Genomic DNA, 115,343 nt, shown 5'->3' with positions numbered 1-115,343 from the left:
CGCGCCACGCCGCTACGGTGCTTGTTGAGCGGCCATTTGTGAATGATATTGCGGCCGAGCCACCATCCCAGGAAATAGGAGATGATATCGCCAATCACAGCACCAATGATTGCGCCGATAATAACGGGAATGGGTTCAATGATTCCGGCGCCAACAAGGCCGCCGATGGCAATCATGATAGGGGTGGCCGGAATGAACATTCCAATAATGGCGAGAGATTCGCCAAAGGCGATAGCGCCTACGATAGGCCCAGCCCATGCCCGATGATCGGAAATAAACTGTCCGAGATCGCCTATTATGCTTTCCATTCCGTCCTCAAATGTCGCAAACCGGGTTTTGAACCGCTATGAGCCGTTCCTGTTATGCAGCAAGGGCAACCCGGTGCATAAAGCGCCTTGCTCTGAATTTTTTCTGGGCCGCGTCGGTATCCTTTGATTCAGGACAACTACCAACCGATCAAGTCTTTTATATGCAGTAGCTTCTCAGACAAGCATCAATAATTGATGACATGGCTGCGACATTTGCAGCGTGGCCCTACTCCCTGATAAACTTCCCGCCCACATATTTTATCGGCAACGCCGAATATGGAGCCGCCTGCGCCTCCTTACAACGTCAGACCGTGAAAAAATGAATCAAATCAAGAATTTCTCTTTTTTGATTCTCCAATGCATGCCTCATATATGCAACCTCAGTATGTATATTTTAAATAAACACTGATGGCGCGCAAAATCCCGAATTCAAAAGCCCCGCATTTCCGGGCTTTTTGCGCTAACTTTCATTTTTTTCAGAAAATTTGCAGTTGGAGGCTGGACAGGTGGAAAAGAGGCCGTTATAGAACCGCTCACTTCACCGGGGCCGCTGCCTCGGCAAAGCGAGTGGGTGATTAGCTCAGTTGGTAGAGCAGCTGACTCTTAATCAGCGGGTCGTAGGTTCGATCCCTACATCACCCACCATTTTCTCTTCAGAAAACAAACGCTTCCGCTGATATATCGTCCTCATTGACTGGACAAAACCAGACTCTTCCGTATTGAAAATACGTTTCAATGCTTTCGCCTTTCCGCACCTTTAACAATGCCCTCGTTGGACTGCGGTTTTTCCTCCGACACATTACCGATAATTAATTCGCATATTCATATGCAGTTCATCTAGGATGACAGACATTACTCGCATGCCATCTAGCGGCGTCCCTGTAAAAGAGTAGTGGAGTAAAAGAACCATGAAATCCAAGACCGCATTTATCGCTGTAATTGCGACATCTTTGCTTGCCGTGCCCGCACTGGCGCAAGAAAATAGCAGTCCAAATACTGATAAGCCGGTGACAGAGACGGCCGTTGCACCAAACAAAGATATGAAGGGCAGACATGGCCCCGTCGACCTCGAAAAATTCTCGCGCATGGATGATCTCAAGGCAGCCGATACCGATGGCGACGGGGTACTTTCTCGCGCTGAAATCGAAGCACTGGCACAAAAGCGCATCGTGAGCCGTGCAGCTGACCGCATAGAGCGCCGACTTGACGTCAACGGCGACGGCAAGGTCATGCTTGCGGAAGTTGAAAACCAGCGCAAGAAAGAATTCGCTGCACTGGATCGGAATGAGGACGGCAAGATTGATCGCAGCGAAATGCGCGCAGCGAAAATGCACCACGCCAGAGGTTCTCACAAGGGTTCCCATCACATGGGCCACCACAAGGGTGGAGAACACAAAGGCCCAATGAAGGGCCAGGCAGAAAAGCCGCAGGAATAAGCCTCAAACAAATAGCCCGGGCTCAACGTCCGGGCTAATTTTACATAGATATCAACGACACATCAGGAGCGTATGACGCCCTTCTTGAGGATGATATTGCCATACAATCTCTTTTCACCCGTCCGAATGATCGCGAAAGCGTCACGAGCGCGATGATAAAAGGCAAATCTCTCCATTGGATCGACAGAAATCTTTCGCCCCTCGGCCTTCTCAATGACAGCTTCAAACTCTTTGAAAATCGCTGGCGTTTCATTTGGCGCCTGCATGACAGCCGCTGGCTTATCGACAAAATCGTCCAAAGGCAGCAGCGACAGAACAGCCTCAGCCATATCCGTTGCAGTGATTCCCGGAAAATCCAGTACGTGCACACCGGAAGACTGCGCCGGATAATTGGCATCGACAATCACCAGATCGTCGCCGTGCCCCATATCTGCAAGGACTTCCAGCAGCGAGCCCGTCAGCAATGGATTGATATTCTTCAACATAAGACGTCATTTCCCACAAAAATTCGAACAGATCACACTAAGCAACTCGCTTTCAGAATCGCAAGGCCCAAGTGCTGGCGAGGGCGCCAGGCTTATCGGGTTGTCGGGTCCAGCTTGTCACGCAGCCAATCGCCCACAAAACTGATCGACAGAGTCGTGAACATGATCACGAATGACGGCGCGAGCATGATCCACGGCGCACGGGTGAGATACTCGCGGCCATAACCGACCATATTGCCGAGGCTGGTCATTGGTGGCTGCACGCCGAGACCAAGGAATGACAGACTGCTTTCGAGCAAAATGATCTCCGGAAATGTCAGCGTCATCGAGACGATTAGCGTCGAAGCAATATTCGGGAGAATATGCTTGAGATAAACGCGTGACGGCGCAGCGCCGAGCTGCGTAACCGCCGCCGCGTAGCCTTGCGCATTGGCAGAAACGGCCAGCCCACGAGCGATACGGGCATAACGCTCCCAGCCATAAAAACCCATCAGGCAGGTCAACAGCAGAAGCGAGCTTCCGAAGAAGGCAAGCACGGCAAGCGACAAAATGAGGAATGGCAGTGCCGCCTGAAAATCAGCCAGCATGACCACCACCTGCTCCACCACACCGCGAAAATAAGCTGCGAGGAAACCGAGCGTCGTACCGAACACTGCAGAAATGACAGTCGCACCGAATGCAATGAGCAGTGAAATACGGATGGACTCGATAAGACGCGAGAGCACGTCACGTCCGAGCTCATCGGTACCCAGCCAATGTTGCGGATTGCCCGGCAATGCGAGGCGGTTTTTCAGATCGAAAGCCGTGATGTTGTAAGGCTTAATCCAATCCGCAGTCAGAGCAATCAGAATCATCGCCGCGATCCAAATGAAGCCGATGATGACCATCAGCGGAAGGCGTTTATGGGTCTTTTGGGGCTGTGTAGAAAGAGTAGCTGTATTGGCGGTCATATCCGTCATCAGTTCGGCCTCACGCTTTGCCCTGCGCCTGACGCAGACGCGGATCGAGATAACCGTAGAGAAGGTCGACAACGAAATTGGAGATTACCATCGTCGCGGCCACGAGAAGCAGGATGCATTGCACGATTGCGAGATCGCGATTGGCAACCGAAACCACGAGCAATCTGCCCACCCCCGGCCAGGAAAAGAGCGACTCTACAACCACTGCGCCTGCAATCAACGACCCCACCATGAAACCGACGATGGTAACGATCGGAATGGCCGCATTGGGTAGCGCGTGCCGCCAGACGACATCGCGCCACGACACACCTTTGGCGCTCGCCGTGCGAATATATGGCTGCCCCAGAATCTCGATCATCGCACTGCGGGAAAACCGCGCCAGAATAGCTGCGCCGCCAAGCCCCATCGTGATGATAGGGAGAATGGCGTGCATCCAGCTATCCTGTCCGCCCGAAGGCAACCATCCAAGCGATACCGAGAACACCAGCACAAGCAACAGGCCGAGTACAAAGCTCGGTAACGTGAAGCCAATGACAGCAGTCGCCATGACAGCCCGGTCAATGAAGCTGTTGCGGTGCAGCGCCGCATAGATTCCGGCGGGAATGCCAAGCCCAAGCTTGATCAGCAAAGCCGGTATCGTGAGTTGAAGCGTGGCAGGTATCCGCTCTGCTACGAGTGCGATTGCCGATTGGCCGTCGCGCATCGATATTCCAAGATCGCCGCGTGCAATGGCTCCGAAATAGCGCAAATATTGCTGCCAGAGCGGATCGTCGAGACCCCAGTTCTTTCGGAACGCAGCTATGGCTTCCGGCGGTGCATCCGGTCCCATGATGATCTGGGCCGGATCACCAGACATGCGCAACACCACAAAGGCAAATGTTACCACCAGAAGAATGGTCACAAATGCGCGGAACCCGCGAACCATCAGAAATCTAAGCATGAATAACGTCCGTCTGAAGGGCCTCTGCAAAATGGCAGGCCACTTTGCGCCCCGCGGGCATGTCGAGGAGTTCAGGTGTCTCGCTGCTGCAGCGCGGAGCGGCAAAACGGCAGCGGGGATGAAAGGCGCAGCCACTCGGTCGCGCGGCAGGGTTCGGTGGCTCCCCCTGCAAGATGATACGATCGCTGAGCGGCGTTCCGGCAACCGGGACACTGGATACAAGCGCCTGCGTATATGGATGAAGTGGCTTGGCAAAAATTTCGTCAGAGGAAGCTTCTTCGACGATACGGCCCAGATACATGACCGCGACACGATCCGATATATTGCGCACCACCTTTAGATCATGGCTGATGAAAACCATCGCAATGCCTTCGCGTTCCTGCAAATCCCGCAAGAGGTTTACGACCTGCGCCTGAATAGAAACATCCAGCGCCGACACGGGCTCATCACACACGATGAGGTGCGGTTTGGACGCGATGGCCCGCGCGATGACGACGCGCTGGCGCTGCCCGCCGGAAAGCTCGTGCGGGTAGCGTGAAGCCTGATCGGGACGAAGCCCGACCGCCCGCATCAGCTCGACAACACGAGCTTTCTGTTCATCTGGAGTTCCAATGCCATGGATTTCCAACGGCTCGGCTATCTGACGGCCAATCGGTAACCGTCGATCCAGGGCTGCAAGAGGGTCCTGATAAACGAGTTGCATACGCGCTCGTAGAGCGCGCCAGCTCGGGGTCTTCTGGCGAGGCAGGGCTGAGCCTTCGAACGTGACGTCTCCCTCGCTGGGGTCTTCCAGACCCAGAAGCAAACGCCCCGTCGTGGATTTACCCGATCCGGATTCGCCAACGATTCCCAGTGTCGTCGCCGGAGCGACCGATAGGGAAAGTCCATCAACAGCGCGAACCGTAACGGGTTGCGCGAACAGCCCTTTGCGTGACGTATAGGTTTTGACAAGGTCGCGGGCTTCGAGAAGAGCGGCTGTCATTGTGCTATCGCCTCTGTACTCGCTTGCATTGAAACATGCCCACGCATTAATGGCAGCAAAGACGACGCTGCCGGATAAGGGTGAAAACAGGCGACCGTGCGCCCTTCGCCGGCGTCATCCTGCGGAACACCAAGCCTTGGGAGGCTTCGCGCGCAGAGATCGCTCGCGCTCAGGCAGCGTGGCGAAAATGCACAACCTTGCGGAAGCTTGCCGGGTTCGGGAACTGTGCCCTCAATGGGGATCAGGCGACTGCGCCCGCCATCAAGGCTGGGAATGGAATCAAACAGCCCATGCGTATAGGGATGGCGCGGAGCGGCAAAAAGCGCCTCGGTCCGGGCCTGCTCGACAATGCGTCCCGCATACATGACCGAAACTCGTTCGCAGATTTGCGAAACAGCGCCAAGATCATGGCTGATAAAGACTACAGCCATACCTGTTTCCGCACGCAGCCCGGCCAGCAGATCGAGTATCTGAGCCTGGATCGTAGCATCAAGTGCCGTCGTCGGCTCATCCGCGATAAGGATGTCGGGGTTTCCTGCCAGCGCCATGGCGATCATCAAACGCTGGTTCTGGCCACCCGAAAATTCGTGCGGATAATTATCAATACGTCGGCGAGCATCGGGAATTCCAACAAGTTCCATCAATCGCAAAGCCTCTGCCCGAACCGCAAGTCCTGTCAGACCGCGATGTAGTCGCACTGCTTCCTCAATCTGCCGCCCTACCCGGATAACCGGGTTCAACGAACTCGACGGGTCCTGAAAGATCATGGCTATGCGACCGCCGCGAACATTTTCGAGCGTGCTGCGAGACGCGGTCAGCAATTCCGTTCCTTCGAGAAGGACACTGCCGGAGATCGACGCCTTTTTCGGAAGGAGGCCGAGTGCTGCCAGCCAGGTCACAGACTTGCCACAGCCGGATTCCCCGACAAGCCCCACAGCTTCGCCACGCTCAATTGAGAGATCGATACCATGCAGAACGGGCACGCCATCAAAAGCTACTTGCAGATTGGAAATTTCGACCAGCGGCATCATGCAATCCTTCTGGTTCATTCACATTCGCGGGGCTAAAAGCCCCAAAGGACAAGCGAGCCCGGCCTGGCCGGGCTCGGGTCTACAATGGTTCAAGCCCAGTTGTTCTTGCGGAAGTCCATCGCGAAAGCAGGTGCCGCTTTCCACTTCAGCGACTTCGGCTTCGCCGTGAAAGTCGCGTTCTGATGGAGGACCGTATAGGCTGGATCTTCACGCTCGCAGATTTCCAACATCCGCTTGAATGCTTCCTTGCGCTTTGCGTGATCCGTGCTTGTTTCCAGAATGACGGAAAGCTTGTTCGCTTCCTCGTTCGTCCATTCTCCGACCTGCTGCTGTTGACCGTTCGGGCCATGCTGGCTGACGATGGAAGAAACAGGATCGTTGAAGGGCGCAGAATTGGACCAGTCACGCACGGCGCGTCCCGGGCTCTTTTCCAGAATCTGCTGCCAGTTTTCCTTCATCTGAATTTCGACGTTCAGGCCCACCTGATTCCACATCTCCACGAGGATTTGCGCCGTCGGGGTCTGGTTCGTGTAGTAGTTATTGAGCAGGCGGTAAGGGATTGCATCGCCCTTATAACCGGCTTCCTTCAGAAGCTGCTTAGCGAGATCCGGATTGTATTCCGGAACGTTCCAGCCCTGAACGAACATATCGCCATAATAGTCCCACTGAAGACCCGCCGGAACGACCGTGCGGCCTGCCCACAGCGAATCCACGATCGCCTTACGATCGATCGCGTGGGTAAATGCGCGACGCACTAGCGGGTTTTCCAGTTGCGGATGGAACTTGTCGAAAACGGTGAGACGGTGGTTGAGGATCGTACCGCCCTGAACCTCGAAAGCATCATTCTTTTCGATGCCCTCGATCTGATCCGGCGGAATGTCGCAGGCAAACTGATACTCACCTGACAGCAGACCATTGATGCGCGAGGCAACTTCCGGCACTTCGATGAAGCGGATTTGCTTCAGCGGCGGGCGCCCGCCCCAATATTCGTCATGAGCTTCGAGCACCAGCATGTTGTCTGGCTTGAACTCGACGACCTTGTAAGGCCCGGTGGTGATTGGCTTGCGCGCCCAATCGAGATAGCTCGGCGCCTCCTCCCAGCCACGACGGCTCATGATCTGGCTGCCGTAGCGCGAGATACGGCCTTCCATGGTCACGTCCGGCGTACCGTTCTTGAAACGCACCGTATATTTGTCGACGACTTCGACACCCAGCAGAGATGGCCACGAACGGCGTGCAGTCGCGGGCACTTCGAGCGGCAGTTCCTTGCTTTCGCGACCGAGCGGGTTTTTCTCGGAGACATAAATCGTCTTGCCTTCGGCAGGCTGCGTGTCGCCGAACATGCGTTCCTTGCCGAAGGTGAAGGCAACGTCCTCGGCGGTCATCTCATCGCCATTGTGGAATTTCACGCCTTGCCGGAGCTTCAGTTCCACGGTCTTGTCGTCAATGCGGGTCCATTCGGTCGCAAGGCCCGGTACGGCAGAAAGCCCGCCCAACCAGTCACGGTCAATCAGCGCCTCCCAGATACTGGAGAAGAAAACGCGTTCGCCGACATTCGACTGTTCGCGAAGGACGTCGAGCGTATTGCTGTTCGCCACCTTTTGCACGGCAATGGTGATCGATGGGCGATTGTCAGCCTGCGCGATAGCAAAGCGCGGCAGGATAAGCGAACCGGCTGCACCAGCTGAAAGTCCAAGCATCCCGCGTCGGGTCAGGTTGATCATTGGTTGCTCCTGAGATCAATGGTTGCGCGTTGTCAGCCCTTGCGGGCCGGATCTGTAATGAGTGAGTGTCCGGTCGGCATGTGACAGCCGCCACGACAGTGCCTTTTGGGCATAGTCCCGAACGAGAACCGCATAAGCGGGATCATCAGCCAGATTGTTGAATTCATGCGGATCCGCCTTCAGATCGAAGAACAGCGGCGGCAGGGCCGCAAAATGCACGTACTTGTAGTTCTCGTCTTCGATCACGCAGAGGCTGCAATCATCCTGGGAAAGCTGAACCGAATTCTGCGGCTGATCGTAGAATACATCGCGGAAATCGAACTCGTAGTGCAGTTCGGTGCGCCAATCGGCAGGCTTTCCCTCTGCCAGAAACGGCAACAGCGAACGGCCGTCGCAGGCACGAGGCGTTTCGCCGCCCAGCCACTCCAGGATGGTCGGCATCACGTCAATGCTTTCGGAGAAGGCATCTTCGATTTGGCCAGCGTGGTTGTTCTGCCCCGCATCCTTTATGACCAAAGGAATACGGAAGCTTTCGGCGTTGTAGCCTATCTTGCCGAGAAGGTGATGATCGCCCAGCTGCTCACCATGATCGCTCGTGAAGATGACAAGCGTGTCATCCCACTGACCGGTTTCATCGAGATACGCAAAGACCTGTCCCAGACAGTCGTCAATCTCGCTTATCAGGCCGCAATAGGTGGCTCGCATCTGGCGAATCTCGCCTTCATCAAGCGTTGCTCCCGAGCCTTCCGCGCCATGGAAGAACGAACCGCGTCTGATGTGATCGATGTAGTGTTTCATAAGCGGATGTTGTGCCGCTTCGGCATCCGGGTTCTCCGCACGTATAGGAGCAGGCATATCCTCGGCCTTGTACATCGCATGGTAGGGGGCAGAGGCTACGAAAGGCGGGTGCGGGCGATAATAGCCAAGATGCAGGAAGAAAGGCTTGCCGTCCCTGCCCTTCAGATATGTCAGTGCGCGCTCAGTAAAAAATGTCGAATCCGAAAATTCCTTGGGGATGCGCGATGGCTTGTCGGTTGCGCCGGGAACGGAATGCTCACCTTCCGGCAGCCAGATATCTTCGCGGTTCTCCGGCAGTTCAAAGCCGTTCTGTGACACCCAGCCAAAATACCCATCCATATTGGGCTCGAATGCGCCGACAGAGCGAAATCCGTCCATGATGTCGCCCAGAACCGTAAAACGCGGATCTCTGGAAGACGTGGAACGCGGATCGGGTGTCGTTGTCGTGTAACCGATAAGCGCGGGGTCATAGCCAATAGCACGCAGGGCTTTTCCAAGGTTCAAATGACGCTGGTCAAGTGGAACGGTGTTCTGCACTGCCCGGTGATTCATCAGGTAGAGACCTGTGAGCAGGCTTGCCCTTGCGGGGCCACATGGCACGCACGTCGTGACATGGTTGCGGAAGGTCAAGCCTTCCCGGCAAAGACGATCAAGATTGGGAGTTTTAAGGAAGGGTTCGCGTCCCTCCGCCCGCATCAGGTGAGGGATAAAATCTGCTCGCCATTGATCAACGACGATAAGCAGGACGTTTTTTCTGGTCATGTTGGCCTCGTTATTTCCGAGGCTTACTAGGACCCTTGTATTTCAAGGGCATGACCCTTGTGTAATGTTTTGGTGAAGCTCTGATTACAGAAACGCCGGCCAAGGGCCGGCGTTTCCCGCAGATTGATGGGATAGTCGATTATTCCGTCTTGGCTTCGATATCGACTTTATCGAGCAAAGTGAGCGGGTCTTGCGATGCTGCGACCATTTCAAGAGCGCCAATTCCCTTATCGGCTTTGGCTTTGACAGCCAGCTCGAAAATATTCGGCTTCGCGAGGAAAGTAGAAAACGCCGCCGCAACGTCCTGCAACTGTGGCTGATCCGCTGCCAGTTCCTGTAGAGCGGCTGCGGCTACCAGAGACACAGTGCTGCGCACTTCGTCTTCGGACATATTATTTTCTTCGGCATACATTTTGATGCCCTTGGCGATGATGCCCTTTTCCTCAATCTTGAGGTTCACCTGCCTGGCCTTGAGCCCGAGCAAAGCAACCTGCGTCATCACCTTGTCGCCTGAGAAGAACTCCTTGGTGAAGCCCCCCATCAAGCCGGACATGGACACCGACCCCATATCCTTGCCGCTGATTGAAATGTCCTTGATGATCAGATTTTGGTTTGCTTCATCCCAGTTGGCCTCGAAATTTGAGGATATGATGAGACGATCATAACCAAGTTTCCGAAGCTGCTGGTAGAACTCGTCACTGCCCTGTGCCGGGACTTTGAGCGACATATCTTCATAAGCCACGCGCACATCTGTCGGAATGCCGTTGTACGGCTTGTTGAGAGCCACTTCATAGCTCTTCAACGCAAACTGAATGCGTTCGGGCAGCGAAGGAACCGACGTTTCTTCGGTTGAAGCCTGATCCGCATCGTCGGCGTTTTCCTCGCCTGTGTCCACATCTTCAGACGGGTCGTATGGCAGATCGGCGTCGATGCCAGCAATCCGAAGCGTGCCGAATTCCGGAAGCATGGTCGTATAAGGGAAGTTCTCAACCTGATCGTCGCTCAGCGACGCAAACTTCTTCAACGCTTCGATCGACGTCGCCCAGGAGAAGCCCTTCAGGGAAGCTTCTTCCATCTTCATGTAATCCTGGCCTTCCGCGAAATCGAAACCTTTGATGGTAGCGTCCATCTTCTGATTGTCGAAAGCGACCGCGATCCGTTCGATACCGCCCTTCCCCTTCGAGGCATCGGCAGGTTCGATCTTCATGCCAAGCATTTCGACGTCGCCCTTGCCGATCGTTTCGAACAATGAAGTCAGCTGGAGAATAAGCTCACGCGTTTCTGCTGGTGAAAGCTCGTCCGCCTTTTCGAGAGACTGGAGCTTTTGCAAAGTTTCGGTGAACGGCACGGCCGGCAGACGAGCCGTAAAACCATTGCTGCGAATTTCATCATAGCTGAAGCTCGCATCCTTCGTCTTCATGACGATATTCTTCGCCGAGAACGGACCATAGACCGGCTTGGCTTCCTTGTCGTCCGGGCCTGCCTTCTCGGTATAAAGGCGGGCGAGGAAGACACCGTCAATGTCTTTGCCTTCCGCGGCACCCATCGTGCCCGTCATCTTGTCCGTGACGTTTTCGCCGTCCTCGCCGGGCACTTCGACGGTAAAGTCGAAATCGGTGCTGCCAGCCGTATAACGAGCAACCTTACCGAGATTGATATCTTCCAGCGCAACGTCCTTGTAGACGATGTTCTGTTCGTTATCCGCAACGGACTGGACGACCTTGATTTCCTGCGCGGTGAGGCGCTTTGCCGAGAAACGGCCAACGCGCTCCGGCAGGGTGAGACCGCTGTTGCCGAAAGTGTCCTTCAGCATGGCGCTATCGAAATTGGCGTCTTCGATCACCACACTTGGAATGGAAATCTTGTAGTTTCCGAACTCTGTGTCGATACCGGACGCATTCAGCATCCCCGTAAGGAACAGGAACTTCGGACGACCATCAACCGAAGCGATATGGACGTTGGAACCATCCTTCAGCGGCAACGTCACGTCGCGCAGGTGGATACGTCCGAGAAAATCCGCTTCGACGGAAGAGGCCTTGCCGCCGCGCTTTTCAAGCTGCGATGTAATGGTCTTCTCAAGTGTGATCTTGTATCCGGTCAAACCGGCGGCAGCTATAGCGATTACCGCAACAGCCGCCCACAGCGCCTTGCGCCCACCCTTACGGGTTCCGTTCTTTGCCTGCTCCACGATGCTGGTCCTTTCAGCGCAAATTAAAACGGTGTCTGTGCAAGCCAGCGCCCAAGACGAATTCGCAGACGAAAGGGAGGCTTCGACATCGCGTTAATACGGCTGAAACAACGGCTTAAAACACACAGCCTGAATCAGTCAGGCAGACAGATGCTCTAACTACCTGAAATTGCAAGCGCAAGCAGGATCGCAAAAGTTTCTCACAATATTTTACCATTTGCTCAAGCATTACTCGGGAAACGCAATCTGTGATCTCTTATGCCGCTGAACTATGGTTCATTCTACACTCTGAAATTCCGATCAGACCCGACCGCCCAGTTCGGCCGTCAGGTCGGCGAGTTCCTGCCCCCCCGCCATAAGGCTCTGCAGCTCATCCATGTCGACGTCGTTTTTCGTGCGCGTTCCAAGGGTTACACCGCGATTGAGAACAGTGAACTTGTCACCAACCGCATGAGCATGGCGAACATTGTGCGTGATGAAGATGACACCAAGCCCGCGTGAGCGCACGAGATTGATGTATTTGAGGACCATAGCCGTTTGCCTCACACCCAGCGCCGAGGTCGGTTCATCAAGGATGAGCACCTTTGCGCCGAAATAGACGGCGCGCGCAATCGCCACGCACTGCCGCTCCCCGCCGGAAAGTGTTCCCACAGCCTGCTGCGGGTCACGGACATCGATCCCGATCTTGCGCATTTCTTCGCGCGTCACTTCTTCGGCCTGTTGCGCATCGAACCAGCGGAAAGGCCCGACACCCTTGGTCGGCTCGCGCCCAAGAAAGAAATTGCGCATCACCGACATCAGCGGGATCATCGCAAGATCCTGATAGACCGTGGCAATGCCATGATCGAGTGCATCGCGCGGGCTATTGAACGAGACCGGCTTTCCTTCGACCAGAAAATCGCCGCTCGTCGGTTTATGCACGCCGGAAAGCGTTTTGATCAGGGTCGATTTACCCGCGCCGTTATCGCCAAGCAGACAATGCACCTGCCCCGGCTCGACGCTCAGCGAGACGCCGTTCAAAGCAATGACCGGGCCGAAATGTTTAACGAGATTACGGACTTCGATGATGGGTGTCGTCATGGAAAATCCTCCCCTCAGCGCTCGCCGGTAGCGCGCTTGCGAATGAAATTGTTGAAGAGCACCGCGATCAAAAGCATTCCGCCAAGGAAAACGAGGTACCAGTCCTGATCGATCTGGGTGTAGGTGAGTCCGATCAGCACCATGCCGAAGATGATCGCGCCGAAGAACGCGCCAATTGCAGAGCCATAGCCGCCGGTCAACAGACAACCGCCAATGACCGCAGCGATGATTGCCTCGAATTCCTTCTGGAAACCGCGGCGCGCATCGGTCGAACCCGCATCAAGAACCGTAAGGATTGCGACCAGCGCTGCGGCCATGGCCGTGCACATGAAAAGCGTGGTCTTGACACGGCGCACGGGAACACCGGAATTGCGTGCCGCCAGAGCATCGCCACCGGCTGCAAAAATCCAGTTGCCGAAGCGTGTGCGCACCAGAACATATGTTGCGATAAGTGCAATGGCGATGAACCATAGAACTTCCACCGGCACGCCTTTTACAGAAGGCTCGCCATTGGGAAATTTGGCAATCAGATCGTTTTCAGCCATCCAGGCAAAAACTCCCTGAAAGGCATCACCGGAGAAAAGACCGGCCAGATAACTGCCAGCTACGGCTTCCTTCACGCCCCGCAACTGCGTGGCGCCACCTGTCGCCCATTTCAGCCCAACCAGTGACAGACCGCGTAAAATGAACAGGAAAGCAAGCGTCACAATAAAGGATGGCAAACCGGTTCGAATAACAATCTGCGCATTGACCACGCCTACGAATGCCGCAAACAGCAGGGTCACGATGATGGCGACGCCAAGCGGCACCTGCCAGACGACAAGGGCAGCGGCAAAGATCAGCCCCGCAAAAGCCACCATAGACCCGATGGAGAGATCGAATTCACCGCCAATCATAAGAAGTGCGGCAGCGACGGCCAGAATTCCAAGCTGCGAAGCGGGAGCCATGAAGTTCATGATGCCTGCAGCCGTAAACATCGCCGGATTGGCAACCGAGACAAAAAAGATCGAAATGAGAATCAGGCCGGATACCGCACCCAGCTCCGGTCGGCTCAGAAGCCGCTGCAACGGGCTGGCCGACTGCAATCGCTCATCCTTCGAGAGCACTGCGGTGCTGGCCTTTTGATGGGGAAGTGGCTCACTCATGATCTTCTCCTGATGCATTCTGGGTACAGATACCCGTTCCCGCCCATTGTGATGGGCGGGTTCGATATTGAATGGTCGAGATGATGCTTACCGGATACCCTTGGCCGAAAGTTCCACGACCTGCTTGGCCTTATCCTTCGTGATCAGGTTCGGGCCTGATGGAACATTCCCACCCGGCATCAAGCCGTATTTCGCATTAAGCGCCAGGAACGATACTGGCAGATAGCCTTGCAGAAACTGCTGCTGGTCGATGGCGAAATCTGCCTGCCCCTTTTCAACGGCCTCAAGAAAGCCAGCCGACATATCGAATGTCGAGACATGAATTCCGGTGCGACCGCTTTCAGCCGCCGCCTTCACGGCAGGTTCCCCCGCTAGTGTCGCATTGAGCGTCAGGATCGTGTCGACCGTAGCGTCAGATGCCAGGGCAGCGCGAACCTTGGCTTCGTTTTCGGCAGGATCAGTCGATGTCGGCAAAACCGTTACGTCGCCGAAACCTTCCTTGAAGCCCGCGCAGCGCTGATCGAGCGAGACATTTCCGACCTCGTGATTGACGCAAAGGCCTTTCTTGCCGCCAGCGTTCTTCAGCGCTTCACCGGCAGCTTTACCGGCATCGAACTCATCCTGACCGACATGCAGCAGAGCCCCCAACTTCTTCGAAGCATCGGAGCCGGAATTCATGGAAATGACCGGGATGCCAGCCGCCACAGCCCGCTGGATCGACGGCCCAAGCGCATCGGCATCGGGAATGGATACCACAATGCCTTGCGGCTTCTGATTGATCGCAGCATCAATAAGTTGAGCCATCTGCACCATGTCAAAGGTTTCCGGCGCGCGATAGTCAACCTTCACGCCCGTATCCTTTGCCGCTTCGGAAACGCCATTTTTCACGACAGACCAGAACGGATCTGAAGCCTGACCATGACTGACGACAACGATGCTGATATCGGCTGCCTGGGCCGCGAAAGACGCAGCCAGCAAGGCCACACCTGCTACTGCCGACTTCAATAGAGATTGCATGTCCATTCCTCCCTTGTCCGGCACTCCCCGCCGGTCTGCGTTAACGCTCTTATCCCTCACCTGCAGCGTCCCGGCGCTCCTCCAAGCGTTTTCCCGGCGCCACATGCAGATGGCCATTCAATTCAATAGAATGAAACATTCATAACGAAATTCTCGTGGAATTATAATTCCATTTCTGTTAGCCCATGTCAATCGCATAAGCTGCAAACGATATGCTTATTTCCCAAAGGAGTTGCGGCGCCAGGCGCTGCGACCATCGTTTCAGGAGGATTGGTGATGGCTGACAAGGCTGAGCTAGTGGTAACAGGTTTGATCGGCTCCGGTTTCATGGGCAAGACGCACGCCCTTGCACTGGCAAACGTCAACCGCGTCTTTGACTTACCGGTTGATGTCCAGCTTCATACATTAGCCGACGTAAATTCTGAAACAGCGGCAAAAGCCGCAAGACAACTGGGATTTGCGAATGCCACCGGCGATTGGCGAATGCTGATCTCCAACCCGGATATCAATCTCATCGACATCACAACGCCAAACCGTTTTCATAAAGAAATGGCGCTTGCCGCCATTGAGGCGGGCAAACACGTCTATTGCGAAAAGCCGCTTGCGCCAACCGCCACCGAATGCCTCGAAATGACGCTTGCGGCGGAAAGAATGGGCATTCAGACAGCCGTTGGCTTCAACTATCTGAAAAACCCGATGATAAAATTGGCCAGAGAGATCATCGACAGCGGTGAACTGGGCGAAATCCGCAATTTTCGCGGCATCCATGCAGAAGACTTCATGGCCGATGCTCGCATTCCCTGGACATGGAGGCTTGATCCGGCGGGCGGCGGCGGTGCGCTAGCCGATATCGGCAGCCATATTATCGCTGCTGCACGCTATCTCGTTGGACCGATCAAAGCCGTTATGGGGGATGCCGTCACAATCATCGGCGAGCGCCCGGATAGCTCCAACCTTTCGCAGATGAAACCCGTTGAGGTGGACGATGCTGCTCGTGCCTTCGTACGTTTCGAAAACGGAGCGACCGGCACACTGGAGGCAAGCTGGATCGCGAGCGGCCGCAAGATGCAGCACGACTTTGAGATTTCCGGATCGAAAGGGTCGCTGTTCTTTTCGCAAGAGCGCTTCAATGAACTCGATCTGTTTCTTTTCTCCGACAAGAAAGGACAACAAGGCTTCCGTAAGATTTTCGCCGGGCCTGAACACGAACCATACGGATCATTTTGCGTGGCAGGCGGCCACCAGATCGGCTTCAATGACCTGAAGACAATCGAAGTCCGCGACTTCCTGCTTGCCATTGCAGGGCAGAAGAACAACCATGCCGACTTCCGCGAAGGTTATGAAGTCCAGAAGACGGTCGAAACGATCTATGCTTCGTCCCGCGAACGCCAGTGGAAAAATATCTAGCCTATACGGGAGGTGGGATGGACGATGAACTCGCCATCCACAGTCATGATTTTTGCCCTAATTCCGTAGACATCGTGCAGCAGTTGCGGCGTGAGCACTTCCATCGGCGCTCCGTCCGCAACGATACGTCCCTTGTCGAGCAGAATAAGCCGCGTGCAGTGCTGTGCCGCAAGGCTCAACTCATGCAATGAAGCAACAACGGTCTTTCCCTCCTTGGCGAGTGCGGCAAAACTTTCCATCAATCCAAGCTGGTGCGAGGGATCGAGCCCCGCCACCGGTTCATCGGCAAGTATTACGGGCGTATCCTGCGCCAAAACACGCGCAATCAAGACACGCGCGCGTTCACCACCGGAAAGCTCCATCGCCGACCTTTCCCGAAATCGGGTAACGTCCATGCGCTGCATCGCATTCTCGATAAGCGTTTCGTCTTGCGTACTCAGGCTCGCAAAAACCGGCTTCGATGCTGAGCGCCCCAACGAAACGAGCATTTCCACGGATACTGGCCACGCCACATCACGTTCCTGTGGCAGATAGGCAAGGATCTGCGCTTTTGTCGAAGCGCTCATCTGGCGAACGTCATCGCCATCAAGGGAAATTTCGCCCCGCGAAGCCACAAGTCCCAGAATGGCGCGCAACAATGTCGTTTTCCCGGCACCGTTGGGTCCGATCAGTCCGATGAATTCACCACCATGAATATCGAAACTTGCCTTGTTGAGTGCCACCTTGCCGCCAAGCGTAACGGAAAGATTTTTTACCGAAAGCGCTGTCATATGAGTTGCCTCCGGTATTTAAACACCAGCCAAAGAAAGAATGGCGCACCGATGATCGCGGTCAGGACGCCCAGTTTCAGTTCCCGTCCTGGCATGACAATGCGCACCAAGATGTCCGCCGCCAACAACAATGCGGCGCCGCCCAGTCCGCTGGCAACCAGCAATCGCGAGGGGCGCGCACCAACCAGCGGACGTAAAAGATGCGGGACCACCAGTCCCACAAAACCAATTGCACCGGCAACAGCAGTGGAAGCGCCCACGCAAGCTGCGGTTCCCAGCACCGCAAAGAGCTGCACGCGAGCCAGATTGACGCCCATCGTGGCCGCAGCATCCGCACCCAATGTCAAACTGTCCAACGACCGACCGAGCGCCAGCAGCAACGCCCAGCCAATCAGGATAAACGGCGCGGCGAGAACCACATGGGTCATTGATCTGTCGGCCAGCGATCCCAGCATCCAGAAGACGATTTCCATTGCAGCAAATGGATTGGGCGAAAGGTTGAGCGCCAGCGCCGTCAATGCACCGGCAAGGCTCGTTACCGCGACGCCAGCCAGTATGACGGCGAGCGTACCGGCATTGCGCCCTGCCAGAAGCTTGACGAGAAACACCGAGACAAAAGCGCCTGCCAATGCGAGCAGCGGCAAGGCCAGCGGAAACAGAAGCGACAGGCCGCTATAGATAGCGATGACAGCACCAAATGACGCGGAGGCGCTCACCCCCAGCAAACCGGGCTCTGCGAGCGGGTTCCGCAAATAGCCCTGCAAGGCAGCACCGGACAATCCAAGCGAAGCTCCGATAAGGAGGGCGAGCAATGCCCGGGGCAGACGAATTTCGCGCATGACCAGTACGATCATTTCGCTGTCATTGCCGAACAGTGCCTTGAGACTGTCGGCAATACTGATAGCAGCGGGGCCCGTCAGCAAAGAAACCACGAAAAGCAAAGCCACGAGCAGGGCGAGCCCGACCAGCAGAAGATAGAAGCGGTTACGTTCAGTCACGCGCTGCCTCCGCGAGTTCTGCCACGGCTTCAACGCTGAATGGCCCACCGCACACGGTCAGATTATCTGCTATCGTCACCGCCCTCACCTGTTTTTCCAAAGCCCGTAATGCCGGGTGCTCGAAGTTCTCGAAAGCCAGCGCAGGCGCACGATCTCTGGAACTGCGCACCAGAATGTCCGGCTTCTCAAGCACCAGTTTTTCCAGCGATAGCGGAGCAGAACCACTGACGCCTGCCTTGTCGGCCAGATTATCAAGCCCGGCAAGGCGCACAGCTTCATCGACCAGCGTTCCCCGGCCTGATGTGTAACTATTGGCATAATAAAGTGCGACCGTCTTGCGGCGAGCCGGAGGCAGAATTGCCGCCAAGACAGCTTTCATTTTATCGATTTCCCTGCGCGCTTCCACCTGTCTTCCAAGCAGCTCGCCCATGCGACGCAGATGATCTTCTATATCGCCGAATGAGCGGGCGGGCGCGAACTCTTCCACACGAACGCCAAGCCTCCGCAATAGTCCAACCGTTGCCCTCGATGAGAAGGTTCCCGCCAGCACAAGATCAGGTTTCATCAGAAAGACTTCCTCCGCCTGCGCGTGGTTGACTGGCATCTTACGGGCTTTCGCAGCCATGACGGACAGCTCCGGGTCCTGCGACAAGTACGAAACCGATTCTAGCTGCCCCTCATCTGCCAGCAGCAATGCCAGCTGATCGGTACATACGTTGATGGAAACGACGCGTTGGGGATTTTCCGCCGCGTCTGCTGGATTTCGAGCAAAAAGGGCCAGCCCCGCCGCGAGGCAGAAGCTGGTGATCCATTGTGCGGATGCCCTTTTCATTCTCTGTTCAGCCTCAGAAATTCCGGGTCAATCCGATATTGATGGTACGTCCCGGTGCAATATAGCCAGAGCTGGTCTGATAATCCTTGTCAAAGATATTCTCGACCGAGAACTTCAACTGCGATTGGCTGTCGATGGAATAAAGTGCCACGAAATCAGCGGTCACATAGTCTCCCAGCTTCTTGTTATTCGCAGCATCGGCATAGCGCGAACCGCCATAAATCAATCTTGCCGTCAGATCGAGCTTTTCAATCGGCATAAAGTTGATCTCGGCCACAGCCTTGAAACGTTCACGATAAGGAAGGTCCCTACCTGTATCCTCATCGACTGGCTGTTTGAGATCGATCGAGCCCTTGACGCCCCAGCGATCATCAAAACGGTGCGCCAGCGTTGCCTCGAATCCGGTAACTTTCGCACTGGCGATATTGTAAGGCAGATAGGACGGCGCCGTGCTCATGATCGCATCGCGCAGCCAGGTCTGGTAGAACGCCATATCGAGACTGGTCGAAGCCGTAGCCTGCCAGTTCAAGCCGACTTCATAGGATCGGGACTTTTCCGGTTTCAGATCGGGATTGGCGAAACCAGGATAATAAAGTTCGTTGAACGTCGGGGCCCGAAAACCCGTGGCATAGGATGACCGCAAAACTAGATCCGGCAGAACTTCATAGCTCGTACCGAGATTGTAGGTCACGACATCACCAAACTGACCGTTGTGGTCGTAACGCAGTCCGCTATCGACGCGTAGCGCCTCGTATTCCAGCGAGTACTGGCCGAATATGGCAGCCAGATCGCGACTGGTTTCATCATAGGCAACCGTGGTGTTGATCTCCTCCCGATAGGCTTCCACACCAGCAGTCACGATATGGTTGGCATTGCCTGTGTCGAAACTCTTCTCGGTCGACGCAAAGACCCCATAACGCTTGGTTTCAAACCGGTCAGACCCGTTCACGCCCTTGCGGAAATTACGACTGCTGTCGATGCCGGTGCTAAACTCCAGCGTAGACGACCAATCCGCTGAATGATCGATGCGCGTTCCAAGCTTGCCGGTAAATGCCGTGCTGTCGGCCTGGTTCGGAGATGGTGCCTTGGCATCATATTGGTTCCGTCCCCGGCTGAAGAGACCGTCGGCATAGATTTTGCCCCAGTCGAAATCTTTCGACAGCGCAAAGTTGAACGATCCTTGCAGAAATCCGTCGCGACCCGGCTCATGGCCATAAGCGTCCGGCGTCGTGAAATCATAGCCTTGCGTGCCTGTGATCGCCGCACCAAAAGCATAGTCGATGCCGTCGCTGCTTCGCCCCTGAACGGACCCCGACACATATCCGCCCCAGGGATGGCTGACACCGGTAGAAAGACTGCCGCACCAGGAGCGCTCACCGCAGGCTCCACCTTGCCTGGTGATGATATTGATTACCCCACCCATCGCATCGGCCCCATATTGCGCAGAATGGGCACCCTTTGCGATCTCGATGCGATCGATGGAGCTCAAGGGAATATTCGCAAGCGCTGTGGAACCGGACGTGGCCGATGCCGTGCGTACGCCATTAATCAACACGACCGTATGCTTGGAAGACATGCCGCGCATATAAATATCCGAAGATGACCCCTGCCCGCCATTCGTCTTTATGGAGATGCCGCTATAGGATTTCAGCAAGGATTGCAGATCGGGAGCGGCTGAACGCTCAATGTCCGCTGAATCGATGACCGTCACGGACGATGTCGAGCGCTGGAGCGAAGACGCGCGGCGCAATGGTGTGACCACGATTGTGTCGAGAACCACAACGTCATCGCCGTCCGGCAGATTTTGTGCCGATGCCGTGGATGACAGCGCAAGAATACCGGCTGATGCCAGCAGAACTGATGATTTCAAAAGGTGCATTTTTCCTCAACCCGCCGAACCGGAGATCCGGCTTTTCCTCGCACCGCAGGTTGAAGTGATCGTGGCGCAAAACGCCCTTCTTCCCGACGGCAACATTTCAACAATGTCACCGCCACGGACAGCCGCGCCTGGACACACCCCGTATCCATGCATGGGTGACAGGATACGGCAGGTCTCCTGACTTCCGGGTCATCGCCTTACCTCCGCCTTCCCGATCGCACGCTTGCTTTCAGTGGCTTTCACCGCTTGCGCGGCTGTGGAGGATAGCTCTCCGGTTACAGTTGCGGGGGCAGTCGCGGCATCGGCCAGAATGGCTTCACCGTGTTCCCTTTTCATCCGCCTGAACAGCGGAACCGTTTCCTGAGAACTGCGATAGCAACATGGTTAAGGATTCGCAACTCAACTAAAGCGCAATCCGGCACAGAAAACTGAATCGCATTCGCAAGGAATGGATTCAGCCTCCTGTTTTCAAAGAATTTTCCTATCGCAGAAATGCGCGAAAACGCTGGAGCGCGAAATAGAACAGCACACAACCAATGACGATGAGGGCCAGAAATTGCGGCCAGACGACGCCCAGTCCCGCACCGCGAAACAGGATCGATTGCGCCAGTATGACGAAATGCGTGTTCGGCGCGGCCAGCATGATTGTCTGGATGATCTCGGGCATGCTTTCGCGGGGTGTTGTCCCTCCCGAAAGCACCTGCAGCGGCAAAAGCACCAGCATCAGCAGCATACCGAACTGCGGCATGGAACCAGCCGCCGTTGCCAGAAAAATGCCAAGGCTGGTCGTCGCAAAAAGCTGTAGTGCCGCGCCAACGAGAAACAGCGATATCGACCCATAGATCGGAACGGCCAGCAGGCCCTGCACCACAAAGACCAGCGCAAAAGCAGAAGCAACCAGCACGACCAGCCCCATCGACCATATCTTGCTGACCATGATTTCAACGGGCGTCACCGGCATCACCAATAGATGCTCGATGGTTCCGTGTTCGCGTTCTCGAATAAGGGCGGCACCCGTCAGGATGATCGAGAGCATCGTTACGGATGAAATCACGTTGTTGATCGCGCCGAACCAACCCTTGTTCAAATCCTGATTGAACCGCGCCCTGAGATTGAGTTCCACCGGCGCTTGCGCGCTGCCGCGATAACGATTGAGAAACTCGCTCACCTCACTCGATACAATCGACTGCACATAGCCGCCACCGGTAAAGGCCTGGCTCATCCGGGTCGCATCGACATTGAGCTGGATTGTCGGCGAACGGCCAGCCAGAAGATCGCGCTGGAAATTCGGCGGTATGTTCAGTGCGAATGTATCAAGCCCTTCATCCATCCGGGCATCCATTTCATAGGACGAAATCAGCTTCGGGGGCACGAAATACGGCGGGTAAAAAGCCGTCGTTATCCGGCTCGAAACCGGCGACTGATCTTCATCAACAATCGCTATCGCCGCATTGTTGAGGGTTTCAGGCATCGCCTTGGACGCTGTGTAGATCGCAAGTGTAAAGGCATAAACGATCAGGATCAGCAACATCGGATCACGCGCAAGACCGCGCAGTTCCTTCACGCCAAGCTGGAATATGTTGGATATCCGCATCTTAGCTCGCCTGTTTCTTGAGGAGAACAATGGCGAGCGCCATAAGTACCGGCACCGCTATCACTAGGGGCAGCAACGAACCCGCGAGATCAGCAAACCCCAGTGCCTTGGAGAAAACGCCGCGCGAGATGGTTACAAAATAGGTCGCCGGATAGATTTTGCCGATAAACGCACCCGCGCCTTGCAGCGACGATACGGGATCAATGATACCAGAATACTGTACAGCCGGAATGAGGGTCAGAAGCGCGGTTCCGAAGATCGCGGCTATCTGGCTGTTCATGAAGGTGGACAGAACCAGCCCCATGCCGGTTGCGACTATGACGTAGAGCAGCGCGGCCAACGCATAAGTAGGGAAGCTCCCTGTAAACGGCACCCGGAAAATAAAGACCGCAAAGGCTGTCAGCATCAGGAAATTGAGAAACGCCAATCCGATGTAAGGCAATTGCTTGCCGAACAGAAACTCGAATTTCGTCACCGGCGTCACGTAAAAATTGATGATCGAACCCAGTTCCTTTTCGCGAACGACACTCAGCACTGCCAGCATCGCAGGGATCATGAGAAGCAGCAGCGGAATGACCGCCGGGACCATGGCCACGAGGCTTTGCACATCGGGGTTATACCGGTAGCGTATCTCCAGATTGAAACTGCCGTTGCTCGCCGCGCTGCCATAAAGCTCGCGGGCCTTCTGTGCCAGCCAGCTGGCATGCATGCCCTGGACATAACCTTTGACTGTCTCGGCCCGCGTTGGCATCGCGCCATCGATCCAGGCCGCGACTTCGACCGGGCGTCCGCGCATGACATCTGCGCCGAAATTCGGCGGTATCTCGATAGCCAAACTGATCTCGCCATCACGCATCCGCCGGTCCAGATCGTCGTAGTCGGTCAAGGGAGGCTGTTCGGAAAAATAGCGCGAACCGGCGATCTGCTGCGTATAATCGCGGCTGATCGTCGTATCGTCACGGTCCAACACCGCAAACTTCAAATCCTCGACATCCAGATTGATCCCATAGCCGATAACGAACATCAGGATAACGCTGCCGAGGATCGCCAGCGTAGCGCGGATCGGATCACGTTTCAGTTCCAGCGCCTCACGACGCGTGTAGGCCAGCATGCGCCGCAAGTCGGGCAACCAGCTTGAAGCTTTCTTTGGAAGCAGTTCATCTATCTCTGCAGTTTGATCCGGCAGTGCTGCTGGCGCTTGCACGGGCTGCTCTGTCTCGCCAATCGCATCCTGAAGATAGGCGACGAAGGCCTCCTCCAAAGTTTCCGCATGGCGACTTTCCGTAATCGCCTTCGGCGTATCGCTGATCAAAACCCTACCAGCGTGCATCAGCGAAATCCGGTCGCAAAGTTCGGCTTCATTCATAAAGTGGGTAGAAACGAAGATCGTCACATTGTCCTTCCGCGACAGATCGCCGAGGATTTGCCAGAAGGCATCACGTGCCACCGGGTCCACACCAGATGTGGGTTCATCCAGAATGAGAATGTCGGGCGAATGGATCAAGGCCACAGCCAATGACAGGCGCTGGCGGATGCCAAGCGGCATAGCATCCGGCAACGCATCCATGACACCGGTTAGGTCCAGACGCTCGCTCAACTCCTTGATACGCAGTTCGGTCAATACCGGCTCCATACCGAAGAGCTTGGCATGAAGTTCCAGATTTTGACGAACCGTCAGTTCCGAATAGAGTGAGAATGCTTGCGTCATGTAGCCGACACGGCGACGTATATCGATATCCTTGGGGTCGACTTCGCGCCCGAACAGTTTCGCTGACCCTTCACTGGCAGGCAGCAACCCGGTCAGCACCTTCATTGTTGTGGTCTTGCCGCAACCATTGGAGCCCAAAAAACCGAAGATTTCACCGCGCGCGATGCGAAAACTTACATCATTCACCGCAGTGAAATTGCCAAACCGAACGGTGACGTGTTCTGCCTCAATGGCGATTTCAGCATTGGCACCGAAATCGCGGTGCGGAATTTCGATCTCCTGATGACCTTTTCGCAATTCTTCCGGCAGAAGCCCGATAAAGGCAGCATCCAGATTTGGCGTGCTGGTGCGCTGCAGTAATTCCTGCGGAGTGCCCGCCGCCAGAATCTGCCCGTCATTCATAGCTACAAGCCAGTCGAAGCGCTCGGCCTCTTCCATATAGGCCGTCGCGACGATGACGCTCATTCCCGGACGATCCTTGCGAATATCGTCAATCAGCTCCCAGAACTGGCGTCGGGACAATGGGTCAACGCCGGTGGTCGGTTCATCGAGAATAAGCAGGTCAGGATCGTGGATGAGCGAGCAACAGAGACTTGTCTTCTGTTTCATGCCGCCTGAAAGCTTGCCAGCCGGACGATCAGCGAAGGGCGACATGCCCGTGCGCCCCAGAAGATCGGCGATACGCCGCTCGCGCTCCTTTCGATTATGCCCGAACAACCGTCCAAAAAAATCGATATTCTCGAAGACCGAAAGCGTGGGGTAGAGGTTCTTCCCGAGCCCTTGCGGCATATAGGCGATGCGCGGATAAGCGAACTGAAGATGCCGCTTGTCCGAAATATCCCCGCCAAGGACTTCTATGCGGCCCTGTTGCATCGTTCGCGCCCCGGCAATCAACGATAGCAGGCTCGATTTTCCCACCCCGTCAGGCCCGATCAGGCCGACCATGCAGCCGGCAGGAATATCAAGATTGACCTCGCGCAGTGCACGCGTTTTTCCGTAGGACAGTCCTACACCTTGCGCCCGGACGACAAAGCTGTCGTCATTAGCGCCAGCTTTGACAGGATCATCCTTCATTGCACGGTTTCCGCAAGATTCTTCGGCCAATCGGCATCGGGATCAAGCTTGACATAGGCCATGCCCGGCAAACCCGTTTTCACCTGCTGTATATATTTTTGGAGAAGTTCTTGCGGAATCTTCGCCTTCACGCGGAACATCAGCTTCTGGCGCTCTTCCTCCGTCTCAACGGTCTTCGGCGTAAACTGGGCCACATCGGCGACAAAGCTGATCTTTGCGGGAATGACATATTGTGGTGCGGCATCGAGAACGATCCGGGCATCTGCGCCCATGGCCACCCGCCCTGCCTGCGCCGTTGGCAGGAAGAAGGTCATATAAACGTCGCTCACGTCTACAAGATTAAGCACCCTGCCACCCGCAGAAAGCACCTCCCCCGGTTGGGCGACGCGGTACTGAACACGTCCCGGCTTCGGCGCTCTCAAAGTGGCGTCGTTAATATCTGCTTCGATGCTTGCGATTGCCGCCTTGGCGGCTTCGACCGATGCCTCAGCATCAACGACCTGTGCCTTTGCAGCACCTATGGCTGCCTCCGTGGCGGCAAGCTGCGCTCTGGCTGCGCCGACAGCCGCTTCTGCGCCCTGCGCGGTCGCGCGGTCATCGTCGAGAACCTGTTGAGATACCGTGCGTGATTGCGTCAACTGCTGAGATCGAACTAGGCGGCGCTGAGCAGCATCCAGTTGCGCTTCGCGCTGTGCCACCGTTGCTTCGGCGGCCGTGTGCTCGGCCTCGCGCTGCGTGACAAGGCTGCGCGCCGTTTCAATACCGATCTCGGCCCGGCGCAACTGTGCTTCCGCCTGCTTGCGCTGGCTTTCCAGTTGATCTGTATCCATGCGTGCAAGAATGTCGTTTTCCTGCACAAAATCACCTTCATCCGCAAGAATTTCGCGAATGCGGCCCGGGCTCTTTGTCGAAATGTCGATTTCAACCGCCTCTATACGCCCATTGCCCTTGGCGATATCGTTCGGCAATCCATCGCCATTAAATGCTTTCCAGGCATAATATCCGCCTGCAGCAAGGACGATAATCGCTCCAGCCAGTATCAATTGCTTGCGATTGAATGCCATATGAACCACCCTTTACCAACGTCGCGTCACAACACCGTCTTCGAACGAAGCATCGGCGAGCGGTCGCTGTCTGCAAGGGTTCATTGTTCCCACCGCCCCGCCTCCGGCATCCGCCGGAACCTTCTGGGAAAATATGGAACTACCTTTTCATTTAGCAACCGGTGAAATTGGGGGAAGCGATTGTGAATCGCAAACTCCCGGCTGGACTTGTTCTAACCACGGTTACGGTTGCCAGCCTTGATCAAGATCAAGACTACTAATGCTTGTCTCCCAAAAGTGGGAACCGATTGTAGGATAAAGACATGCATGAAAACAAAAACTTAAAGCGTGTCATATGACTACGATAAAACGCGACACGCTTTAAAATACTCATTTTCAAAGATTGGGCGCGGGTGCTGGTTTGATGAAACAGAGGGGAGCAACGCCGACAGCACCCGCTGGCTGTCGACAGGCGACGTTGCAGAAAGATCGCGCTCATGCGCTCGACAGATTGATATAGCCGGGGTGCCATTCGAGTAGGGCCTCGGCACCCCGGGTCACCAGCTCTGGTGGAAACCGGCAACGATGGCTGGTTAGCACCCGCTCAAACGAGGCTCTTTGATTTCAATCAAACAAGCGGCAATTCCTGCGGATAATTATCCTTTGCCGTCGTCATTTTCGGCGATCGCACTTGCCCCATGTCTTTTTCAGATAGTCCGACACACCTTTGACTTTGGGATCGGAAAGAAAACCCTGACGAAATAGAATGCTCCCTTTCACTTCCGGCAGGGAATCATTGAGTTCAAGCTGACGTTTGATTTCTGTCACGCCATCGCCAGCCTGCCATCCGGGCTCGAGCGTCGTCCCCGAACCGGCCCGATAAAGTGCCAGGCCGATATAAAGATCGGTCTTTGTCCCCCGAACCGTCTCTGCCCACCATTTGGCGATAGTCCCGTAGGACACCTCCTTGCGGCCAAAAGACCAGTAAATCTGAGGCGCGATATAGTCGATCAGACCTTCCTTGACCCATCGCCGCGTGTCGGCAAAGTCCCCGTCATAATTGGTTTTGCCGGCTTTCGTCGCAGAACCACGCGGATCGTCTGCAACATTGCGCCAAACACCGCTCGGGCTGATGCCAAAACGAACGTTTGGTTTGATAGACTTTATCTTGTCGGAAATTTCCCGCACCAACGTATGAGTGTTGTAGCGACGCCATTCGTATTTACTCGAAAAACGTGTGCCAAACTGCGCATATGATTTGGCGTCATCAAGTTGCGACGATGCCGTTTCGTAGTAGAAATAGTCATCGAACTGGATGCCATCGACATCATATTTCTGCACGACCTCCGCCGTTACATTCGTCACCCACTCGCGAACCGCCGGAATGCCGGGATCGAGAACATAACGATCTGCCGATACGCCAACCCAATCAGGGTGGGTTTTATAAACACTGGCTGGCGACTCCTTCGACGAATTTCGCAACTCCTTGCGCGTTGACGGCTTTGTATCCATCGAAACGCGATAGGGGTTCAGCCATGCATGCAGTTCTATGCCGCGCTTATGCGCTTCCTGAATAGCAAATTTCAGCGGATCAAAGCCCGGATTCTTGCCGAGAGTTCCAGTCAGATAGGAAGACCATGGCAAATAAGATGACTGATAGAGCGCATCGGCAGTCGGTGACACCTGAAAGATGACAGCGTTGATACCATGCTCTGACGCTTCATCGAAAAGCCGCACCAACTCCTGTTTCTGGCGCTTTATACGCTCCGAATCGTCCTCAATGCGGGCTGAACTCCGCGACGGCCAATCGAGGTTGAGAACCGTCGCTATCCAGGTGGCGTGAAATGCGTCACAGTCGAGGGGCATGAAATCGTTCCATCCAAATAACCTGTCCGGCAAGGGTTTGATATGGCGCTTTAACGCACTAGCTTAAAGATGAAAAACCAACAGCGAGAGCAGCATGTACAAGAATATTCTCGTCACGACCGATGGATCGGAGTTTGCGGAGCGTGGTCTCGCCCATGCATTTAAACTGGCGCATAGCGTCGGCGCGAAGGTAACTGTGCTGACCGTCACTGCCCCCTATTCCGTTTCCGGCCTTCCCGGCGGCTGGACCGACAGCCCGGCCTTCATCGAGCGCTTCGAGCAGGAATGGAACGAATACGCCGATAAATCCCTCGCCCGCGCACGCGAATTGGCGAAGGATGCGGAGCTCGAGATTCATACGCTGCATGTGGTCGCCCCGCACCCGGCGACATCCATCATCGAGACCTCCAAAGAATTGCGCAACGATCTCATCGTCATGGCTTCCCATGGACGCCGCGGCCTCAAAGGAATGCTGTTAGGCAGCCAGACCTATGAAGTCCTGACCCGGAGCAACACACCGGTTCTGGTGGTAAAGTAATTCAAAAACGAAACGGCTTGAAATGTCGGCTTATCATTTCAGCCGGTTTGGTGCCCTGTCGCGCTTTCGATATCAACGCGAAAAAAGACGGGTGCAAGTTTGCGTTCGTGCCCGTCTTTCGCAACCGTTTTTGTGTATGCGGGTTCCCACCAGGTAGGCTCCGAAGCCATGAGCGCGACGATCGAGTTCTTCTCGTCTTCGCGTTCGATCTCCCGATATCGACCGTTCAGCACCACGGTGCGCCAGTTGGTCCGGGATTCAATATGATCGAAAAGGATGCAAACGGCATCGTTCTTGCGCAAAGCCTCGGTCTTCTGGCCATCCGTTGTGAAGGAGTAGAGCGAGCCGCCGCTGAACCGGAAACTGAGCGGCACGATAAACGGACGATTGTCGAGAACGTAAGCCAGCCGTCCCAGTTGGGTGTGCTGTATCATGTTCCGGATATCGTATTCCGACATTTCCCTGATCATCATGGCTCACCTCCGCCGTTCGCTTGTCTGCTGACAGGTTAACATAGGGCGGAGTTCCAGCCTTGACCGTAGTCAAATCGCTGGGGGCGGTAATTTTATCAGACGAACATGCGCCCTTCCGCGATCTTGACCGCTGTGCCTCCGATCCGGGCGCCGGTGAGCTGCTGTTTGGCAACGTCCAGTTCAAGACGAATCCGTGAAGGTCGCCCCATTTCCATACCCTGCTCGATCCACCACTGAGAGCTGCCATCAACGGGCTTGTCGTTCTTCTGAATCATACCTGCAAAGGCTGCGGCGGCAGAACCGGTAGCGGGATCTTCATAGACATTGGCACCCGTTACAAACATGCGTGCATGGAAATTGCTGTCGAACAGGATCGTTTCCCGACAATAGACATAAATTGGCAAGGGTCGGCCATCGACATGCGGCAGGCTCTCGTTGACATAGACCGGGTCAATGGACACTTTCGCCGCTGCAATCAGATTATGCACCGGCACAAGCAGATAAGGCGTGCCTGCGCTCCATACAGCTGGCACGTGGTTCTCAAATCCGATCTCATGCGTACCCAGACCGATCGCCGCCGCCGCTTCCTCCTTTTCGATCTTGACGTCGAGGCGCTCTGGCAACCGAGGCAGATCGAATTCGGCAAAAGCGCTATTTTCGCCAAGTATGACACCGCAGCGAACAATACCGACTTTCTCTTCCAGAGCGACGAGCCTGTCCGTTTCATCGCCCGTTGCGCGACGACGGGCCAGGGACACGGCCGCCCCTACCGTTGGATGCCCGGCAAAGGGAAGCTCATAATCAGGCGTGAAGATACGCACCGCTGCTTCATGCGCCGGGTTGCTCGGCGGAAAAATGAACACCGTTTCGGAAAGATTGAACTCGCGTGCGATAGCCTGCATGCTCGTATCGTTCAGACCTTCGCTGTCATGAACGACAGCCAGCGGATTTCCAGCCAGAGCCTTGTCGGCGAAAACGTCGAAAACCTCGTAAAATCTGCCGGAAACTGCGGCGTCACTCATCCCTCATTCTCCCCTCGAACATGCTCATGAGACAGACTGCGAAGATTGTGTCACTTCAATGCTTCGTGCTTCGCATTATTTGCGAGCATAGCCAATTTCGCAGCGCTGTCATCTGCAAGTCTGACCAAGCTTTAGAGATTGTTGAAATGCCAGTCTGCAAAGGCTCGCACATAAGTCGGCGTGGCCTCGCCCATCGCCCCTGCAGCCGTCACCGGCATGATCTCCGACAATTCCGGTTCTGCCTCTGCGGAAAGATGTTGTTCAATCTGCGATACAAGCTCTGCTGACGGCGCATCGAAATAATAACGGCGGAAAAGAGCTACGCTACGGTTGCCGGTCACAAGATTGATTTGCTGCTCTGCTCTGGCATCACGAAGATCGAGACCGGTTTCCTCCCGCACTTCGCGCCACCGGTTGGCGTCGTAATCGACATATCCATCGACAATGTCATTATCATCCACCGAACCAGCCGGAAAATAGACCCTTCCCGCTCCCGCGTTTTGTGCGCTCATACGTCCGGCGATCAAATGTCCTTCACTGGAGACAATCACACCGACACCAAAAATATGCCACGGTCGCGCCTGCGATGCATCGTGCCGCCAGTGCATCAGGGTCTTGAAGCTGGTGCGCTGAAAACCGGCTTGAAATAGGCCCCCGGCCAATTCAGCTTGCGGAGCAAGATAGAACTCGCCATCGAACAATGTTGGTTTCGCAGCCCGCTCGCGTGACCAATTCAGTGCAATCGCTTCGCTATTTTGCTCGGCATACGACAAACGACCGGGCAGAACCCGGACATTGGCCCTGTCGATGACGTAGACGGTATTTTCCAGAACCTGTTCCATCACTCAAACCATATTCAGCGTCACCGCCACCGGACAATGATCGCTTGCTTTCGGGCGATCCCATCCGGTTCGCGGATAACGGTCGACCTGTTGGCCGGGCGGAAAGATCGTCCGCCAAGGCTGCCCGCGCCGGATAATGTTCGGAACCGCCTTTTCGTTCTTCTGCGCCAATGAAGGCGATGCCATGATGTAATCGAGCTGGCAAAGATGGCGCTCCTGTGGCCCGCGTGTGTGATAAAGCGTCCAGCGGTCCATAACAGGCCTGCGATCAACCAGATTGACCGCAAACCCATCTCCTAAAAGCACATCAAGCGCACTTTCTTCTTCAACTGTCTGCGTGAACTGATAGCCGTTCCATTCATCGCCGCCGATGATGATCCGCTCGCGATAGTCATTAAAATCGCCGCAGATCAACCAGCGGCGGTCAGCAACATTGGAGGGCCCGAACTTGTCTTCGATGATACGGCGTATCGCTCGCGCTTCCGCGCGGCGCACCGGCAGAGATGCTGTCCGTCCGTCAAAACCGTTGCGGGCACCCGTCATCGATTTCAGATGTGTCACAAAAAGCGATATGGGCTTTCCTGCAATGCGAATATCCACATTCAGGCAATCACGCTTGAAAATGCGGTCATGAGGTTCAAGGCCCAGCTCGCCAAGGGCAGGTTCATAAAGACCAAAATCATTATAGGTTACATAAGCGTAGCTTGTAACTTCATCGACCTCGATGGGTTGTCCATCCCGTGTCGTGTCACGCATCATAACGGCAACATCGATGCCACGGCTGTCGTTTCCGTCGATCAGATATTTATGCCGGAAGCCATGGCCTATCATCTTGAAAAGATAGCCATACTCGAACGCATTGAGCGCAGCGAGATTGTCCACCTCCTGCAGGCAAAGAATGTCGGCCCGCGTTTCGGCTATAGCAAGGGCCGTCATCTGTCGCGTATCGTCGGCATGCGCGATGGCACGTGCCTGTTCGAGAAGGCGATACTGCGCCTCATCGCTGATTTCGAACAATTGCAAGGTGCGATCCTGATGCAATTCATTGCGAAAGCCGGAAAAATCGAACCGGCGCATCAGATTTTCGACATTGAAAGTAGCTATGGTAAACATCTCTTCGCAATCTCTCCGCTTGCCGGGCGATTGGCAAGAGCATGAACTCCGAAACCAATAAATTTCTGCTGAAACCGTGATTTGGGCATGGAAGATACCCATATATGCGAAGCACAGGAATTGAAGCGAGCCGAGATGATGGGAAAAATTCTGCGCCTGACGATACTGACCGGACTTTGTGTTGCCGGTATTGCGAATGCGGCTTCAGCCGTCGAGCTGCGCAACAGCCAGTATCTTCCCTCATTGAAGCCAAGCGGTCCGTTGATTATCGGCGGCCAGGCGGGAGCCAATCGTACCGATCCGAGCGCCCGCAATTGCTATGGCTCAACGCTTTGCCGGGAAAGCGGAACTTATGTTACCGAGCACGGCGTATTGAATTACAAGAACGGCGACGCTTTGCAATATCGTCGTACAATGCAGCCGCCGACTGCAGGTGCGAGCCCGAGCAGCAACCATATCCAGTGGTGTTCGAACCGCTATCGCAGCTACCGAACATCCGACAATACATACCAGCCACTGGCCGGTCCAAGAACAGGCTGCAATTCGCCTTTCTAGAAAAGAAAAAGCCGGGTCACAGCCCGGCTTTTATGCTGATCAGGCAGCAGCGGATTTTGTGTGGGCGCGTATCAGGCGACCCAGCCGCTTTATGCCTTCATCGATCATTTCGTCATTGGCGCAGGAATAGCTGAGACGCAGCGTGTTGGCTCCGCTGCCATCGGCGAAGAACGCCCTGCCCGGAACGAATGCGACTTTCTCGCTATCGATAGATGCCGCAAGAAGTGCAGCGCCATCCATGCCTTCCGGCAACGTAACCCAGACGAACATGCCGCCCTCTGGCTTCGTCCAGCTTGTGGTCTCCGGCATATACTTCGCCAGCGCCTCGAGCATCTTGTCGCGACGATGCTTATAGACCCTGTGCAGCTTCGCCACCTGGGCATCAAAGCCCCCACTCGCTACGCGCTGAATGGCGATCTGGTTGATGGTGGATGAATGAAGGTCCGCTGCCTGCTTCATCAGAACAAGCTTGCGAATGACCGGCTTTGACGCCACCACATAGCCGACACGCAGACCCGGCGCCAGTGTCTTGGAGAAGGAGCCGCAGTAGATGGTGCGGGTTTTCTCGATATCGCCGCCGTTACGCGCAATGTCGAGCGCCAGGATCGGCGAAATCGCATCGCCATTGTAGCGAAGATACTGGTAGGCTGCATCTTCGATCACCGGAATGTCGAGTTCGTCCGCCTGCGCGAGCAATTTCTCGCGGCCAGCAAGATCGACGGTTTCGCCGGTCGGATTGCTGAAATCAGCAGACAGGTAAGCGAACTTCACCTGTCCGCCAGCTTTTTCCGCTGCCTGCGCATAAGATTCCGGTGTGCGATTGCCCTTGATCGCCAGTATATCGTAATTCGGCTCATATGCGTTGAAAGCCTGAAGCGCACCCAGATAGGTCGGGGCGGTCACGAGCGCCGTATCGGCGGGCGACAGGAACAGCTTGCCGAGATAATCGAGAGCCTGCTGCGAACCCGATGTGATGAACACATTGTCTTCCGTGCAGGGAATGCCGATCTTGGAAAGCTCACCCACCAGCCAGGTACGCAGCGGCTTGTAGCCTTCCGAAATGGAATATTGCAGCGCTGCATTGGCTTCAGGGCCGGTGAGAATGTCCTTATAGGCCGCCTGGAATTCTTCGTGCGGGAAAAGCGCCGGATCAGGAATTCCGCCCGCAAACGAAATAATATCGGGACGTTCCAGAAGCTTCAGCAGTTCGCGGATTTCCGATGCGCGCATACGTTTCGAGCGCGTTGCAAATACATTTTCCCAGTCCAACACGGGAAATCTCCTCAATTAGACTATCCGTACATTTTACGGAACTTGTAATAGCAAAGTCTCCTCAAAACTTGGCTATTGGATATGAAGCTCTAGCGCACTTTGGGGCAGACGAGAACAGCTTTCCCCATGCTTCTATGGAATAAAGATATTCGGAATTGTTTTGGCTCCCAAAGTGCATGAAACGAAAAACCTGGCGCAGATTTTGAGTTCTTTTCGTTCGCGAGGAACACGCAAGCCTTCCTCCGCACCAAGCAATAAAGGGGCGCATGAAACGCCCCCTTACTCGAATTGTGGAAGCCGGAGCTTAGTTGCGAGCCTTGTCGACCAGCTTGTTCTTTTCGATCCACGGCATCATGGCGCGCAGCTTGCCGCCAACTTCTTCGATCTGGTGAGCGTCGTTGAGACGACGGATACCCTTGAAGCGTGCGCCGCCGGCCTTCCACTCCTGCATCCAGTCCGAGGTGAACTTGCCGGTCTGGATGTCCTTCAGGACGCGCTTCATTTCAGCCTTGGTTTCGGCGGTAATGATACGCGGACCAGTGACGTATTCGCCCCACTCGGCGGTGTTCGAGATCGAGTAGTTCATGTTGGCGATGCCGCCTTCGTAGATCAGGTCCACGATCAGCTTCATTTCGTGCAGGCACTCGAAGTAAGCCATTTCCGGCGCATAGCCGGCTTCAACCAGAACTTCGAAACCGGTGCGGATCAGCTCGACAACACCGCCGCAAAGAACTGCCTGTTCGCCGAACAGATCGGTTTCGCACTCTTCCTTGAAGGTGGTTTCGATGACGCCAGAACGGCCGCCGCCGACGCCTGACGCGTAAGAGAGCGCCAGATCATGAGCGTTGCCCGAAGCATCCTGATGAATGGCGATAAGGCACGGAACGCCGCCGCCCTTCTGGTATTCGCCGCGAACCGTATGACCCGGGCCTTTCGGCGCGATCATGACGACGTCAACCGACTTCTTTGGCTCGATGAGGCCGAAATGTACGTTGAGGCCATGGGCGAACGCGATGGCGGCACCATCACGAAGATTCTCGTGAATGTGTTCCTTGTAGATGTCAGCCTGCAGTTCGTCAGGCGTTGCCATCATCATGAGATCGGCCCACTTGGCAGCATCGGCAACGTTCATGACTTCGAAGCCGTCAGCCTGCGCCTTTTTTGCCGTCGCGGAACCTTCACGAAGGGCTACACGCACGTTAGCCGCACCGGAATCCTTGAGGTTGAGCGCATGGGCGCGGCCCTGGCTGCCATAACCGACGATAACCACCTTCTTCGACTTGATCAGGTTAACGTCTGCATCCCGATCGTAGTAAACGCGCATTTCCTTATTCCCTTCGTTCAGATTGTTCTTCGGCTTTCTTGCGTCCGCCGATGTGATTAGGCCCCATAGAGGGCAAAAAACTGCTTGGTGGCCCTCCGGGCATCCCGGATAACCACGTCGTCAGTCAACTCCAGACGGTCGCCAAGCAGCAACCGTATCTGCATGTCCCGAACGACGAGCCCGAAGAACGTGCGAAACGCCTCGTCAACATCGTCGAAAGCAAGCAATCCCGCCTCCTGCCCCATATGGAGAATGGGATTGAGGCGCTTGGCCATGGCCACAGGACCATTCGCCAGCACGATATCGCCAAGCGCCGATTTACCGGATGCCGCATGGCTCACCGCCAGCCGGTTCAGTGCAATTGAGGTCTTTCCCGACAACACCAGCAGCCAGTCGCGCGCGAAATGTTCCAGACTGGAAAACAGGGACTCCGCGTCGAGTTTCTCCCGTGTCAGCGGCACGACGCGGACCTTCGATGCCTGCCATCGAACCATTGCCGTCAGCAGACCGTCACGATCACCAAACCACTTGTAGAGGCTTTCCTTCGAGCAGTTGGCGGCACGTGCAATACTTGCCGTCGTCAAAGCGCGATCCCCGCCTTCCACCAGAAGGCGCAACGCCTGCTCCAGAACATCGTTCTGACGCGGCGAAAGAGCCTGCTGCTTCTGAGCCTGCAATTCGTCGCCTGTATCGGTCACGGAACCTTTTCCTCCAACTTGTACCGTACGGTACGGTTCTTGATTTCATAATTATTGTTCCGCCACAGGTCAAGCATGTTTTCACAAATTGCGGAAACTCGCACTCCCAATTTCGGTCCGCTGAACGCACTAAAAAACGCCCTCCAGATATTGGGGTCTGGAAAGCGTTTTTAGATTTTCGGGGCCGACGTAGATTGTCCCAGGCTAAAGGTTTACCTGCGTTCCAATCTCAACGACACGACCGGTGGGAATCTGGAAATATTCTGTTGCGTCCGATGCCGTTCGAGCGAGCAGGATGAACAGCTTGTCCTGCCAGAGCGGCAGACCGGAGTGAGCGGACGCCTTGAGCGACCGGCGCGACAGGAAGAAGGACGTCGTCATGATGTCGAATTTCCAGCCGAGCTTGCGACAGATACCCAATGCTCGCGGAATGTTCGGCTGTTGCATATAACCGAAGGTGAGCGTTACCTGCATGAATCGCTCATTGTATTGGGACACGCGTGCCCGATCGGCACTTGAAACCCATGGTTTCGAGGCCGTCACAACCGTCAATATGACGTTGTTTTCATGCAGAACCTTATAGTGCTTCAGGCTATGCATAAGTGCGGTCGGAGCGCTTTTCGGATCGCCTGTCAGAAACACGGCCGTACCCGGCACGATGGTCGGCGGACGTTTGGTCATCTGCTGAACGATGAGATCAAGCGGAACTTCGGCCTTGCGGGTCTTGTGAAAGAGGTGACGCGTTCCGCGTACCCAGGTCCACATGATGAGAACGAGTACCACTGCGATACCGATCGACGCCCACCCGCCTTCGTGAACCTTGATGATGTTCGCACTGAAGAACATTATATCGATGATGAGAAAACCCAGAATAATAGGCAAGGCGCGGCTAACCCGCCAATTCCAGATACGGGTCATCACTATATAGAGCAGAACCGTCGTGACCAGCATGTTGCCGGTGACGGCAATGCCATAAGCTGCCGCCAGATTGCTGGATTTTTCGAAGCCGAGCACCAGAATGACCACCGCCAGCCCCAAAAGCAGGTTGACGCGCGGAATATAAATCTGGCCGTGCAGTTTTTCCGAGGTGTGCTGGATTTCGAGGCGCGGAAGAATGTTGAGCTGAACGGCCTGACGCGCCACGGAATACGCACCGGTAATCACCGCCTGGCTCGCGATTACAGTTGCAGCAGTTGCCAGCAAAACCATGGGCAGGAGCGCGAAACTTGGCATCATCTGGAAAAACGGCAGCGCAGCCGCTTCACCGTGAGAAAGAATAAATGCAGCCTGCCCGAAATAATTGAGAAGCAGGCTTGGAAACACAACCCATAGCCATGCCCGCACGATCGGCTTGCGCCCAAAATGCCCGAGATCGGCATAAAGGGCTTCCGCACCGGTCATCGCGAGGAAGACAGCACCCACCGTAATGAATGCGATGCCCGGACTAACCACCAGAAAGCGTACCGCGTAATAGGGATTAAGCGCCACCATTACCGTAGGGTCGTCGAAAATATGCCAAAGGCCGGACGCGGCCAGCGCCAGAAACCACAAGGCCATGATCGGTCCGAAAACGATTGCCACCTTGCCGGTGCCCAATTTCTGGACCGAAAACAGTGTCACAAGAATAACGACAGTGATGGGAACCACAAACGGCGTGAGATCGGGCGCAACAATCTCAAGACCTTCCATCGCCGAAAGAACCGAAATTGCAGGCGTGATGACCGCATCGCCGAAGAACAGCGCCGCTCCGCAAATGCCTGCGCCAAGGATCAGGTCGGGCCTGCCTTTCAGCGCGCTTCTGACAAGAGCCATCAGCGAAAGAATTCCCCCTTCGCCATTATTATCGGCACGCAACACGAACAGGACATACTTGATCGTAACGATCAGCGTCAGCGCCCAGAAAATCAACGAAACAACACCCAGGATGTCGCTGCGGGCAAGAATACCGTCACTTGCCGCCGCATGGAGTGCCTCGCGAAAAGCGTAGATAGGGCTGGTGCCGATGTCACCATAGACGACGCCCAGCGCTCCGAGCACCAGCGTCTTCATGCCCTCATTGTGATGCTCTGCGTCTTCAGCAAAAGCCGCGCTTTCAGGAACACCAACAGCAGGCATAGCGGCCTGTACCGGCGTGTCATTGCCATTTAGCTCACCGCTCATGCGCAGGCACCTCGCAACTTCCTGAAACGGTTTCGGCTGGCGTTAATGGGGGTAGATTTGAGATAATGAAGGTCTTCGCAAAAAGTTGCGGATTGCAGCATCGTGGCCGCATCTTTGCCCAAATCGCTTTTAATCATGGACGTTATGCCGATTGAGCGTAGCAATCTGCCCGAATGCAATAGCTATAGAATTGCCTCGGCGCGGAAAGCGGACGTCGGAAAACTGCTTCAATGCTTCCCTCATACAATCCTGCGCGCCCCCAACGCATATAAATAGTGGCGGACGCCTAAAGCTTGTCTCGTCCGAATGCAAATGCACTTTTTGCAAAGCTCCAATCCGAGCCATGCAATAAGCGCATTGACTGATGCATTATGCCAAGGCTGCGATGTAGCGGCTCACCGTCATCGGCATCCCATACATCAGTGCATCAGCTGTCAATCCATGCCCGATGGAAACTTCGCTCAACTGCGGGATACGTTTCACCAGCGCAGGCAGGTTGTCTACTGTCAGATCATGCCCCGCATTGATAGCTAGTCCCAACGTCGTAGCAACATTTGCAGCTTTTTCCAAACAATCCAGTTCACGCGCTGCAGCCGACGGGTCATCATAAGTTGCGCCATAGGGTCCGGTGTAGAGTTCCACGCGGTCAGCACCAATGGCCTTTGCCTGTTCGTACCCCAGAGGATCGGGATCGGCGAACAATGACACCCGCATTCCACCGGCTTTCAGGCGGGTCACGATCGGCGCCAGAAAATCAGCTTTCGACACGAAATCCCAGCCATGATCCGACGTCGCCTGTGTCGGGTCATCAGGCACAAGCGTCACCTGTTCCGGTTGGTGTTTCTCCACCAGATCAAGGAAGGCCTCGCTCGGAAAGCCTTCAATATTGAACTCGGCTTGCGGGAACTCGTCATCGATCAAAGCCCGTATATCACCGAGATCGGAAAACCGGATGTGCCGCTGATCGGGGCGCGGATGAACGGTCAATCCTGCCGCACCGGCAACCAGAGCGGCGCGCCCCAGACCGGTAACGCTTGGCCACGGCAGATCGCGCCGGTTTCGCAGCATTGCTATGGCATTGAGATTAACCGATAATTTCGCAGGCATTGGAGACTCCCGGATGAATATTCCGCTTTATAACGCCTGCCACGAAAAAATGTGAGTGTTTTGCCGTCGCACCGCAGCCACAATCCCCAATAGCGCAATTGCTTGTAACAAATTGGGTTTGCAGAGTTTTTCCAGTTCACATCAATTTGCGACATGACGCAACCTTTGCCGTTGCTTTGGCGTTTAGAGCGCATCCCGAAAAGTGTGAAACGGTTTTCGGAGAGATGCGCGCCAACAACAATGGGTTAGTGCGCCGATCTGATTCATCAGATCGAAACGCGCTCTAAGTCCGATCAATGATGGAGGTCCATAATGCGAAACGAAGACATACCCGTCATTCGCCGCATTCCAACAAACCGGGACGACGTTTTCGCTTTTGCTATCGAAGGCCATCTTGACGATGCCTCGCTGGAGAACCTTTACGGGCTTCTTGATGCTGCTTACGAAACACACGACGAAGTCGATCTGCTGATCCGCCTCACTGGCTATGAAGGATTCGACTGGACCGCTGCGTTCTCGGAGAGCATGTTGTCCATGCGTGCCAAATCGCTCAAAAAACTTCGCCGCTATGCTATCGTCGGCGGCCCCCTGTGGATACAGGCCAGCATAACTCTCATGCAGCCGTTCCTCTCGATAGAACTCCGGGCATTTGAAGCGGACGAAGAAGAAGAAGCTTGGATATGGCTTGGTGCGAGACCAACCGAAGAATGACTATTTTACGATGGTCAGACGTTCGGCGGCGCGCGTAATGGCCGTATAAAGCCAGCGCTCACGCGTATCGCGAAACGCAAAACTCTCATCAAAAAGCACCACTTCGTCCCATTGGGAACCCTGCGCTTTATGAACGGTCAGGGCGTAGCCATAATCGAAATCGTCATAGCGCTTTTTGGTCTGCCACGGAATTTCGCTGTCGGGATCTTCGAACTGCGCCTTCAACAGCTTGATCTTCGCAACCCCGCGGTCATCGTCCTCGGGCGTTACGAGCAGATTGATGCCGGGTTTCACGGTTTCCTTGGATGATGTCATCACCTTCCAGAGCGATCCGTTCAGAAGCCCCTTGGCAGGATCGTTGCGGAGGCACACCAGCTTGTCGCCAGCCTGCGGATAATCCGCAGTAAAGCCCTTCAACTCCCGCAGGCGCTGATTGTAACGACGCCGGGTCCGATTGGTCCCGACCAGCACCTGATCGGCAGCCAACACCATTTCCTGATTGACATCACCCTTGCCGATAACCTTCGCAGCGCCGTGGTCGCCATAGGGAAGCTCACGCCCCTCGCGCACGTCAAGCGCCATGCGGATGATCGGATTGTCCTGCGCCTGACGATGAATCTCGGTCAGGAGATAATCCGGCTCATGTTCCGTGAAAAACCCGCCGCCGGAAATCGGAGGCAACTGTCCCGGATCGCCAAGGACAAGAATAGGCGTTCCGAAACTCATCAGGTCCCGTCCCAGCGCCTCATCCACCATGGAACATTCGTCCACCACGATCATAGCTGCTTTGGCGACCGGACTCTGCCGGTTAAGCGAGAAGGTCGGCGCGATGGAAGTCTTGCCGGTCGTTTCGTCTTCAATCGCTTCTTCGCCACGCGGGCGATAGATCAGTGAATGAAGCGTGCGGGCATTGCTGGCGCCTTTCGAGCGCAGCACCTGTGCTGCCTTGCCGGTAAAGGCAGCAAACTGCACGTCGCCATCCACATGCTCGGCAAAATAGCGGGCGAGCGTCGTCTTGCCCGTACCCGCATAGCCGAACAATCTGAAAATGGGGCTGCGGCCGTCTTTGAGCCATTGCCCGACCGCTTTCAGCGCCTGATCCTGTTCCGGTGAAAACTGCATGGCTCCTTCAGACAGGATTCGCCGCCTGAAAACAAGATCAAACCGTGATCAAACGCCTTTGCTCACCAAAGTTGCAAACCTGTCGAGATCGACATTGCCGCCACTGACGATCACGCCCACCCGCTTGCCTTGCAGCCCGGACGCCATCTGCCGCGCTCCCGCAAAGGCGAGACAGCCGGTTGGCTCCACGACCATTTTCATCCGGCTGGCGAAGAATTTCATGCCTTTCACGAGTTCATCATCGCTGACCGCCAGAATATCGCGAACAGTGTCGCGAATGATGGCAAAGGTCATGTCACCCAGCGCCTGCGTCTGGGCACCATCCGCGAGCGTCTTTGGCACATTGATGTGGACTATCTTGCCGGAGCGCAAAGATTGCTGACCGTCATTTCCAGCCTCCGGTTCCACGCCGTAGACATCGCAAGCAGGTGACAAGGCTTTCGCGGCGAGTGCCGAACCGGCAAGCAGACCACCGCCGCCCAGGCAGACAAACAATGCGTCGAGAGGACCGGTTTCTTCGATCAATTCCTTGGCAGCAGTCCCCTGACCGGCGATGATATCAGGATGATTGAACGGCGGAATGAGGGTCAGCCCGCCCTCCTCCGCCAGCCTGTTTGAAATCGCATCGCGATCTTCTTCATAACGGTTATAGGTTACTACCTTCGCGCCATAGCCTCGCGTCGCATCAAGCTTGGCGCGCGGCGCGTCCTCGGGCATGATGATAGTCGCGCCGATGCCAAGTAATTTTGCTGCAAGCGCTATCGCCTGGGCGTGATTGCCGGACGAAAAAGCCAACACGCCCCGCGCCTTCTGCTCGTCCGTAAACCGCGACAGTGCATTGAAAGCGCCGCGAAACTTGAACGCGCCGGTGCGCTGAAAATTCTCGCATTTGAAGAAGAACTGCGCACCGGTTTCACGGTCAATGGTTGACGATGTGAACACCGGCGTATGGTGTGCGTAGCCTTCGATCTGCTTTGCAGCCGAAACCACGTCATCGTAAGTTGGAAGCTTGTTCATCATTCGCCTCTTCATTCTTTATTTCAGCATCGGCCAAAGACTCAAGACGAGCAACAAGGCCATGATTAGATTGAACCATTTCAACCGAACGGGATCGGAAAGCCAGTTGCGCAACAATGTGCCAAATCCCGCCCAGACCGAAACGCTCGGCAAATTCACAATCGCGAAAGCAGCGCTGACCAGAAATACCGCGACATAATAGTTGTCATGATTGGCGTAGGTGGCAATTCCTGTGATCGCCATCACCCAGGCTTTTGGATTGACCCATTGAAACGCCGCTGCCTGCAAGAACGTCATGGGTTCAGCCTTGTCCCGATGTTTTGCCTCCCCAATGGAACGCGACATGGCAATTTTCCATGCGAGGTAAAGCATATAGGCGCCACCGGCGAATTTCAGTGCGGTATAGAATGACGGTACCGTTTCGATCAAAGCGCCAAGGCCGAAACCAACGGCCAGCAGCAATACAAAAAAGCCGACACCGATCCCCAGCATATGCGGAATGGTGCGGCGGAAGCCGAAATTCACGCCCGACGCCAGAAGCATCAGATTGTTTGGTCCCGGTGTAACGGATGAGACGAAGGCGAAGACGAGAAGCGCCAGAAAAATTTCGATCGACATAAGATGGCCCCGATTTATAGGGACAAATTAGCTCAATAAAAAACCGGCACAATCGAAACATTGTGCCGGTTTTCGTCGATATTGTATCGATTTTGATCGGAAGCCTTACATGCCTTCCGGGCCGCGGTTCATGGCCGCAACACCCGTGCGGCAGGTCTCAACCAGACCCAGCGGCTTCATGATCGAGATGAACTGATCGATCTTGGCGGGCTTCCCGGTAATCTCCAGGATGAAATGATCGGTCGTCGCATCAACCACCTTTGCCTTGAACGCATCGGCAAGACGAAGCGTCTCGGCCCTTGCCTCACCTTTGCCGGCGACTTTCACCAGAGCGAGTTCACGCTCGACAGGACGGTCGTGACCGAGTTCGAAAGCACGATGGCTGAGATCGACAACACGATGCACCGGCACAATGCGGGCCAGCTGGTGGCGTATCTGATCCAGCACATGCGGGGTGCCGCGCGTTACGATCGTAATGCGCGACAGGTGCTTTTCATGTTCGGTTTCCGAAACCGTCAGGCTTTCGATATTGTAGCCACGCCCGGAAAAAAGGCCGATCACGCGGGCAAGGACGCCCGGTTCGTTGTCGACAAGAACGGCGAGTGTATGCGTTTCCGGGGTCTGGGTTTCGGCTGCAATGAAATAGGCCGATCCGGAAGCTAGGTTCTGTGCATTCATGATTGTCTTTCCTCCGGATCAGACGAGCGCGCGGCCCTTGGCATCAATGGCATTGGCAACTGCTTCATCTGTTGCTTCATCAGGCAACAGCATTTCATTATGCGCCTTGCCCGACGGGATCATCGGGAAGCAGTTGGCGAGATTTGCCACCCGGCAGTCGAAGATGACCGGCTTGTCGATATCGATCATTTCCTGAATGGCGGCGTCAAGATCACCCGGCTTTTCGCAGCGGATACCATGCGCGCCATAGGCTTCGGCCAGCTTCACGAAATCCGGCATCGCCTCCGTATAGGAGTGCGACAGACGGTTGCCGTGCAGAAGCTGCTGCCACTGGCGCACCATGCCCATATATTGGTTGTTCAGGATGAAGATTTTGATCGGCGCATTATGCTGGATGGCTGCCGACATTTCCTGAATGCACATCTGGATCGAGGCATCGCCCGCAATATCGATAACCAGCGCATCAGGGTGCGCGATCTGCACGCCGAGCGCCGCCGGCAGACCATAACCCATAGTGCCGAGACCGCCCGAGGTCAGCCAGCGGTTCGGTTCCTCAAAACCATAGAACTGCGCGGCCCACATCTGATGCTGCCCAACTTCCGTGGTGATGTAGGTCTTGCGATCCTTGGTCAGTTCATAAAGCCGCTGAATGGCATATTGCGGCATGATGACGTCCTTGTTCGGCGCATAGGCGAGCGAATTGCGGGCGCGCCAGCGATCGATCTGCTCCCACCAGGCACCGATTGCCTGCTTTTCCGGCTTCCTTTCAGAAGCACGGAACTGACGAACGATGTCTTCCAGAACGTGGGCAACGTCGCCGATGATCGGCACGTCCACGCGAACATTCTTGTTGATCGAAGATGGATCGATATCGATGTGGATCTTCTTCGAATTGGGCGAAAATGCATTCAGTCGCCCGGTGATACGGTCGTCGAAACGAGCGCCGACGCACAGCATGACATCACAGTCATGCATGGTCATGTTGGCTTCGTAGGTGCCGTGCATACCAAGCATGCCGAGCCAGTTCTTACCCGATGCCGGATAAGCGCCCAGTCCCATCAGCGTGGACGTGATAGGGAAATTGCCGATCTCGACCAGCTCGCGCAGCAGACGGGAAGCTGCCGGGCCGGAATTGATCACGCCGCCGCCGGAATAGATGACGGGCTTCTTCGCATTGACGAGCAGACGAACGGCATCCGAAATTGCCTGCGCATTGCCGTCGAGAACCGGACGGTAGCTGGTGCGCGGCGCAGTTTCCGGCGGCGTATAAATGCCCTTGGCGAACTGGATATCCTTCGGAATGTCAACCACGACGGGACCGGGACGACCGGTGGATGCGACATGGAAGGCTTCGTGAAGGATGCGCGCCAGATCGTTGACGTCCTTTACGAGCCAATTGTGCTTTGTGCAGGGGCGCGTGATGCCGATCGTATCGCATTCCTGAAATGCGTCGGAGCCGATCAGGGTCGTCGGAACCTGACCCGAAATGCAAACCAGGGGAATGGAGTCCATCAGGGCGTCCTGAAGCGGCGTGACCGCGTTGGTCGCACCCGGACCGGATGTGACAAGCATCACCCCAACCTTGCCGGTCGAACGCGCATAGCCTTCCGCCGCATGCCCGGCGCCCTGCTCGTGACGCACCAGAACGTGCTGAACCTTGTCCTGCTGGAAAAGCTCGTCATAGATCGGAAGCACAGCCCCGCCGGGATAACCGAAGATGCTCTCTACGCCCTGATCGATCAGGGCCTGTATGACCATTTCCGCGCCTGTCATTTCGCGCGGATTGCTCGCTTCCTGCGTTTCTGCGGCGTTTGCGTCCGCCTCACGTTTACCTGCAGTCATTGTTCTCTTCCCGTCTGCATTTCATTTCTGATTTGGATAATAAAAAAGGCCCCCGAGGGAGCCTGTCTTTCGCGCATGGGAGCTTTCGCCGGATGGTTACACCATCCTGCCCATGCGCGCCCGTACCACAAGAATAATAATCGTGTTCATGGTGGCGGACACTAATAGCCGGATTTGGCGTCGTCAACGCATAAATACATCCCCTGCGATATTTTCTTAAGATTCACCCGCCTCAACGATAACTTTATTTCAACGGAAGGAACCTATCATCACCCGAAACCGTCTGGTGAAAATTGGGGCAGAGTGGGCGACATGAGCGAAATCGGAGACAATTCCGAACCGCGGGAACAAGGCGCATATGTTCAGCGCAACCGCACGGAAGGCTATGTCATCCAGTGCGATGGCGAAGGCGCCATTGTCTCGGCGCTGTCCGGCCCCTCCTCCGCAGCATCCGATGATTATTGGGCTGTAGGCCAGCTGATATCCATCCGGGCGGGCGAGAACCGTGTCGTGGGGCTTATCCGCAACGTGCTCGTCCCCGGCGATGTATGGATACGCGGCGGTGACAACACGCTCCATGTCCATGTGGAGTTTCTGGGCGAGGTCCGCGCACAGCCGAACGGACAAACCACGTTCAATGGCGGCATTTCACAGTTCCCTCACCCCGGCGCTGTCGCTCACCGCATCCGGGCCACCGATCTTGCTGCCATTTATGCTCAGACCGGGCATAGCAGCGTTTCCATCGGCACATTGACACAGGACGCAACTGTTCCGGCTCATATTTCGGTCGACGACCTTATTTCCCGGCATTTCGCCATCGTTGGCACGACGGGCGTCGGCAAATCGAGCGCAGTCATGCTGCTTCTGCGCCGCATCGTCGCCGAAAAGCCCAATCTGCGTGTACTCATCCTTGACCCACACAACGAGTTCGCCAGTGCATTTCCCGATCTCGCAGTAGCTGTCGATCAGACGAATATCGAGCTGCCGTTCTGGATGCTGCGGCTTGATGAATTTGCAGACGTGATCTTCCGTGGACGGGCACCGGACCCGATGGAACTCGACATATTGCGCGATCTGGTCCAGCTTGCGCGTGAAAAAATGCAAGGCGCGGAGACCGTATCCGCGAAAACCTTGCGGCGACAGCTAGCCGATCGGCAGAGCGTCAGTGCCGATACACCCGTTGCCTATCGCCTCCCCGATCTGATCGCGCTCATCGACCAGCGCATGGGACTTCTCGACAGCAAGGCGGAACGACCCTATCTGCGAAGCCTCAAGGCCCGTCTGGAATCGATTCCCGCCGATCCTCGCTTCCGTTTCATGTTCGCCGTGACTGGCGGACCTGAGACAATGCGGCACGCCATCGGCCGTATTTTTCGCATACCGCAAAACGGCAAACCCATCTGCACATTCCAGCTTGCGGGATTGCCGTCCGAGGTTGTCAACGCCGTGGCGTCGGTCTTGTGCCGACTGGCATTCGATATCGCTCTTTCAAGCGAGGGCAGCCTGCAGACGCTGGTGATCTGTGAGGAAGCCCACCGTTACATTCCGTCCGACCGCGATGCCGGCTTCTGGCCCACACGGCAGGCGATAGCGCGAATTGCGAAGGAAGGCCGAAAATACGGTTCCTACCTTGGGGTCATCAGCCAACGCCCCGGCGAACTTGACGCGACTATCCTGTCCCAGTGCAATTCCATTTTCGCAATGCGGCTTGGCAATGAACGCGATCAGGAAATTATCAGAGGTGCGATCCGCAGCGGCGCGCAAAGCATGGCTGGTTTCCTGTCATCCATCGCCAATCGCGAGGCCATAGCCTTCGGTGAAGCCTTCTCCACACCGATGCGCCTTACATTTGAGACTATCCCCTCCCATCAGCTTCCAGGACGCAGCAAAAGCGAAAGCGCTCTTTCCAGCTGGCGCAACGACGGCAAGATATCGCTTGATCGTATCGTCGAAAAGCTGCGCGCCTTTGAAAGCAGTTCCCAGCCAGAACCGGCGGACCGGCTCACGGACGAGGACAATCTGTGGGGAAGCCCTGCTTCTACCACTCATCGCGACCATGCATCAATTGATGATGAAGTACACCGGCCATCGTCGTTGAAGCCGCCAATTCCCCTCAGCCTCGACACGAAGCAAAGCATTGAAAAGATGGGCGAGCTGGTGCGCAGTTTTCGCAAGGACCGCGATCGCTAGACCCAACTTCAGGCGCACACGCGGTTGCGTCCCATGTTCTTTGCTGCATAGAGCATCTTGTCTGCGCGACGATAGAGATCCTTCGAGGTCTCGCGCCGATCCCATATCGCAAGTCCGATACTAACGGTAATATGGAGCTTTTCATCGCCAAGGTCGATCTCAAGCGTCGATATGGCCTTACGAATTCGATTGGCAAGTTTGATCATCAATTCCGCATCCATGTTCGGCGCAAGGACTGCGAATTCTTCGCCGCCAAGCCGGGCTACAACGTCGTGATACCGGGTATAATCCTTAAGACACCGCGCCGCCTCCTGCAGCACGATGTCACCAATGTCATGCCCGTAAGTATCATTCACGGTCTTGAAGTGATCGAGATCGATAATCATCAATCCGACAGGACGCTGTATGCGGTCGAACTGGACCAGATACTCCTTTAGTGCTTCATCGAAATAACGCCGGTTCTGCATGCCAGTCAGGCTGTCCGTCAACGCGGCATGTTCAAGGGTCTGAGACCGCGCGGAAAGATCCTGTGTGATGACCTGCAGCTTGCCGCGATCCAGCGCATCGCTTCTTATTTGAGGATAGATCAGCAACAGCCCGCAGGCGAGGGTCGCAACCAGCACCCAAATCGTAACGTAGTTCAACTGGTCAAGCCTTGAAACCAGATCAAAGCCATTCGCATCAAGAGACAGTGCCTGCAATTGCCCGATCTCGACACGGGCTTGATAAAGCAACAGCCCGATACCGAACATCAAAACAATCAGAATGAAAAATGCCCGCTCCGATCTGTTAAACCGCATAGTCCGCGCCCGCCTCTCCTGTTTCAGAGAGTGCCAGCGAGTTATTTCGTTGTCGTTAATTAAGCGGGAACATCGTTAGAATTTGCATATACAGACCAGCGTTCATCCAGCTGATTTCGAAACCAGGTCGATTGACGCTTTGCGTATTGCCGGGTCGCAATTACCGAACGTTCAATAGCGTCTTCCCGCGACATCGTACCTTGCAGGAATGCAGTGATTTCACGCACACCAATTGCCTTCATGGCAGGCAAAGCAGGGTCAAGATCAAGCGCCAGCAACGCCTTTACCTCGTCAATCGCACCATTGTCCCACATCAGGGCAAATCGCTTCGCGATGCGTTCGGAAAGCCACGCCCGATCGGGTGCCAATACGATTTTGCGCGCAGTGTCGTCGTCCAACAGCGCCTGCCCCTTTTCCTGCTGCCATGCGAGCAGAGACTTTCCGGTGCCTTCGAACACCTCCAGCGCCCGAACAATCCGCTGGCTATCCGAAGGCTGAAGGCTTGCAGCCATATCTGGATCGCGCTCGCTGAGAATCCGGTGAAGGGCACTCGCCCCATCCGCCTCCATCCGGCCTCGCCAATAGGCGCGAACTTCGGCTGGCACCTCCGGCATTTGCGACAGTCCGCCGAGCAGTGCCCGGAAATAAAGCCCCGTGCCGCCGACAAAGATCGGAGTCCGCCCCTTCATCCGGGGCTGCGATAGCAGGCTGGCTACATCGTCAAGCCATCGTCCGGTTGAATAGCTGATCGACGGCGCAACATGTCCATACAGATGGTGTTCGGCTGCATCCAGATCAGCCTTGCCCGGCCGGGCAGTCAGAAGATCGAGTACATCGTAAACCTGCATGGAATCGGTGTTTACGATGAAACCGTCGGTTTCCTGTGCCATGCGAACCGCAAGTGCCGACTTGCCGCTGGCCGTCGGGCCAGCTATCAGGATTGCATTCGTGACCGCATCCTCACTCATCGCCGGAATAGCTCTCCATGTCCCAACAGGTTTCTCTCGTCGCCACCTTGATTGCCAATCCGGTCAAGGCTTCGCTCGCATCAGCGCTTGGGATTAAAGCCTCAGCCGCAGTGAATGCAACCGGGCTATACTGGCTGGCCGATGACATCGCCTGCGACATTCCGCTTCCATCGGGAATCAGCAGTGAAGAAGCCGAAGCCCTGCTGCGTGATACGCTGGATGGCGCGCCAATCGATGTGGTGGTGCAGGAACAGGAGCGTCGGCGCAAGAAGATTCTCATTGCCGACATGGATTCCACAATGATCCAGCAGGAATGCATCGACGAACTGGCGGAAGAAGCCGGTCTGCGCGAGCATGTGGCAGCGATCACCGCGCGCGCCATGAATGGCGAAATTGCATTCGAACCGGCCTTGCGCGAACGGGTAGCCCTCTTGAAAGGCCTGCCGCTCTCCGTCATAGACAAGGTCATTTCGACCCGTATCACGCTGATGCCCGGCGGGCCGGAACTCGTGCGCACCATGCGCAAACACGGCGCTTACACGGCGCTTGTGTCCGGCGGCTTTACCTCTTTCACCCAGCGCATTGCCGAAATGATCGGCTTCAACGAAGAGCGCGCAAACAGGCTGGTCGATGATGGCGTGCATCTGACCGGCCTGGTTACGGAACCCATTCTCGGTCGCGAGGCCAAGGTGGAGAAGCTCGTGGAAATCGCTGATCGTCTGGGCCTTACACCGGACGATGCGATTGCGGTGGGTGACGGTGCGAACGATCTCGGCATGATCCAGCTTGCGGGAACCGGCGTTGCACTTCATGCAAAACCAGCCGTGGCAGCACAGGCCCGGATGCGGGTCGACCATGGCGACCTGACCGCCCTCCTCTATATTCAGGGCTACCGAAAAACGGACTTCGTTCAATGATCATTCTGGAAACGCCACGCCTCATCATTCGAAACTGGAAAGATCGCGACCGCAACCTGTTCTATGTCATCAATTCCGACGAAGAGGTCATGCGCTTCTTTCCATTTCGGAGGAACCGCACGCAATCGGATGAATTGTTCGACCACCTCCAGAAGATGATTTCTGAAACGGGTCTCGGCTTCTATGCGCTGGAAGAAAAAGAAAGCGGTCAGTGCATCGGCTTTGCCGGTCTTGCCCGTACCGATCTCGAACCTCATTTACCGAACGGCACCGTAGAAATCGGCTGGCGGCTGGCCACTCCCTTTTGGGGCAAGGGCTATGTAACCGAAGCGGGCAGAGCGCTGATCAACTACGCTTTCAGAACCCTCGGCTTGCCGGAAGTCGTTTCCTTCGCCGTCCATAATAACGAGCGGTCTACCGCCGTTATGCAGCGCATCGGCATGACCCGTGATCCGGCAAGCGATTTTGATCATCCTCGCGTGCCGGATGAAACTCCGCATTTAAAACGCCATGTGGTCTATCGCATTCAGGCGGCTTGACCGGCAACCCAGCCGGAAGACCAGGCCCACTGGAAGTTATAACCGCCCAGCCAGCCGGTAACATCCACCACCTCGCCAATGAAAAACAGGCCGGGAACGGATTTGGCTTCCATGGTCTTGGAGTCGAGTTCACGCGTATCGACCCCTCCGAGCGTAACTTCTGCGGTGCGATAACCCTCGGAACCGGCAGGCTTGATGCGCCAGTCGTTTATAGCTGCCTCGACACGGCGGAACATCTTGTCGGACATATCCGCCAGATGGCCTGTTGCGCCCATATCCTCGGCAATGGTCTGCGCCAGTTTTCTTGGAAGATAAATGGCCAGCGCAGTCTGCAACGCCTGCTTGCCGTTCTGCTTGCGCTGCTCGCGCAGTGCTTCGAAAATGTCCGTTTCCGGCAGCATCGTGATGCGGATTTCATCCCCTTCGCGCCAATAGGAAGAAATCTGCAGGATAGAAGGGCCACTAATGCCCCGATGCGTGAACAGCAGAGCCTCGGCAAACTTCGTTTTCCCGCAGGCGACAACCGCATCGACGGCAACACCGGCGAGCGGTTTCAGCCGTTCCAGCGTGTTGGGCTCGAAGGTCAGCGGCACCAGTGCCGGTCGCGTTTCGACAATCCGCAATCCGAACTGGTGTGCGATATCGTAACCAAAGCCTGTCGCCCCCATCTTCGGGATGGATTTTCCGCCACAGGCCACAACCAGCGAACGGCAACGAACCGGCCCGTCCGCAAGCTGGAGAGTAAAACCATGTGCGGTTCTTTCGACCGAGCTGACGCTACAGCCAAGCTTAAGTCGCGCACCGTGGCGCTTCATTTCCCCCAGCAACATTTCAATTATCTGCGATGCCGAACCATCGCAGAAGAGTTGTCCCAGCGTCTTTTCGTGATAGGCGATGCGATAGCGCTCAACCAGTGCAATGAAATCGCGCTGTGTATAGCGGCTTAGGGCCGAGATACAGAAATGCGGGTTCTGCGAGAGATAATTCTTCGGACTTGCATGAAGATTGGTGAAATTGCAGCGTCCACCACCCGATATGCGGATTTTCTCACCGGCTGCTTTTGCATGGTCAACGACCAGCACGGAACGCCCGCGTTTTGCAGCTTCGATGGCACACATCATGCCTGCTGCACCAGCGCCTATGACCACGATATCGACTATTTCCAATTCACCCTACTCCGAATGGCGCCGGTCCATAGCACACCGGAGACTGATGAAACAGAAGGCTTTGCCATTTCGAACAGCGAATGAAGATTACCGGAATCTCTTTGTGCGGTTCCGGTGCCAAGTGATTCAAGCCGCAAAACAAAACGGCATTGCAGCTCTCCCTGCAATGCCGTTTCCGCGATGCGCGTAAAACTCGGGATCAATTGATGCGAACGGTTACAAAACGCAGTTCGCCCGAACGGGAGGCCAGCATCAGAAGGGCATTCTTGCGCCCTTCGCGGCGCAGTGCATCAATGCGCTTTTTCACATCGTCCGGCGTCTTCACCGTAACCTGACCGATATCGACAATGACATCACCGGTTTCGATACGCTTTTCACCCGCAGCGGAACCCGGAGAAACATAAAGAACCGCAACTCCCTCCACATCTTCGGCAATACCGAACTCACCGCGAACATCGTCATTCAGTTCGCTGAGTTTCATTCCGAGCACACTTGGGCCAGCCTCGCTCTTCTGTTCCTTTTTCGGGGTATCCGGCGTTTCCACGCCTTCATCACCGCCCTCACCTTCAGGAAGCGGAGCCTGATCTTCCGTTGCAGCTTCGGTGCTCTTGTCGTCCTCGACCAGACGCCCGAGCTTGACCTTCACCGTCTTTTCCTCGCCTTGGCGAACCACGACGATCTCGACTTCCTTGCCGACCGGGGTTTCTGCAACCAGTCGCGGCAGATCGCGGGCGGTATTGACTGGCTTGCCTTCATACCGGATTACGACATCGCCCGCTTCAATGGCCTTGTTGTCGACGCCGGAGTTTTCGATCAATCCGGCGATCAGCGCGCCTTTTGCTTCCTTCAGCCCCAGGCTCTGGGCAATATCCTCGGTAACCGGCTGAATGCGCACACCGAGCCAGCCGCGGCGAACCTCGCCGAACTCCTTCAGCTGATCGATAACGCCGACCGCCATTTCCGCCGGAATGGCAAAGCCAATACCGATGGAACCTCCCGATGGCGAGATAATCGCCGTGTTGATGCCGATCACCTTGCCGTCCATATCGAACAGCGGACCACCGGAATTGCCCCGGTTGATTGCCGCGTCGGTCTGGATGAAATCATCGTAGGGACCCGAATTAATGTCGCGCTTGCGGGCGGAGATAATACCAGCCGTCACCGTTCCGCCGAGACCAAAGGGATTGCCAATCGCGAGCACCCAGTCGCCAATCCGCGCCTTTTCCGAATTGCCGAATTGAACAGCCTTCAACTTGTGCTTGGTTGGGTCAACCTTGAGGATCGCCAGATCAGTCTTGATATCTTTTCCAACCAGTTCCGCTTTCAGCTTGGAACCGTCGTTGAAATTGACTTCAATTTCGTCCGCATCTGCAATGACGTGATTATTGGTGACGACGAAGCCCTTTTCGGCATCGATGACGAAACCGGAACCCAACGACTGCACTTTGCGCGATTCGTCGCCCTGCGCGCCGCCCTTGTCACCAAAGAAATCCTTGAAATATTCCTGGAACGGGGAACCTTCAGGCACCTGCGGCATCGGAACCGCGCCGTCGCCTTCACCATCTTCCTTGACGGTCTGGGAAGTTGAAATGTTCACGACCGCATCAAGCAGCCCTTCGGCCAGATCGGCGACGGAAGCAGGCCCTTGAGCCGCGATTGCCGGAGGCATCCCCATCGAAAGAGTGCCACCGACTGTCATCGCCCCCAATGCCACGGTTGCGAAAAGGGTGCGAGCAAATCCCGCCTTTGGTGCAATTGCCATGAAGCCCTGCTCCGTTCCTGTCTGCTTGCAGTCGATTAATTAGCGATAGATGTACTAAAGCTTGATCGCTGCAAAATACGGCCTGTTTACGGCCTCGCATAGACTGCGGACAATAAATAAGGGAGGGAAAGCGGCTTATCCCCTGACAAGCCAGACAATGCCGACGCCGATTGCAAGCGCTGCAATCCCGGCAGTGCGCAACATGTTTTCCGGCGTCTCGCTTGCCTCACGGGCAAGCTTCTTCGCCAGAGAAGGAAAGCCGCCGTAGAGCAGCCCTTCGAGAACGAAGAGAAGACCTACGGCGGCTAAAAAATCGCTCATGAGCGTTTGCCCCGGTTGTTACTGGGCAGGCGTTGCCAGCCTGCCGCCAGCGTCCCGGAAGAACTTGAAGAACTCCGAGTCCGGTGAGAGAACCAGCGTTGTATCCGGCGTCTCAAGCGCCTCACGATAGGCAGACATCGAACGGTAGAAGGCGAAGAAGCCAGGGTCCTTGCCTGCGGAGCGTGCGAAGATTTCGCTGCGCTGGGCATCGCCTTCACCGCGCAGGATTTCCGATTCCTTTCGCGCTTCGGCGATCGTTTCGACGACCTGACGGTCGGCCACGGCGCGGATGCGCTGGGCGGCCTCACGGCCACGGGCGCGCAGGCGCTCCGCCTCGGCCAGACGTTCCGCCTTCATGCGATCATAGGTCTGCTGCGAGACTTCCGCCGTCAGATCGGTACGACGGATACGCACATCGGCAATGGTCAGGCCAAGCGACGTCGCATCAGGACGCAGCTGGTCGCGCACTTCGCGCATCATGTCGCCACGCTCTTCCGAAAGTGCTGCTTCAAAGCCGCGCTGGCCGTAAACGCCGCGCAATGCAGCATCGAGACGCGTGCGCAGACGCTGCTCGGCAAGGAGCGTGCTGCCCGAAACGGTCTCACGGAACTTGCGGGCATCGGTGATGCGGTAGACGAGGAACGCATCGACGTCATAGAACTTGCCGCCCGAAACCTGGACGCGAATATCGTCCAGATCGAAGCGCAGCAGACGATCATCGATCAGCTGCACAGTATCAGCGTCCAGGAAGCCGAAAGGCAGCTTGAAGTAGATACCCGGTTCTGTCTTCACATCAACGATCTGACCGAAACGAAGCACGATAGCCTGCTGGCGCTCGGATACGATGAACGTGGCGGAATAGAGCAGGAAAGCGATGACGGCGATGATACCGCCAATGATTGGGAGCCTGTTCTGGGCCATTACTGGTTACCTCCGCTCGGGGTCGTCGTAGTCGCATTCACACCGGGGCGTGGCTGGCGCATGAGCTCATTCAGCGGCAGATAAGGCACGACATCCTTTCCGGGTTCGACAATAACTTTCTTGGTACTCTTCAGCACCTGTTCCATGGTTTCGAGGAACAGACGATTGCGCGTGACTTCAGGCGCCTTCTGGTATTCACCCAGAACCGAGCTGAAACGCTGCGCCTCACCTTCGGCGTCCTGAACGACGCGGTTCTTGTAGGCGGCAGCTTCTTCGCGAAGCTGCGCTGCTTCACCGCGAGCCTGACCGAGCTTCTGGTTCGAATACTGGTTCGACTCTTCGACGAAACGATCTTCGTCCTGTTCGGCGCGCTGCACTTCATCGAAAGCATCGGCCACTTCACGCGGCGGCGCAGCATCTTCGATCGATACGGCATTGATCTGGATACCCGCCTTGTAGGCGTCGAGCGTCTGCTGAACAATGTCGCGAACGCTTGACGCGATAGCCGAGCGGTTGTCGCGGAAAACATCCTGAGCCGGACGGCGACCGACGATTTCGCGGATCGCGCTTTCAGAAACCTGCTGCACCATCGCATCGGGATTATCGACGTTGAACAGATATGCCTGCGGATCCGAGACGCGGTAAAGAACCGAGAACTGAACATTGACGATGTTCTGGTCACCCGTCAGCATCAGGCCCTGCGTTGCGCCCCGGTTCCCTTGTCCGCCAATGTTGATCTGCTTCTCGACGATCTGCGCCTTTTCATAGGTTTCGATCGGCCACCAATGGAAATGCAGGCCCGGTTCGGACACTTCTTCCTTCGGCTTGCCAAAGCGCAACTCGACGGCGAGTTCGTCCGGCTGCACGGTATAGATCGACTGGAAAAGCCAGAAGCCGACAACGGCCGCACCGATCAGGAACAGAACACCCCGATTGCTGCCGCCTTTGCCACCGCCGCCGGGAAAGACCTGCTTCAGACGGTCTTGGCCCTTGCGCAGAATATCCTCGAGATCAGGTGGAGTGTTCTGGCCGCCGCCACGAGGACCTTTCGGTCCTTGTCCCCATGGGCCACCATTGTTGTTGTTATTATCGCCGCCGCCGCCCCACGGGCCGCCGCCACCATTCTGGTTACTCCAGGGCATTCTCACCTCTCGTCCAGGCGACGGGAAAGCGAGCTGCCCACTCCCGTCATCAACTAATGTTTCCGTTTTATAGGCATCGGGAGGTCCGCTTTCAACGCGAAGACGACAAAATTCGTGAACTATGCTTTATACAGCACGTTTTTCGTACACGAAATAGCGCGTTGGGTGGCTGTCCTTGTGTCCAGCGGGCACGTCCTCCTGTGAAACGACCTGCCAGACTTGCGGATCGATTTCCGGAAAATGTGTATCTCCATCAATATTGGCGAGAACACGCGTCAGATGAATTCTGTCCGCGAGCGGAAAAGCCTGCGCATAAATGTTTCCGCCACCTATGATGCAAACTTCCCCGGCCCCCATGTCAGCAGCCTGTCTTTGTCCAAGCACTATCGCCTCATCAAGAGAACCGACAGTGCTCGCACCTTCAACCTGAAATTCGTTGTTCCTCGACACCACGATATTGGGCCGTCCCGGCAAGGGCCGGCCAATAGATTCCCATGTTCGCCGCCCCATGATGACAGGCTTGCCGAGCGTCAGCGCCTTGAAGCGCTTGAGATCGGTCGACAGCCGCCACGGCATATCATTATCACGTCCAATGACGCCATTTTCAGCGGCAGCAACAATGATCGATACAATCGGCTTGTGTGCGGACATGATGGACCCTCAAACCGCAATCGGAGCTTTGATCGTCGGATCAGCCTCGTAGCCCTCAAGCCGGAAATCCTCGAACCGGAAGGCAAAAAGATCCTTCACCTCGGGATTGATCCACATTGTCGGCAGTTTCTTTGGCGTGCGAGTGAGCTGCAGGCGCGCCTGATCGAAATGATTGGCGTAAATATGCGCGTCACCCAGCGTGTGCACGAACTCGCCCGGTTTCAGACCTGCAACCTGCGCGATCATCATCGTCAGCAACGCATAGGACGCGATGTTAAACGGCACGCCCAGGAAAATATCAGCCGAGCGCTGATAGAGCTGGCAGGAGAGTTTTCCGTCAGCGACATAGAACTGGAAAAGACAGTGGCATGGCGGCAATGCCATTTCATCGACCAGCGCCGGGTTCCACGCCGATACGATCAGGCGCCGCGAATTGGGATTTCCATGCAGCATCTTCAGAAGGTTCGCGATCTGATCGATGTGACGACCGTCCGGCGCAGGCCAGGAGCGCCATTGATAACCATAAACCGGCCCGAGATCGCCGTTCTCGTCTGCCCATTCATCCCAGATCGAGACGCCATTTTCCTTCAGATAGGCGATGTTCGTGTCGCCTTTCAGAAACCAGAGCAGCTCATGGATGATCGACCGGAGATGAAGCTTCTTGGTGGTGAGAACCGGAAAACCCTCTTCCAGATTGAAGCGCATCTGATATCCGAAAACCGACCGCGTGCCCGTCCCTGTGCGGTCGCCACGGTCGACACCGTTATCGAGCACATGTTTTAAAAGATCGAGATAGGTGCGCATGGGGATATCCAGAATCCGATTCGGTTGAGCCCACTATAAAGAAAAACCCCGGCGTCGGGCACCGGGGCTTTGAATTCACCAGATCGCTGTGGATCAAAGGCTGCCGAGTTTTCCGAGCTGCTTGGCAACCAGGTAATAGAAGGTGACGCGATTCTTGTTGCGGTCGCCCTTCATGACTTCAGCCACATGGGCCACGACCTCGTCGCCCTTGGCTTCATCGTCAACGCCAAGTTTCTTGGCGACCCAATTGGTGCGGACGCGCTTCATTTCTTCCGGGTCGGTTGCCGAAACGAGCGAGGAATCGCGATTGCGCAGCGCAATACCAAGGTGCTTGACGATCTTGTCGACAACAGCCTCATCGGCAGCGGCATCATAACGACGGACATCCGCGAGATATTCACTCATATATCCACTCTCCTTCGATTGGGGTCAGTCCCCGTTTCAGCTCACGGAAATCGGCTCAGTCGAAATCTCGCTTACCGCCCCCGATATCTTGTGAGGATTGACCAGCAAATGCGGGCTGTCAATGAAAAATGAACAGGGGATGAGAAGCGCGAGAATATCAGCAATACCCGTTAAATACCGCGCCCCCTCTTCCAATCCCGATCAACCGCGCCTATATACGGCATGTCGGCGCAAGCCGACTATGGTGATAAACGGACGGTGTAATAAACCTATTGGACCCGGGGGCGGTACCCGGCGCCTCCACCAGAATACAGATCAGCCTATCGGTTTGTATTGTGGCGGGGGCGAAACAGGATCGACAAGGGTGTAAAGATCGCTCTTTTACTCGGCATGATACCACCGTTATCGGGTCAATTGAGTAGTTGCAAATGACAACAAAGCTCAGGGTTATGCTCTCGCTGCCTAATGGCGGTGCGGGAAACCCACTCTAAAGTCCTTAGGGTTAGCCCCTTAAGGCGGGGTTCGGAGGCACCTGGCAACAGAAGCCTCCACTTTCCCTTTCATACCATTTATGCAGCTGCAGCTTCCGTATCGAGGTCGTTCGCCTTGCGCGATAAAACGATCTGCGTCAGCACGAAGGCCGTCAGCGCACAACCGGCAATTCCTCCGACCATCGGCAGAGCCGTTCCATCGAAGAACGAACCGGTTACGCCAATCGCCGTGCCGCCAATCACGAAATGCAGTGTTCCCATCAGCGCGGATGCAGTCCCTGCAATTTTACCGTGATCCTCAAGTGCCAGAACCGCTGTTGTCGGGATGACAAGCCCGAGGAAGCCATATCCCACGAACAGGAAACCGGCGATTAGCCAAAGCGACTGGTGCCCCATGAGGGCGGCGGCGAACATGGCGAGCATCGCTGCTGCAAATCCGGAAACCGCAAATCGCATGACCCGGCGAAGGCCGAAGCGCGATCCCAGCCAGCCGTTCAATTGCGAAACGCCGAAGAAAGATACGGCATTGGCCGAGAAAGCGATGGCGTACTGCGTCGGCGTCAGGCCGTAATGGTCGATAAGCACGAAGGACGAATTGGCGAGATAGACGAAGAAGGACGCAATCCCGAAACCGCCGACAAAAACCAGGCCGAGAAAGTACCGATCTTTCAGCAGGCGGCCATAGCCGCGCAATGCGCTGCCCAGATTGCTTTCAAGGCGTGCTTCTGCGGTTCTTGTCTCCTTCTGTGCGGTCGCCACCAGAACGATACCGATAGCCGCCGCAACCAGAACAGCCCAGAAGACACCCCGCCAGCCGAAGAAGCTGATGATGACCGAGCCGGTCAATGGTGCCAGAATCGGCGAAATGGAGAAGACCAGCATCAGAAGCGACATGAGACGCGCCGCCTCGATGCCGGTGTGAAGGTCACGCACCACCGCACGCGGAATGACCATGCCCGCAGCAGCACCCAACCCCTGCACAAAACGGAAAAGCACGAGCACATCTATATCGGTCGCGACAGCGGAACCGATGCTGCCGATACCGAACAGCACCAAGCCGCCATAGAGCGGGAGCTTACGTCCGACCATGTCGGACAGCGGCCCACAGAACAACTGCGCTATGGCGAGCGCAATGAAAAAGGCCAGAAGGCTCATCTGAACCGCCCCTGTTTCCGCATGCAGGTCGGCGGCAATGGTGGGCAAAGCGGGCAGATACATATCGATCGCAAATGGGCCAATGGCGGAAAGAAGGCCAAGAACAATGGCATTGCGCACAAGACTGGAAGCCATGGGGGACGCGCTTTCATCAATGTTTCGTGAGTTTCCCGCACCGATTTCGGATCTCCGGTTTTGCTTGGGAGGATGGCGCCATCGGGCTCGCAAAACCGATACAGGACAGATAAGTACTTGTATTCGCTTCGAGGTTTCGCTTTCTCTGTATGAAGCAAGCCCATTTTGGGTTGTGGGCCACATTCGAAAACTCAGTAGCGAAAGGCATTCTATACGGAAGGTCAAAACAGTTTTGACACTGCTGTCAAATTAGACACCATTGTCCAAAACGTCAAGCTATCTTATGTTGGAGTTATGAAACCTACTGACATAATCGACACGGCCGTCCTGCCCGAGAAGCGCGCCGTATCCGAAAAGGGCCTGAATTCCACGGCAATCAAGCCTGGACAGTGCATGAAGCGCGACTGCATTTTGTGTTCGGCAGCGCGCGTTTTCAATCGCGACGGGTTTCAAGGCGCGAGCATAGACCTCATTGCCACCGAAGCGGGGGTGTCGCGCCAGACCATCTATAATCATTACCGCGACAAGGAAGCACTGCTTGCCGCCGTCATCGAGGACGCGCTGGCGCGCATGAATGCGAGCCTGTTCGCGGTTCTCGCCACATTTCCCCAGACCGGCGACAATCTGGAGCATGATCTGGTGGCATTCTCCATCCGTATGAGCCGGAACTGCATCTACGATTCGTCCGGCGCATTTCTGCGCAAGTTAATGCAGGCAAATGAGACCAACCTGCCGATTGCCACCAGTATTTGCAATACGAAAGGCCCGGCACAGGCTATCCCCGCGATAGCGGCGCGTCTGGCCCGCCTTGCAATGGATGGCCATCTTCACGTTGACGACCCCGACTTGGCAGCGCGCCATTTCCTGGCTCTGATCAATGCCGACACGCACTGTCACATGCTGACCGGCCAGAGCATCGATGATGCAATCATCGAGAAAAGTGCGGTCAACGGCGTGCGCACATTCCTGATGGCTTTTGGGCGGCGATAGTTTTTCGCAGCCTTTTCGTGTTCAAAAATTGCACATCTTTCTGCCAAGGGCATCACCCTGTCGCATTTTCGGGTCATATATCATCGCATCCCGCGAGAACGAACTTGACATCGACCTCCGAATCCGTGGGATAAGCAAACCATGGTACAGGACCTAATCCGTTACGATATTCTCGCTCAGGAAGCCCTACGCGGCGTCATTCGCAAGGTTCTTGCGGAGGTGGCCAAGGCTGGACTGCCGGGCAATCACCATTTCTTCATCACGTTCCTCACCGGAGCGCCCGGCGTGCGCATTTCCACGCGCCTGAAGGAGAAATATCCAGAGCAGATGACAATCGTATTGCAGCATCAGTTCTGGGACATGCATGTGACGGATCAATTGTTCGAAGTTGGCCTGTCCTTCGGCGATATTCCGGAAAAGTTGACCGTTCCGTTTTCGGCGGTCCGCGGCTTTTATGATCCGTCCGTCAATTTCGAACTCGAATTTGATGTCGCGGTCGCGCAGCCCGAAAGCGACAACGACGAAGGCGGCAACATTGCCCCTATCGACATCGTTCCGACGGAAGTACCTGTAGAGAAGGCAGAGAAGCCCAAATCGAAGTCGCGCAAGACCGCAGCAGAAAAAGAAGCCTCCGCATCCAAAGACAGCAATGCAGATGAGGCCGACAAGGAAGCCAAGCCTTCTGCCGACGTGGTTTCGCTGGATGCGTTTCGGAAGAAGTAACCGGGCTTCGCGCATATCCCTCTGAAAAAGCTGACGACGGTCCGGCTGCTATCCTGTTGACTGCAATCAATGGCGAAAACCAGGCAGGCGTTTTATACTCTGATCTGACGGCAACCAGTTCAGGATCAAGCTCGATGATTCGTATGATCGCTCAGGCAGTCTTGTGGATAAGCGGCATCGTTGCAGCCTTCTTTGTGGCGAAGGACGAACCGAATTTTCCTCTTCTGCAAATGACCGTGGGGCTTATACTTCTTGTCCTGGTCTCCCTCGCGATCTGGTGGTTCACCAATCCGAAGAATCCGCAGAAATAGTGCCAGCCTAATGCATGTCTTCCAAACGTGGGAACCGCCTTCACGGGAAATCAGTCCACTGGACCGATTTCTGATCCCTTACGATGGGATAAAGACATGCATGAAAACAAAAACTTAAAGCGTGTCATATGATTACGATAAAACGCGACACGCTTTAATACGCACTTGCGGAACTTGACCGAAACACGGTAATTTTTCGGAAGATCTTCAACGTCTCCGCATGGTTCCATGAGCGATATTGTCAACCTACGGCAGTTCAAAAAACAGAAAGCCCGCGCTGAAAAAGAGAAGCAGGCCGACCAGAACCGCGTTCTTTTCGGGCGTACGAAATCTGAAAAGAGTTTCACACAGGCAGAGATGACAAAAGCGCAGCGTTTTCTGGATCAGAACCGTCTGGAAAAAAGCGACACGCTGGACGAAACGAAGTGAATCCGTCAGGACGTTTACGCAAGCATTCCGTCAGCATTCGCGGCCACGCGACCAGCTATACGCTTGAAGACCCCTTCTTTGAATTGATCGAGCAAATTGCAGCCACCCGGAAGCTTTCTGTTGCAGCCTTGATTGCCGAAATCGATAGCGGCCGTGACAGGTCGATCAACCTGTCTTCCGCACTCAGACTTCATGTCCTCGACTGGCTGAAATCCAGAATAGCTCAAGGCTGAGGTGCTGGAGCAACCGGTGCCGGCTCCAGACTTTTCAGAAATTCGTTCAGAGATTGTCCACCCTCAGGCGATGTGAGGGGAGCATTCGTCCCTCCCGCGGGAGCGGCTTGCGGCTTCTGCGCCTCAAGCTGTTTCGCTTCCTCGGCTGCCTGCCGAGCCACTTCACGTCCCTTTGCTTCAGAGCGGCGCCTTGCCTCTTCCTCGCGCTGCAAGCGGTCGCGTTCCGCTTGAGTTGCCTCAAAAAGCCCGAGCTGGCGGCGAAGACGCTGCTTCTCCATGAGGCTGGCCTGCATGGATTCAACACGCTCCTGCTCGCGTTCAAGCGCACGCTGGGTCAGGAACTGGATCAGGGGCTGCTTGTCGAATGTCGCCTCCGGCGCGCTATAGATGCCACCAAGGGAAAAGGCCAGCTGCGGTGCGATGCCGGTTTCGGCGCCCTCATCGCTTTTGAACGTCAATGTACCGTTTCCGCCGATTGCGAGCGTCGACAGGTCGAATTGCAGATCGCTGAGAAGCGCTGCATTGCCATCGCTCAGATTGGCTGCTGTCATACGCGCCACACCGCCACTGACTGTAAAGTCAAATCGTGAATTACCCGACGCGAACCTACCCTGACCTGTGGCCCTGTCGGCAATACCGACAAATTGCCTGGAAGCGAGCTTGTCAGGATCAGAGGACTGATCGCCCGTCGCATCAGCTGCCGCGATCATCGCGGGCAATGCCGTTCCATCCAGGCCATTGACCACAAAATTCTCCACGTCGAAACTTGCGGTTCCCGCCAGCGATCCGACCAGCGTGGCAACGCTCTCGCCACTGCCATTCAGATTGACGGTGGCCTTTACGACACCGCCAAGCGGAACAACGCCGTTCTCCGGTCGATAAAAATCCTTAAGGTCAGCGCCGCTCCACTTCAATTCTGTCGAGAGAAGCGCATTCTTGTCGCTGTTGCTCAAAGAGACATTGCCGACGAGATACCCGCCTGCCCAATTGCCCGTCAGTTCGTTCAACTGAAGGCCGTCCATGGTCTTCACGAGCCGTGTTGAAAAATCCGTTGCAGTCCCGAAACCGTCCATATGCGCCTGGGCAACGTTGAGCTTCACATCCAGGAGCAACGGCAGGGACGAACGAACCGCAAATGCACCACGCGGCCAGATCGTCTTTGCGGTGGGCTTTGCCGGCTCGAACGCATCCTGTCCGAGCATGATCGCGGCAAGACTGTCGACCTCAAGCGTGGCGAGCTTTGCTTCGCCTTTGAGCTGCGGCAGGCCGCTATCGGCAAAATTAGCTTCCAGTCGCGCCGACACCTCTTCTCCGTCAAGCTTTCCCGCCAGATTGGGAAACCGCAAGATACCTTTCGCAAACTGGAAGTCGCTGGCAAGGTCCGCCGAAAGCCCCTCGCCAAATCCAGGCAGCGCAAAACCTGCCGTCGCGATAAAAGGTTGCAGATCAGCCGACCTCAGTTGAGCCTTGCCGCTGGCGGCAATGTCCCCGCCAACCAGCGAAATCACGCCGTCAGCCATGGCTGAACCGTCAGGCGCCGTCAGTTTGAGGAGTGTCCGCATACCTGCGCTCGGTGCGCCTTGCATGCTCAGATCTGCCGTAAGTTCACCCGCAAGCCCCAGCGGCAGGGCGGGCAAACCAATCAGTGCATGCACCGCTTCGCCTTGTTCCGATGTCGCGGTACCGTTCAATTGCATCTGCAACGGTTCGCTCTCACCTTCGCCACCGCTCGCCGTCCCCGACAGGTCCAGCTTCATCCCGCCTGTTTTGCCCGTCACGCTGAATGAAAATTCGCCGACACCGGGAGGATTTTTGACTTTCGCCTCGGCAGGACGGTCGCTCTTGCCTTTGGATGCAGGATTTTTTGCAGACCCCTTGGCCACTGGCACGGAAGGCGAAACCGCGTTGGCGATTACATTAATTTCGCTATCTTCGAACAATCCGGGGAAATTGGCTGCACGCATCGAAAGTGCGTGGAATAGCGGCAGTTGCGGATAGCGATTGGCCATCAGCGAGAGGAACCGCGAAAGATCAGCAGACAGAATGGTCGCGTCGAGCGAACCGGACGGCGTATTGGCAAAAGGCTCGTAAGTGCCCGTTGCAGTCAGTGTCGTGCTCGCCACATCTCCAATCATCAGCCGGTCGAAATCGAAGCGTCCGTCATGCAGCCTGAGCGCCATATCGACATTGCCAGCCTCCATGTCCTGATACCAGACTGGCCCCGCCTTGAATGCCAGGTTCAGCGACTGACCATCAAGCAGACCGAGGCCGTCACCGCTGGAGAAAAATCCTGTAAAGGCTTGCAGCGCTTCGCTTTCCACCGTGCCGCCATTGAGGGCGAGCGTGATCGCAGGCTGTGCCAGCCCCTTCACTTCGCGAACGAAAGAGCCTTTGAGCGTTGTCTTCCCCAAGGCGATTTCGAGATTATCGATCCGCTGCATCCCGTCGCGAAGCTCGACCTGTCCGGAGAAGCCCGCGCCGTCCAGCTTGCGCACGGAATCATCAACAGTCTCGTTAAGCCAGCTTGCGAGGCCCGAAGGCTGGCGCGAGGCCACAAGCATATCGCCCTTGAAGCCAAAATCCTTGCCAACAGAAAGCGTCCCTTTGGCTTCAACTTTGGTCCGCCCCGGAAGGTCGGCAGCAAACTGACGAATATTCCAGTTCTTTCCATCAGGTTCCGCGCTCACCGTCACCGAGCGTATCGTTGTTCCGCCCGCAATAACCGCTGGCAGGCGCAAGTCCACATTGCCGGGTATGGTTGGAATGGGCAGCTGCTCGAGAACCCTCTGCGCGATTGCAATACGGTCGGCTACCGGCATGGCAGAAGCGGCTTGATCTTCACTGACGGCTTCGTTCGGTCCCCAGAACAGCTGCTGCCCGTCGGCGCTGATTTCGAAACGCGGCTTGTCGCCGTAATCGATGAATGCCTTACCATTCACCACATAAGGATTGTCAGTGGGGCCCTGCTCCATGCGGAATTCGCTGGCATCGAAGCGGCTGCGATCCGCCTTGAATTTTCCGGTCACACGAAGGCCGCTGAAAAAGGGCGTTTCCGCCGGGGCTTTCTGATCCTTGCCTGTTCTAGCAACCACGTCGGAAGAGCGGAGCGAAAAGTCACCAGCATAATCGAGCCGACCTTCCGTCACGCTCACATCGCCATCGGTCTCAAACGAGGCCGGGATTGTCTCCGGCGAAATGCGTGCGCGCAGGCGCAGCGCCCCGTCCGGCTTCGCCTCGCCGCTTGCAAGGTCGACTGCCAGTTTTTCGCCTTGCAGAACGAGACTTCCGTTTGCCTGCCAAGGGCCTGCAAGACTGTTTGCGGAGATCACGGCGTTGAGTTCGGTAGCTGTGTGAGTGCGGCCGCTTGCCTCTTCACGGAGCGCAATGGTTCCATCCTTGACGGAAAGCCGCTCCAGCTTGATTTTCGTTGGATCAAGCGGTGTCGACGGACGAATTGCCCAATCCACCTTGCCGCTTTTGTCGAGCGAAATCGTCGCCTGCGGACGGTCGACCCGCATATCGAAAATCAGAAGCTGGCCGCGCAGGAACGGCATCAGCTCGGCATCCATCGAAAACGTATCGACGGTCATCACCGGATGAGCCGCATCAGCCCCGACACGCACGTCCGAGAATGCAACCGAGGGAAACGGCAGAAGGCGTGCGCTAACGTCACCGGCGACCTTGACGGGACGTCCAAGAACCCGGCTAGCCTCCCGTTCGAAATCGGCTCGATAGCCGCTCCAGTCAACAAAAGGCGGCACGACAAGTGCTGCCGTCAACAGCAGCACGAAAAGCCCGCCGACGATGACGAATATGCGGCCCAAGAACCAGCTCCGGTCAAACAGATTGCAAGTTAGCGTGAAACAAAGGGTGAATCACGCTGTCTTTATCTGCGCAACATAACGGCATCGATCCGGCGACAACAAGGCAAATTGCATCCCGGCCACGCCGATATGCACGCCTGCCTGAATCAAACTCTCGGCTAAGCCTCCCAAACGGCTGATTTGAATCACGAAATCAGTATTTTGCCGGGGTTCATGATGTTGTCGGGATCGAGCGCTTGTTTGATGGCGCGCATGTAGTCCGTCGCCTCGCCAAGCTCCATGGCCAGATACTTCATCTTGCCCTGCCCGATGCCATGCTCGCCGGTGCAGGTGCCCTCCATGGCAATGGCGCGCTTGGCGAGCCGATCCATGAAGGCTTCCGCCCGCTCCATTTCCGACGCATCGTCCGTATCGAGCAGCAAAAGAAGATGGAAATTACCATCCCCCACATGCCCGACGATCGGTGCAATAAGACCGGTCTCGGCAAGGTCCTTTTCCGTCTCGCCAATGCAGTCGGCAAGGCGCGAAATCGGCACACATACATCGGTCGAAACGCCTTTGCAGCCCGGCCTCAGCAGGAAGGATGCAAGATAGGCGTCGTGCCGCGCGCGCCAGAGCCTGTCGCGCTCCTCTGCGTCATGCGTCCACCGAAAATCGCCGCCGCCATTGCCCGCGGCGATTTCCCCGAACAGTTCCGCCTGCTCGGCAACGCCGCTTTCCGTGCCGTGGAATTCCACGAACAGATAGGGTTGCGCCTCGTAAGGCAGTTTGGAATGGAGGATCAGCGCCTGCATCTGAAGCGTGTTCACAAGCTCGATGCGTGCAACGGGAATGCCCATCTGGATTGTTTCGATCACCGTTCGGCACGCCGAATCCACATCCGGGAAAGGACAGATACCGCCGGAAATCGCCTGCGGAATTCCCTGCAATTTCAATGTCAGTTCGGTGATGATACCAAGTGTTCCCTCTGCCCCAACCAGCAATCTCGTGAGATCGTAGCCCGCGGCCGTCTTCTTCACGCGCTTGGAGGTCTCGATCAGGCGTCCGTCCGGCATCACGGCTTTCAACGCCAGCACGTTTTCGCGCATGGTCCCATAGCGCACCGCATTCGTACCGGAGGCACGCGTGGAAGCCATGCCGCCCAGCGTGGCATTGGCGCCCGGATCGATGGGGAAAAACAGCCCGGTATCGCGCAGATATTCATTCAGTTCCCGACGTGTAACGCCTGGCTCCACCACGCAATCGAGATCTTCCGCATGCACGGCGATCACCCTGTTCATGCGCGTGAGATCGAGAGACACGCCGCCAGCGGGCGCGTTCACCTGCCCTTCGAGCGACGATCCCGCGCCAAAGGCGATAACCGGAACACGGTGCTCGGCACAAATGCGGACGACATCCTGCACTTCCTGCGCGGTCTCGGCGAAGATGACGATGTCGGGCGCCTGCGTCGGCACATAGGTGGTCGTATGACCGTGCTGCTCGCGGATAGCCTGACCGGTTTGCGCACGCTCACCGAAACGCTGCTTGAGAATATTTACCGCTGCTGCAATACCGTTCTCATTGCGGGCGAGCGCAACAACATTTTCAAGCGACATTGTTCATTCTCCGAAATTCATATTCAAACGGCAGGCAACGCCAATGCGACAGGGTCTTGTCCGAGATGCCCGGCAACTGCCCGGACAACCAGATTATGGTCCTCGCGCTGCGGCAGGCCGGATACGATTACGGCGCCGATCACGCCCGCTCCGCCGACGCGGATTGGAAATCCGCCGCCCGCCAGCGCGTAATCTTCCACATTCAATGCTTTATGGGGCGCGAACATGCGATCATCGCGATTCTGTTCCAGAACAAGGCGATAGGTCGAAGCGTGAAAGCGGCGCACGACATTGAACTTGCGGCGCAACCATTCCTGATTATCCACAGTGCTGCCAGCAGTCGTCGCATAAAACAATTGCCGGTCCCACAGGGAAATTTCAATGGCGATGCCGAGCTTTTCCTTCACGGCGATATCGCGAATGCGCGAGCCCAGCGCGAATGCTTCATTCTCGTCAAATGACGGAAAAATCAGCGCCTGCTCCTGTCGGATGATTTGCCCGATTGCCTGCTTGCTATCGTCGCTTTGCGCCATTTTCTGCTTTTCCCTGATGAGCTGCACGAAATTTGTGTGTTCCTTGTGCGCTTTCGATCACGGGATTGCAATAAGGGTTGTCCGCCATCAAACTTGATTGATCGGACGCAAGCGGCTAGTGGAGCCTTATGGTTCAGAACCCCAATATAGATGTGCCTCTGAAAGGCGACCAAATACCGGAATTTGTGGAAACCGCCGTATTCAAGCGCGACGTGTTTTCCGAAACGCATGCCGGCTATTTCGCAGGCGATCCCGATACCCGCATTATCCGTCGCGTCGTGAGCGCTGCTCCGTGGTGGTCGAGGCCGCTCGCCTGGATACTGGCACGGCGCGAAATTCGCGGTCTCAAGACCGTGCGCGGCATCGAAGGCGTCCCGCAGCTCCTCGCCACTGACAAGGACGGGCTTTATCGATCCTGGACGGAGGGGACGCCGCTGCACCTTGCACGCCCGTCCGATCCGAAATGGTATCGCACCGCACATCGCATCCTCCGCGACATGCGTCGCCTCGGTGTGACCCACAACGATCTCGCCAAGCCGCAGAACTGGCTGATGACGCCTGAAGGCGAAGCGGCGGTGATCGATTTCCAGCTGGCGAGCGTTCATCGTCGTCGCGGCGCGCTCTATCGCCTGATGGCATATGAAGACTTCCGTCATCTGCTCAAGCAGAAGCGCGCCTTTGCAAAGGACCGGATGACGCCGACGGAAAAACGTATTCTGGCGCGCCGTTCCCTGCCGTCACGCATCTGGCTGGCGACAGGCAAGAAAGTCTACAACTTCATCACCCGTGGCATTTTCAGCTGGTCGGACGGTGAAGGCACGGGCGACAGGATCGACAATGAAGGGCCTGCAATTCAGGCCGCGCTCAAATCCGATCCGCGTGTGAGCGATGTGGCGCTTGCGCTCTATTCTCTGCCAGCCAAGGGCGTTGGCATCTATGCTTTCGTGGAAACCCTGAATGCCGACGAAAAGAGCCTGCGTGCCAGATTGAAAGGGCAGAAGGTTGAGCTGATCCAGCCGGTTGCCCATCTGCCCCGGCGCGCTGACGGGACCATCCGGGACGATATTCTGCGGCTGATCGCCATGAACCAGATGACGGAACTGGATGATCTGTTGCAGCGCGAACCCGAACTGCGCGGACTGGTTGAAGCGTTGGCCTCGCATCGCCTGAACTTTACGGATCGTCGCGTTACTCACTTGGAGTAGTCGAATATTTTAACCCTTTCGCTGGTCTTTCAGCCACGAATCATTACATTCGGGTCAAATGTCTGACTTTCCCGACGATATGCCGTTTTTCGGCGATGACGACGCTCCGGCAAGCCGCGCGCCTGCTCCCGGCAGCATTGCTGCACGTGCCATGGCTGCACGCAACCAGCAGCGTGGCGAACCCGATTACCTGAAAGGGCTGAACCCGGAACAGCGTCAGGCCGTGCTAACGACAGAGGGCCCGGTGCTGGTGCTGGCAGGTGCGGGCACAGGTAAGACACGCGTGCTCACCACGCGTATCGCGCACATTCTGACCACCGGCCTTGCCTATCCAAGCCAGATTCTCGCCGTGACCTTCACCAACAAGGCCGCGCGTGAAATGAAGGAGCGTATCGGTCATCTGGTCGGCGGTGCAGTGGAAGGCATGCCTTGGCTCGGCACGTTCCACTCGATCGGTGTCAAGCTTTTGCGGCGGCATGCGGAACTGGCAAATCTGACATCGGATTTCACGATCCTCGACACCGATGATGTAATCCGGCTTATCAAGCAACTCATCCAGGCCGAAGGGCTGGATGACAAGCGCTGGCCTGCCCGCACCTTCGCCAATATGATCGACGGGTGGAAGAACAAGGGATTCGGGCCATCGGATATTCCCGAAGGTGACGCGCGCTCATTCGGCAATGGTCGGGGGCGTGAACTGTATCAGGCCTATCAGGAACGCCTGCGCACATTGAACGCCTGCGATTTCGGCGATCTTCTGCTGCACCCGATCCGTATCTTCCGCAACCATCCCGATATCCTGCGCGAATATCACGCGAAGTTCCGCTACATTCTGGTGGACGAATATCAGGATACCAACACGGCGCAATATCTCTGGCTGCGCCTGCTGGCACAAAGACCGCGGCCAAGAAACACCGCACCTGATACCACCCAAGGCGGAAATGCGCCCATACAGCCCGCTAGGGCGTCCGAAGGCCCCCGCGGAGCCGGTGAGCGCAGCGAACTCGGCGTGAGCGAAAACAAAGTCAATCTGTGCTGCGTCGGCGACGACGATCAATCGATCTACGGCTGGCGCGGAGCGGAGGTGGACAATATTCTTCGCTTCGAAAAGGATTTTCCCGGCGCAGTCGTCATCAAGCTGGAGCGCAACTACCGCTCCACGGCCCATATCCTCGGCGCAGCCGCCCACCTGATCGCGCACAATGAGGGCCGTCTTGGCAAAACGCTGTTTACCGAGGCGCCCAATCCCAACGATCCGAAGGTAAAAGTTCACGCAGCATGGGATTCCGAAGAGGAAGCCCGTGCTGTCGGCGAAGCCATAGAGCAGGCCCAGCGTCAGGGGCATCTCCTCAACAACATGGCGATCCTCGTTCGCGCCTCCTTCCAGATGCGCGAGTTCGAAGACCGTTTCGTCACGCTTGGCCTCAATTACCGCGTCATTGGCGGTCCGCGCTTCTACGAGCGGCTCGAAATCCGCGATGCGATGGCCTATTTGCGCGTGGTGGCGCAACCGGCCGACGATCTGGCGTTGGAGCGCATCATCAACACGCCGAAGCGCGGTCTGGGCGAAGCCGCTATCCGGCAGGTGCATGATTATGCTCGCGCGCGCGATATTTCCATGTTCGCCGCCGCCTGCGACCTCATCGAAACCGAGGAATTGAAGCCGAAGCCACGCTCCGCGCTGCGCGAAGTGGTGGAGAATTTCCTGCGCTGGCAGTCGATGATCGACAACACGCCGCATACGGAGCTGGCCGAAACCATTCTGGATGAATCCGGCTACACTGCCATGTGGCAGAACGACAAATCGGCGGAAGCACCGGGCCGGCTTGAAAACCTCAAGGAACTCATCCGTTCCATGGAGGAATATGAAAGCCTGCGCGGTTTCCTTGAGCACGTCGCCCTTGTCATGGATGCCGAACAGAACGAGGATCTGGATGCCGTCAACATCATGACGCTGCATTCTGCCAAGGGCTTGGAGTTTGAAACGGTCTTCCTTCCCGGCTGGGAAGAAGGCCTGTTTCCGCACCAGCGCGCACTCGATGAAGGCGGTCGTTCCGGCCTTGAGGAAGAGCGCCGCCTCGCCTATGTCGGCGTGACGCGCGCCAAGAAGAACCTGCATATCTGGTTTGTTTCCAACCGGCGCATCCATGGCATGTGGCAATCGACCATCCCCTCCCGTTTTCTGGAGGAGTTGCCGGAAGCGCATGTGGAAGTGGCCGAACTGGAAGGTAATTACGGCGGTTATGGCGGTGGCTATGGACAGTCCCGCTTCGACAAGGCCGATCCGTTCCAGAACTCCTATTCGACGCCCGGCTGGCAGCGCGCGCAGCAGAACCGTTCCGATGCAACACGCAACAACTGGGGTTCACGCTCCGGCAGCCGCGTCGAGCGGATCGGCTATGGCGAGACAGACTCCGGCTTCGGTGCCGGGCGCGGCTCCGTGAAGGGCCGCACGATAGACGGCGAACTGGTGGCCAAGTCAGTCGCTGACAAGCCATCGGCCTTCAAGCTTGGCGACCGCGTGTTCCATATCAAGTTCGGCAACGGCACGATCTCGCTTATCGATGGCAACAAGCTGACCATCGATTTCGACAAGGCCGGACAAAAGCGCGTTCTCGATAGTTTCGTCCAGCCGATCTAAATTCCATCTTGATCAGAGATTGGGCAAGCCGGACTATTCCGGCTTGCCTTTTGCCCACGTGACATCACCCTTGTAAAGCGGCACGGTTGAAAGCGACGTCTTGGCTGAACCGTCCTGAACCTGCGTCGCATGGGCGAGATAAAGCAGCGTATTGTTTGTCTTGTCGTAAATGCGCGTGATGACAAGCTTCTTCCAGATCAGACTGGTGCGCTCGGAAAAAACCCGCTCTCCGCCCTTGCCAAGATCGATGTCACCGATGGTGATCGGCCCTGTCTGTTCGCACGAAATCGAAGCATTGGACGGGTCCTCAAACCAATTGCCCTTTTGCAGCCGGTCGATCATGCCGCGAGAAAACGACGCCAGATGGCAGGTTACGCCCTGCACCTTCGGGTCCTGCACCGCATCAATGACGATATCGTTTCCAAGCCAGTCAACGCCGACCTTGCCGACTTCCTCGGCGGGAGCCGCCGAAGCAGCAACGATCATCATGGGAGCAAGCATCAATCCGGCAAAACGCTTCAGTACGACCATCTTCCAGCCTCCAGAACTGTTGTGGCACGAAGGTGGGTGAACAATTACGGCTTTGCAAGGGCCGGAATTCAGCCGCCCCACTTTTCGAGAAAAGCTTCGATTTCAAGCGTCTGAATGTCCGGCACCGCTTCATAGAGCTTTTCCACCGGCCAGTTCCACCATTCCAGTGCAAGCAGCCGGTTTATGACTGCATTGTCGAACCTTTTGCGGATAAAATGGGCGGGAACACCACCGACCACATGATAAGGTGGCACATCCTTCGTTACCACCGCATTCGCGCCAATCACAGCGCCATGGCCAATCTGGACACCCGGTGTAATGACTGCACCGTGGCCGATCCATACATCATTGCCGATGACCACGCGCCGCTCCTGACGCCTTGCGCGGAACTCACCATCGACGCCAAGATAACGAAAATATTCATTTGGCCGGTAGCTGACCTTATGCGTCGTCAGCCGCTCCATCGGGTGTTCAAGCGCGTTGATGCGAACATTCGCAGCAATGGAGCAGAACTTGCCGATCTGCGCATAAATCCCCTCGCCGTTCCGCTCAAAATAGGTGAAATCACCGACCGTGACCTCACGCAGAATCACGCGTTCACCGATATCCGCATACCGCCCCAGCTTGACGGACTTCAACTGAGCCGTGGAATGTATGCGGGGTTCGCTGTTCTGGAAACGAAGATCATCCGACGATGTCATGAAAATTCACCCGAAGCACCGCAAAAAAACAGCCAAATCCTCAAAAATAACGACTTGTGCCGCTGCCATTTTATGACAGGCATATATGAGTTCTGACGCCCGCGAAAGACAAGGCAGACATTCTGCCAGTCTGATTTCCGTTGCTACGCGACAAATAGTCAAAAGTTTCAGAAATTATTGAAAACTGGGCAAATGACCGTACACTGCCGCCAGCTCTTCATGATGGCAGGATGCGGCTATATCGACGGTTCTGCAATGCATAAAGAAAAGATAGGTTGTTGAGCGGCGCAACAAGGCGCGTTCGGAAATTCAAGGCTGACTGGACATGAAAAAATTCCTGCCCATCTTCATCATCGCCTTTATCGTCGTCATTGTCGGCGCGGCGGGGCTCAATCTTTTCCGCGACAAGCAGGCGGCGAAAGAACCGTTTGGCGGTCCGCTCAACCTTGTCACCATGGACGGAAAGCCTTTCACCGAGAACGATCTGCGCGCCGCGCCGGCGGCCATCTTCTTCGGCTTCACTCACTGCCCGGATGTCTGCCCCACCACGCTCTATGAGCTGGATGGCTGGCTGAAGCAGCTTGGACCGGAAGCCGGGGATATCAAGGCTTATTTCATCACCGTCGACCCGGAGCGTGACACGCAGGAGGTCATGAAGACCTATGTCGGCAATGTTTCCGACCGCATTATCGGCGTCACCGGCACGCCGCAGAATATCGCCGATGTAGTCAAGTCCTACCATGTCTACGCCAAGAAGGTTCCGGGCGAGGATGGCGAATATACGATGGATCATACCGCATCGGTATTCCTGCTCGACAAGGGGGGCCGCTTCCGCAGCACAATCGCCTATCAGGAAAACCCGGATACGGCTCTGGAAAAGTTGAAGAATCTGGCCAAAGGCGCTGCAAAGAGCTAAGGAGAAACTCAAGAACGTTTCCAGCAGAGAGCTTTTTACTTCATGGCCCAGTCACGACTTTTCTTTTCGGCGGATAAGGCGGAAGCCGAGCGCGTCTACAACATTCTCGAACAGGCTTTCGAGGAAGACGGCTTCCCCATAGCAATTACCGAGATAGATGAAGACCGCCAGATTTTCGAGGTCTCTGTCTATGTCGAGGATGACGCCGAAGAGCTCGCCACGCGGATCGACGGGCTTGTTGGACAAGGTCTTTTCGCCACGGAGGAACTGCCTGATATCGACTGGGTCACACACTCTCTCGAAGGCCTGAAGCCGGTGCGGGCCGGACATTTCTTCGTCCATGGCTCGCACGACCGCGACAAGATTGAGGCGGGCGACATCCCCATCGAAATCGATGCGGGCCTTGCTTTCGGCACCGGCCACCACGGAACGACGGCGGGATGCCTCGAACTGATCGAGGAAACCGTCACCAGCGAACATCCGACCAATGCGCTCGACCTTGGCACCGGCAGCGCCGTTCTCGCCATTGCCATCGCCAAGCTCGCTCCCATTCCGGTGTTGGCGACTGATATCGATCCTGTCGCCGTCACCGTCGCCGCAGAAAATGCCGCCAAGAACGGCGTGGCGGAGCATATCGTGACAGCAACGGCGGAAGGCTTCGGTCACGCGATCTTCCGTTCCTACTCGCCTTTCGACCTGATCGTCGCCAACATTCTGGCCAATCCGCTGATCGAGCTTGCGCCCTCCCTCAAGCAACATCTGGCTTCGGGCGGTTCCATCATTCTTTCCGGAATACTTGACAGCCAGCACGATGCGGTGCTCGCTGCCTATCAGGCACAGGGACTGACCCACCAGAAAACGCTGCATCGCGAAGGCTGGGTGGCGATTCACCTGAAATAACAGGCCACATAAACCACGGCGCATTCCTGTTTTGAGCGAGTTACACAATGGCTTTTCAGAGTTTCGACGTCACCACAAATCCGGCCAATGGTGGCCCGCGCGTTGCAAAACTGCGCGCAAAAATGGCCGAGCTTGGTCTCGACGGTTTTCTGGTTCCTCGCGCCGACGAGCATCAGGGCGAATATGTTCCGCCCCATGCGCAGCGTCTTGCATGGCTGACCGGCTTCACCGGATCGGCAGGCGCGGCGCTCATCCTCAAGAACAGTGCCTATGTTTTCGTGGACGGACGCTATGAATTGCAGGTTCGGGTCCAGACGGACCCAAAAGTCTTTTCCTATGAAAGCCTCGTAACCAACCCGCCCGCTTCCTGGCTGGCAGACAACGGCAAGGGCCTGATCATCGGCTTCGATCCCTGGCTCCATACCATTTCCGAAGCGCGCAGCTTGCGCGAGGCGCTTGAAAAGCAAGGGGGCCAACTGGTTCCGGTCGAAATCAATCTGGTCGATGCCGTGTGGGACGATCAGCCGGAAGCGCCGACGGCCGAAGTCACGATCCAGCCAGCCCGTTTCGCAGGCCATGAGGCGGAAGACAAGATCAAGGAAATGCAGGCCGCCGTTGCCGCAAGCGGGGCCAGCGCGACGGTTCTCACCGATCCATCCTCGGTCGCGTGGGTATTCAATATCCGCGGCAAGGACGTTTCCAACACACCGCTTCCGCTAAGCTTTGCCATAATTCCTGCAGCGGGTGAGCCAGAGCTTTTCATCGATGAGCGCAAACTCGCCATCGAACCCCGCGCTTATCTGACCCAGCTTGCCAAGCTCTCGGCACCTGCCGATCTGGAAGGGCATCTCAGCGCCCGGGCCGCCAGGAATGAAGCCATTCTTCTCGACCCGATCCTCGCGGCAGAAAAGCTTCGCCTCATTGTCACCAGCGCAGGTGGCAGCGTGATCGAAGGCAAGGACCCTGCCCGCATCCCACGCGCAATCAAGAACAAGGCAGAGCTTGACGGCTCACGCGCAGCCCATGAACGCGATGGCGTGGCGATGGTCAATTTCCTGTCGTGGATCGACGCGCAGAAGCCCGGCTCGGTTGATGAAATCAGCGCAGCGCAGAAGCTGGAACAATCACGCGCCGAGGCCGGACGAGATTTCCAGATGCCGCTGGAAGACATATCCTTCGATACGATTTCCGGTGCGGGGCCAAATGGCGCGATCATCCATTATCGCGTCAATACCGACACCAACAGAACGCTTGAAGACGGCGAGCTTTATCTGGTCGATTCCGGCGCGCAATATCGCGACGGCACGACGGACATCACGCGCACCGTGCCCATCGGCAAGGTAACGCCAGAGACGATCAAGGCATTCACGCTCGTACTGAAAGGCGTGATCGCCATCACGACCGCCCGCTTCCCGAAAGGCACACGCGGGCAGGATATCGACGTTCTGGCGCGCATTGCCCTTTGGAAAAATGGTTTCGACTATGCGCACGGAACCGGCCACGGCGTCGGCTCCTACCTGTCGGTCCATGAAGGCCCGCAGAGCATCTCGAAAAAGGGCGCGCAGGAACTGCTGCCGGGCATGATCCTTTCCAATGAACCGGGCTATTACAAGCCGGGTTCTTTCGGCATCCGCATCGAAAACCTCATCATCGTCACCGAACCGGAAGTGCCGGAAGGCGGCGATATTCCGATGATGGGTTTCGAGACGCTGACATTCTGCCCTATCGACCGGCGCCTGATCGACAAATCGCTTCTCACTCAGGAAGAAATCGACTGGCTGAACAACTATCATGCCCGCGTGCGCGAGAAACTGGCAGGCCACCTCAAGGACGCTGAACGCCAGTGGCTCGAAGCGGCAACCGCGCCGCTTTGATAATGCCTTTACGCCGTGAAATGGCGTAGCGCGATCAAAAGCGCTACGCCCGCGAAGAACATGGTCATCAAGCTGAACCGCAGCGAAAGCACGATGCAAACCGCGAGTACCAGCAGTTCCCGCCAGCCGTGATCCGAAGCGGGCGCGGCCACAATGGCCGTCAGAACCGCTGCTGGCACGGCATTAAGCGCCGCTTCCACCCGATAATGCACACGGCTGAAGCGTGACAGGACCAGATGCCCGCCAATACGGGTGAGATAAGTGCAGAACGCGCCCGCGAGAATAATCCAGATCGTAGTGGACATTTACGCCTCCCCCTTGCGCGGCTTGGCAATAATCGCCGCAAGAACCACACCGCCCAACGCCCCCAATGTTACGTGCCAAGGCGAGCCAACCAGTTTGTAGGCCGTCACCGCGGAAATCGCGCTGACGATGACAACCGGCAGCCAGTTCTGCCGATGGCGGAAACTCATCACCATGCCGAGAAAATAGATGGGCAGCAGGAAGTCGATGCCAAAGGCATAGGGATCACTAATGAGATTGCCGAACAACCCGCCGATCAGCGCTTCCAGAACCCATGTCAGATAAAACGTCAGCCCTAGTGCCATATACCAGACGAAAGTGACCGGCTTTCCGGCTTCCGCCCGCTGTTCGACTTCCGCATACTGGATATCCACCAGAACGAAAAAGGCCAGCGCCTTCTGCCACAGCTTGAAGTGTCGGATACGCCGCCCCGTGGACGCCGAATAAAGTACGTGCCGGAAATTGACCGCGAAGATCGACATGACGATCATCCATGGCGCGATGCTCTGGCCGAAAAGATCGAGCCCGACCATCTGGCTGGCGCCTGCATAGATGACGGCACTCATGAAAACCGCTTCGGCAAGCGACAATCCGTTATCGACGGCAAGTGCGCCAAACAGCAGGCCAAAGGGCGCCCCGGCAACCACAAGCGGAAGTCCGCGCCGGACACCGTCAATGATATCGGCGCGCGCTGAAGCCCTTCCGGGCCGAAAAGTCTGGTTCACGAATATTTACTCCTCCGAATGAAGAGTAGTTATGAAATTCTGTTGCCTGTTGGAATATGGCTTCCCAAAAAATCATACTATTAAATAGGGATGCCGCATTTGCGCATCACTCATGAATTCGGCTGATGCATTCATGAAGGATCATGATTGTTGCGGGACGGTCTTTTCGATTTTGTGCATCCAGTCGATGAGCGGACGAGCGCGTTGCGTGAAATCGACCAGACGATCAGCCAGATCGGCACGGGTAATCGTTTCAGGATCGATTTCCATCCGCACGGAGAAATGCCGATTGCGAATCGCTTCCAGCAGATCATCGTCGGTCACGGCCTCAAAACCACGCGGCGTCCGTTTCAGCCGGTCGTAATCGCTGATCTTCAAACCGTTTTTCTTGAGCTTCGCGACCATGGCGCGAAACTCTTCCGGCTTCTCGACGATGGATGTGCGAATGGCCTGAAGCAGTTCTTTCTTCGGCCCCCACCACGCCACACAGGCGTAGCTGTCGCGAACACCCGGCAAGCCGATGCAGACATAGAAGCACCCGCTCTCGTCCCATTTCGTGCCTGATTGCGACAGCAATGCGGAAAGATGACGATTATAGGGAGCCTTGTCCTTGGAAAACCGCGTGTCACGCTTGATACGGAACTGCGATTTCACCCGGTCGCCCTTGAAGGGCAGACCGGCCTTTTCAAACCGGCTCGTCAGGTCTTCGACGAGATCGCCAAGCGGCTCCTTCAATTGCTGCTCGAAAATATCCTTGTTCTCGACAAACCATTCGCGATTCTGGTGAAAATCCAGAGCTTTCAGAAACGGGATCGCTTTCTCGCCAAAACCGTTGAACGGGGCCATTATTCTTCTCCAACCAGTTTGAACCAGGCGTCTTCATCGATGACTTCGATGCCCAGCTCCGACGCCTTGGCGAGCTTGGAGCCTGCTCCCGGCCCCGCCACCACAAGATCGGTCTTCTTCGACACCGATCCGGCGGTCTTTGCTCCATAGCGTTCGGCCATGGCCTTGGCCTCATCGCGCGACATGCGCTCCAGACTGCCGGTAAACACCACCGTCTTGCCTTCGACCGGCGAACCGGTAGCGACCCGCGCTTCTTCATCAAGCGGCGTCACCTCCGCGAGAAGAGCCGCAAGCACTTCCCGGTTATGCGGCTCGGCATAAAAATCCACGACCGCTTCGGCAACAATGGAACCGATACCCTCAACCGCAATCAGGTCCTGCCAGGCTTCATTGCCCTTGTCGGTGCGGTCACCTTCTTTCGGCGCAACGGCTTCCAGAGCAGCTTTTTCAAACGCGGTATAAGACAGATAGGCCCGCGCGAAACGCTTGGCATTCACCTCGCCCACATGACGGATGCCAAGACCGAACAGAAAGCGATGCAGGGCAATCTCACGCCGGTCATTGATCGCATCGTAAAGTTTCTTCACGGAAGTCGCGCCAAAACCTTCGATGTTCTCAAGCTTCTTGAGAGAACCCGCCTGTCGCTTCTGCAGCGTGAAAATATCGGCTGGAGACTTGATCTTCAGGCTGTCATCTTCGGCATGGAAGAAGAACTCGACCTGCTTTTCGCCAAGGCCTTCAATATCGAACGCATTGCGCGACACGAAATGGCGAATGCGCTCAACGGCCTGCGCCGCGCAGGTCAGACCGCCGGTGCAACGATAGACCGCCTCGCCCTCCTCCCGCACCGCATGGCTGTGACAGACCGGGCATTCATGCGGAAACTGGAACGGCACGGCATTGGCCGGGCGCTTCTCCAGCACAACATCGACAATCTGCGGGATAACGTCACCTGCGCGCTGCACGATGACCGTATCGCCGATGCGGATATCATGCTCATCCGCGCGGATACGCTCGCCCTTGAGGCCAATACCCTTGATGTAGTCTTCGTTATGCAGCGTTGCGTTGGTGACAACCACACCACCGACGGTAATCGGCTCCAGTCGCGCAACCGGGGTCATTGCGCCGGTGCGCCCGACCTGAATGTCGATGTCCCGCAAGATCGTCGTGGCCTGTTCTGCCGGAAACTTGTGCGCGATAGCCCAACGTGGGCTGCGCGAACGAAAGCCAAGCCGTGTCTGCAAGTCCAGCCGGTCAACCTTGTAGACGACGCCGTCGATATCATAGTCGAGCTGCGCTCGCTCAAGACCGATGGCGCGGTAATGCGCAATGAGTTCATCCGCGCCGTGAAGCCGCTTTGTCAAAGGATTGACCGGGAATCTCCATTCGCGGAACGTCTCGACCATGCCCATCTGGGTGTCAGCGGGCATTGCGGACATTTCTCCCCAGGCATAGGCGAAGAATTTCAGCTTGCGGCTTGCGGTCACCTTGGCGTCAAGCTGGCGCAGCGAACCTGCTGCCGTGTTGCGCGGGTTCACATAGGTCTGCTTGCCTTCAGCGGCCATCTGCTCGTTGAGTGCGAGGAAGTCGCTTTTGGCCATATAGACCTCGCCGCGTACTTCCACGACGGAAGGCGCTCCCGCCGGGAGCCTGTTGGGAATCTCGGCGATGGTGCGGATATTTGCCGTTACATTCTCGCCAGTCGTGCCGTCACCGCGCGTCGCGCCGCTGACCAGAACACCGTTCTCATAACGGATCGACATGGAAAGCCCGTCGATCTTCGGCTCGGCGGTAAAAGCGATGGAATTATCAGGCAACTGCCCCAGAAAGCGATAAACGCTGCCGACAAAATCGCGCACGTCCTCATCCGAAAACGCATTGCCAAGCGAAAGCATCGGACGCGCATGGACAACCGGGGCGAATTTGGAAACCGGCGCAGTGCCAACCCGCAAGGACGGGCTGTCAGCCCGCACCAGATGCGGAAAGCGCGCTTCGATCGCGTCGTTGCGCCGCTTCAGCGCATCATATTCGGCATCCGAAATCTCCGGTCGGTCATCGGCATGATAAAGCTCATCATGGTGAGCGATTTCACGCGCCAGCCGCTCCAGTTCGGAAACGGCTTCAAGCTCGGTCAGTTTTTCGACGGGAATATCGGTCATAGGCGAAGCAAAACCTGCTGATTCAATTTCGCACAACATAACCAAGAAATACGGTTACGCCTACGAAAACAGCGAACTGCACAGTGACTGCTGACAGGCTTTTAAATGGCCAGCGCGCTATTCTCGGCAAGCAGGCGTTCCGCCGCTGCGCGCGCTTCATCGGTGATGCTGGCGCCGGCCAGCATACGGGCGATCTCTTCCTGCCGCTCATCCACTCCTATGGAACGGATCGAGGTAGACATACGATCTTCATTGGTCGCCGACTTGGCAATCAGGAAATGTGTGGAGGCACGCGCTGCCACCTGCGGCGCATGTGTGACCGAAAGAACCTGCACGCGACCGGAAAGCCGTGCCAGACGCTGCCCGATGGCATCCGCCACCGCACCGCCCACGCCAGTATCGATTTCGTCGAATACAAGCGTCGGGGCAGAGCCGCGATCCGCAAGCGCAACCTTCAGCGCCAGCAGGAAACGCGAAAGCTCACCACCCGAGGCGACCTTCATCATTGGCCCGGCCCGCGTGCCGGGATTGGTGCGAACCCAATATTCTACCGTATCGATGCCTTCCGCCGCCCGCGCTTCCGGGTCGGTCGTCATTTCAACGATGAATTCGGCGCGCTCAAGCTTGAGCGCAGGCAGTTCGGCCATCACAGCGGCCTTGAGATGCTCCGCAGTTTCCTTGCGCGAACCAGAGAGCTTGGCCGCAGCAACGTCATAAGCCACCCGCAATTCAGCCGCCTGATTTTCAAGCTGGATGAGCTTTTCCGCTCCGGCATCCAGATCGGCCAGATCGGCATCCATCTTGTCACGCAGCGCGGGCAAGCCTTCCACCGCAACGGAATATTTGCGTGCCGCAGCGCGCAGAGCAAAAAGCCGTTCCTCGACCTGTTCCAGCACGCGGGGATCGAAATCGATTTCACGCATGGCATGATCAATGCCGTCCTGCGCAAGAGCCAGACTGTTGAGTGCTTCGTCGATTGCCTTGCAGACCGGCTCCAGCAGATGCGGCGCTTCCGGGATCTTGCGCTCCAGACGACGCACGAGGCTTGCCAGCGACGGCACAGGCGAGCCCTGCCCCGACAGCAATTCACCAGCTTCGTTCACGTCACCGGCGATCTTTTCCGATTTCATCATGATCGCGCGGCGTTCAGCGAGTTCTTCTTCCTCGCCGGGTTGCGGATCGAGCTTCGTCAGTTCCTCAACCGACGAGCGCAGATAGTCGCCTTCGCGCTCGGCCTGCTCGACGCGGGCGCGATGCTTGGCAAGCGCCGTTTCCGCATCACGCCAAGCCTTGTGACGCTCGCGGACCACTGCCGCCTCTTGCTCAAGACCGCCGAAAGCATCCAGCAATGTACGGTGAAGATCGGTATCGATCAGGGCGCGATCATCGTGCTGGCCGTGGATTTCCACCAGCCTGCGTCCGAGATCGCGAAGAAGGGCGACACTTGCCGCCTGATCGTTGATGAAAACGCGCGTCCGGCCATCGCCCATCTGCAGACGACGCAGGATAATGTCGCCATCATCGTCAAAACCGTTATCGCGCAGAAAATTCCGGGCAGGATGTCCGCCCGGCACATCGAATACCGCAGTCACCTGCCCCTGATCGGCACCATGACGCACCAGCGAGGCATCGCCACGCGCACCAAGCGCCAGTGACAGCGAATCAAGCAGGATGGACTTACCCGCCCCGGTTTCACCGGTAAGCACGGACAAGCCCGTCTTGAACTCGATGTCGAGCCTTTCAATCAGAACAATATCGCGGATCGACAGATGCGACAGCATGTGAGAATCGGCTTATGAGCCGCCACCGGTGATGAGCGCCGAAGCCTTGGCCAGCCACGAATTGCCATTCTCGCGCGGCTGAAGACCACCGCTCTGCAGAAGCTTGTAGCTGTCCTTGTACCACTGGCTGTCCGGGTAGTTCTTGCCGAGAACCGAAGCGGCCATCTGGGCTTCCGACGTCAGGCCGAGCGCGTAATAGGCTTCCACGAGGCGAGCCAGCGCTTCTTCCACCTGACGGGTGTTGGAATACTCTTCCACCACGCCGCGGAAACGCTTGATGGCAGCCAGATATTCCTTGCGTTCCAGATAGTAACGGCCAACCTGCATTTCCTTGCCTGCGAGCTGGTCGCGGGCGACGCGGATCTTGGCCTTGGCGTCATCCGTATATTCGGAATCCGGGAAGCGGTCGACCACTTCCTGCATCGCGGCGATTGCCCGGCGGCTTGCGGCCTGATCGCGGGTCACGTCCGGAATCTGGCGGAAGTAGGAAAGACCGATGATGTAATAGGCATAGGCAGATTCAGGCGAAGTCGGGTAAAGCGTGTTGTAACGCTTCGCCATCGAGATCGCTTCTTCGTAATTGCCTTTGCGATAGTTGGTGAAAGCAGCCATCACGAGCGATTTGCGCGCCCATTCGGTGTAAGGATGCTGGCGGTCGACAGCAGCGAATTTCTTCGCGGCTTCATCCAGGCGGCCCGCATCCAGATTGGCGAGACCTTCATTATAGAGCTTGTCGGCAGGATCGATCGTCTCGACATATTTGGTGAGATCGATGTCGTCGTCCTTGCTGGCACAACCGGCGAGCGGGATAAGAACGGCGATGGCGCCAGTCAGCAGCGCGGTTTTCGTCACACCCTTGAATTTGAAACTCGTCATGCGGTCTCCGGCCTTTTGGCAGCGTCATTCCTGTTTGGAGCTGCGTGCTTCTAGCACTGGATAGCAGCTCCATCCATACAAATCATTCAGCTTCAGCGAATGTACAAGCATCGCAGACGCTGTTTTGGCCGTCCATAAACCACATGCAAGCGAAATCGGCAATCGTCTAGTCGCCCAAATCCGCCGGACGGCACATCGAAACGCATAACCAGTGTGAATTGTCCCCGGTATTGACCACCCGCGTGGGTAGATATTCCCCGATCAATCCACCGCAGGACGGCGTACCGACTCAATTGCGAAGTGAACCGGCGAACACGGCTCAATTAAGGCCAAGTGCCGATACCCCTCATTTCATGGTATATATTAAAGCGCCCAAGGAGCAGCGATAGTTGGTTTCACGGCAACGAAATCGGATGCTCTGGAAGTATTGCGGATGCCGGAGGCCTCGACAATATCGAACGCCGTCTTGTCCGACAGCAACGCCTTCACCGTTTCCGCGTTCAGCCTGTGACCGCTGCGATAGGAGCGGAAGCAGCCAATGAATGGCAGACCGGCCAACGCCAGATCGCCGACGGCATCAAGCGTCTTGTGACGGACGAACTCATCCTTGAAACGCAAACCACCCGGATTGATGATCGAATTGTCGTCCCCGATGACAAGCGAATTGTCGAGCGACGAACCAAGCGCATGGCCGGACGCCCAGAGGCGCTCAACATCCTTCATGAAACCGAAAGTGCGCGCAGTGGAAAGCTCCTTGCGGAAAGTCGCTTCATCCATGTCACCTGCGAATTTCTGCCGACCGATCAGCGGGCACTCGAAATCGATTTCGACCTCGAACCGTGTCGCGGCAAAAGGCTGGAACTCGCCCCACGACCCGCCAGCTTCGACGCGCACCGTTTTCAGAATGCGGATAAAGCGGCGCTTTGCCTCCTGCGTGACGATACCCGCCCCATCGAAAGCCTCGATAAAGCGCGCAGAAGTGCCGTCCAGAATGGGAACTTCCGGGCCATTGACTTCCACGACAAGGTTATCAATGCCGAGAGCGGCAATCGCCGCCATCAGGTGTTCGACTGTATCGATCCTGGATTCCTTCGGCCCAAGCGAAGTGCAGAGGTCTGTTGCGCCGATCTGCGAAACATGGGCGCGAACTTCCTGTGCCTTGCCCTTCAGATCGGAACGCTGAAAGACGATTCCCGTATCGGCATCAGCCGGGAAAAACGTCGCCGAAGCCGGAGCCCCGCCGTGAACGCCGACGCCCGAAAGCGTGACCGCACGGCCAATTGTCTTTTGATAAGCGCTCAAGACAGTTCCAATCTGCTGAATAAAATGAATGCAAGCCGCGCAAACGGAATTTCAACACGACCAAATTTCGCAATCTTTGCATCTATATGGATATATATAGCTGAAATTGCGACAGGAAATACGAAAAGGTTCGCAAACTTGTGCTCCCCGAACCATACCCCGTTCATTTAAAATAATAATTTGCGTGACTTGAACAAAATCACGCTTTCTTACGAATGTTCTGATTTCGTTTACAGACACGAAAAAGCCGCGGGAGTTACCCGCGGCTTCCTCATTCAATCGGCGAAAAAATCAGTTCGACTGGCGGCGCAGGAAGGCCGGGATTTCGAGCTGGTCTTCTTCGGAAGCGGCGCGCGGCTGCGGACGGCCCTGATCGTCAAGCTGGCCGCGACGCGGTGCGTAGATCGACGAGTCCTGCTGCGGAGCGCGGCGTTCGGCGGGGCGCATGCCCGGCTCGCGATGCTGCGCCGGCTCCAGGCGGGCTGCCGGCTGGTCGTCCTCACGACGCGACAGGCCGCTCATGAGACGGTTGAGCAGGCCCTTCGTGCCACGCGGCTCTTCCTGTACAGGCTGCTGCGGGGCGCGGCGCGCGTTGATTTCAGCCTGTGCGACAGGCGGGAAATCCGAAACGGCAGGCATGCGCGGGGCCGGACGCGGCTCACGAACCGGCTGTTCGTGCATCTGCGGCTGCTGATAGGCCTGCGGCTGCATGGCCTGTGCTGCCTGATGAGCGGCCGGAGCCTGTGGCATCGGTGCACGGGCAACCGGAGCGCGTTCGAAGGATTCCGGTGCCGGAGCCTGGAAGATGCGGCTCTGCGGACGGAATTCCGGCTCTGCCGAAGCGGCAGGTGCTGCCGGTGCGGCTGGAATTTCAGCTTCGGCAGACTGGATCGCCTGTGCAATCGGGTCGACCTGACGCGGCTGCTCAACGACCGGAGGACGAAGTGCGCCATGCGGAGCCATCGGCTTTGCCTGAGCGGCAGTCTGCTTCACCGGCTGGCGAAATTCCAGCGGCGCAGGCGCCGCGTCTCCTAACTGCTTATCGATACCGGTAGCGACGACAGAAACGCGGATGACGCCTTCAAGACCTTCATCGAAGGTTGCGCCGAGGATGATGTTCGCATCCGGATCGACTTCCTCGCGAATACGGGTCGCGGCTTCGTCGACTTCGAACAGGGTCATGTCGCGACCGCCCGTGATCGAGATCAGGAGGCCCTTCGCACCGCGCATCGAGGTTTCGTCGAGCAGCGGATTGGCGATTGCAGCTTCGGCGGCAGCCATTGCACGGCCTTCGCCGGAAGCTTCGCCCGTGCCCATCATGGCCTTGCCCATTTCGCGCATCACCGAGCGAACGTCGGCAAAGTCGAGATTGATGAGGCCTTCCTTGACCATCAGGTCGGTGATGCAGGCAACGCCCGAATAGAGCACCTGGTCAGCCATTGCGAAAGCATCGGCGAAGGTGGTCTTGTCGTTGGCGATGCGGAAGAGGTTCTGGTTCGGAATGACGATGAGCGTATCGACATTCTTCTGCAGTTCTTCGATGCCGAGATCGGCGGTCTTCATGCGGCGGGCGCCTTCGAAATGGAAAGGCTTGGTCACGACGCCGACGGTGAGGATACCGCGCTCACGAGCAGCACGCGCCACGACCGGAGCAGCGCCGGTGCCGGTGCCGCCGCCCATGCCTGCGGTCACGAAGCACATGTGGGTGCCGTTCAGGTGATCGACGATTTCGTCGATGCATTCCTCAGCGGCCGCACGGCCAACCTCTGGCTGGGAACCAGCACCAAGACCCTCTGTAACGGCAGCGCCGAGCTGGATCATGCGTTCGGACTTCGACATCGTCAAAGCCTGAGCGTCGGTGTTGGCCACGACAAAATCTACGCCGCGCAAGCCGGCATTGATCATGTTGTTGACCGCATTGCCGCCGCCGCCGCCGACACCGAATACGGTGATGCGGGGCTTCAGCTCGGTGATATCCGGCTTTTGCAGATTGATAGTCATAGGTCCTTGTTCCTCTTAAGCCTTACCACCGCTTCGCCGCCGCGGTGTGGATTGGTTGTTACCCAGATGGTCACGCCCCAATAAGTCGACACGCTAATTCAACAGCTTACTCAATACTTGTACTCAGAAACTCTCTTTCAGCCATTGGCTGACACGTTGAATTCGCCCACCCGTACCGGTCATGAGACCGGAGGAAGCCGCTTTCACCGACCGTTCTTCTATCCCGGCCACCTGCGGGTAAATCAGAAGTCCAACGGTCGCGGAGAAAGCCGCCCCCTTAGCCGCCTCAGGCAATCCCGCTATTCCTAGAGGACGCCCGATTCGTACATTTCTTGCAAGGATTCGTCTGGCAGCCTCCGGCATTCCCGGCAGCTGGCTTGCGCCGCCCGTCAGAACCACCCGCTTGCCGACGATATGCCCGAGACCGGACTGGTTGAGCCTGTCGCGCACCAGTTCCAGCGTCTCTTCCACTCTCGCACGGATAATCCGCGTCAGTACCGAGCGCGGATATTGATTGGGTACGTCCCGCTCATCGTCACCGATGGGCGGAACGGAAATGAGATCGCGGTCATCGGCAGCGCTCGGCAGAGCGGAGCCGTACATGACCTTGAGGCGCTCAGCGTCTTCCATCCGGGTGGAGAAGCCGCGCGCCACGTCCATCGTCACGTGATTGCCGCCGATGGCAACCGCGTCAGCGTGGACAAACTTGCCTTCGGAGAAGACGGAAATCGTGGTCGTGCCGCCGCCCATATCGATGCAGGCAGCCCCCATTTCGGCTTCGTCGCCAACCAGAGCGGCAAGGCCGCTGGCATAAGGCGTCGCAACGATGGCTTCCACCGACAGATGGCAGCGATTGATGCAAAGCTCCAGATTGCGCAGCGGTGCGGCATCGGCGGTCAGCACATGCATATCGACGCCAAGGCTGTCGCCCAGCATTCCGAGCGGATCGCGAATGCCGCGCTCACCATCGAGCGTGTAACCGACCGGCAGCGAATGAACGAGGTGACGTTCCGCAGCGAGCGCCTGCTTCGCGCCAGCGGCCAGCACCCGGCGAATATCCGTCTGCTCGACTTCATGGCCGCCCAGATTGACGCTCGCCGTGAAGGTCTCGCTCTTGAGGCGACCAGCAGAAATATTGACGATGAGGCTGTCGACGGTCAGGCCCGCCATACGCTCTGCCGCATCGACCGCAAGACGGATCGACTGTTCAGCCGCGTCGAGATCGATGATGACGCCCGACTTGACGCCGCGCGAACGCTGATGGCCGATGCCCAGCACCTCCATCCGGTGCGTGCGGCCCGGCAAAAGCGCGCCGCCCTCATGCGGGCGCAGCCTTGCGATGACGCAGGAAACCTTGCTCGATCCAACATCCAGAACCGTCAACAGGCGCACCTTGCGCCCCGCAGCCCCACCTTGTGATGTTCCCTTGCCGCCCAGAATACTCATACGCGCTTCCCCGTGCGGGATAGTTCTTTTTTACGCTCTGCCAAAAACTTCTGGCGCTGCTCCATGCCGGTTGCGGTCAGCTGAACCGTCACACGATCATCAAGGCGAAGATCGACAGCGGCAATGTCGCGGGACAGGAGATGCTGTTCCTGATCAAGCCGCTCGACTTCCGCCAGCGCCTTCAACGGATCGGTTTCCGGCAGCATGATGCGCACGCCATTATCCAGAAGCAGGTCCCACCGGCGGTCGCCGACGCGGATATAGGCACGCACCTTTCCGACCAATCCCGGATAGGCCGCAATCTCGTCCACGAAACCCTTGACCTTCTTTTCGGCACCCTCGCCCACGACGAGAGGCAGAGAATTGTAGCGGCCCGAACGGAACGGAACGATGGTGTCGCCAGCAGCATCGATCAGCGAAAGTTCCTTGTCGTTCTGCCAGATCGCAAAAGCCTTGCGCTCCTGAAGCGAGACGAGGATTGTGCCGGGATAGACCTTGCGCACTTCCGCGCTTTCCACCCACGGCAGCTGATCGATGGACTGGCGCGCATCTTCGGCGCTCAAACCGACGAGCGACGTTTCGCCGTCGAGATCGAGCTGACCCAGAATATCGATGTCGGAGGTTTCGTTGTTGCCGACAACCTTCACATCCTCGATTGCGAAACCAAGCGTGGATGCGGTTGCCTTGACGACTTCGGGCGTATGGCCGCCGACGGCCATGCCATAAAGGCCGGTCGCGCCAAGGAAGCCCAGCATGCCGATGGTGCCGGCATGGCGCGGAATGGTGACATTGCCCTGAAACAGGCGGACAGCAAAGCGGAACGGCTTGCGCAGGAAGCGCGGCAGGACAAAAGCGGCACCCATCGCGCCCGATGCATCCCGCATCGAGCCCGAGCGCCCGTATCCGTCCGATTTTCCGTTCAACGCAAACAAGACGCGTCCTCCACCATCCAACTCAACAATTCACCGAAAGAGATACCGGCCGCCTTGGCGATATCAGGCACGAGCGAGGTAGGAGTCATCCCCGGCTGGGTATTGATTTCCAGCCAGATAACTTCGCCATCTTCGGAGAAACGATCATCGAAACGGAAGTCCGACCGGCTTACGCCCCGACACCCGATTGCCCGATGCGCCGTAAGGGCCATTGTTTGTATTTTTTGGTAAATATTTGGTAAAATTTTTGCCGGGCACACGTGAGTTGATGCGCCTGCAACATATTTTGAATCATAATCGTAGAACTGATGCCCGACGGGAATGATCTCGCACACGTCCATGACGCGATCGCCCATAACGGCACAGGTTAGCTCGCGACCGGGAATGTATTTCTCGACCAGAACATCCGCGCCGTAATTCCACTCGGCAGAGCTGATGATCTGCGGCGGATGAGCCTGATCTTCCTTGACAATCACGACGCCAAAGCTCGACCCCTCGCGCACCGGCTTGACCACATATGGCGGCTTCATCGGATGCTCTGCGCCGATCTCGAAACGATTGAGCAGAAGCGACGGAGCAACAGCTACACCGGCAGCAGCAGCAACTTTCTTGGCGCGATCCTTGTCCATGGCCAGCGCCGAAGCAAGCACACCCGAATGCGTGTAGGGAATCTGGAGATATTCGAGAACACCCTGGACAGCACCATCCTCACCGAAAGGACCATGCAGCGCATTGAACACAACGTCAGGCTTCAGCTCGGCAAGAACGGTGGCAACATTGCGATCCACGTCAATGCGCGTCACGCGATAGCCACACTCTTCAAGAGTTGCAGCGCAAGCGGCTCCAGAGGACAGACTGACCGGGCGCTCCGAAGAGAATCCGCCCATCAAAACGGCAACGTGCTTTCCCGTCATGTTAGCATCCCCTCTGCGCAATCCCCTGCGCATCAATTAAACAGAATCCAGGCAACCCAGCAGCAAAGACCGCAGGCACCCGCGGCAGGAAAATCCTGCCGAATCAAATCACTGTGTGGTTAACCCTAAAGAATCAGAGGATTGATTCCGTGACAAGTCCCTATAGGACAGGACGAAGCTTACGCTTCGCTTGCGAAGGCAAAAAAGCCCGGAATATCAGGTAGAAAATCCGGGCAACTTTTTTATCAAAATTTTCCAAGGAACTCTTCAACCGGCTCGCCTTCGCGGAACAAACCGAGACGTTTGATTTCCCAATGAAGGCGAATGCCCGAATTTTCGAAAACTCTGGCGCGAACCGTTTCGCCCAAAGTCTCCAGATCGTGCCCCGTTGCGGTGCCGGTATTGATCATGAAATTGCAGTGCATTTCGGACATCTGCGCGCCGCCGACGCGCAAACCGCGACAGCCTGCCTTGTCGATTTCCTTCCAGGCCGATGTGCCTTCCGGATTCTTGAAGGTCGAACCGCCTGTCTTTTCGCGCACCGGCTGCACCGTCTCGCGATGATGCTGCACCTCGTCCATGGCTTGCCGGATCGCGTCACGCTCGCCGGGGTTTCCCTCAAAAAGGACCGAAGTAAAAATCAGATCCGGCGAAGCTGACGAATGCCGATAGGCGTAGCCCATATCCGCATTGGAAAGCACATGCACCTCGCCCTTGCGGTCAAGCGCGCGCACTTCCACCACGCGCTCGCGCGTTTCGACGCCGTTGGCGCCTGCATTCATGCGCAAGGCGCCCCCGATGCCGCCGGGAATGCCATGATAGAAATGAAATCCAGCGAGCCCTGCGTCGAGCGCTGCAGTAGCCACACGCTTGTCAGGCGTTGCCGCCCCTGCCCGCAACTGTGTGTCGGAAACCTGTTCCACCTCGCCAAAGCCTTTGGCGGAAAGCCGCACGACAAAGCCGGGAACGCCGCCATCGCGCACCAGAAGGTTGGACCCGATCCCGACAACGAGGAGCGGTATCTCTTCCGGCACAGCCTTTAGAAATGCGGAGAGGTCTTCCTCGTCGGCAGGCTGAAACAGAACCTGTGCCGGTCCGCCAGCGCGAAACCAGGTAATCTTGTCCATGCCAGCGTCGGCTGTCAGCCGGCCACGCAGGCCCGACAGCTTGCCATCGAGCTTCTTCAGAAGCGTCTCGCCGCTTTCCATCTTACTTCTTGCCCTGTTCAGCCAGTTCTTTCGGCAATGCGTAGGCCCACTGCGTAATGTTGCCTGCGCCGAGGCAGACGACAAAATCACCGGGCTCCGCGATGGAGGCAACCAATGGCGCCAGCGCTTCCGGCCCGCTTGCATAGCGCGCATCGCGATGACCTGCGGTCTTGATGCGCGACACCAGCGCCTCGGAATTGACGCCTTCGATCGGGTCCTCGCCCGCCGTATAGACCGGTGCCACGATGACCGTATCGGCATCGTTGAAACATGCCGCAAACTCGTCGAACAGGCTTGCCAGACGCGTATAGCGGTGCGGCTGCACGATAGCGACCACACGGCCTTTGGCGGCTTCACGCGCTGCTTTCAGGACAGCGCGGATTTCAACCGGGTGATGGCCGTAATCGTCGAATATCTCGACGCCGTTCCACGAGCCCGTATGGGTAAAGCGCCGCTTCACACCGCCGAACGAGCCGAGGCCGCGACGAATATCGTCAGCAGAGATACCCAACTCATGTGCAACGGCAATCGCCGCTGTTGCGTTGGACACGTTGTGCTGCCCCGGCATCGGCAGGCGCAAGTCCTTGATTTCAATCGTCTCGCCCTTGCGGGAACGGATCACGACATCGAACAGGCTCGCAGCACCGTCCATGCGGTGGTTGACGAAACGCACTTCCGCCTGCGGATTCTGGCCGTAAGTGATGATGCGGCGATCCTCAATGCGGCTCACCAGGGCCTGCACTTCCGGATGATCGAGGCACATCACACCAAAACCATAGAACGGCACGTTCTCGACGAACTGGCGGAAAGCGGCGCGCACGGCATCGAAATTGCCGTAGTGATCGAGATGCTCCGGATCGATATTGGTAACCACCGCGATATCAGCGGGAAGCTTCAGGAAAGTGCCATCGCTTTCGTCCGCTTCCACGACCATCCAGTCACCATCACCCATGCGGGCATTGGTGCCATAGGCGTTGATGATGCCGCCGTTGATGACGGTCGGATCGAGATGCCCGGCATCAAGCAAGGCCGCAACCATCGAGGTGGTGGTCGTCTTGCCATGCGTGCCGCCAATCGCGACCGCATGCCGGAAGCGCATCAACTCGGCCAGCATTTCGGCGCGGCGCACGATGGGCAGCAGCTTTTCGCGTGCGGCGACAAGCTCGGGATTGTTCTTCTTGATCGCCGTCGAAACGACGACCACTTCGGCATCGCCAATGTTTTCGGCTTTGTGGCCGACAAAGACCTCAATGCCTTTTTCACGCAGGCGCTGCACATTGGCGCTGTCGGACTGGTCCGAGCCTTGTACCTTGTAGCCCAGATTATGCAGCACTTCGGCAATACCACTCATGCCGATGCCGCCAATTCCGATGAAATGGACAAGCCCGATATTCAGCGGCATTTTCATGGCCGAGTTCCTTCTTTGAATTCCTGAACTGATTTACCCGCTGCAATAGCCTCTGCCAGATCAGCAAGCAACCGCGCAGCATCCGGCTTGCCAACGCTTTTTGCAGCTTTTGCCTGTGCTTCGAGGCGCTGTGGCTCATTCATCGCCGCCTGGAGTATCCCGGCCAGGCGTTCCGGCGACAATTCCGACTGGCGAACAACCTCGCCACCGCCAACGGCCGCAAGCGCTGCCGCATTCGCCGCCTGATCATGATCGAGCGCATGCGGAAACGGCACCAGCATGGCCGGACGACCGATCACCGTAATCTCGGAAACCGTCGAAGCACCCGAGCGCGAAATCACGAACTGGGCATCGGCCATGCGTGCCGGCATATCGTTGAAGAACGGCGCGACATCGGCAGGAATACCAAGCTTCTTGTAAGCATCCCGCACGGCGGCTTCGTCTTCCTTGCGCGCCTGCTGGGTGATAAGCATCCGCGCCCGGACTTCCTCCGGCAGCAAAGCCACGGCAGCGGGAATGGCGGTCGAAAAGAACTGCGCGCCCTGGCTTCCGCCAAAGACCAGCAGGCGAAAACGCTCATCCGCCTTGACCGGCTTGTAGGGTGTTCCGGCCGCGGCCAGAACAGGTGGGCGCACCGGATTGCCGGTCGCGACTATCTTGTCGGCATGGGCGCCGCCGGTTTCGGACAGGAAGCCACCGGCAATTGCTTTCACGCGCCCTGCAAGCCCTTTATTGGCACGGCCCATGACTGCGTTCTGCTCATGCACCAGGGTCGGAATATTCATGTTGCTCGCAGCATAGAGCGGCGGCAGTGTCGGATAGCCGCCAAAACCCGCAACGAGTTTCGGTTTCAGCCGACGAAACAGTTTGCGGGAATCGAGATTGCCTTGCCACAGCGACCAGAAAGTCTTCAGAAGCGCTATCGGGTTGCGACCGGCAATCGTCGCCGACCGGATAGCATGAACATGGTCTTCCGCGAACGCGCCTGCGAAACGCTGCGCGCGCGCATCGGTCGCCAGATGAACATCCCAACCGCGCGCCTTCAGTTCATGTGCCAGCGCTTCCGCCGGAAACAAGTGGCCGCCCGTTCCCCCGGCGGCCAATACGATTACGCCTTTCCCCATATTCCCCTCACAAAGCCGGAATGCGTTCGCCGATATGGCCGACCGTATGGGTCATGCGCGCTTCCGGACGGCGGCGTGTCAGGGCCAGAAGGATGCCCATCGTGATGGCGATGGCGATGAGCGAGGATCCGCCATAGGAAATGAACGGCAGGGTCATGCCCTTGGCAGGCATGAGATGCAGGTTCACTGCCATGTTGATGATCGACTGGAAGCCGAACAGGATGACAATCCCCGAAACGGCCAGACGCGTAAACGCATCGCGCTCACGCAGTGCAATCGAAAGACCGCGCACAACGATGAACGCAAACAGCAGCATGATGATCATGCACAGGATGATGCCGTATTCTTCCGCCGCAACCGAGAAAATGAAGTCGGTATGGCTGTCCGGGATGATGCGCTTGACAGTGCCTTCACCCGGCCCCTGCCCGAACCAGCCGCCGCGCAGGATTGCTTCGCGACCGGCATCGACCTGAAACGTATCGCCCTCGCCCGTCATGAAGCGATTGACACGACCGGCAACGTGATCCAACGTCAAATAGGCCCCGATCGCACCCACGACACCGAGGCCGCCCAGAACAACGATCCAATACATCGGCAGCCCGGCAAGGAAAAACATCGCACCCCATGTGCCTGCCGTCAGCATTGTCTGGCCGAAATCCGGCTGAAGCACCAGAAGACCAGCCGTAACGGCAAACAGCACTATGGCAAGAAAATAACCCGGCATGTCCCCGCCGCGTTCGCGCTCCGAAAACAGCCAGGCGCAAACCACCACGAAAGCCGGCTTCATGAACTCCGACGGCTGGATGGAGATACCTGCCAGATTGACCCAGCGCCGCGCACCCTTCACCTCAATGCCGAAAAACAGCGCGGCAACCATCAATAGAAGAGCAATGCCCAGCAGGATCAGGGCAAACCGCCTGATCTGGCGCGGCGAGAAAAACGATACGCCGATCATGACGGCGACCGCCGGAAGCATGAAGAAAATCTGGCGCTCGACGAAATGAAAACTGTCCAGCCCGATGCGCGACGCCACAGCGGGGCTTGCGGCGAATGACAGCAGAATGCCAAGCCCCATCAGGGCCAGACATGCGGCGAGGAAGAAGCGGTCTATTGTCCACCACCAATTGGCGACAGGACCGCGATCGACACGGCTTACCATCAGCTTTTTCCTCCTATCGGCTCAACACCCGGAAGCGCCAGAACGGCGCTGCGGAATGCATCGCCGCGTTTTTCAAAATTCTGGAACTGGTCGAAGCTCGCGCAGGCAGGCGACAGCAGCACGACCGGCTCCGGAGCAGCATCGTTGCCCGCATCGCGGGCGGCATGTTCGACAGCAACGGCGAGCGTGTCGGAAATCTCGAACGGCGCGGCATCGCCCAGCGTCGCCGCAAACTGCGCCGCGGCTTCACCGATCAGATAGGCCTTGGCAATCCGCGGAAAGAACCCTGCCAGCGAAGCGATCCCGCCAGCCTTCGGCACGCCGCCTGCAATCCAGTAGATGTTCTGCGGGAAAGACGACAATGCCGGGGCAGTCGCTTCCGCATTGGTCGCCTTGGAATCATTGACGAACAGGACTTTCCCGCGATGCCCGACCTGCTCCATGCGATGAGCAAGGCCCGGAAAACTCTTCAATCCGGCATGGATTTCTTCAAGGCTCAGGCCCACGGACAGGCAAGCGGCAATTGCTGCAAGGGCATTCTGCGCATTATGCGCGCCGCGCAGCGAGCCGATACCGTCCAGAGAAGCGATTTCATCGACTTCACCATCCTGCGCCCAGAGCAGTTTCGCACCGTCGGCAAAATAGCCTTTGCCAAGACGCTTTTCCTTGGAAATCCGCACGACATGCACGCCGTCACGATAAAGCCGGTCGGCAATGGCTTCGCAATATTGGTCGTCGACGCCGACAATCGCCGTGTCGCTTGCCGCCACCAGCCGTTCCTTGATTGCCGCATAGTTTTCCATGGAGCCATGACGGTCGAGATGGTCCGGCGTCAGATTGAGCAGGATGCCCGCCGTCGGGTTCAGCGACGGTGCAAGATCGATCTGGTAGGACGAGCACTCAACCACATAGAAACGATTTGCCTGCGGCGGTTCCAGCGTCAGAATTGCCGTGCCGATATTGCCGCCAAGCTGCATATCCCGGCCTGAAGCCTTGATGATATGGGCGATCAAGGCGGTCGTCGTCGATTTGCCGTTGGTGCCTGTAATGGCGATGAACGGGCAATCGGGAGCAATGTGGTTGCGCTCGCGAACGAACAACTCCACGTCGCCGATGATTTCAACCCCGGCTGCATGAGCCAGATCCACGGTCCAGTGCGGCTTTGGATGCGTCAGCGGAACGCCGGGCGAAAGCACGAAAGCCGCAAATTGCGACCAGTCGGCCTGCCGCAGATCGCCTGTGGCAATGCCCGCGCTCTGGGCGCGGGCAACGCTGTCGGGATTGTCGTCCCAGGCAATGATCTTAGCTCCGCCGCCAAGAATGGCCTTGGCTGTCGCAATGCCCGACCCGCCCAGTCCGAAAAGGGCGACTGTCTTGTCCTTGAGGGCGGTGATCGGGATCATGGCATTTTACCGCAGCTTGAGAGTGGAAAGGCCGATCATCGCGAGGATGATCGCAACGATCCAGAACCGGATCACGACCTGGCTCTCGGTCCAGCCCTTCTTTTCGAAATGGTGGTGGATCGGCGCCATCAGGAAGACGCGCTTGCCGGTCAGCTTGAAAGAACCGACCTGAATGATGACGGAAAGCGCTTCCATGACGAACAGACCGCCGATGATGGCGAGAACGATTTCGTGCTTCGTCGCAACCGCAACAGTGCCAAGCATGCCGCCCAGCGCCAGCGAACCCGTATCGCCCATGAAGATAGCGGCAGGCGGCGCATTGAACCACAGGAAGCCGAGGCCAGCGCCGATGACCGCGCCGAGGACGACGGCAAGCTCACCCGTGCCGGGCACGAAATGGATCTGCAGATAATCGGCGAAGATCGCGTTACCCGAAAGATAGGCGATGAAGCCGAAGGAGGCTGCGGCCACCATGACCGGCACGATTGCAAGCCCGTCGAGACCGTCGGTCAGGTTCACGGCATTGCCTGCGCCAACCATGACGAAGGCAGCAAACGGAATGAAGAACCAGCTCAGATTGATCACGAACTGCTTGGCAAACGGGAATGTCAGCGAGGACGAGAACGGCTCCTGCCCTGCCCGCATGATGATGAAAGCGGCGGCGGCGGCGATCAGGAATTCAATGCCAAGACGCGCCTTGCCCGAAAAGCCCTTGTCGGACTGCTTCGTCACCTTCAGATAATCGTCATAAAAGCCGATTGCGCCGAAACCCACAGTGACCAGCAGAACCACCCAGACATAGACGCTGGAGAGATTGGCCCAGAGCAGGCACGACACGAGGATGCCGGTCATGATCATGAGACCGCCCATGGTCGGCGTGCCGGCTTTCTTGAAATGGGTCTGCGGACCGTCAGCGCGGATCGGCTGGCCCTTCCCCTGACGCACCCGCAGCGAATTGATGATCGCCGGGCCGAACAGGAACACGATCAGCGCCGATGTGATCATCGCGCCGCCGGTGCGGAAGGTAATGTAGCGGAACACATTGAGCGGTGTCATATGTTCGGCGAAGAAGGTGAGAAACATCAACATGTAGAGAAAAATCCCTCAAATACCGCTTATTCCGCGGGTTCCACCGGCGGAAACTGGGCAATCAACGCCTTGACGATTTTGGAAAAGCCGATCCCCTTCGACGATTTCACCATGATGACATCGCCCGGACGGACCGCCTTGATCACCAGCGGCAACAATTCGTCGGTGCTTTGCCTGTACTCGGTATGAATTTCAACCGGCAAGGCATTTTTGAGCGCGGACATGTCCGGTCCACCGATAAAAAGCGCATTCACTTCCGCATCCACGATAGGCCGCGCCAGATCGGCGTGAAGCTTGCCCGATTGACGTCCAAGCTCCAGCATATCGCCCAGCACCGCGATGCGACGGCCACGGGAACCTTCCGGCGTCGCCGAATGCAGCAGCGACAGGGCTGCGCGCATCGAGGTCGGGTTGGCGTTGTAGCTTTCGTCGATCAGCGTGAAGGTTCCTTCGGGATGCTGAAGCACATGACGCGCGCCGCGACCGCCTTCGGCAGAAAGTGTGGCCATTGCCATCATCACCTTGGCAATATCCGCACCGACCAGATCGGCAGCGCCGAGGACGGCGAGCATGTTCTGAACGATATGGCGACCCGGCATGCCGACCTTGACCGCAGCTTCATGCGTGCCAGCCTTCACCGTCATGCAGGAACAGGTAGGATGCAGCTTCACTTCACGCAGGCGATAATCGGAACGGGCATTCTCGCCGAAAGTGACGATATGCTCGACGCCTGCCTTTTCAGCCAGTTCTTCCAGCTGCTTGAAGCGCTTGTCGTCGCGGTTGAGAAGCGCATAACCGCCCGGCACGATGCCTTCGAAAATCTCTGCCTTGGCGACGGCAATTTCTTCCAGATTGGCGAAATGACCAAGATGCGCGGGAGCGATCAGCGTAATCAGCGCCACATGCGGGCGCACCATCTTCACCAGCGGGCGGATTTCGTCATGATGGTTCATGCCGATTTCAAAGACGCCGTAATCCGTATCGGCAGGCATGCGCGCAAGGGTTAGCGGCACGCCCCAGTGATTGTTGAACGACGCCACCGAAGCATGAACCTTGCCCACTTCCGAAAGCACGTGGCGCAAGGCTTCCTTGGTTGTCGTCTTGCCGACCGAACCCGTCACCGCGATGATCTGCGCCTTCGAGCGTGCGCGTGAAGCAATGCCAAGCTTGGTCAGGGCCTCAAGCACGTCCTCGACCACGATCATCGGCACCTTGGAATTGCCGAAAGCGGGCAGACGGTGTTCCGCAACCACGATCAGACCGGCACCGGCAGCCATGGCAGCGGTGACGAAATCATGTCCGTCGAACTGTTCGCCCTTGATAGCAAAAAAAGCCTCGCCCGGCTTCAGCGAGCGGCTGTCGATTGAGATGCCGGTGATGCCAGCAGGAAGGTTGCCAAACGGCCTTCCTTCCATGGCTTCGACCATATCATCGGATTTCCAGAGCCAGTCACTCATTCCGAGCGCTCCTCAAGACGGGCAGCCAGCGCTGCCGCAACTTCCGCATGATCCGAGAACGGCAATGTAATGTTGCCGACGATCTGCCCTTCCTCGTGTCCCTTGCCTGCAACCACCAGCGTATCGCCCGGCTGCATCATCGACACGGCGGTAAAGATTGCCTCCCGGCGATCACCGATTTCGGTAGCACCCGGCGCTGCTGCCATGATTTCGGCGCGAATCTGGGCCGGAACTTCCGAACGCGGATTGTCGTCGGTGACGATGGCCACATCGGCCAGTCGCGAGGCGATTTCGCCCATGATCGGGCGCTTGCCCTTGTCGCGGTCGCCGCCGCAGCCGAACACCACGATGACCCGGCCCGTCGTGAACGGCCGCACCGAAGTCAGCACATTTTCCAGTGCTTCCGGCTTATGGGCGTAATCGACATAGGCTGGGGCACCATCTTCCGTCGCACCAACCAGATCAAGCCGTCCCGGTGCACCTTTCAGGAGCGCCAAGGCACGCATCGCAGCCGCAGCCGGAACGCCGGTAACCATGGCAAGTCCTGCTGCCACCAGCGCATTCGCCACCTGAAAATCTCCGGCGAGCGGCAGTTCGATCTCGAAAATATCGTCGCCGATGCGCACTTCGACATGCTGGCGGAAACGCTCATGCTCCACGCGCTTGAGGGCAATGAAATTGCCTTTGCGTCCGACTGTCTTCACGTCGCATCCGGCAAGCGTCGCCGCTTCGATGGCCTGTGCCGAAAAATGATCGTCGGCATAGATGATGGCTGGCGCGCCCTTCGGCAACAGCGTGCTGAAGAGACGCATCTTCGCGCCCAGATATTCCTCGATGGTCGCGTGATAATCCATATGGTCGCGACCGAGATTGGTGAAGGCACCGGCAGCAAGCTTGACGCCGTCCAGACGACGCTGGTCGAGACCGTGAGACGAAGCTTCCATCGCCGCATGGGTGACGCCTTCATCGGCAAGTTCGGCCAGCACGCGATGCAGTTCCACCGGGTCGGGCGTGGTCAGCGAATTATAGTCGCTGCGGGTCGGCGAAAAGACGCCGGTCGTGCCAATATTCGCTGCCGGAAAACCGGCATAGGCCCAGATCTGGCGGGTAAAGGATGCAACGGAAGTCTTGCCGCTAGTGCCTGTCACGGCAACCATGACCTGTGGCTGCTTGCCATAGAACTGCGCCGCGGCAACTGCCAGCGCAAGGCGCGGGTCATCGACATGAAGGACCGGCACACCCGCATTGGCGATGACCGTGTCCTTGCCCGCGACTATGGCGCTGGCGCCACGCTTGATGGCATCGGCAGCGAAGGCCGCACCATCGGCTTTCACACCCTTCAAGGCTGCGAAAAGAAAACCGCGTTCCACCTTGCGGGAGTCCGACGTGACGCCGGTGATCTCCACCTCGCCGGCATTGCCGGAGGCCAGTTCCTTGAAAAGAGCGATTTCCTTCAGTTTCATGGTCATACCAAATCCAGATTCAGTTGTGCGCGTAACGCTGCAAAGGCTGTTTTATGCGAATCAGTCGTATTCGTTGGAAACCATTGCTGGCGGCACATCCTGTTGAAAATCAGGCTTGCCGCTTAAATTGCTAACCATTGCTGGCTGGGCTTCGAGCTGGAAATCGGGCTTCACACCGAGGAACGAAGCGGACCGGCGGATGATCTCCGAAACCATCGGCGCTGCGTTGAGACCGGCGGTTGCGCTGAACTTGCCCTCTTCCGGCTTCGGTTCGTCGATGATGGTCAGCACGACATAGGTCGGGTCATCCATCGGAAATGACGCCAGAAAAGCATTGAAGCGCACATCCTTGGAATAGCGGCCATGCACCACCTTTTCCGCCGTGCCGGTCTTGCCGCCGACGCGGTAGCCCGGAACCGTGGCGCGCTTGCCCGAGCCGCCCTGGGCGGTCGCATTCAGGCGATAGAGGTAGCGCATATCCGCAGAAACCTGTGGATGGATGATCTGCTTGGCCACTCGATCGGCCTCGGCCTGCGTGCGCGTCAGGAATGTCGGCGGCATCAGCTTGCCGCCGTTCATCAGCGCCGCAGCGCCAACCGCCGTCTGCAACGGCGTCGTCATCATGCCGTGACCGAACGAAATGGTCATCGAATGCACCTTCTTCCACACACGCGGCTCGACAGGGCGCGCCACTTCGGGCAGCTCCGTCTGCAAGCGGTCGAGAAGGCCGATCTTTTTCAGGAAGGCGCGGTGACCTTCAATGCCGACGGCATCGGCCTCGCGGCCCGAACCGATATTGGACGAGAAGATGAAGACTTCCGGCAGCGTCAGCACACGGCCCTTGCCGTGGAAGTCGCGGATCGTCTGACGGCCAAACACCAGCGGACGCGACGCATCAAGACGCGAGTTCAGGTTGAACTTGCCGGAATCGAGCGCCATCGCCGTGGTAAAGCTCTTGATGGTCGAGCCCATTTCATAGGTGCCTGCCGACATGCGGTTGAGGCGATCCTTGTCCAGCGCATGGACCGGATTGTTCGGATCGAAATCCGGCACCGATGCCATGGCGATCACTTCGCCGGTCTTGACGTTCAGCACAACGGCACCGGCGGCAATCGCCCGGTAGCGTTCCATGGCCTTGACCAGCACGTCGCGCATGATGTGCTGCACGCGAATATCGATCGACAGGCGCACCGGCTCCAGCGACTGGCCGGTCGCAAGGCCGACGGAACGCAGGTCGGTCAGGCCCTGGCTGTCGATATATTTCTCCATGCCGGCAATGCCCTGATTGTCGACATTGACAAGACCGAGGATGTGCGACGCAGTCGGGCCGCCGGGATAGAAGCGGCGCTTTTCCGTGCGGAAGCCGATGCCCGGCACGCCGAGCGCCATGATCTGGCTCTGCTGTCTCGGGGTCAAGCCGCGCTTGACCCAGACAAAGCCCGCACCGCTTTTCAGGCGCTTGTATGTCGCTTCCCAATCGAGGTCCGGCAGCACGGTGGACAGCATTTCGATGGTTTCGTCGGGATCGACGATCTTGCGCGGCTCGGCATAGAGCGAGGCCGTCTTGATGTCGGTCGCCAGAATTTCGCCGTTGCGGTCGAGGATATCCGGGCGCGATGCGAGCTGCTGGACAGCCGGTCCTGCATTATCCTCGTTTTCGCCGCCGATGACACCGAAATAGACGAGCTTTCCGCCAATGACGCCGTAGATGCCGACAAAACAGGCAATGGCCATCCAGAGGCGATTGCGCGCGCGGTTGCCGTGCTTCTTGCGCGAGCCGACAAACGCCATGTTGCCGGCCGGCTTTTCATCGCCAACCGGCTCAACACCGTCACCTGCCTGCATGTTCTTTTTTCTGAAAGGTCTCAGCCGCATGATCAGTGCTTCGCCCCGCTTTTCTTGACGCTGCCGGTCGTGATGGCATCCTTGTCGAGCACGCCGCTTGCGAGCAGTTCGTCGCTGCCGGAGATGATCTTCTGGATATCGTCGACCGGGCGCTCCGGAATTTCATTGACGCTCAGCACAAGCTGTTCCGCTTCGATCGGCTGGAGATTGAGTTCCTTTTCGTAGACACCGACGAGGCTCTGCAAGCGGCCAGGCTGGTTCATCAATGCCCAGTCGGCGCGCAGGAGCGTGATCGTGTCCTTCTCGGAATCGATCTGCCGCTTCAGCTTGGCGATGACTGCGATCTGCTTTTCCGCGTCATATTTGATCGTGTAGGTGACGGTCGCCGCCACCAGCATCGCCGCTATCATGATGATGTCGAAAGTACGCAGCACTCGTTCAACTCCGGGCCAGTTCGTTCGTCTCGGGCAGTTTGGGCAGTCCGAAAAGCGAAAGATCGTCTTCCAGTGGCGGATTTTCCGTCCTGATTCCTGCGCGCAGCTTCGCCGAGCGCGCACGCGGATTGCGTTCTTCTTCCTCAGCCGTCGGGCCGACAGCGCCCTTGACCGCAGGCGTGAAGCTCGGCAGGCGGACATGCGTTTCCGGCAAATGGCGCGATCCGGCGCTGCCGCCCGCGCGGTCCGCGAAGTAGCGTTTCACCATGCGGTCTTCCAGCGAATGGAACGTCACGACAACCAGCCGTCCTCCCGGCTTCAGGATACGTTCGGCAGCAAGCAGTGCCCGCGCCAGTTCGCCCAGTTCATCGTTCACATAGACGCGCAACGCCTGAAATACGCGCGTCGCGGGATGAATGCGATCCTTTGGATTGCGGCCCACCAGCGTTTCGATGGCATTGGCAAGATCGAGCGTGCGCGTGAAAGGCTGCGCCGTGCGGCGCTTGTCGATCATGCGCGCGATGCGGCCCGCATGACGTTCCTCGCCAAGAAAATTGAAGATGCGGGCAAGATCACCGGTCTTGAGACGGTTGACCACATCGGCAGCACTTGGACCCTTTTTCGACATGCGCATGTCGAGCGGGCCGTCCTTCTGGAAGGAAAAGCCGCGCTCGGCCTCATCGATCTGCATCGATGACACGCCAATATCGAGCACTACGCCGTCCACCTTGCTGCCTGCTCCCTTAACCTTTGAAACCGCTTCATCCAGAGCAGAGAACCGGGACTCGACCAGATTGAGCCTGCCCGGAAACTGCTTTTCCATCGCCCGCCCCGCTTCGATTGCGGTCGGATCGCGGTCAATCGCGATCACGTTCGCTCCCGCTTCGAGTATGCGGCGCGTATAACCACCGGCGCCGAATGTCCCATCGACGATCACGGCACCAGTTGCAGGCTTCAGGGCATCGATCACTTCGGCAATCAGCACCGGAACGTGACGGACTTCAGCCCCACCGGCTTGAGAATTGTCTCCGCCGAGGCTTGCCATCATTCCGATCCTTTCCCGGGTACGCGGCCCGTTATCTAAAGCGCGCTGCGCTTGAGAGCATTTTCCCGCTTTCGGGAGACATGCCTGAGTGTTGCCTTTGGATTCCGCCCATTTGCCGTCGACTTGAGGGCATGACGGATTCGTTCGTCAGTTATCGGATATTAAGCTTAATGAAGCGTTATCCTTTGGAGGGAGTAAGGGAGTAAGGGAGTAAGGGAGTAAGGGAGTAAGGGAGTAAGGGAGTAAGGGAGTAAGGGAAGAGGACCATTATTTTAAAGCATGGCAAATATTTTTCTTGCCACGCCCATCCGGGGCACGCACCCTATTCCCCTATTCCCCTATTCCCCTATTCCCCTATTCCCCTATTCCCCTATTCCCCTATTCCCCTATTCCCGGTTGACGTCTCTCCGTCCTTGTCGTATTTAATGCAAATGGTTTGCAACTGCATTAAATTATCAAGGCATTTATGATGGCTCCATATGGGGAAAATTCGTCCGGCGGTGGCGAAATTACATTCGAAGGCTGGCGCCGTGATCGCGGCGAGGCATCCATGTCCGATGTCCACCGGTCAATCAGGGTCAATCGTTCTGGCTCGAAGTTCCGTCGCGCGTTGTCCTTCTTCGGCCCCGGCTATCTGGTAGCCGTCGGCTATATGGACCCCGGCAACTGGGCCACCTCGCTCGCTGGCGGCTCCCGTTTCGGTTACACGCTGCTATCCGTTGTTCTGCTGTCCAATCTGATGGCCGTGTTGCTGCAAGCCCTGTGCGCCCGTCTTGCGGTCGCGACGGGGCGCGATCTGGCGCAGGCCTGCCGCGATGCCTATCCGCGCTTTCTCGCGTGGCCGCTGTGGCTTCTGGCCGAACTTGCAATCTGTGCCACCGACCTTGCTGAAGTCATCGGCACGGCAATCGGCCTCAACCTGCTGTTCGGCATTCCACTTGAAATCGGTGTCATCATCACAGCCGCCGACGTGCTGCTGGTCCTTTATCTCCAGAACAAGGGATTCCGCCGCGTCGAGGCGCTGATCATAACGCTTCTCGGCGTGATCGCGCTCTGCTTCCTCATTCAGATTTTGATGGCGCAGCCGCAATGGGGCGAGGTCATCAGAGGCTTTGCGCCTACCACCGAAATAATCCGCAACCCGGACATGCTCTATATTGCGCTTGGCATCATCGGCGCGACAGTCATGCCGCATAATCTCTATCTGCATTCGGGCATCATCCAGACACGCGATTACGGCCATACCACGCCTGAAAAGCGCGAAGCGATCCGCTTTGCGACGTGGGATTCCACGATTGCCCTGACTTTCGCGCTTCTGGTCAATGCGTCGATCCTGATCCTGGCGGCTGCGAGTTTCAACGCCACGGGAAATACAACTGTCGAAGATCTGGACAAGGCACACGCCCTGCTGAACCCCCTGCTTGGGTCGGCTCTCGCACCAACGCTTTTCGCCATTGCGCTTCTGTGCTGCGGCCTCAACTCGACCATCACCGCAACCATGGCCGGACAGATCGTCATGGAAGGCTTCATCGATATTCGCCTGAAGCCTTGGCTGCGCCGTGCAATCACCCGCTTCGTGGCCATCGTTCCGGCTGCTGTGGTGACGGTCATGTACGGCTCTCGGGGAACAACCGAACTGCTTATCCTGTCTCAGGTCGTGTTGAGCCTGCAACTGCCCTTTGCGGTCATTCCGCTCGTCATATTCACGGCGGAGAAAAAGAAGATGGGATCGCTGGTCGCGCCGCGCTGGGTAACGCTGCTTGCCGCCATCACCGCCGCAATCATCGTCGTTTTGAACATGAAGCTGATTTACGACTTCCTGACCGGCGTGCCCATCTAAGGCCGAAGCACTTCAAAAGGGCGGCTTCCATTGCGAAGCCGCCCTTTCTTTACTTCACAGCGGCATTGCCGCCATCGGCATAAAGTGCTGAACCCGCGACGAAACTCGACATGGGTCCCGCCAGAAACAGCGCGGCCTGCGCGATTTCCTCCGGCTGCGCAATCCGCTTCAGCGCATGCAGCCCAGCCGCCCATTCCTTCTGCTTTTCGTCTCCACCCATCGGCGTATCGACGCCGCCCGGCAAAAGCGCATTTGCCCTTATGCCACGCGCGCCATAATCGGCGGTTATGCCTTTCACCAGCCCCATGAGAGCGGCTTTCGAGGTTCCGTAAACCGACATGCCAGGGATGCCGACGCTGGTGCCGACAAATGTGGAAGTGAAAACAATCGATCCGCCGCCTCTTTCGAGCATCAATGGGATTTGCGATCTGGCGCCCAGAAACGCCGAGGTCAGGTTTCCTGACAGGACCGTTTGCCAATCGGCGGGCGCAATTTCGGCCAACGGCGCGATGGGACCGACCGTTCCGGCATTGTTGATTGCGATATCCAGCCCGCCGAATTTATCCTTCGCTGCCGCCGCCAGCGCCGCGTGGGTCTGTGCGTCCGACACGTCGCCTGCAACACAATGCGCCTGTCCGCCAAAGGCCGCGATCTCTTCCGCAACGCGCTCAAGACCCGCAAGTCCCCGCGCGTTCAGCACGAGCGACGCGCCTTCCCTTGCGAAGAGCAATGCGGCCGCACGTCCTATCCCGGACGATGCGCCGGTAATGATTGCAACCTTGTCTTTCAAGCTGGTCATAGTGAACCTCCATGATTTCGTGGAGATCCCGATTAGAGGCGCGGTCGCAACGCAACTATCCGTTTCTTGCGCTGGAATATGGAAACCGCCTCTTGAGAAAAAATGTCAGCCGGTCTGTAAGCCGGGTTCTGTATGGCCGGGCTTGCGCCCGACGTGGCAGCCATTCATCTGGGACGGATGTCGCCACCCGCCTCGTGCAACCCACCCGGACGGCTGATCCGGAAACCGATTGCCGGCCCTTGCGAGCCGACGCGCCGTCCCTATTCGGTTTTGCTCCCGATGGGGTTTACCGTGCCGCCTGCATTGCTGCAGACGCGGTGGGCTCTTACCCCACCCTTTCACCCTTACCCCGTCACCCCTGCCGTTACGTCACGCAACGGTACGGAAGACGGGGCGGTCTGCTTTCTGTGGCACTATCCCTGGGGTCGCCCCCGCCGGGCGTTACCCGGCATCGTGTTTCCATGGAGCCCGGACTTTCCTCACCTGCGGCCTTTCGGCATATGACAGGCGCGGCTGCCCGACCGACTGACAGCGCGCATATAGCAACGATAGCGAAACAGTGAAACCGGATTCCGGAAAAAATATACATACGGTCAAAACAGAAAAGCCGACAGCGTCTCCGCCGTCGGCTTCCCGTTCACGTCAGACGGCCTGTACGCTACGCGGCCGCTGGCGTAAATTTGTTAGAGCGCGCGCATATAGGCCTTGACCGAGCTGCAATACTTCGCAGAGGTCGGGTTCATGCGCGTTGCGCCGTGGCCGGCATTGTATTTCAGGATCGTGCCGCAGGTGCTTCCGCCGCCGAGCTTCTGCGCCATGGCAAGATACTTCATGCCGAACTGGATGTTCGTGGATGGCTCGTAGAGGCCCTTGGCGGAACCTGTGTAACCGAGGCTGCGTGCGGTCGAGAGCTTGATCTGCATCAGACCGATTTCACCGGCCTTGCCGCGCACATTCGGCTGAAAATTGCTTTCGTGACGCACAACCGCATGGGCAAGCGCGGAAGGCACGCCATAGGTCGATGCATAACGGTTGATGATGGTGGAATAGGCGCCGCCCTTGGCGCTGCGGGCGGTCGTGTCTTTCGACTGCGAACGCTTGCTGGTGGAACCCTTCATGGTCGGGGCCGCACGGCGGCTGACGACCGATGCCTTCTTGGGCGCTGTGGTTGGCTTTTCCGCCTGGGCAGTCTTGTTCTGCTGGCGTGCCTTGAGGAGAGCTGCGAGGTTGGTCGGTTCGGTTGATGGGGCACTCAGCGCCGGATTCAGGCCAAACGAACTCATCGCGCCGACAAGGGCGCTAACAACAACAAATTTAATTTTCATAACCTACCGTCTTGGAACGTTTCTTTTGTCAGACCGCCTGTCTTGGGGGAGACGATCCTGTTTTTGATCCCGCCCGATATAGCCGTGTCAGGCCTGTGACCGCTGGGATTGCCGAATGAATTGGCGGGCAAATGCAGCTGAAGATTGGTTGCAAAAGTAAAATAGTCTTACAGGTTGCAACATTAGCGATTCATGCACGACCACAGCGAACCGCCATCGCAATCCCTCTGCGACGGGACTGGATCGGTCTATTTTTATGAAAACATTACAGAAATATGAAATACCGCCCCATGGAGGAACAGGACGATCGCGTGGCGTCAGGCGGTAACATTTTGCAGGGAAAAAATCAGCCTGTAGAGGGTATCTATGGTAGAAACATCGGCCACACCGTCCACATTCTGTGGCCGAAAATGGCGCTGGAAGGCCTTAATCACGATCTCCGTGTCCTCATCGAAGACACCTGTGATGGCAATTCCGTAGCCGCAAAGTGCGAGCATGGACTGCAAGGCCTCGACCGGCTGGCCCTGTTCTCCGCGTGCCAGAAAGCGCCCGCCCCGGATCGGCGTCGGCTCGATATAATGGCCGATGCCTGCCTCATGAAGCCGTTTCCACGGAAAATTATGGCCGGGATCGGTCTTGCGCGCCGGAGCAATGTCCGAATGGGCCAGCACGTTCTCCGGCTTGATGGCATGGCGCTCGCATAGATCGCGGCAAAGGCGGATGACCGCCTCGATCTGCGCATCCTTGAATGGCGGATAATCTTCCAGATTGCCCGGATTGACGATTTCGATGCCGATGGAAGCCGAATTGATGTCCGTTTCGCCCTTCCAGAAGCTCTTGCCTGCATGCCAGGCCCGCGCCTTTTCCGATACCATCTGCACGATCCGCCCGTCTTCATGGACGAGATAATGCGCGGAAACTTCCATCTCGGGCGACTTCAGAACCTGCACCGCCTCTTCGGCGGTTGCCAGACCTGTATAGTGGAGGATCAGAAAGGCGGGCACCTTGCCGTCGCGGCGAGGACCGAAATTGGGCGACGGGTCCAGCGTTGCCCCGGCGAAATCGGGCTGGACAAGCGCCAACTCCTCCAACAATTCGCTCTCGATTTCGCGCGCGCCGCTCATGCAGCCTCCAGATTCTTCTCGATACTCGCCCAGGCGGCGTTTATCGCCGCAAGACGCCTGTTGGCAATGGTTATGAATTCGAGCGGCAAGCCTTCCGCCACCAGCCGGTCCGGGTGATGCTCCTTGACCAGCGCGCGATAACGCTTGCGGGCCATTTCGAAGGAAACGCCGCGCTCCAGTCCCAGAATAGCGTAGGGATCGTCAGCGCCGCGCTGGACATGCCTGATCGCAATGCGGTCGAAAGCAACCTCATCGTAGCCGAAAATATCCGCCACGCCTGCAAGAAAGGCCATTTCCTTTTCGTGCACATAGCCATCGGCGGTGGCGATATGGAAAAGCCCGTCGAGGATGTCTTCCAGCAAATGGCAGTCGGTCTGCCCTTCGCTGCACAATCCTGCAAGCTGACGCGCATAGGTTTCGTAGCCCGCGACATCCTGCTTGGCGAGATCGTAGAGCCGCGCGACATGCGCCGTCTCTTCCTTCGGCACGGCAAATATGTCCTGAAAGGCGCGGATTTCATCCTGGGTAACGACCCCGTCGGCCTTGGCCATCTTGGCGGAAAGCGCGATCATCGCGATGGAGAATGCCACCCGGCGGCGCGTGTCGGCATCGCCTTCAAAAACGGTGCGCACGGCTTCGATAACGCCAGTAATGGCATTCGACGCCACGGACGTGACAAACTCACCAATGCGAACCCAAATCGACATGGGACTTTTCTATAGAATTCCAAATGAACTGAAAACCGCCCGCACGAGCGAAAGTCGAAAAAACAAATATTTAGAAAGAATACCGCGCCACAGGCTTGGAGCCTGAATCAAAAAGCGGCGGGCCGCGGCGAAAATGGTGATTTCGGAACAGGCTCTCACATTATTGCTGGGGCTCGCGCTCATTGAAAGAGCGCTGTGCGACAGCAGCCGCAGCCTCCCCTGCCGCCTGTGCCTGCTCATCCGTCTGCCCTACGGACTGAGCCGCTGCAACCGCGTTTGCGCGCGCCCGTTCGATGGCAGCGGCCTTTTCTTCCGGCGTTACCACGCCTGAACTCTCGCGAAGCGACTTGACCAGATCGGGACCTTTTTCCGTGCCTGTGCTTTCTGCCGGTTTCGCAGGCTGCGATATGGCAGCGGCGCCCTGTTCGCCGCCATTGGTCGTAGCAGCGGTCTCGTCACTCCCCTTGCCGCAGGCGGCAAGCGCAACAAGAACAATCGCAGAGATGAAAAACAGAAAGTTACGGTTCATGACAAAAGCCATAACCGAACCGAGCCTGCGTTGAAACACGGAAAACGCAGAGTGTGCGTCTTTTCCCACTATGGTTGCCTTAACGCTCATGTCAAATCCGAACCGGCCGAAGCCGTCAAGCACGAATGGCGATCCGACACCGGATCGCCACCCGCCTGCAAAGCAGTCACAACTTCGCACCCTTAGTTGGAAGGTGCGGTCCCTGTACCCGGCGTCGATGGTGCCGGCGTGGTCGGGGCTGGCGTCGTGTCATTATTCGAAGGCGCTGGCGCTGTCGGCGCGGATGGTGCAGGCGCGTTGGTCGTGTCGTCTTTCTTGTCGTTGCAAGCTGCAAGACCGAGAAGCGATACGGCGGCAACAGAAGCAATCAGAAACTTCTTCACTTAGGCTCTCCTTCCTAGGTTAGGCTCTTGGCCTGGTTTCAGGCATCACTGGCAAGCTTGCCAAACGCCTCTCTGTTCTCCGTGCGTGGCCGGTTTGCCGGCCAATCACCTTTACGGTCGCTTATCGACACAGAAGTCCTGTCGAGTCGGACCTTCACACGGAAAAACGGCAACAGCGCGAAAAAGTTCTCTCAAATAGTCTTACCGAACGTAATAAAGCGATAGTATTACAGAGCTGTAGCCCAATTTCCCCTCTTTATAAGCCCGCAATTATTTCGTCACGCGCCTGTCATTGGACGATGTTTAACTTCGCAAAACCGAAGCCGGGATTCGTGTTCAGGGGAACTCTTGATGACTGACAGTGCAGCAGGCGGCACAATTCTCAAACGTGCTGTGACACAAAACAACGCTCTTTCGCGCGCAGGCTTTTCCGAAAGATTGTTCGCCTGGCTGTTCAAGGGGCTGGTCTATCCGCAAATCTGGGAAGACCCGGAAGTCGATATGGCCGCGCTCGCCATCGAGCCGGGCCACCGCATCGTCACCATCGCTTCGGGCGGGTGCAACGCCATGTCCTATCTGACCGCCGATCCGGCACGCGTCGAGGCGGTGGATCTCAATCGTGCGCATGTCGCGTTCAACCGGCTTAAGCTCGCTGCCGTCAAAAACCTGCCCGATTACAACGCTTTCTACCGCTTCTACGGCAAGGCCGACGACAAGACCAATCTTGCCGCCTACAAGCGCTTCATCCGCCCGCATCTCGACAGCGAAAGTCGCGCCTATTGGGAAAAGCGCAAATGGAACGGCCGCCAGCGCATTTCCATTTTCTGGCGCGACCTCTATCGCCACGGCTTGCTCGGCGTCTTCATCGGCATGGGGCACCGCGTGGCGCGGCTCTATGGGATCGATCCGCGCGACATCTTGAAGGCGCGCACGATGGAAGAGCAGCGCAGCTTCTTCGACACAGCGCTGGCGCCGCTTTTTGAAAAACGCATGGTGCGATGGGCGACAGCCCGCAAATCCTCCCTGTTCGGGCTCGGCATACCGCCACAGCAATATGACGCCCTTGCCACCGCCGGAAATGGCGACATGGCGCTTGTTCTGCGCAGCCGCCTTGAAAAACTCGCCTGCGGCTTTCCCCTCGCCGATAATTATTTCGCCTGGCAGGCCTTCGGGCGCGGCTATGGCGGCGATGAAGAGACCGGGCCGCTTCCGCCTTATCTATCGCGCGGCAATTTCGAAACGGTGCGCGCCCGCGCAGATCGCATGACGGTGCAAAACGCGAGCTATACCGACTTTCTCGCGGCCAAGCCCGCCGCTTCCGTCGACCGCTATATTCTGCTCGACGCGCAGGACTGGATGAATGACGAGCAGCTCAACGCGCTGTGGAGCGAAATCACCCGCACGGCCGCGCCCAATGCCCGCGTCATCTTCCGCACCGCCGCCGAACCGAGCCTGCTTCCCGGACGGGTGGCGCCAGAGATACTGGGGCGCTGGGCATATCAGGCGGACGAGTCCCGCGCCCTGCATGAGCGGGACCGCTCGTCGATTTATGGCGGCTTCCACCTCTATATCTTGAAGGACGCCTGACATGCTGCGTAGCCCATGGAGCGTTCAGGGTATCGACCACGCCAACCTCATGGATCGGGTCTACCGCCGTCAGCGGCACTTTTACGATGCCACCCGCAAATATTACCTTCTGGGCCGCGATCCGATGGTCGCGGGGCTGGCCGTTCCCGAAAACGGCACGGTTCTGGAGATTGGCTGCGGCACAGGCCGCAATCTGGTGAAAGCTGCCGAACATTATCCAGACGCCAAACTGTTCGGCATCGATATTTCCGCCGAAATGCTGGATACGGCCCGCCGGGCTGCGGAGCGCGCCGGTATCGAAAGCCGCGTCCGGCTTGAGCGTGCCGATGCCGCGCAATTCGATCCCGAGCGATTGTTCGGGCAATCGGGCTTTGACCGGATTTTCATTTCCTATGCCGTGTCGATGATCCCGCAATGGCAGTCGGTCATCCGTGAAAGCATCCGGCACCTCAATGCAGGCGGCGAACTGCATATCGTCGATTTTGGCGATCAGGCCCGCCTGCCGCGCTGGTTTGGAAAAGCGCTGTTCAAATGGCTGGAATGGTTTCATGTCACGCCGCGCAGCGACCTGTTTGCGGTTTGCGAACAGCTCGCCCAGGAGCGCAGCGCCACCGTTGAAAAGCGCATTCTGTATCGCGGTTTTGCCTGGATAGCGGTCATTCGTTCGGCAATGCCGACCGCTCCAATAGATTAGCGGCAAACTTGCCCGCCAGACTGGTGACGTCCGGCTCCGGATCGCGTAACCGTTAGAGGACTGATTCGCGACACGGAACCACTCTATGAACCGTCTGGCCTGCTGCAGCATTCTCGCCCTCGGCGCTTTGTTCCTTTCCGCCTGCACGACGGTGGACTACGACTTTTCCGACGTAAAGAAATCAGGTGGTTCGGTCGCCCGGATTCCACCGCCATCGGGCTCCGTGAAGGCACCGCGTTTCGGTGATCGCGACCCGCATGACTGGACTGGCAAGACGCCGTGGCACTATCCGATCCACGGCACGGACGTTTCCAAATACCAGACCAATATTGACTGGAGCGCTGTTCGCGCCAGTGGCATTTCCTTTGCCTTCATCAAGGCGACTGAAGGCGGCGACCGCGTCGATGACCGGTTTCAGGAACACTGGAACGGCGCCCGTCAGGCAGGCATCGCACGCAGTGCCTATCACTTCTATTATTTCTGCCGCCCGGCCATCGAGCAGGCGCGCTGGTATATTCAGAACGTGCCGCGTGACCCCGGCGCGCTTCCACCCGTTCTCGACATGGAATGGAACCCGCAATCGCCGACCTGCAAGCTGCGCCCCAACGCGGCTGTCGTGCGCAAGGAAATGCGCATCTTCCTGCAAGCACTGGAAAAGCATTACGGCAAGCGCCCGATCATCTACACGACGGTCGATTTCTTCGATGACAACGACCTGCGGCAGATGGCGGATTATCCGTTCTGGCTGCGCTCCGTTGCCGGTCATCCGGACGAGAAATATGGTCCGCATCCGTGGACGTTCTGGCAATATACCGGCACCGGCTCCATTCCCGGCATCAAGGGCGACGCAGACATCAATGTCTTCGCTGGCGATGCCAACACGTGGAAAAAGTGGCTGGAAAGCAACAAGGTCCGCTAACACGGCCCGGTTTGGCAGTTCACACGAAGTTTTGCTTCATTTCCGAGGCTTGTTGGGGCAATAGCAAAACAATCCTCGGAAGGGAGCCGCCTGCTCCCGATCATTAGTGTGAGTTACCAATGAAGTTTTTTGCTTCAGTTATCGCAGCCGCCCTGCTCGCGTCGACAACCATGTCCAGTGCACAGGCCGCTGCTTCTGCCGCGCCTGCGGCAACGCCAACCGAAAACGCCGTCAACCTTCCAAAGCCCGAATGCGAAATCGACTACGGCCAGTGGATGGACAATCTGACCAAGGAAGCCCGCGACGCCGGTGTCGGCGAAAAGGGCATCGCCGAACTGCACAAGGCCATGCTTGAGCAGAAAGTGCTCGACCGCGACCGCAAGCAGACTGTTTTCAACCTGACCTTCACCGAGTTCTCCAAGCGCCTCATCTCGGAAGCGCGCCTGAAGAAGGGCCGTGACAATCTGGTCAAATATGCCGATGTCTTCAAGAAGGTTGAGGACACCTATGGCGTTCCGGGGCCCGTGCTTGCCGCCTTCTGGGGTCTTGAAACCGATTACGGCGCGATCCAGGGCGATTTCGATACGCTCAACGCACTTGTCACCCTTTCCTATGACTGCCGCCGCCCGGACCTGTTCCGCCCGCAGCTGATCGCCCTTCTCAAGCTTTTCGATCAGGGTGTCGTCGATGCGGCGACCACCGGCGCATGGGCTGGCGAAATCGGCATGATGCAGCTTCTGCCGAAGGATTATCTTGAGCGCGGCGTCGATGGCGACGGCGATGGCAAGGTCGATCTGAAGAACAGCGTTCCCGATGCCATGATGACTGCCGGTCGCATGATCTCGGAACTCGGTTGGAAACGCGGCCAGCCCTGGCTTGAGGAAGTTCGTCTCACCAAGGACCTGCCTTGGGAAGAAGCGATCCGCACCAACCGCAAGCCGCATTCCTGGTGGGCTGAACAGGGCGTGACCGGGCTCAACGGTCCGCTCGGAGCGGATGATGGCGATGCGTCGCTTCTGCTGCCGCTTGGCCGCAAGGGACCGGCTTTCCTGTCCTATCCGAACTTCGACGTGTTCGTGGAATGGAACAAATCCATCGTCTACGCCACGACGGCTGCCTATTTCGCGACCCGTCTGGCAGGCGCACCTGCCTTCGATCCGGGCAATCCGGCTCCCGGCCTGACGCAGGATCAGTTGAAGGAACTCCAGACCAAGCTTCAGGCGCGGGGTTATGAAATGGGCAAGATCGATGGCGTCTTCGGCGTCGCCACACGCGATGCCGTGCGCGCCGAACAGATGCGCCTTGGAATGCCTGCCGATTCATGGCCGACGCCGGAATTGCTCGAAAAGCTTTAAGCTCGCAAAGGCGCAGTTTTCAAAAAATCTGCGCCTTTTCCTTTCCTGGAATGAAATGCACCCCATGCTGACAACGCTGATCGTCGTTCTTCCCGTTTTTGCGCTGATTTTCTCCGGCTGGGGTGCCTTCAAGCTGAAAATCCTCGGGGCTCATGCGATAGCGGAGCTGAACCGCTTCGTGGTCTATCTGGCGCTGCCTGCCCTTCTCTTCGACATCATGGCCAACACAAATGGCAGCGAGCTTTGGCAGCCCGGCTTCATTGCTGTGTT

The 115,343-nt window shown here is 57.1% G+C and carries 101 protein-coding genes, 1 tRNA gene, 2 other RNA genes, 1 pseudogene and 1 riboswitch (2 of these 106 only partly in view); of the genes and pseudogenes, 26 read left to right on the top strand and 79 right to left on the bottom strand.

Annotated features, from left to right (window positions below; genetic code table 11):
- On the bottom strand, positions 1-308 hold the beginning of the coding sequence (locus tag AC0TNJ_RS17770; protein ID WP_473771877.1) for a DedA family protein. Its footprint begins 355 nt before the window's first position; 308 of the gene's 663 nt are visible here — the first part of the coding sequence; its start codon is at positions 306-308; its stop codon lies off the left edge, out of view.
- 569 nt (positions 309-877) lie between these two features.
- On the opposite strand from AC0TNJ_RS17770, the gene AC0TNJ_RS17765 reads away from it, so the two are divergent.
- Positions 878-953, top strand: a tRNA-Lys gene (locus AC0TNJ_RS17765).
- 263 nt (positions 954-1,216) lie between these two features.
- Positions 1,217-1,744: an EF-hand domain-containing protein gene (locus AC0TNJ_RS17760; protein WP_473771876.1), complete on the top strand. Its 528-nt coding sequence runs from the start codon at positions 1,217-1,219 to the stop codon at positions 1,742-1,744.
- A gap of 62 nt (positions 1,745-1,806) precedes the next feature.
- Here AC0TNJ_RS17760 and AC0TNJ_RS17755 read toward each other — a convergent pair whose 3' ends face one another.
- The 11 genes from AC0TNJ_RS17755 to AC0TNJ_RS17705 form a co-directional block, all read right to left on the bottom strand.
- Positions 1,807-2,229, bottom strand: coding sequence for an RbsD/FucU family protein (locus AC0TNJ_RS17755; protein ID WP_473771875.1), 423 nt, complete (start codon positions 2,227-2,229; stop codon positions 1,807-1,809).
- 92 nt (positions 2,230-2,321) lie between these two features.
- A complete protein-coding gene (locus AC0TNJ_RS17750) occupies positions 2,322-3,188 on the bottom strand; it encodes an ABC transporter permease (RefSeq protein ID WP_122000486.1) in 867 nt (288 codons plus the stop codon).
- A 10-nt stretch (positions 3,189-3,198) separates the two neighbouring features.
- Positions 3,199-4,128: an ABC transporter permease gene (locus AC0TNJ_RS17745; RefSeq protein WP_473771874.1), complete on the bottom strand. Its 930-nt coding sequence runs from the start codon at positions 4,126-4,128 to the stop codon at positions 3,199-3,201.
- Positions 4,121-5,110, bottom strand: coding sequence for an ABC transporter ATP-binding protein (locus tag AC0TNJ_RS17740; protein WP_473771873.1), 990 nt, complete (start codon positions 5,108-5,110; stop codon positions 4,121-4,123). The genes AC0TNJ_RS17745 and AC0TNJ_RS17740 overlap by 8 nt, the downstream gene beginning before the upstream one ends.
- Positions 5,107-6,141 carry an ABC transporter ATP-binding protein gene (locus tag AC0TNJ_RS17735; protein ID WP_473771935.1) on the bottom strand — a complete coding sequence of 345 codons (1,035 nt, stop codon included), beginning with the start codon at positions 6,139-6,141 and terminating at the stop codon, positions 5,107-5,109. Before AC0TNJ_RS17735 ends, AC0TNJ_RS17740 begins: the two co-directional genes overlap by 4 nt.
- A gap of 89 nt (positions 6,142-6,230) precedes the next feature.
- Positions 6,231-7,865, bottom strand: a complete 1,635-nt coding sequence (locus AC0TNJ_RS17730) for an ABC transporter substrate-binding protein (RefSeq protein ID WP_473771872.1) — start codon at positions 7,863-7,865, stop codon at positions 6,231-6,233.
- A 15-nt stretch (positions 7,866-7,880) separates the two neighbouring features.
- Entirely contained in the window at positions 7,881-9,425 is a 1,545-nt protein-coding gene (gene pehA / locus AC0TNJ_RS17725; RefSeq protein ID WP_473771871.1) for a phosphoric/sulfuric ester hydrolase PehA, read from the bottom strand.
- Between the two features lie 139 nt (positions 9,426-9,564).
- The gene (locus AC0TNJ_RS17720) at positions 9,565-11,613 is read right to left on the bottom strand and encodes a hypothetical protein (RefSeq protein ID WP_473771870.1); all 2,049 of its coding nucleotides are present in this window, start codon (positions 11,611-11,613) and stop codon (positions 9,565-9,567) included.
- Between the two features lie 300 nt (positions 11,614-11,913).
- Complete coding sequence (locus AC0TNJ_RS17715) at positions 11,914-12,693, bottom strand: sugar ABC transporter ATP-binding protein (RefSeq protein WP_122000480.1); 780 nt, start codon at positions 12,691-12,693, stop codon at positions 11,914-11,916.
- A gap of 14 nt (positions 12,694-12,707) precedes the next feature.
- On the bottom strand, positions 12,708-13,838 hold the full coding sequence (locus tag AC0TNJ_RS17710) for an ABC transporter permease (RefSeq protein ID WP_122000545.1): 1,131 nt from the start codon (positions 13,836-13,838) through the stop codon (positions 12,708-12,710).
- A gap of 87 nt (positions 13,839-13,925) precedes the next feature.
- Entirely contained in the window at positions 13,926-14,855 is a 930-nt protein-coding gene (locus AC0TNJ_RS17705) for a sugar ABC transporter substrate-binding protein (protein ID WP_473771869.1), read from the bottom strand.
- A gap of 276 nt (positions 14,856-15,131) precedes the next feature.
- Here AC0TNJ_RS17705 and AC0TNJ_RS17700 point away from each other — a divergent pair, with 276 nt between their 5' ends.
- Positions 15,132-16,262, top strand: coding sequence for a Gfo/Idh/MocA family protein (locus AC0TNJ_RS17700; RefSeq protein ID WP_473771868.1), 1,131 nt, complete (start codon positions 15,132-15,134; stop codon positions 16,260-16,262).
- Here the strand turns inward: AC0TNJ_RS17700 and AC0TNJ_RS17695 are convergent.
- The 8 genes from AC0TNJ_RS17695 to AC0TNJ_RS17660 all read right to left on the bottom strand — a co-directional run bounded on the left by AC0TNJ_RS17695 (position 16,259) and on the right by AC0TNJ_RS17660 (position 28,026).
- Positions 16,259-17,032: an ABC transporter ATP-binding protein gene (locus AC0TNJ_RS17695; protein WP_473771867.1), complete on the bottom strand. Its 774-nt coding sequence runs from the start codon at positions 17,030-17,032 to the stop codon at positions 16,259-16,261. The two genes, AC0TNJ_RS17700 and AC0TNJ_RS17695, sit on opposite strands and share 4 nt — an antisense overlap.
- Positions 17,029-18,030, bottom strand: coding sequence for a FecCD family ABC transporter permease (locus AC0TNJ_RS17690; RefSeq protein WP_473771866.1), 1,002 nt, complete (start codon positions 18,028-18,030; stop codon positions 17,029-17,031). Before AC0TNJ_RS17690 ends, AC0TNJ_RS17695 begins: the two co-directional genes overlap by 4 nt.
- Entirely contained in the window at positions 18,023-18,862 is an 840-nt protein-coding gene (locus tag AC0TNJ_RS17685) for an ABC transporter substrate-binding protein (protein ID WP_473771865.1), read from the bottom strand. Before AC0TNJ_RS17685 ends, AC0TNJ_RS17690 begins: the two co-directional genes overlap by 8 nt.
- Before the next feature lie 13 nt (positions 18,863-18,875).
- A complete protein-coding gene (locus tag AC0TNJ_RS17680; protein ID WP_473771864.1) occupies positions 18,876-20,741 on the bottom strand; it encodes a TonB-dependent receptor domain-containing protein in 1,866 nt (621 codons plus the stop codon).
- A gap of 150 nt (positions 20,742-20,891) precedes the next feature.
- Positions 20,892-21,114, bottom strand: a riboswitch (cobalamin riboswitch).
- A 108-nt stretch (positions 21,115-21,222) separates the two neighbouring features.
- A complete protein-coding gene (locus AC0TNJ_RS17675; protein ID WP_122000473.1) occupies positions 21,223-22,335 on the bottom strand; it encodes an ABC transporter permease in 1,113 nt (370 codons plus the stop codon).
- A gap of 1 nt (position 22,336) precedes the next feature.
- A complete protein-coding gene (rbbA, locus tag AC0TNJ_RS17670; protein WP_473771863.1) occupies positions 22,337-25,117 on the bottom strand; it encodes a ribosome-associated ATPase/putative transporter RbbA in 2,781 nt (926 codons plus the stop codon).
- Complete coding sequence (locus AC0TNJ_RS17665; protein ID WP_473771862.1) at positions 25,114-26,181, bottom strand: HlyD family secretion protein; 1,068 nt, start codon at positions 26,179-26,181, stop codon at positions 25,114-25,116. Before AC0TNJ_RS17665 ends, rbbA begins: the two co-directional genes overlap by 4 nt.
- A gap of 651 nt (positions 26,182-26,832) precedes the next feature.
- Complete coding sequence (locus AC0TNJ_RS17660) at positions 26,833-28,026, bottom strand: glycoside hydrolase family 10-like protein (RefSeq protein ID WP_473771861.1); 1,194 nt, start codon at positions 28,024-28,026, stop codon at positions 26,833-26,835.
- 94 nt (positions 28,027-28,120) lie between these two features.
- On the opposite strand from AC0TNJ_RS17660, the gene AC0TNJ_RS17655 reads away from it, so the two are divergent.
- On the top strand, positions 28,121-28,564 hold the full coding sequence (locus tag AC0TNJ_RS17655) for a universal stress protein (protein WP_473769569.1): 444 nt from the start codon (positions 28,121-28,123) through the stop codon (positions 28,562-28,564).
- Positions 28,565-28,602: 38 nt separating this feature from the next.
- Here the strand turns inward: AC0TNJ_RS17655 and AC0TNJ_RS17650 are convergent, their stop codons facing one another.
- The 4 genes from AC0TNJ_RS17650 to AC0TNJ_RS17635 form a co-directional block, all read right to left on the bottom strand.
- Entirely contained in the window at positions 28,603-29,037 is a 435-nt protein-coding gene (locus AC0TNJ_RS17650; protein WP_473769570.1) for a pyridoxamine 5'-phosphate oxidase family protein, read from the bottom strand.
- A 95-nt stretch (positions 29,038-29,132) separates the two neighbouring features.
- Positions 29,133-30,059, bottom strand: a complete 927-nt coding sequence (locus tag AC0TNJ_RS17645; protein WP_473769571.1) for a PhzF family phenazine biosynthesis protein — start codon at positions 30,057-30,059, stop codon at positions 29,133-29,135.
- A gap of 131 nt (positions 30,060-30,190) precedes the next feature.
- Positions 30,191-30,901, bottom strand: coding sequence for an NUDIX hydrolase (locus AC0TNJ_RS17640; protein WP_473771860.1), 711 nt, complete (start codon positions 30,899-30,901; stop codon positions 30,191-30,193).
- A 3-nt stretch (positions 30,902-30,904) separates the two neighbouring features.
- Positions 30,905-32,014, bottom strand: coding sequence for an endonuclease/exonuclease/phosphatase family protein (locus AC0TNJ_RS17635; RefSeq protein WP_473771859.1), 1,110 nt, complete (start codon positions 32,012-32,014; stop codon positions 30,905-30,907).
- A gap of 135 nt (positions 32,015-32,149) precedes the next feature.
- On the opposite strand from AC0TNJ_RS17635, the gene AC0TNJ_RS17630 reads away from it, so the two are divergent.
- A complete protein-coding gene (locus AC0TNJ_RS17630) occupies positions 32,150-32,569 on the top strand; it encodes a BA14K family protein (protein WP_473771934.1) in 420 nt (139 codons plus the stop codon).
- Positions 32,570-32,608: 39 nt separating this feature from the next.
- On the opposite strand, the gene AC0TNJ_RS17625 is transcribed toward AC0TNJ_RS17630, so the two are convergent.
- From AC0TNJ_RS17625 to AC0TNJ_RS17605, 5 genes are all read right to left on the bottom strand, one after another.
- On the bottom strand, positions 32,609-33,841 hold the full coding sequence (locus tag AC0TNJ_RS17625) for an aminotransferase-like domain-containing protein (RefSeq protein ID WP_473771858.1): 1,233 nt from the start codon (positions 33,839-33,841) through the stop codon (positions 32,609-32,611).
- 304 nt (positions 33,842-34,145) lie between these two features.
- Complete coding sequence (gene ilvC / locus AC0TNJ_RS17620; protein ID WP_473771857.1) at positions 34,146-35,165, bottom strand: ketol-acid reductoisomerase; 1,020 nt, start codon at positions 35,163-35,165, stop codon at positions 34,146-34,148.
- Between the two features lie 56 nt (positions 35,166-35,221).
- Positions 35,222-35,863 (bottom strand): TetR/AcrR family transcriptional regulator, encoded by a 642-nt coding sequence (locus AC0TNJ_RS17615; RefSeq protein ID WP_122000463.1) that lies wholly within the window; start codon positions 35,861-35,863, stop codon positions 35,222-35,224.
- A 204-nt stretch (positions 35,864-36,067) separates the two neighbouring features.
- The gene (locus AC0TNJ_RS17610; protein ID WP_122000462.1) at positions 36,068-38,023 is read right to left on the bottom strand and encodes a potassium transporter Kup; all 1,956 of its coding nucleotides are present in this window, start codon (positions 38,021-38,023) and stop codon (positions 36,068-36,070) included.
- Positions 38,024-38,392: 369 nt separating this feature from the next.
- Positions 38,393-39,130 carry a pyridoxine 5'-phosphate synthase gene (locus AC0TNJ_RS17605; protein ID WP_473771856.1) on the bottom strand — a complete coding sequence of 246 codons (738 nt, stop codon included), beginning with the start codon at positions 39,128-39,130 and terminating at the stop codon, positions 38,393-38,395.
- 312 nt (positions 39,131-39,442) lie between these two features.
- Here AC0TNJ_RS17605 and AC0TNJ_RS17600 point away from each other — a divergent pair, with 312 nt between their 5' ends.
- Complete coding sequence (locus AC0TNJ_RS17600) at positions 39,443-39,841, top strand: SpoIIAA family protein (RefSeq protein WP_473771855.1); 399 nt, start codon at positions 39,443-39,445, stop codon at positions 39,839-39,841.
- On the opposite strand, the gene AC0TNJ_RS17595 is transcribed toward AC0TNJ_RS17600, so the two are convergent.
- The 5 genes from AC0TNJ_RS17595 to AC0TNJ_RS17575 form a co-directional block, all read right to left on the bottom strand.
- Positions 39,842-40,963, bottom strand: coding sequence for an ATP-dependent DNA helicase (locus AC0TNJ_RS17595; protein ID WP_010659776.1), 1,122 nt, complete (start codon positions 40,961-40,963; stop codon positions 39,842-39,844).
- Between the two features lie 48 nt (positions 40,964-41,011).
- Positions 41,012-41,980, bottom strand: coding sequence for a threo-3-hydroxy-L-aspartate ammonia-lyase (locus tag AC0TNJ_RS17590; protein WP_473771854.1), 969 nt, complete (start codon positions 41,978-41,980; stop codon positions 41,012-41,014).
- An 18-nt stretch (positions 41,981-41,998) separates the two neighbouring features.
- A complete protein-coding gene (locus tag AC0TNJ_RS17585) occupies positions 41,999-42,598 on the bottom strand; it encodes a LysE family translocator (protein ID WP_473771853.1) in 600 nt (199 codons plus the stop codon).
- A 105-nt stretch (positions 42,599-42,703) separates the two neighbouring features.
- Positions 42,704-43,276, bottom strand: coding sequence for an acetolactate synthase small subunit (gene ilvN / locus AC0TNJ_RS17580; RefSeq protein WP_122000458.1), 573 nt, complete (start codon positions 43,274-43,276; stop codon positions 42,704-42,706).
- An 18-nt stretch (positions 43,277-43,294) separates the two neighbouring features.
- Positions 43,295-45,118: an acetolactate synthase 3 large subunit gene (locus AC0TNJ_RS17575; RefSeq protein WP_122000457.1), complete on the bottom strand. Its 1,824-nt coding sequence runs from the start codon at positions 45,116-45,118 to the stop codon at positions 43,295-43,297.
- Between the two features lie 312 nt (positions 45,119-45,430).
- Between AC0TNJ_RS17575 and AC0TNJ_RS17570 the strand changes: the two genes are divergently transcribed.
- The gene (locus AC0TNJ_RS17570) at positions 45,431-47,308 is read left to right on the top strand and encodes an ATP-binding protein (protein ID WP_473771852.1); all 1,878 of its coding nucleotides are present in this window, start codon (positions 45,431-45,433) and stop codon (positions 47,306-47,308) included.
- Positions 47,309-47,316: 8 nt separating this feature from the next.
- Here AC0TNJ_RS17570 and AC0TNJ_RS17565 read toward each other — a convergent pair whose 3' ends face one another.
- The gene (locus AC0TNJ_RS17565; protein ID WP_473771851.1) at positions 47,317-48,108 is read right to left on the bottom strand and encodes a GGDEF domain-containing protein; all 792 of its coding nucleotides are present in this window, start codon (positions 48,106-48,108) and stop codon (positions 47,317-47,319) included.
- A 59-nt stretch (positions 48,109-48,167) separates the two neighbouring features.
- A complete protein-coding gene (miaA, locus tag AC0TNJ_RS17560) occupies positions 48,168-49,076 on the bottom strand; it encodes a tRNA (adenosine(37)-N6)-dimethylallyltransferase MiaA (protein ID WP_473771850.1) in 909 nt (302 codons plus the stop codon).
- A gap of 17 nt (positions 49,077-49,093) precedes the next feature.
- Here miaA and serB point away from each other — a divergent pair, with 17 nt between their 5' ends.
- Positions 49,094-49,993, top strand: a complete 900-nt coding sequence (serB, locus tag AC0TNJ_RS17555; protein ID WP_473771849.1) for a phosphoserine phosphatase SerB — start codon at positions 49,094-49,096, stop codon at positions 49,991-49,993.
- Positions 49,990-50,532, top strand: a complete 543-nt coding sequence (locus AC0TNJ_RS17550; RefSeq protein WP_473771848.1) for a GNAT family N-acetyltransferase — start codon at positions 49,990-49,992, stop codon at positions 50,530-50,532. The genes serB and AC0TNJ_RS17550 overlap by 4 nt, the downstream gene beginning before the upstream one ends.
- On the opposite strand, the gene AC0TNJ_RS17545 is transcribed toward AC0TNJ_RS17550, so the two are convergent.
- From AC0TNJ_RS17545 to AC0TNJ_RS17510, 8 genes are all read right to left on the bottom strand, one after another.
- The gene (locus tag AC0TNJ_RS17545; protein ID WP_473771847.1) at positions 50,520-51,698 is read right to left on the bottom strand and encodes a BaiN/RdsA family NAD(P)/FAD-dependent oxidoreductase; all 1,179 of its coding nucleotides are present in this window, start codon (positions 51,696-51,698) and stop codon (positions 50,520-50,522) included. The two genes, AC0TNJ_RS17550 and AC0TNJ_RS17545, sit on opposite strands and share 13 nt — an antisense overlap.
- 199 nt (positions 51,699-51,897) lie before the next feature.
- Positions 51,898-53,460 carry a Do family serine endopeptidase gene (locus tag AC0TNJ_RS17540; protein ID WP_473771846.1) on the bottom strand — a complete coding sequence of 521 codons (1,563 nt, stop codon included), beginning with the start codon at positions 53,458-53,460 and terminating at the stop codon, positions 51,898-51,900.
- 135 nt (positions 53,461-53,595) lie between these two features.
- Positions 53,596-53,781, bottom strand: coding sequence for a DUF2065 domain-containing protein (locus AC0TNJ_RS17535; protein WP_122000449.1), 186 nt, complete (start codon positions 53,779-53,781; stop codon positions 53,596-53,598).
- Positions 53,782-53,799: 18 nt separating this feature from the next.
- Positions 53,800-54,702, bottom strand: coding sequence for a protease modulator HflC (gene hflC / locus AC0TNJ_RS17530; protein WP_122000448.1), 903 nt, complete (start codon positions 54,700-54,702; stop codon positions 53,800-53,802).
- On the bottom strand, positions 54,702-55,844 hold the full coding sequence (gene hflK, locus AC0TNJ_RS17525; RefSeq protein ID WP_122000447.1) for an FtsH protease activity modulator HflK: 1,143 nt from the start codon (positions 55,842-55,844) through the stop codon (positions 54,702-54,704). Before hflK ends, hflC begins: the two co-directional genes overlap by 1 nt.
- A gap of 126 nt (positions 55,845-55,970) precedes the next feature.
- The gene (locus AC0TNJ_RS17520) at positions 55,971-56,495 is read right to left on the bottom strand and encodes a dihydrofolate reductase (protein WP_473771845.1); all 525 of its coding nucleotides are present in this window, start codon (positions 56,493-56,495) and stop codon (positions 55,971-55,973) included.
- 9 nt (positions 56,496-56,504) lie between these two features.
- Positions 56,505-57,299, bottom strand: coding sequence for a thymidylate synthase (locus AC0TNJ_RS17515; protein WP_122000445.1), 795 nt, complete (start codon positions 57,297-57,299; stop codon positions 56,505-56,507).
- Between the two features lie 93 nt (positions 57,300-57,392).
- Positions 57,393-57,704: a DUF2853 family protein gene (locus tag AC0TNJ_RS17510; protein ID WP_122000444.1), complete on the bottom strand. Its 312-nt coding sequence runs from the start codon at positions 57,702-57,704 to the stop codon at positions 57,393-57,395.
- A gap of 185 nt (positions 57,705-57,889) precedes the next feature.
- Between AC0TNJ_RS17510 and ssrA the strand changes: the two genes are divergently transcribed.
- Positions 57,890-58,257, top strand: a transfer-messenger RNA (tmRNA) gene (ssrA, locus tag AC0TNJ_RS17505).
- A 16-nt stretch (positions 58,258-58,273) separates the two neighbouring features.
- Here the strand turns inward: ssrA and AC0TNJ_RS17500 are convergent.
- Positions 58,274-59,485, bottom strand: a complete 1,212-nt coding sequence (locus AC0TNJ_RS17500) for a multidrug effflux MFS transporter (RefSeq protein ID WP_473771844.1) — start codon at positions 59,483-59,485, stop codon at positions 58,274-58,276.
- Between the two features lie 294 nt (positions 59,486-59,779).
- Between AC0TNJ_RS17500 and AC0TNJ_RS17495 the strand changes: the two genes are divergently transcribed.
- From AC0TNJ_RS17495 to AC0TNJ_RS17475, 5 genes are all read left to right on the top strand, one after another.
- Positions 59,780-60,475, top strand: a complete 696-nt coding sequence (locus AC0TNJ_RS17495) for a TetR/AcrR family transcriptional regulator (RefSeq protein WP_473771843.1) — start codon at positions 59,780-59,782, stop codon at positions 60,473-60,475.
- 141 nt (positions 60,476-60,616) lie between these two features.
- Positions 60,617-61,198: an SspB family protein gene (locus AC0TNJ_RS17490; RefSeq protein WP_122000441.1), complete on the top strand. Its 582-nt coding sequence runs from the start codon at positions 60,617-60,619 to the stop codon at positions 61,196-61,198.
- Between the two features lie 134 nt (positions 61,199-61,332).
- A complete protein-coding gene (locus AC0TNJ_RS17485) occupies positions 61,333-61,509 on the top strand; it encodes a hypothetical protein (protein ID WP_473771842.1) in 177 nt (58 codons plus the stop codon).
- 228 nt (positions 61,510-61,737) lie between these two features.
- Positions 61,738-61,938, top strand: coding sequence for a DUF4169 family protein (locus AC0TNJ_RS17480; protein ID WP_473771841.1), 201 nt, complete (start codon positions 61,738-61,740; stop codon positions 61,936-61,938).
- On the top strand, positions 61,935-62,171 hold the full coding sequence (locus AC0TNJ_RS17475; RefSeq protein WP_122000439.1) for a ribbon-helix-helix domain-containing protein: 237 nt from the start codon (positions 61,935-61,937) through the stop codon (positions 62,169-62,171). Before AC0TNJ_RS17480 ends, AC0TNJ_RS17475 begins: the two co-directional genes overlap by 4 nt.
- On the opposite strand, the gene AC0TNJ_RS17470 is transcribed toward AC0TNJ_RS17475, so the two are convergent.
- The 3 genes from AC0TNJ_RS17470 to AC0TNJ_RS17460 all read right to left on the bottom strand — a co-directional run bounded on the left by AC0TNJ_RS17470 (position 62,162) and on the right by AC0TNJ_RS17460 (position 68,123).
- Entirely contained in the window at positions 62,162-65,995 is a 3,834-nt protein-coding gene (locus tag AC0TNJ_RS17470; RefSeq protein WP_473771840.1) for an AsmA family protein, read from the bottom strand. The genes AC0TNJ_RS17475 and AC0TNJ_RS17470 overlap by 10 nt on opposite strands.
- 185 nt (positions 65,996-66,180) lie before the next feature.
- A complete protein-coding gene (locus AC0TNJ_RS17465; protein WP_473771839.1) occupies positions 66,181-67,590 on the bottom strand; it encodes an FAD-binding oxidoreductase in 1,410 nt (469 codons plus the stop codon).
- Positions 67,591-67,613: 23 nt separating this feature from the next.
- A complete protein-coding gene (locus tag AC0TNJ_RS17460; protein WP_122000436.1) occupies positions 67,614-68,123 on the bottom strand; it encodes a heme-degrading domain-containing protein in 510 nt (169 codons plus the stop codon).
- A 128-nt stretch (positions 68,124-68,251) separates the two neighbouring features.
- On the opposite strand from AC0TNJ_RS17460, the gene AC0TNJ_RS17455 reads away from it, so the two are divergent.
- On the top strand, positions 68,252-69,328 hold the full coding sequence (locus AC0TNJ_RS17455) for a serine/threonine protein kinase (protein ID WP_122000435.1): 1,077 nt from the start codon (positions 68,252-68,254) through the stop codon (positions 69,326-69,328).
- Positions 69,329-69,386: 58 nt separating this feature from the next.
- Positions 69,387-71,969 carry a UvrD-helicase domain-containing protein gene (locus tag AC0TNJ_RS17450; RefSeq protein ID WP_122000434.1) on the top strand — a complete coding sequence of 861 codons (2,583 nt, stop codon included), beginning with the start codon at positions 69,387-69,389 and terminating at the stop codon, positions 71,967-71,969.
- A gap of 33 nt (positions 71,970-72,002) precedes the next feature.
- Here the strand turns inward: AC0TNJ_RS17450 and AC0TNJ_RS17445 are convergent, their stop codons facing one another.
- Together AC0TNJ_RS17445 and AC0TNJ_RS17440 are read right to left on the bottom strand one after the other, a co-directional pair.
- Positions 72,003-72,500, bottom strand: a complete 498-nt coding sequence (locus AC0TNJ_RS17445) for a CreA family protein (protein ID WP_122000542.1) — start codon at positions 72,498-72,500, stop codon at positions 72,003-72,005.
- Positions 72,501-72,568: 68 nt separating this feature from the next.
- Positions 72,569-73,201 carry a DapH/DapD/GlmU-related protein gene (locus AC0TNJ_RS17440; protein WP_473771838.1) on the bottom strand — a complete coding sequence of 211 codons (633 nt, stop codon included), beginning with the start codon at positions 73,199-73,201 and terminating at the stop codon, positions 72,569-72,571.
- 325 nt (positions 73,202-73,526) lie between these two features.
- On the opposite strand from AC0TNJ_RS17440, the gene AC0TNJ_RS17435 reads away from it, so the two are divergent.
- Genes AC0TNJ_RS17435 through AC0TNJ_RS17425 form a run of 3 tightly spaced genes read left to right on the top strand, consistent with a single transcriptional unit; the run spans position 73,527 to position 76,891 of the window.
- Entirely contained in the window at positions 73,527-74,117 is a 591-nt protein-coding gene (locus AC0TNJ_RS17435) for an SCO family protein (RefSeq protein ID WP_122000432.1), read from the top strand.
- Between the two features lie 42 nt (positions 74,118-74,159).
- Complete coding sequence (locus AC0TNJ_RS17430) at positions 74,160-75,017, top strand: 50S ribosomal protein L11 methyltransferase (protein WP_473771837.1); 858 nt, start codon at positions 74,160-74,162, stop codon at positions 75,015-75,017.
- 47 nt (positions 75,018-75,064) lie between these two features.
- The gene (locus AC0TNJ_RS17425; protein WP_473771836.1) at positions 75,065-76,891 is read left to right on the top strand and encodes an aminopeptidase P family protein; all 1,827 of its coding nucleotides are present in this window, start codon (positions 75,065-75,067) and stop codon (positions 76,889-76,891) included.
- Between the two features lie 8 nt (positions 76,892-76,899).
- On the opposite strand, the gene AC0TNJ_RS17420 is transcribed toward AC0TNJ_RS17425, so the two are convergent.
- The 22 genes from AC0TNJ_RS17420 to rsmH form a co-directional block, all read right to left on the bottom strand.
- Positions 76,900-77,196, bottom strand: coding sequence for an AzlD family protein (locus AC0TNJ_RS17420; RefSeq protein WP_121982162.1), 297 nt, complete (start codon positions 77,194-77,196; stop codon positions 76,900-76,902).
- On the bottom strand, positions 77,197-77,919 hold the full coding sequence (locus tag AC0TNJ_RS17415; protein WP_473771835.1) for an AzlC family ABC transporter permease: 723 nt from the start codon (positions 77,917-77,919) through the stop codon (positions 77,197-77,199).
- Between the two features lie 141 nt (positions 77,920-78,060).
- Positions 78,061-78,765, bottom strand: a complete 705-nt coding sequence (locus tag AC0TNJ_RS17410; RefSeq protein WP_122000428.1) for a TIGR02453 family protein — start codon at positions 78,763-78,765, stop codon at positions 78,061-78,063.
- Positions 78,765-80,924 (bottom strand): NAD-dependent DNA ligase LigA, encoded by a 2,160-nt coding sequence (ligA, locus tag AC0TNJ_RS17405; protein WP_473771834.1) that lies wholly within the window; start codon positions 80,922-80,924, stop codon positions 78,765-78,767. Before ligA ends, AC0TNJ_RS17410 begins: the two co-directional genes overlap by 1 nt.
- Positions 80,925-81,025: 101 nt before the next feature.
- Positions 81,026-82,705 (bottom strand): DNA repair protein RecN, encoded by a 1,680-nt coding sequence (gene recN, locus AC0TNJ_RS17400; RefSeq protein ID WP_473769600.1) that lies wholly within the window; start codon positions 82,703-82,705, stop codon positions 81,026-81,028.
- A 12-nt stretch (positions 82,706-82,717) separates the two neighbouring features.
- A complete protein-coding gene (locus AC0TNJ_RS17395; RefSeq protein ID WP_122000426.1) occupies positions 82,718-83,581 on the bottom strand; it encodes an outer membrane protein assembly factor BamD in 864 nt (287 codons plus the stop codon).
- A gap of 363 nt (positions 83,582-83,944) precedes the next feature.
- A complete protein-coding gene (lpxC, locus tag AC0TNJ_RS17390; protein ID WP_473771833.1) occupies positions 83,945-84,883 on the bottom strand; it encodes a UDP-3-O-acyl-N-acetylglucosamine deacetylase in 939 nt (312 codons plus the stop codon).
- Between the two features lie 291 nt (positions 84,884-85,174).
- A complete protein-coding gene (gene ftsZ, locus AC0TNJ_RS17385; protein WP_122000424.1) occupies positions 85,175-86,884 on the bottom strand; it encodes a cell division protein FtsZ in 1,710 nt (569 codons plus the stop codon).
- Between the two features lie 123 nt (positions 86,885-87,007).
- On the bottom strand, positions 87,008-88,330 hold the full coding sequence (gene ftsA / locus AC0TNJ_RS17380; protein ID WP_122000423.1) for a cell division protein FtsA: 1,323 nt from the start codon (positions 88,328-88,330) through the stop codon (positions 87,008-87,010).
- On the bottom strand, positions 88,327-89,262 hold the full coding sequence (locus AC0TNJ_RS17375) for a cell division protein FtsQ/DivIB (RefSeq protein ID WP_473771832.1): 936 nt from the start codon (positions 89,260-89,262) through the stop codon (positions 88,327-88,329). The genes ftsA and AC0TNJ_RS17375 overlap by 4 nt, the downstream gene beginning before the upstream one ends.
- Positions 89,250-90,176 carry a D-alanine--D-alanine ligase gene (locus AC0TNJ_RS17370; RefSeq protein ID WP_122000421.1) on the bottom strand — a complete coding sequence of 309 codons (927 nt, stop codon included), beginning with the start codon at positions 90,174-90,176 and terminating at the stop codon, positions 89,250-89,252. The genes AC0TNJ_RS17375 and AC0TNJ_RS17370 overlap by 13 nt, the downstream gene beginning before the upstream one ends.
- 245 nt (positions 90,177-90,421) lie before the next feature.
- Positions 90,422-91,384 (bottom strand): UDP-N-acetylmuramate dehydrogenase, encoded by a 963-nt coding sequence (murB, locus tag AC0TNJ_RS17365; protein ID WP_473771831.1) that lies wholly within the window; start codon positions 91,382-91,384, stop codon positions 90,422-90,424.
- 1 nt (position 91,385) lies between these two features.
- Positions 91,386-92,792, bottom strand: a complete 1,407-nt coding sequence (gene murC / locus AC0TNJ_RS17360) for a UDP-N-acetylmuramate--L-alanine ligase (protein WP_122000419.1) — start codon at positions 92,790-92,792, stop codon at positions 91,386-91,388.
- Positions 92,789-93,916 (bottom strand): undecaprenyldiphospho-muramoylpentapeptide beta-N-acetylglucosaminyltransferase, encoded by a 1,128-nt coding sequence (gene murG, locus AC0TNJ_RS17355; protein ID WP_473771830.1) that lies wholly within the window; start codon positions 93,914-93,916, stop codon positions 92,789-92,791. The genes murC and murG overlap by 4 nt, the downstream gene beginning before the upstream one ends.
- 7 nt (positions 93,917-93,923) lie before the next feature.
- Positions 93,924-95,075: a putative lipid II flippase FtsW gene (ftsW, locus tag AC0TNJ_RS17350; RefSeq protein WP_122000417.1), complete on the bottom strand. Its 1,152-nt coding sequence runs from the start codon at positions 95,073-95,075 to the stop codon at positions 93,924-93,926.
- Positions 95,075-96,478 carry a UDP-N-acetylmuramoyl-L-alanine--D-glutamate ligase gene (gene murD, locus AC0TNJ_RS17345; protein ID WP_122000416.1) on the bottom strand — a complete coding sequence of 468 codons (1,404 nt, stop codon included), beginning with the start codon at positions 96,476-96,478 and terminating at the stop codon, positions 95,075-95,077. Before murD ends, ftsW begins: the two co-directional genes overlap by 1 nt.
- A gap of 6 nt (positions 96,479-96,484) precedes the next feature.
- A complete protein-coding gene (gene mraY / locus AC0TNJ_RS17340) occupies positions 96,485-97,567 on the bottom strand; it encodes a phospho-N-acetylmuramoyl-pentapeptide-transferase (RefSeq protein ID WP_122000415.1) in 1,083 nt (360 codons plus the stop codon).
- Positions 97,568-97,593: 26 nt separating this feature from the next.
- A complete protein-coding gene (locus AC0TNJ_RS17335) occupies positions 97,594-99,024 on the bottom strand; it encodes a UDP-N-acetylmuramoylalanyl-D-glutamyl-2,6-diaminopimelate--D-alanyl-D-alanine ligase (protein ID WP_473771829.1) in 1,431 nt (476 codons plus the stop codon).
- The gene (locus AC0TNJ_RS17330) at positions 99,021-100,493 is read right to left on the bottom strand and encodes a UDP-N-acetylmuramoyl-L-alanyl-D-glutamate--2,6-diaminopimelate ligase (RefSeq protein WP_122000413.1); all 1,473 of its coding nucleotides are present in this window, start codon (positions 100,491-100,493) and stop codon (positions 99,021-99,023) included. Before AC0TNJ_RS17330 ends, AC0TNJ_RS17335 begins: the two co-directional genes overlap by 4 nt.
- Positions 100,494-100,547: 54 nt before the next feature.
- Positions 100,548-102,362 carry a peptidoglycan D,D-transpeptidase FtsI family protein gene (locus tag AC0TNJ_RS17325; protein ID WP_473771828.1) on the bottom strand — a complete coding sequence of 605 codons (1,815 nt, stop codon included), beginning with the start codon at positions 102,360-102,362 and terminating at the stop codon, positions 100,548-100,550.
- 2 nt (positions 102,363-102,364) lie between these two features.
- Positions 102,365-102,766, bottom strand: a complete 402-nt coding sequence (ftsL, locus tag AC0TNJ_RS17320) for a cell division protein FtsL (protein ID WP_122000411.1) — start codon at positions 102,764-102,766, stop codon at positions 102,365-102,367.
- Positions 102,767-102,770: 4 nt separating this feature from the next.
- Positions 102,771-103,814, bottom strand: coding sequence for a 16S rRNA (cytosine(1402)-N(4))-methyltransferase RsmH (rsmH, locus tag AC0TNJ_RS17315; protein ID WP_473771827.1), 1,044 nt, complete (start codon positions 103,812-103,814; stop codon positions 102,771-102,773).
- Positions 103,815-104,280: 466 nt separating this feature from the next.
- Between rsmH and AC0TNJ_RS17310 the strand changes: the two genes are divergently transcribed.
- Positions 104,281-105,651 (top strand): Nramp family divalent metal transporter, encoded by a 1,371-nt coding sequence (locus AC0TNJ_RS17310; RefSeq protein WP_473769839.1) that lies wholly within the window; start codon positions 104,281-104,283, stop codon positions 105,649-105,651.
- 49 nt (positions 105,652-105,700) lie between these two features.
- On the opposite strand, the gene AC0TNJ_RS17305 is transcribed toward AC0TNJ_RS17310, so the two are convergent.
- The 7 genes and pseudogenes from AC0TNJ_RS17305 to AC0TNJ_RS17275 form a co-directional block, all read right to left on the bottom strand.
- Positions 105,701-106,450 (bottom strand): SDR family oxidoreductase, encoded by a 750-nt coding sequence (locus AC0TNJ_RS17305; RefSeq protein ID WP_473769608.1) that lies wholly within the window; start codon positions 106,448-106,450, stop codon positions 105,701-105,703.
- A 101-nt stretch (positions 106,451-106,551) separates the two neighbouring features.
- Positions 106,552-106,979, bottom strand: an RNA gene (gene rnpB / locus AC0TNJ_RS17300) — RNase P RNA component class A.
- A gap of 154 nt (positions 106,980-107,133) precedes the next feature.
- Positions 107,134-107,775, bottom strand: coding sequence for a transglycosylase SLT domain-containing protein (locus AC0TNJ_RS17295; RefSeq protein ID WP_122002718.1), 642 nt, complete (start codon positions 107,773-107,775; stop codon positions 107,134-107,136).
- Between the two features lie 317 nt (positions 107,776-108,092).
- The gene (locus AC0TNJ_RS17290) at positions 108,093-108,899 is read right to left on the bottom strand and encodes an N-acetylmuramoyl-L-alanine amidase (protein ID WP_473771826.1); all 807 of its coding nucleotides are present in this window, start codon (positions 108,897-108,899) and stop codon (positions 108,093-108,095) included.
- Complete coding sequence (locus AC0TNJ_RS17285) at positions 108,896-109,606, bottom strand: J domain-containing protein (RefSeq protein ID WP_122002716.1); 711 nt, start codon at positions 109,604-109,606, stop codon at positions 108,896-108,898. Before AC0TNJ_RS17285 ends, AC0TNJ_RS17290 begins: the two co-directional genes overlap by 4 nt.
- 160 nt (positions 109,607-109,766) lie before the next feature.
- Positions 109,767-110,185 (bottom strand): annotated as a pseudogene (locus AC0TNJ_RS17280) (hypothetical protein).
- A gap of 132 nt (positions 110,186-110,317) precedes the next feature.
- Complete coding sequence (locus AC0TNJ_RS17275) at positions 110,318-110,518, bottom strand: hypothetical protein (protein WP_473769610.1); 201 nt, start codon at positions 110,516-110,518, stop codon at positions 110,318-110,320.
- A 351-nt stretch (positions 110,519-110,869) separates the two neighbouring features.
- On the opposite strand from AC0TNJ_RS17275, the gene AC0TNJ_RS17270 reads away from it, so the two are divergent.
- From AC0TNJ_RS17270 to AC0TNJ_RS17250, 5 genes are all read left to right on the top strand, one after another.
- Complete coding sequence (locus AC0TNJ_RS17270; protein ID WP_473771825.1) at positions 110,870-112,105, top strand: BtaA family protein; 1,236 nt, start codon at positions 110,870-110,872, stop codon at positions 112,103-112,105.
- 1 nt (position 112,106) lies between these two features.
- On the top strand, positions 112,107-112,799 hold the full coding sequence (locus AC0TNJ_RS17265) for a class I SAM-dependent methyltransferase (RefSeq protein WP_473769612.1): 693 nt from the start codon (positions 112,107-112,109) through the stop codon (positions 112,797-112,799).
- An 85-nt stretch (positions 112,800-112,884) separates the two neighbouring features.
- Entirely contained in the window at positions 112,885-113,718 is an 834-nt protein-coding gene (locus tag AC0TNJ_RS17260; RefSeq protein ID WP_122002711.1) for a glycoside hydrolase family 25 protein, read from the top strand.
- A gap of 119 nt (positions 113,719-113,837) precedes the next feature.
- A complete protein-coding gene (locus AC0TNJ_RS17255; RefSeq protein WP_473771824.1) occupies positions 113,838-115,073 on the top strand; it encodes a lytic murein transglycosylase in 1,236 nt (411 codons plus the stop codon).
- Positions 115,074-115,137: 64 nt separating this feature from the next.
- A protein-coding gene (locus tag AC0TNJ_RS17250) for an AEC family transporter (protein WP_473769613.1) crosses the window boundary here: on the top strand, positions 115,138-115,343 show its 5' portion. The gene runs 730 nt beyond the window's last position; only the first 206 of its 936 coding nucleotides appear in the window; the start codon lies at positions 115,138-115,140; the stop codon falls past the right edge of the window.

The organism is Ochrobactrum sp. PL_is483 (assembly GCF_055816855.1).
Note: the sequence above shows the minus strand (reverse complement) of the source record. Positions and strands in the feature narration are given on the sequence as shown.

What these genes read in the sequence shown, in the direction of transcription:
- AC0TNJ_RS17760 (WP_473771876.1), top strand. Translation starts at nt 1,217, where the DNA reads ATGAAATCCAAGACCGCATTTATCGCTGTAATTGCGACATCTTTGCTT.
- AC0TNJ_RS17755 (WP_473771875.1), bottom strand. Translation starts at nt 2,229, where the DNA reads ATGTTGAAGAATATCAATCCATTGCTGACGGGCTCGCTGCTGGAAGTC.
- AC0TNJ_RS17750 (WP_122000486.1), bottom strand. Translation starts at nt 3,188, where the DNA reads ATGACGGATATGACCGCCAATACAGCTACTCTTTCTACACAGCCCCAA.
- AC0TNJ_RS17745 (WP_473771874.1), bottom strand. Translation starts at nt 4,128, where the DNA reads ATGCTTAGATTTCTGATGGTTCGCGGGTTCCGCGCATTTGTGACCATT.
- AC0TNJ_RS17740 (WP_473771873.1), bottom strand. Translation starts at nt 5,110, where the DNA reads ATGACAGCCGCTCTTCTCGAAGCCCGCGACCTTGTCAAAACCTATACG.
- AC0TNJ_RS17735 (WP_473771935.1), bottom strand. Translation starts at nt 6,141, where the DNA reads ATGATGCCGCTGGTCGAAATTTCCAATCTGCAAGTAGCTTTTGATGGC.
- AC0TNJ_RS17730 (WP_473771872.1), bottom strand. Translation starts at nt 7,865, where the DNA reads ATGATCAACCTGACCCGACGCGGGATGCTTGGACTTTCAGCTGGTGCA.
- pehA (WP_473771871.1), bottom strand. Translation starts at nt 9,425, where the DNA reads ATGACCAGAAAAAACGTCCTGCTTATCGTCGTTGATCAATGGCGAGCA.
- AC0TNJ_RS17715 (WP_122000480.1), bottom strand. Translation starts at nt 12,693, where the DNA reads ATGACGACACCCATCATCGAAGTCCGTAATCTCGTTAAACATTTCGGC.
- AC0TNJ_RS17710 (WP_122000545.1), bottom strand. Translation starts at nt 13,838, where the DNA reads ATGAGTGAGCCACTTCCCCATCAAAAGGCCAGCACCGCAGTGCTCTCG.
- AC0TNJ_RS17705 (WP_473771869.1), bottom strand. Translation starts at nt 14,855, where the DNA reads ATGCAATCTCTATTGAAGTCGGCAGTAGCAGGTGTGGCCTTGCTGGCT.
- AC0TNJ_RS17700 (WP_473771868.1), top strand. Translation starts at nt 15,132, where the DNA reads ATGGCTGACAAGGCTGAGCTAGTGGTAACAGGTTTGATCGGCTCCGGT.
- AC0TNJ_RS17695 (WP_473771867.1), bottom strand. Translation starts at nt 17,032, where the DNA reads ATGACAGCGCTTTCGGTAAAAAATCTTTCCGTTACGCTTGGCGGCAAG.
- AC0TNJ_RS17685 (WP_473771865.1), bottom strand. Translation starts at nt 18,862, where the DNA reads ATGAAAAGGGCATCCGCACAATGGATCACCAGCTTCTGCCTCGCGGCG.
- AC0TNJ_RS17680 (WP_473771864.1), bottom strand. Translation starts at nt 20,741, where the DNA reads ATGCACCTTTTGAAATCATCAGTTCTGCTGGCATCAGCCGGTATTCTT.
- AC0TNJ_RS17675 (WP_122000473.1), bottom strand. Translation starts at nt 22,335, where the DNA reads ATGCGGATATCCAACATATTCCAGCTTGGCGTGAAGGAACTGCGCGGT.
- rbbA (WP_473771863.1), bottom strand. Translation starts at nt 25,117, where the DNA reads ATGAAGGATGATCCTGTCAAAGCTGGCGCTAATGACGACAGCTTTGTC.
- AC0TNJ_RS17665 (WP_473771862.1), bottom strand. Translation starts at nt 26,181, where the DNA reads ATGGCATTCAATCGCAAGCAATTGATACTGGCTGGAGCGATTATCGTC.
- AC0TNJ_RS17660 (WP_473771861.1), bottom strand. Translation starts at nt 28,026, where the DNA reads ATGCCCCTCGACTGTGACGCATTTCACGCCACCTGGATAGCGACGGTT.
- AC0TNJ_RS17655 (WP_473769569.1), top strand. Translation starts at nt 28,121, where the DNA reads ATGTACAAGAATATTCTCGTCACGACCGATGGATCGGAGTTTGCGGAG.
- AC0TNJ_RS17650 (WP_473769570.1), bottom strand. Translation starts at nt 29,037, where the DNA reads ATGATGATCAGGGAAATGTCGGAATACGATATCCGGAACATGATACAG.
- AC0TNJ_RS17645 (WP_473769571.1), bottom strand. Translation starts at nt 30,059, where the DNA reads ATGAGTGACGCCGCAGTTTCCGGCAGATTTTACGAGGTTTTCGACGTT.
- AC0TNJ_RS17640 (WP_473771860.1), bottom strand. Translation starts at nt 30,901, where the DNA reads ATGGAACAGGTTCTGGAAAATACCGTCTACGTCATCGACAGGGCCAAT.
- AC0TNJ_RS17635 (WP_473771859.1), bottom strand. Translation starts at nt 32,014, where the DNA reads ATGTTTACCATAGCTACTTTCAATGTCGAAAATCTGATGCGCCGGTTC.
- AC0TNJ_RS17630 (WP_473771934.1), top strand. Translation starts at nt 32,150, where the DNA reads ATGATGGGAAAAATTCTGCGCCTGACGATACTGACCGGACTTTGTGTT.
- ilvC (WP_473771857.1), bottom strand. Translation starts at nt 35,165, where the DNA reads ATGCGCGTTTACTACGATCGGGATGCAGACGTTAACCTGATCAAGTCG.
- AC0TNJ_RS17610 (WP_122000462.1), bottom strand. Translation starts at nt 38,023, where the DNA reads ATGAGCGGTGAGCTAAATGGCAATGACACGCCGGTACAGGCCGCTATG.
- AC0TNJ_RS17605 (WP_473771856.1), bottom strand. Translation starts at nt 39,130, where the DNA reads ATGCCTGCGAAATTATCGGTTAATCTCAATGCCATAGCAATGCTGCGA.
- AC0TNJ_RS17600 (WP_473771855.1), top strand. Translation starts at nt 39,443, where the DNA reads ATGCGAAACGAAGACATACCCGTCATTCGCCGCATTCCAACAAACCGG.
- AC0TNJ_RS17595 (WP_010659776.1), bottom strand. Translation starts at nt 40,963, where the DNA reads ATGCAGTTTTCACCGGAACAGGATCAGGCGCTGAAAGCGGTCGGGCAA.
- AC0TNJ_RS17590 (WP_473771854.1), bottom strand. Translation starts at nt 41,980, where the DNA reads ATGAACAAGCTTCCAACTTACGATGACGTGGTTTCGGCTGCAAAGCAG.
- AC0TNJ_RS17585 (WP_473771853.1), bottom strand. Translation starts at nt 42,598, where the DNA reads ATGTCGATCGAAATTTTTCTGGCGCTTCTCGTCTTCGCCTTCGTCTCA.
- ilvN (WP_122000458.1), bottom strand. Translation starts at nt 43,276, where the DNA reads ATGAATGCACAGAACCTAGCTTCCGGATCGGCCTATTTCATTGCAGCC.
- AC0TNJ_RS17575 (WP_122000457.1), bottom strand. Translation starts at nt 45,118, where the DNA reads ATGACTGCAGGTAAACGTGAGGCGGACGCAAACGCCGCAGAAACGCAG.
- AC0TNJ_RS17570 (WP_473771852.1), top strand. Translation starts at nt 45,431, where the DNA reads ATGAGCGAAATCGGAGACAATTCCGAACCGCGGGAACAAGGCGCATAT.
- AC0TNJ_RS17565 (WP_473771851.1), bottom strand. Translation starts at nt 48,108, where the DNA reads ATGCGGTTTAACAGATCGGAGCGGGCATTTTTCATTCTGATTGTTTTG.
- miaA (WP_473771850.1), bottom strand. Translation starts at nt 49,076, where the DNA reads ATGAGTGAGGATGCGGTCACGAATGCAATCCTGATAGCTGGCCCGACG.
- serB (WP_473771849.1), top strand. Translation starts at nt 49,094, where the DNA reads ATGTCCCAACAGGTTTCTCTCGTCGCCACCTTGATTGCCAATCCGGTC.
- AC0TNJ_RS17550 (WP_473771848.1), top strand. Translation starts at nt 49,990, where the DNA reads ATGATCATTCTGGAAACGCCACGCCTCATCATTCGAAACTGGAAAGAT.
- AC0TNJ_RS17540 (WP_473771846.1), bottom strand. Translation starts at nt 53,460, where the DNA reads ATGGCAATTGCACCAAAGGCGGGATTTGCTCGCACCCTTTTCGCAACC.
- AC0TNJ_RS17535 (WP_122000449.1), bottom strand. Translation starts at nt 53,781, where the DNA reads ATGAGCGATTTTTTAGCCGCCGTAGGTCTTCTCTTCGTTCTCGAAGGG.
- hflC (WP_122000448.1), bottom strand. Translation starts at nt 54,702, where the DNA reads ATGGCCCAGAACAGGCTCCCAATCATTGGCGGTATCATCGCCGTCATC.
- hflK (WP_122000447.1), bottom strand. Translation starts at nt 55,844, where the DNA reads ATGCCCTGGAGTAACCAGAATGGTGGCGGCGGCCCGTGGGGCGGCGGC.
- AC0TNJ_RS17520 (WP_473771845.1), bottom strand. Translation starts at nt 56,495, where the DNA reads ATGTCCGCACACAAGCCGATTGTATCGATCATTGTTGCTGCCGCTGAA.
- AC0TNJ_RS17515 (WP_122000445.1), bottom strand. Translation starts at nt 57,299, where the DNA reads ATGCGCACCTATCTCGATCTTTTAAAACATGTGCTCGATAACGGTGTC.
- AC0TNJ_RS17510 (WP_122000444.1), bottom strand. Translation starts at nt 57,704, where the DNA reads ATGAGTGAATATCTCGCGGATGTCCGTCGTTATGATGCCGCTGCCGAT.
- AC0TNJ_RS17500 (WP_473771844.1), bottom strand. Translation starts at nt 59,485, where the DNA reads ATGGCTTCCAGTCTTGTGCGCAATGCCATTGTTCTTGGCCTTCTTTCC.
- AC0TNJ_RS17495 (WP_473771843.1), top strand. Translation starts at nt 59,780, where the DNA reads ATGAAACCTACTGACATAATCGACACGGCCGTCCTGCCCGAGAAGCGC.
- AC0TNJ_RS17490 (WP_122000441.1), top strand. Translation starts at nt 60,617, where the DNA reads ATGGTACAGGACCTAATCCGTTACGATATTCTCGCTCAGGAAGCCCTA.
- AC0TNJ_RS17485 (WP_473771842.1), top strand. Translation starts at nt 61,333, where the DNA reads ATGATTCGTATGATCGCTCAGGCAGTCTTGTGGATAAGCGGCATCGTT.
- AC0TNJ_RS17480 (WP_473771841.1), top strand. Translation starts at nt 61,738, where the DNA reads ATGAGCGATATTGTCAACCTACGGCAGTTCAAAAAACAGAAAGCCCGC.
- AC0TNJ_RS17465 (WP_473771839.1), bottom strand. Translation starts at nt 67,590, where the DNA reads ATGTCGCTTGAAAATGTTGTTGCGCTCGCCCGCAATGAGAACGGTATT.
- AC0TNJ_RS17460 (WP_122000436.1), bottom strand. Translation starts at nt 68,123, where the DNA reads ATGGCGCAAAGCGACGATAGCAAGCAGGCAATCGGGCAAATCATCCGA.
- AC0TNJ_RS17455 (WP_122000435.1), top strand. Translation starts at nt 68,252, where the DNA reads ATGGTTCAGAACCCCAATATAGATGTGCCTCTGAAAGGCGACCAAATA.
- AC0TNJ_RS17450 (WP_122000434.1), top strand. Translation starts at nt 69,387, where the DNA reads ATGTCTGACTTTCCCGACGATATGCCGTTTTTCGGCGATGACGACGCT.
- AC0TNJ_RS17445 (WP_122000542.1), bottom strand. Translation starts at nt 72,500, where the DNA reads ATGGTCGTACTGAAGCGTTTTGCCGGATTGATGCTTGCTCCCATGATG.
- AC0TNJ_RS17440 (WP_473771838.1), bottom strand. Translation starts at nt 73,201, where the DNA reads ATGACATCGTCGGATGATCTTCGTTTCCAGAACAGCGAACCCCGCATA.
- AC0TNJ_RS17435 (WP_122000432.1), top strand. Translation starts at nt 73,527, where the DNA reads ATGAAAAAATTCCTGCCCATCTTCATCATCGCCTTTATCGTCGTCATT.
- AC0TNJ_RS17430 (WP_473771837.1), top strand. Translation starts at nt 74,160, where the DNA reads ATGGCCCAGTCACGACTTTTCTTTTCGGCGGATAAGGCGGAAGCCGAG.
- AC0TNJ_RS17425 (WP_473771836.1), top strand. Translation starts at nt 75,065, where the DNA reads ATGGCTTTTCAGAGTTTCGACGTCACCACAAATCCGGCCAATGGTGGC.
- AC0TNJ_RS17420 (WP_121982162.1), bottom strand. Translation starts at nt 77,196, where the DNA reads ATGTCCACTACGATCTGGATTATTCTCGCGGGCGCGTTCTGCACTTAT.
- AC0TNJ_RS17410 (WP_122000428.1), bottom strand. Translation starts at nt 78,765, where the DNA reads ATGGCCCCGTTCAACGGTTTTGGCGAGAAAGCGATCCCGTTTCTGAAA.
- ligA (WP_473771834.1), bottom strand. Translation starts at nt 80,924, where the DNA reads ATGACCGATATTCCCGTCGAAAAACTGACCGAGCTTGAAGCCGTTTCC.
- recN (WP_473769600.1), bottom strand. Translation starts at nt 82,705, where the DNA reads ATGCTGTCGCATCTGTCGATCCGCGATATTGTTCTGATTGAAAGGCTC.
- AC0TNJ_RS17395 (WP_122000426.1), bottom strand. Translation starts at nt 83,581, where the DNA reads ATGACGAGTTTCAAATTCAAGGGTGTGACGAAAACCGCGCTGCTGACT.
- ftsZ (WP_122000424.1), bottom strand. Translation starts at nt 86,884, where the DNA reads ATGACTATCAATCTGCAAAAGCCGGATATCACCGAGCTGAAGCCCCGC.
- ftsA (WP_122000423.1), bottom strand. Translation starts at nt 88,330, where the DNA reads ATGAGTATTCTGGGCGGCAAGGGAACATCACAAGGTGGGGCTGCGGGG.
- AC0TNJ_RS17370 (WP_122000421.1), bottom strand. Translation starts at nt 90,176, where the DNA reads ATGACGGGAAAGCACGTTGCCGTTTTGATGGGCGGATTCTCTTCGGAG.
- murB (WP_473771831.1), bottom strand. Translation starts at nt 91,384, where the DNA reads ATGGAAAGCGGCGAGACGCTTCTGAAGAAGCTCGATGGCAAGCTGTCG.
- murC (WP_122000419.1), bottom strand. Translation starts at nt 92,792, where the DNA reads ATGAAAATGCCGCTGAATATCGGGCTTGTCCATTTCATCGGAATTGGC.
- murG (WP_473771830.1), bottom strand. Translation starts at nt 93,916, where the DNA reads ATGGGGAAAGGCGTAATCGTATTGGCCGCCGGGGGAACGGGCGGCCAC.
- ftsW (WP_122000417.1), bottom strand. Translation starts at nt 95,075, where the DNA reads ATGGTAAGCCGTGTCGATCGCGGTCCTGTCGCCAATTGGTGGTGGACA.
- murD (WP_122000416.1), bottom strand. Translation starts at nt 96,478, where the DNA reads ATGATCCCGATCACCGCCCTCAAGGACAAGACAGTCGCCCTTTTCGGA.
- mraY (WP_122000415.1), bottom strand. Translation starts at nt 97,567, where the DNA reads ATGTTGATGTTTCTCACCTTCTTCGCCGAACATATGACACCGCTCAAT.
- AC0TNJ_RS17335 (WP_473771829.1), bottom strand. Translation starts at nt 99,024, where the DNA reads ATGAGTGACTGGCTCTGGAAATCCGATGATATGGTCGAAGCCATGGAA.
- AC0TNJ_RS17330 (WP_122000413.1), bottom strand. Translation starts at nt 100,493, where the DNA reads ATGACCATGAAACTGAAGGAAATCGCTCTTTTCAAGGAACTGGCCTCC.
- AC0TNJ_RS17325 (WP_473771828.1), bottom strand. Translation starts at nt 102,362, where the DNA reads ATGCGGCTGAGACCTTTCAGAAAAAAGAACATGCAGGCAGGTGACGGT.
- rsmH (WP_473771827.1), bottom strand. Translation starts at nt 103,814, where the DNA reads ATGATGGCAAGCCTCGGCGGAGACAATTCTCAAGCCGGTGGGGCTGAA.
- AC0TNJ_RS17310 (WP_473769839.1), top strand. Translation starts at nt 104,281, where the DNA reads ATGGCTCCATATGGGGAAAATTCGTCCGGCGGTGGCGAAATTACATTC.
- AC0TNJ_RS17305 (WP_473769608.1), bottom strand. Translation starts at nt 106,450, where the DNA reads ATGACCAGCTTGAAAGACAAGGTTGCAATCATTACCGGCGCATCGTCC.
- AC0TNJ_RS17295 (WP_122002718.1), bottom strand. Translation starts at nt 107,775, where the DNA reads ATGAAAATTAAATTTGTTGTTGTTAGCGCCCTTGTCGGCGCGATGAGT.
- AC0TNJ_RS17290 (WP_473771826.1), bottom strand. Translation starts at nt 108,899, where the DNA reads ATGAGCGGCGCGCGCGAAATCGAGAGCGAATTGTTGGAGGAGTTGGCG.
- AC0TNJ_RS17285 (WP_122002716.1), bottom strand. Translation starts at nt 109,606, where the DNA reads ATGTCGATTTGGGTTCGCATTGGTGAGTTTGTCACGTCCGTGGCGTCG.
- AC0TNJ_RS17270 (WP_473771825.1), top strand. Translation starts at nt 110,870, where the DNA reads ATGACTGACAGTGCAGCAGGCGGCACAATTCTCAAACGTGCTGTGACA.
- AC0TNJ_RS17265 (WP_473769612.1), top strand. Translation starts at nt 112,107, where the DNA reads ATGCTGCGTAGCCCATGGAGCGTTCAGGGTATCGACCACGCCAACCTC.
- AC0TNJ_RS17260 (WP_122002711.1), top strand. Translation starts at nt 112,885, where the DNA reads ATGAACCGTCTGGCCTGCTGCAGCATTCTCGCCCTCGGCGCTTTGTTC.
- AC0TNJ_RS17255 (WP_473771824.1), top strand. Translation starts at nt 113,838, where the DNA reads ATGAAGTTTTTTGCTTCAGTTATCGCAGCCGCCCTGCTCGCGTCGACA.